General features: G+C 55.8%; 112 protein-coding genes and 1 pseudogene (1 of these 113 cut by a window edge). 78 read left to right on the forward strand and 35 right to left on the reverse strand.

What is annotated here, in order from left to right; genetic code table 11:
- Positions 1-136: pseudogene (locus B3729_RS01735) on the forward strand (5-dehydro-4-deoxyglucarate dehydratase); the annotation flags it as partial.
- Positions 137-684: 548 nt separating this feature from the next.
- On the forward strand, positions 685-2,241 hold the full coding sequence (gene garD, locus B3729_RS01740; protein ID WP_286786895.1) for a galactarate dehydratase: 1,557 nt from the start codon (positions 685-687) through the stop codon (positions 2,239-2,241).
- A 176-nt stretch (positions 2,242-2,417) separates the two neighbouring features.
- Here garD and B3729_RS01745 read toward each other — a convergent pair whose 3' ends face one another.
- The 4 genes from B3729_RS01745 to gatC form a co-directional block, all read right to left on the reverse strand.
- Complete coding sequence (locus B3729_RS01745) at positions 2,418-2,816, reverse strand: septal ring lytic transglycosylase RlpA family protein (protein ID WP_286786896.1); 399 nt, start codon at positions 2,814-2,816, stop codon at positions 2,418-2,420.
- Between the two features lie 281 nt (positions 2,817-3,097).
- Positions 3,098-4,543: an Asp-tRNA(Asn)/Glu-tRNA(Gln) amidotransferase subunit GatB gene (gene gatB / locus B3729_RS01750; protein WP_286786897.1), complete on the reverse strand. Its 1,446-nt coding sequence runs from the start codon at positions 4,541-4,543 to the stop codon at positions 3,098-3,100.
- A 19-nt stretch (positions 4,544-4,562) separates the two neighbouring features.
- Entirely contained in the window at positions 4,563-6,020 is a 1,458-nt protein-coding gene (gene gatA, locus B3729_RS01755) for an Asp-tRNA(Asn)/Glu-tRNA(Gln) amidotransferase subunit GatA (protein WP_286786898.1), read from the reverse strand.
- A gap of 14 nt (positions 6,021-6,034) precedes the next feature.
- Complete coding sequence (gene gatC / locus B3729_RS01760; RefSeq protein WP_286786899.1) at positions 6,035-6,322, reverse strand: Asp-tRNA(Asn)/Glu-tRNA(Gln) amidotransferase subunit GatC; 288 nt, start codon at positions 6,320-6,322, stop codon at positions 6,035-6,037.
- Positions 6,323-6,549: 227 nt separating this feature from the next.
- Here gatC and mreB point away from each other — a divergent pair, with 227 nt between their 5' ends.
- The 8 genes from mreB to tldD all read left to right on the forward strand — a co-directional run bounded on the left by mreB (position 6,550) and on the right by tldD (position 17,822).
- Positions 6,550-7,587 carry a rod shape-determining protein MreB gene (gene mreB / locus B3729_RS01765; RefSeq protein ID WP_010797268.1) on the forward strand — a complete coding sequence of 346 codons (1,038 nt, stop codon included), beginning with the start codon at positions 6,550-6,552 and terminating at the stop codon, positions 7,585-7,587.
- Between the two features lie 119 nt (positions 7,588-7,706).
- The gene (gene mreC, locus B3729_RS01770) at positions 7,707-8,765 is read left to right on the forward strand and encodes a rod shape-determining protein MreC (protein WP_230382042.1); all 1,059 of its coding nucleotides are present in this window, start codon (positions 7,707-7,709) and stop codon (positions 8,763-8,765) included.
- Positions 8,765-9,253 (forward strand): rod shape-determining protein MreD, encoded by a 489-nt coding sequence (gene mreD, locus B3729_RS01775; RefSeq protein ID WP_286786900.1) that lies wholly within the window; start codon positions 8,765-8,767, stop codon positions 9,251-9,253. Before mreC ends, mreD begins: the two co-directional genes overlap by 1 nt.
- A gap of 50 nt (positions 9,254-9,303) precedes the next feature.
- On the forward strand, positions 9,304-9,900 hold the full coding sequence (locus B3729_RS01780) for a Maf family protein (RefSeq protein WP_150347925.1): 597 nt from the start codon (positions 9,304-9,306) through the stop codon (positions 9,898-9,900).
- A gap of 68 nt (positions 9,901-9,968) precedes the next feature.
- Positions 9,969-11,426, forward strand: a complete 1,458-nt coding sequence (rng, locus tag B3729_RS01785) for a ribonuclease G (protein ID WP_286786901.1) — start codon at positions 9,969-9,971, stop codon at positions 11,424-11,426.
- 18 nt (positions 11,427-11,444) lie between these two features.
- On the forward strand, positions 11,445-15,299 hold the full coding sequence (locus tag B3729_RS01790) for a YhdP family protein (protein WP_286786902.1): 3,855 nt from the start codon (positions 11,445-11,447) through the stop codon (positions 15,297-15,299).
- Positions 15,300-15,401: 102 nt separating this feature from the next.
- Complete coding sequence (locus B3729_RS01795) at positions 15,402-16,247, forward strand: carbon-nitrogen hydrolase family protein (protein WP_286786903.1); 846 nt, start codon at positions 15,402-15,404, stop codon at positions 16,245-16,247.
- A gap of 132 nt (positions 16,248-16,379) precedes the next feature.
- On the forward strand, positions 16,380-17,822 hold the full coding sequence (gene tldD, locus B3729_RS01800) for a metalloprotease TldD (protein ID WP_286786904.1): 1,443 nt from the start codon (positions 16,380-16,382) through the stop codon (positions 17,820-17,822).
- Positions 17,823-17,843: 21 nt separating this feature from the next.
- Here the strand turns inward: tldD and yjgA are convergent, their stop codons facing one another.
- The gene (gene yjgA / locus B3729_RS01805; protein ID WP_010797276.1) at positions 17,844-18,368 is read right to left on the reverse strand and encodes a ribosome biogenesis factor YjgA; all 525 of its coding nucleotides are present in this window, start codon (positions 18,366-18,368) and stop codon (positions 17,844-17,846) included.
- 92 nt (positions 18,369-18,460) lie between these two features.
- On the opposite strand from yjgA, the gene pmbA reads away from it, so the two are divergent.
- The 3 genes from pmbA to B3729_RS01820 all read left to right on the forward strand — a co-directional run bounded on the left by pmbA (position 18,461) and on the right by B3729_RS01820 (position 21,675).
- A complete protein-coding gene (pmbA, locus tag B3729_RS01810; RefSeq protein WP_286786905.1) occupies positions 18,461-19,810 on the forward strand; it encodes a metalloprotease PmbA in 1,350 nt (449 codons plus the stop codon).
- Positions 19,811-20,096: 286 nt separating this feature from the next.
- The gene (locus B3729_RS01815; RefSeq protein ID WP_019365678.1) at positions 20,097-20,708 is read left to right on the forward strand and encodes a superoxide dismutase; all 612 of its coding nucleotides are present in this window, start codon (positions 20,097-20,099) and stop codon (positions 20,706-20,708) included.
- Between the two features lie 85 nt (positions 20,709-20,793).
- Complete coding sequence (locus B3729_RS01820; protein WP_376748337.1) at positions 20,794-21,675, forward strand: ZIP family metal transporter; 882 nt, start codon at positions 20,794-20,796, stop codon at positions 21,673-21,675.
- Positions 21,676-21,689: 14 nt separating this feature from the next.
- Here the strand turns inward: B3729_RS01820 and B3729_RS01825 are convergent, their stop codons facing one another.
- The 9 genes from B3729_RS01825 to B3729_RS01865 all read right to left on the reverse strand — a co-directional run bounded on the left by B3729_RS01825 (position 21,690) and on the right by B3729_RS01865 (position 28,315).
- Positions 21,690-21,962 (reverse strand): HPr family phosphocarrier protein, encoded by a 273-nt coding sequence (locus tag B3729_RS01825; RefSeq protein ID WP_010797280.1) that lies wholly within the window; start codon positions 21,960-21,962, stop codon positions 21,690-21,692.
- A gap of 21 nt (positions 21,963-21,983) precedes the next feature.
- Entirely contained in the window at positions 21,984-22,847 is an 864-nt protein-coding gene (gene rapZ, locus B3729_RS01830) for an RNase adapter RapZ (RefSeq protein ID WP_010797281.1), read from the reverse strand.
- Position 22,848: 1 nt separating this feature from the next.
- Positions 22,849-23,313, reverse strand: a complete 465-nt coding sequence (gene ptsN / locus B3729_RS01835) for a PTS IIA-like nitrogen regulatory protein PtsN (RefSeq protein WP_286786906.1) — start codon at positions 23,311-23,313, stop codon at positions 22,849-22,851.
- Between the two features lie 16 nt (positions 23,314-23,329).
- Complete coding sequence (gene hpf / locus B3729_RS01840; RefSeq protein WP_010797283.1) at positions 23,330-23,638, reverse strand: ribosome hibernation-promoting factor, HPF/YfiA family; 309 nt, start codon at positions 23,636-23,638, stop codon at positions 23,330-23,332.
- 123 nt (positions 23,639-23,761) lie between these two features.
- Complete coding sequence (locus B3729_RS01845; RefSeq protein WP_074827893.1) at positions 23,762-25,258, reverse strand: RNA polymerase factor sigma-54; 1,497 nt, start codon at positions 25,256-25,258, stop codon at positions 23,762-23,764.
- A gap of 107 nt (positions 25,259-25,365) precedes the next feature.
- Complete coding sequence (gene lptB, locus B3729_RS01850) at positions 25,366-26,094, reverse strand: LPS export ABC transporter ATP-binding protein (RefSeq protein ID WP_010797285.1); 729 nt, start codon at positions 26,092-26,094, stop codon at positions 25,366-25,368.
- Positions 26,091-26,636 (reverse strand): lipopolysaccharide transport periplasmic protein LptA, encoded by a 546-nt coding sequence (lptA, locus tag B3729_RS01855; RefSeq protein WP_010797286.1) that lies wholly within the window; start codon positions 26,634-26,636, stop codon positions 26,091-26,093. The genes lptB and lptA overlap by 4 nt, the downstream gene beginning before the upstream one ends.
- Complete coding sequence (lptC, locus tag B3729_RS01860) at positions 26,623-27,195, reverse strand: LPS export ABC transporter periplasmic protein LptC (protein ID WP_010797287.1); 573 nt, start codon at positions 27,193-27,195, stop codon at positions 26,623-26,625. Before lptC ends, lptA begins: the two co-directional genes overlap by 14 nt.
- 145 nt (positions 27,196-27,340) lie before the next feature.
- The gene (locus tag B3729_RS01865; RefSeq protein ID WP_010797288.1) at positions 27,341-28,315 is read right to left on the reverse strand and encodes a KpsF/GutQ family sugar-phosphate isomerase; all 975 of its coding nucleotides are present in this window, start codon (positions 28,313-28,315) and stop codon (positions 27,341-27,343) included.
- Positions 28,316-28,525: 210 nt separating this feature from the next.
- Here B3729_RS01865 and B3729_RS01870 point away from each other — a divergent pair, with 210 nt between their 5' ends.
- From B3729_RS01870 to hisC, 10 genes are all read left to right on the forward strand, one after another.
- A complete protein-coding gene (locus B3729_RS01870) occupies positions 28,526-29,335 on the forward strand; it encodes an ATP-binding cassette domain-containing protein (protein WP_074827898.1) in 810 nt (269 codons plus the stop codon).
- Positions 29,335-30,129: a lipid asymmetry maintenance ABC transporter permease subunit MlaE gene (mlaE, locus tag B3729_RS01875; protein WP_010797290.1), complete on the forward strand. Its 795-nt coding sequence runs from the start codon at positions 29,335-29,337 to the stop codon at positions 30,127-30,129. Before B3729_RS01870 ends, mlaE begins: the two co-directional genes overlap by 1 nt.
- Complete coding sequence (gene mlaD, locus B3729_RS01880) at positions 30,129-30,605, forward strand: outer membrane lipid asymmetry maintenance protein MlaD (RefSeq protein ID WP_286786907.1); 477 nt, start codon at positions 30,129-30,131, stop codon at positions 30,603-30,605. Before mlaE ends, mlaD begins: the two co-directional genes overlap by 1 nt.
- Before the next feature lie 12 nt (positions 30,606-30,617).
- Positions 30,618-31,265: an MlaC/ttg2D family ABC transporter substrate-binding protein gene (locus tag B3729_RS01885; protein WP_074827900.1), complete on the forward strand. Its 648-nt coding sequence runs from the start codon at positions 30,618-30,620 to the stop codon at positions 31,263-31,265.
- Positions 31,262-31,573 carry an STAS domain-containing protein gene (locus B3729_RS01890; RefSeq protein WP_286786908.1) on the forward strand — a complete coding sequence of 104 codons (312 nt, stop codon included), beginning with the start codon at positions 31,262-31,264 and terminating at the stop codon, positions 31,571-31,573. The genes B3729_RS01885 and B3729_RS01890 overlap by 4 nt, the downstream gene beginning before the upstream one ends.
- A gap of 97 nt (positions 31,574-31,670) precedes the next feature.
- The gene (locus B3729_RS01895; RefSeq protein ID WP_010797294.1) at positions 31,671-31,910 is read left to right on the forward strand and encodes a BolA family protein; all 240 of its coding nucleotides are present in this window, start codon (positions 31,671-31,673) and stop codon (positions 31,908-31,910) included.
- A 22-nt stretch (positions 31,911-31,932) separates the two neighbouring features.
- Positions 31,933-33,198: a UDP-N-acetylglucosamine 1-carboxyvinyltransferase gene (murA, locus tag B3729_RS01900; RefSeq protein ID WP_010797295.1), complete on the forward strand. Its 1,266-nt coding sequence runs from the start codon at positions 31,933-31,935 to the stop codon at positions 33,196-33,198.
- A 6-nt stretch (positions 33,199-33,204) separates the two neighbouring features.
- Entirely contained in the window at positions 33,205-33,840 is a 636-nt protein-coding gene (gene hisG, locus B3729_RS01905; protein ID WP_019365667.1) for an ATP phosphoribosyltransferase, read from the forward strand.
- 122 nt (positions 33,841-33,962) lie between these two features.
- Entirely contained in the window at positions 33,963-35,273 is a 1,311-nt protein-coding gene (hisD, locus tag B3729_RS01910; RefSeq protein ID WP_074827905.1) for a histidinol dehydrogenase, read from the forward strand.
- A 4-nt stretch (positions 35,274-35,277) separates the two neighbouring features.
- Complete coding sequence (gene hisC / locus B3729_RS01915; protein WP_286786909.1) at positions 35,278-36,339, forward strand: histidinol-phosphate transaminase; 1,062 nt, start codon at positions 35,278-35,280, stop codon at positions 36,337-36,339.
- A gap of 18 nt (positions 36,340-36,357) precedes the next feature.
- Here the strand turns inward: hisC and B3729_RS01920 are convergent, their stop codons facing one another.
- The gene (locus tag B3729_RS01920) at positions 36,358-37,542 is read right to left on the reverse strand and encodes a S1C family serine protease (protein ID WP_286786910.1); all 1,185 of its coding nucleotides are present in this window, start codon (positions 37,540-37,542) and stop codon (positions 36,358-36,360) included.
- A 124-nt stretch (positions 37,543-37,666) separates the two neighbouring features.
- On the opposite strand from B3729_RS01920, the gene B3729_RS01925 reads away from it, so the two are divergent.
- The 3 genes from B3729_RS01925 to cysN all read left to right on the forward strand — a co-directional run bounded on the left by B3729_RS01925 (position 37,667) and on the right by cysN (position 41,360).
- Positions 37,667-38,425, forward strand: a complete 759-nt coding sequence (locus tag B3729_RS01925; protein ID WP_074827915.1) for a Nif3-like dinuclear metal center hexameric protein — start codon at positions 37,667-37,669, stop codon at positions 38,423-38,425.
- 117 nt (positions 38,426-38,542) lie between these two features.
- Complete coding sequence (gene cysD, locus B3729_RS01930) at positions 38,543-39,460, forward strand: sulfate adenylyltransferase subunit CysD (protein ID WP_010797301.1); 918 nt, start codon at positions 38,543-38,545, stop codon at positions 39,458-39,460.
- A 1-nt stretch (position 39,461) separates the two neighbouring features.
- A complete protein-coding gene (gene cysN / locus B3729_RS01935; protein WP_286786911.1) occupies positions 39,462-41,360 on the forward strand; it encodes a sulfate adenylyltransferase subunit CysN in 1,899 nt (632 codons plus the stop codon).
- Positions 41,361-41,406: 46 nt separating this feature from the next.
- On the opposite strand, the gene B3729_RS01940 is transcribed toward cysN, so the two are convergent.
- Complete coding sequence (locus tag B3729_RS01940; protein WP_122043306.1) at positions 41,407-41,841, reverse strand: YhcB family protein; 435 nt, start codon at positions 41,839-41,841, stop codon at positions 41,407-41,409.
- Between the two features lie 135 nt (positions 41,842-41,976).
- Between B3729_RS01940 and B3729_RS01945 the strand changes: the two genes are divergently transcribed.
- From B3729_RS01945 to nfi, 4 genes are all read left to right on the forward strand, one after another.
- Positions 41,977-42,609, forward strand: coding sequence for an alpha/beta hydrolase (locus B3729_RS01945; protein WP_286786912.1), 633 nt, complete (start codon positions 41,977-41,979; stop codon positions 42,607-42,609).
- An 81-nt stretch (positions 42,610-42,690) separates the two neighbouring features.
- Complete coding sequence (locus tag B3729_RS01950; RefSeq protein ID WP_286786913.1) at positions 42,691-44,043, forward strand: tryptophan--tRNA ligase; 1,353 nt, start codon at positions 42,691-42,693, stop codon at positions 44,041-44,043.
- A gap of 106 nt (positions 44,044-44,149) precedes the next feature.
- Positions 44,150-45,244 carry a cell division protein ZapE gene (gene zapE / locus B3729_RS01955; RefSeq protein WP_037030784.1) on the forward strand — a complete coding sequence of 365 codons (1,095 nt, stop codon included), beginning with the start codon at positions 44,150-44,152 and terminating at the stop codon, positions 45,242-45,244.
- Positions 45,245-45,316: 72 nt separating this feature from the next.
- The gene (gene nfi, locus B3729_RS01960) at positions 45,317-46,054 is read left to right on the forward strand and encodes a deoxyribonuclease V (RefSeq protein WP_286787074.1); all 738 of its coding nucleotides are present in this window, start codon (positions 45,317-45,319) and stop codon (positions 46,052-46,054) included.
- A 34-nt stretch (positions 46,055-46,088) separates the two neighbouring features.
- Here nfi and B3729_RS01965 read toward each other — a convergent pair whose 3' ends face one another.
- Complete coding sequence (locus tag B3729_RS01965; RefSeq protein ID WP_286786914.1) at positions 46,089-47,126, reverse strand: NADP(H)-dependent aldo-keto reductase; 1,038 nt, start codon at positions 47,124-47,126, stop codon at positions 46,089-46,091.
- A gap of 226 nt (positions 47,127-47,352) precedes the next feature.
- Here B3729_RS01965 and rplM point away from each other — a divergent pair, with 226 nt between their 5' ends.
- From rplM to B3729_RS02000, 7 genes are all read left to right on the forward strand, one after another.
- The gene (gene rplM / locus B3729_RS01970; RefSeq protein WP_010797309.1) at positions 47,353-47,781 is read left to right on the forward strand and encodes a 50S ribosomal protein L13; all 429 of its coding nucleotides are present in this window, start codon (positions 47,353-47,355) and stop codon (positions 47,779-47,781) included.
- Between the two features lie 15 nt (positions 47,782-47,796).
- Positions 47,797-48,189 (forward strand): 30S ribosomal protein S9, encoded by a 393-nt coding sequence (rpsI, locus tag B3729_RS01975; RefSeq protein WP_010797310.1) that lies wholly within the window; start codon positions 47,797-47,799, stop codon positions 48,187-48,189.
- A 187-nt stretch (positions 48,190-48,376) separates the two neighbouring features.
- A complete protein-coding gene (petA, locus tag B3729_RS01980; protein WP_010797311.1) occupies positions 48,377-48,973 on the forward strand; it encodes a ubiquinol-cytochrome c reductase iron-sulfur subunit in 597 nt (198 codons plus the stop codon).
- Positions 48,970-50,181: a cytochrome b gene (locus B3729_RS01985; RefSeq protein WP_286786915.1), complete on the forward strand. Its 1,212-nt coding sequence runs from the start codon at positions 48,970-48,972 to the stop codon at positions 50,179-50,181. The genes petA and B3729_RS01985 overlap by 4 nt, the downstream gene beginning before the upstream one ends.
- A complete protein-coding gene (locus B3729_RS01990; RefSeq protein ID WP_409438607.1) occupies positions 50,181-50,909 on the forward strand; it encodes a cytochrome c1 in 729 nt (242 codons plus the stop codon). Before B3729_RS01985 ends, B3729_RS01990 begins: the two co-directional genes overlap by 1 nt.
- 75 nt (positions 50,910-50,984) lie before the next feature.
- Positions 50,985-51,602, forward strand: coding sequence for a glutathione S-transferase N-terminal domain-containing protein (locus tag B3729_RS01995; RefSeq protein WP_074827950.1), 618 nt, complete (start codon positions 50,985-50,987; stop codon positions 51,600-51,602).
- A 13-nt stretch (positions 51,603-51,615) separates the two neighbouring features.
- The gene (locus B3729_RS02000; protein WP_074827954.1) at positions 51,616-52,026 is read left to right on the forward strand and encodes a ClpXP protease specificity-enhancing factor; all 411 of its coding nucleotides are present in this window, start codon (positions 51,616-51,618) and stop codon (positions 52,024-52,026) included.
- Positions 52,027-52,060: 34 nt separating this feature from the next.
- On the opposite strand, the gene suhB is transcribed toward B3729_RS02000, so the two are convergent.
- Complete coding sequence (gene suhB / locus B3729_RS02005) at positions 52,061-52,876, reverse strand: inositol-phosphate phosphatase (protein WP_010797316.1); 816 nt, start codon at positions 52,874-52,876, stop codon at positions 52,061-52,063.
- 135 nt (positions 52,877-53,011) lie between these two features.
- Between suhB and trmJ the strand changes: the two genes are divergently transcribed.
- From trmJ to B3729_RS02145, 28 genes are all read left to right on the forward strand, one after another.
- Positions 53,012-53,785, forward strand: coding sequence for a tRNA (cytosine(32)/uridine(32)-2'-O)-methyltransferase TrmJ (gene trmJ / locus B3729_RS02010; protein ID WP_026003925.1), 774 nt, complete (start codon positions 53,012-53,014; stop codon positions 53,783-53,785).
- Between the two features lie 133 nt (positions 53,786-53,918).
- Positions 53,919-54,416 (forward strand): Fe-S cluster assembly transcriptional regulator IscR, encoded by a 498-nt coding sequence (iscR, locus tag B3729_RS02015; protein ID WP_010797318.1) that lies wholly within the window; start codon positions 53,919-53,921, stop codon positions 54,414-54,416.
- A 31-nt stretch (positions 54,417-54,447) separates the two neighbouring features.
- Positions 54,448-55,662, forward strand: a complete 1,215-nt coding sequence (locus tag B3729_RS02020; RefSeq protein ID WP_286786917.1) for an IscS subfamily cysteine desulfurase — start codon at positions 54,448-54,450, stop codon at positions 55,660-55,662.
- 28 nt (positions 55,663-55,690) lie between these two features.
- The gene (gene iscU / locus B3729_RS02025) at positions 55,691-56,077 is read left to right on the forward strand and encodes a Fe-S cluster assembly scaffold IscU (RefSeq protein WP_019365648.1); all 387 of its coding nucleotides are present in this window, start codon (positions 55,691-55,693) and stop codon (positions 56,075-56,077) included.
- Positions 56,078-56,087: 10 nt separating this feature from the next.
- Positions 56,088-56,411, forward strand: a complete 324-nt coding sequence (gene iscA, locus B3729_RS02030) for an iron-sulfur cluster assembly protein IscA (protein WP_074827960.1) — start codon at positions 56,088-56,090, stop codon at positions 56,409-56,411.
- 8 nt (positions 56,412-56,419) lie between these two features.
- Complete coding sequence (gene hscB / locus B3729_RS02035; protein WP_286786918.1) at positions 56,420-56,941, forward strand: co-chaperone HscB; 522 nt, start codon at positions 56,420-56,422, stop codon at positions 56,939-56,941.
- 44 nt (positions 56,942-56,985) lie between these two features.
- Positions 56,986-58,845: a Fe-S protein assembly chaperone HscA gene (gene hscA / locus B3729_RS02040; RefSeq protein WP_286786919.1), complete on the forward strand. Its 1,860-nt coding sequence runs from the start codon at positions 56,986-56,988 to the stop codon at positions 58,843-58,845.
- 7 nt (positions 58,846-58,852) lie between these two features.
- Positions 58,853-59,191, forward strand: a complete 339-nt coding sequence (fdx, locus tag B3729_RS02045) for an ISC system 2Fe-2S type ferredoxin (protein WP_010797324.1) — start codon at positions 58,853-58,855, stop codon at positions 59,189-59,191.
- Positions 59,192-59,202: 11 nt separating this feature from the next.
- Positions 59,203-59,403, forward strand: a complete 201-nt coding sequence (gene iscX, locus B3729_RS02050) for a Fe-S cluster assembly protein IscX (RefSeq protein ID WP_010797325.1) — start codon at positions 59,203-59,205, stop codon at positions 59,401-59,403.
- A gap of 89 nt (positions 59,404-59,492) precedes the next feature.
- On the forward strand, positions 59,493-59,924 hold the full coding sequence (gene ndk, locus B3729_RS02055; RefSeq protein WP_010797326.1) for a nucleoside-diphosphate kinase: 432 nt from the start codon (positions 59,493-59,495) through the stop codon (positions 59,922-59,924).
- Positions 59,925-59,939: 15 nt separating this feature from the next.
- On the forward strand, positions 59,940-61,085 hold the full coding sequence (rlmN, locus tag B3729_RS02060; RefSeq protein ID WP_074827970.1) for a 23S rRNA (adenine(2503)-C(2))-methyltransferase RlmN: 1,146 nt from the start codon (positions 59,940-59,942) through the stop codon (positions 61,083-61,085).
- Between the two features lie 17 nt (positions 61,086-61,102).
- Positions 61,103-61,864 carry a type IV pilus biogenesis/stability protein PilW gene (gene pilW, locus B3729_RS02065; RefSeq protein ID WP_409438608.1) on the forward strand — a complete coding sequence of 254 codons (762 nt, stop codon included), beginning with the start codon at positions 61,103-61,105 and terminating at the stop codon, positions 61,862-61,864.
- Positions 61,861-62,883, forward strand: a complete 1,023-nt coding sequence (locus B3729_RS02070; protein WP_286786920.1) for a RodZ domain-containing protein — start codon at positions 61,861-61,863, stop codon at positions 62,881-62,883. Before pilW ends, B3729_RS02070 begins: the two co-directional genes overlap by 4 nt.
- A gap of 132 nt (positions 62,884-63,015) precedes the next feature.
- On the forward strand, positions 63,016-64,128 hold the full coding sequence (gene ispG, locus B3729_RS02075) for a flavodoxin-dependent (E)-4-hydroxy-3-methylbut-2-enyl-diphosphate synthase (protein ID WP_010797330.1): 1,113 nt from the start codon (positions 63,016-63,018) through the stop codon (positions 64,126-64,128).
- 32 nt (positions 64,129-64,160) lie between these two features.
- Complete coding sequence (hisS, locus tag B3729_RS02080) at positions 64,161-65,474, forward strand: histidine--tRNA ligase (RefSeq protein ID WP_219650604.1); 1,314 nt, start codon at positions 64,161-64,163, stop codon at positions 65,472-65,474.
- A 9-nt stretch (positions 65,475-65,483) separates the two neighbouring features.
- Entirely contained in the window at positions 65,484-66,128 is a 645-nt protein-coding gene (locus B3729_RS02085; RefSeq protein WP_019365639.1) for a tetratricopeptide repeat protein, read from the forward strand.
- Positions 66,128-67,270, forward strand: coding sequence for an outer membrane protein assembly factor BamB (bamB, locus tag B3729_RS02090; protein WP_125889366.1), 1,143 nt, complete (start codon positions 66,128-66,130; stop codon positions 67,268-67,270). The genes B3729_RS02085 and bamB overlap by 1 nt, the downstream gene beginning before the upstream one ends.
- A gap of 78 nt (positions 67,271-67,348) precedes the next feature.
- Complete coding sequence (gene der / locus B3729_RS02095; protein WP_010797334.1) at positions 67,349-68,839, forward strand: ribosome biogenesis GTPase Der; 1,491 nt, start codon at positions 67,349-67,351, stop codon at positions 68,837-68,839.
- Positions 68,840-69,001: 162 nt separating this feature from the next.
- The gene (locus B3729_RS02100) at positions 69,002-70,150 is read left to right on the forward strand and encodes a pyridoxal phosphate-dependent aminotransferase (protein ID WP_010797335.1); all 1,149 of its coding nucleotides are present in this window, start codon (positions 69,002-69,004) and stop codon (positions 70,148-70,150) included.
- The gene (locus B3729_RS02105; RefSeq protein WP_074827988.1) at positions 70,138-70,929 is read left to right on the forward strand and encodes an amidohydrolase; all 792 of its coding nucleotides are present in this window, start codon (positions 70,138-70,140) and stop codon (positions 70,927-70,929) included. The genes B3729_RS02100 and B3729_RS02105 overlap by 13 nt, the downstream gene beginning before the upstream one ends.
- Positions 70,930-71,058: 129 nt before the next feature.
- Positions 71,059-71,982 carry a 3-hydroxyacyl-CoA dehydrogenase family protein gene (locus B3729_RS02110; protein WP_286786921.1) on the forward strand — a complete coding sequence of 308 codons (924 nt, stop codon included), beginning with the start codon at positions 71,059-71,061 and terminating at the stop codon, positions 71,980-71,982.
- Between the two features lie 20 nt (positions 71,983-72,002).
- On the forward strand, positions 72,003-73,439 hold the full coding sequence (locus tag B3729_RS02115) for a sigma-54 interaction domain-containing protein (RefSeq protein WP_286787076.1): 1,437 nt from the start codon (positions 72,003-72,005) through the stop codon (positions 73,437-73,439).
- A gap of 205 nt (positions 73,440-73,644) precedes the next feature.
- The gene (locus B3729_RS02120) at positions 73,645-75,036 is read left to right on the forward strand and encodes a GntP family permease (RefSeq protein WP_286786922.1); all 1,392 of its coding nucleotides are present in this window, start codon (positions 73,645-73,647) and stop codon (positions 75,034-75,036) included.
- Positions 75,037-75,047: 11 nt separating this feature from the next.
- Positions 75,048-75,818 (forward strand): 3-hydroxybutyrate dehydrogenase, encoded by a 771-nt coding sequence (locus tag B3729_RS02125; RefSeq protein ID WP_286786923.1) that lies wholly within the window; start codon positions 75,048-75,050, stop codon positions 75,816-75,818.
- A gap of 25 nt (positions 75,819-75,843) precedes the next feature.
- Positions 75,844-76,545, forward strand: coding sequence for a CoA transferase subunit A (locus B3729_RS02130; protein WP_010797341.1), 702 nt, complete (start codon positions 75,844-75,846; stop codon positions 76,543-76,545).
- A 1-nt stretch (position 76,546) separates the two neighbouring features.
- Complete coding sequence (locus B3729_RS02135) at positions 76,547-77,173, forward strand: CoA transferase subunit B (protein WP_019364404.1); 627 nt, start codon at positions 76,547-76,549, stop codon at positions 77,171-77,173.
- A gap of 118 nt (positions 77,174-77,291) precedes the next feature.
- Positions 77,292-78,470 carry an acetyl-CoA C-acetyltransferase gene (locus tag B3729_RS02140; protein ID WP_286786924.1) on the forward strand — a complete coding sequence of 393 codons (1,179 nt, stop codon included), beginning with the start codon at positions 77,292-77,294 and terminating at the stop codon, positions 78,468-78,470.
- A 105-nt stretch (positions 78,471-78,575) separates the two neighbouring features.
- On the forward strand, positions 78,576-79,019 hold the full coding sequence (locus tag B3729_RS02145) for a DUF4174 domain-containing protein (protein ID WP_150347901.1): 444 nt from the start codon (positions 78,576-78,578) through the stop codon (positions 79,017-79,019).
- Here the strand turns inward: B3729_RS02145 and B3729_RS02150 are convergent.
- Both B3729_RS02150 and B3729_RS02155 read right to left on the reverse strand, forming a co-directional pair.
- The gene (locus B3729_RS02150) at positions 79,016-79,690 is read right to left on the reverse strand and encodes a glutathione S-transferase (protein ID WP_019364407.1); all 675 of its coding nucleotides are present in this window, start codon (positions 79,688-79,690) and stop codon (positions 79,016-79,018) included. The genes B3729_RS02145 and B3729_RS02150 overlap by 4 nt on opposite strands.
- 116 nt (positions 79,691-79,806) lie before the next feature.
- Positions 79,807-80,898, reverse strand: coding sequence for an NADH:flavin oxidoreductase/NADH oxidase (locus B3729_RS02155; protein WP_010797346.1), 1,092 nt, complete (start codon positions 80,896-80,898; stop codon positions 79,807-79,809).
- Between the two features lie 140 nt (positions 80,899-81,038).
- Here B3729_RS02155 and B3729_RS02160 point away from each other — a divergent pair, with 140 nt between their 5' ends.
- The 3 genes from B3729_RS02160 to B3729_RS02170 all read left to right on the forward strand — a co-directional run bounded on the left by B3729_RS02160 (position 81,039) and on the right by B3729_RS02170 (position 82,792).
- Complete coding sequence (locus B3729_RS02160) at positions 81,039-81,515, forward strand: MarR family winged helix-turn-helix transcriptional regulator (RefSeq protein ID WP_010797347.1); 477 nt, start codon at positions 81,039-81,041, stop codon at positions 81,513-81,515.
- A 131-nt stretch (positions 81,516-81,646) separates the two neighbouring features.
- Positions 81,647-82,039, forward strand: coding sequence for a DUF6491 family protein (locus B3729_RS02165; protein ID WP_286786925.1), 393 nt, complete (start codon positions 81,647-81,649; stop codon positions 82,037-82,039).
- Between the two features lie 66 nt (positions 82,040-82,105).
- A complete protein-coding gene (locus B3729_RS02170; RefSeq protein ID WP_286786926.1) occupies positions 82,106-82,792 on the forward strand; it encodes a thermonuclease family protein in 687 nt (228 codons plus the stop codon).
- Positions 82,793-82,842: 50 nt separating this feature from the next.
- Here B3729_RS02170 and B3729_RS02175 read toward each other — a convergent pair whose 3' ends face one another.
- Entirely contained in the window at positions 82,843-83,670 is an 828-nt protein-coding gene (locus B3729_RS02175) for a peptidoglycan DD-metalloendopeptidase family protein (RefSeq protein WP_286786927.1), read from the reverse strand.
- Positions 83,671-83,797: 127 nt separating this feature from the next.
- On the opposite strand from B3729_RS02175, the gene grxB reads away from it, so the two are divergent.
- A complete protein-coding gene (grxB, locus tag B3729_RS02180; RefSeq protein WP_286786928.1) occupies positions 83,798-84,442 on the forward strand; it encodes a glutaredoxin 2 in 645 nt (214 codons plus the stop codon).
- Between the two features lie 3 nt (positions 84,443-84,445).
- On the opposite strand, the gene xseA is transcribed toward grxB, so the two are convergent.
- The 3 genes from xseA to B3729_RS02195 form a co-directional block, all read right to left on the reverse strand.
- Positions 84,446-85,825, reverse strand: coding sequence for an exodeoxyribonuclease VII large subunit (gene xseA / locus B3729_RS02185; protein WP_286786929.1), 1,380 nt, complete (start codon positions 85,823-85,825; stop codon positions 84,446-84,448).
- 33 nt (positions 85,826-85,858) lie between these two features.
- Entirely contained in the window at positions 85,859-86,830 is a 972-nt protein-coding gene (locus B3729_RS02190; protein ID WP_150347896.1) for a D-2-hydroxyacid dehydrogenase family protein, read from the reverse strand.
- Positions 86,831-86,939: 109 nt separating this feature from the next.
- Positions 86,940-88,961: a TonB-dependent siderophore receptor gene (locus B3729_RS02195; RefSeq protein ID WP_286787077.1), complete on the reverse strand. Its 2,022-nt coding sequence runs from the start codon at positions 88,959-88,961 to the stop codon at positions 86,940-86,942.
- 279 nt (positions 88,962-89,240) lie between these two features.
- Here B3729_RS02195 and guaB point away from each other — a divergent pair, with 279 nt between their 5' ends.
- Positions 89,241-90,710, forward strand: coding sequence for an IMP dehydrogenase (gene guaB / locus B3729_RS02200; protein WP_010797355.1), 1,470 nt, complete (start codon positions 89,241-89,243; stop codon positions 90,708-90,710).
- Positions 90,711-90,809: 99 nt separating this feature from the next.
- A complete protein-coding gene (gene guaA / locus B3729_RS02205) occupies positions 90,810-92,387 on the forward strand; it encodes a glutamine-hydrolyzing GMP synthase (protein ID WP_010797356.1) in 1,578 nt (525 codons plus the stop codon).
- A gap of 63 nt (positions 92,388-92,450) precedes the next feature.
- Here the strand turns inward: guaA and B3729_RS02210 are convergent, their stop codons facing one another.
- From B3729_RS02210 to B3729_RS02225, 4 genes are all read right to left on the reverse strand, one after another.
- Positions 92,451-93,221 carry an SDR family NAD(P)-dependent oxidoreductase gene (locus B3729_RS02210; RefSeq protein WP_286786930.1) on the reverse strand — a complete coding sequence of 257 codons (771 nt, stop codon included), beginning with the start codon at positions 93,219-93,221 and terminating at the stop codon, positions 92,451-92,453.
- Positions 93,222-93,246: 25 nt separating this feature from the next.
- Positions 93,247-94,890, reverse strand: coding sequence for a D-xylose transporter XylE (xylE, locus tag B3729_RS02215; RefSeq protein WP_286786931.1), 1,644 nt, complete (start codon positions 94,888-94,890; stop codon positions 93,247-93,249).
- A gap of 168 nt (positions 94,891-95,058) precedes the next feature.
- On the reverse strand, positions 95,059-96,219 hold the full coding sequence (locus B3729_RS02220) for a fumarylacetoacetate hydrolase family protein (RefSeq protein ID WP_286787078.1): 1,161 nt from the start codon (positions 96,217-96,219) through the stop codon (positions 95,059-95,061).
- Between the two features lie 71 nt (positions 96,220-96,290).
- Entirely contained in the window at positions 96,291-98,075 is a 1,785-nt protein-coding gene (locus B3729_RS02225) for an IlvD/Edd family dehydratase (RefSeq protein ID WP_286786932.1), read from the reverse strand.
- A 271-nt stretch (positions 98,076-98,346) separates the two neighbouring features.
- Between B3729_RS02225 and B3729_RS02230 the strand changes: the two genes are divergently transcribed.
- The 3 genes from B3729_RS02230 to tadA all read left to right on the forward strand — a co-directional run bounded on the left by B3729_RS02230 (position 98,347) and on the right by tadA (position 101,348).
- The gene (locus B3729_RS02230) at positions 98,347-99,345 is read left to right on the forward strand and encodes a LacI family DNA-binding transcriptional regulator (RefSeq protein WP_122043267.1); all 999 of its coding nucleotides are present in this window, start codon (positions 98,347-98,349) and stop codon (positions 99,343-99,345) included.
- A 123-nt stretch (positions 99,346-99,468) separates the two neighbouring features.
- Positions 99,469-100,839 (forward strand): multicopper oxidase family protein, encoded by a 1,371-nt coding sequence (locus B3729_RS02235; RefSeq protein WP_286786933.1) that lies wholly within the window; start codon positions 99,469-99,471, stop codon positions 100,837-100,839.
- A gap of 14 nt (positions 100,840-100,853) precedes the next feature.
- Complete coding sequence (gene tadA / locus B3729_RS02240) at positions 100,854-101,348, forward strand: tRNA adenosine(34) deaminase TadA (protein WP_010797363.1); 495 nt, start codon at positions 100,854-100,856, stop codon at positions 101,346-101,348.
- On the opposite strand, the gene B3729_RS02245 is transcribed toward tadA, so the two are convergent.
- From B3729_RS02245 to B3729_RS02270, 6 genes are all read right to left on the reverse strand, one after another.
- Positions 101,345-102,301, reverse strand: a complete 957-nt coding sequence (locus B3729_RS02245; RefSeq protein WP_010797364.1) for a DUF72 domain-containing protein — start codon at positions 102,299-102,301, stop codon at positions 101,345-101,347. The two genes, tadA and B3729_RS02245, sit on opposite strands and share 4 nt — an antisense overlap.
- A 56-nt stretch (positions 102,302-102,357) precedes the next feature.
- Entirely contained in the window at positions 102,358-102,762 is a 405-nt protein-coding gene (locus tag B3729_RS02250; protein ID WP_197871947.1) for a SufE family protein, read from the reverse strand.
- Positions 102,759-103,964: an aminotransferase class V-fold PLP-dependent enzyme gene (locus tag B3729_RS02255; RefSeq protein ID WP_286786934.1), complete on the reverse strand. Its 1,206-nt coding sequence runs from the start codon at positions 103,962-103,964 to the stop codon at positions 102,759-102,761. Before B3729_RS02255 ends, B3729_RS02250 begins: the two co-directional genes overlap by 4 nt.
- Before the next feature lie 105 nt (positions 103,965-104,069).
- The gene (gene dapD / locus B3729_RS02260; protein WP_286786935.1) at positions 104,070-105,110 is read right to left on the reverse strand and encodes a 2,3,4,5-tetrahydropyridine-2,6-dicarboxylate N-succinyltransferase; all 1,041 of its coding nucleotides are present in this window, start codon (positions 105,108-105,110) and stop codon (positions 104,070-104,072) included.
- Positions 105,111-105,136: 26 nt separating this feature from the next.
- Entirely contained in the window at positions 105,137-105,763 is a 627-nt protein-coding gene (locus B3729_RS02265) for a LysE family translocator (RefSeq protein ID WP_122043262.1), read from the reverse strand.
- A 1-nt stretch (position 105,764) separates the two neighbouring features.
- Complete coding sequence (locus B3729_RS02270; RefSeq protein WP_010797369.1) at positions 105,765-106,130, reverse strand: ArsC family reductase; 366 nt, start codon at positions 106,128-106,130, stop codon at positions 105,765-105,767.
- 155 nt (positions 106,131-106,285) lie between these two features.
- Here B3729_RS02270 and B3729_RS02275 point away from each other — a divergent pair, with 155 nt between their 5' ends.
- The 4 genes from B3729_RS02275 (at position 106,286) to B3729_RS02290 (ending at position 111,730) form a co-directional block, all read left to right on the forward strand.
- Positions 106,286-107,227, forward strand: coding sequence for a DNA/RNA non-specific endonuclease (locus tag B3729_RS02275; protein ID WP_197871944.1), 942 nt, complete (start codon positions 106,286-106,288; stop codon positions 107,225-107,227).
- A 146-nt stretch (positions 107,228-107,373) separates the two neighbouring features.
- Positions 107,374-108,852 (forward strand): iron-containing redox enzyme family protein, encoded by a 1,479-nt coding sequence (locus B3729_RS02280; RefSeq protein WP_286786936.1) that lies wholly within the window; start codon positions 107,374-107,376, stop codon positions 108,850-108,852.
- Between the two features lie 72 nt (positions 108,853-108,924).
- Positions 108,925-109,881 (forward strand): class I SAM-dependent methyltransferase, encoded by a 957-nt coding sequence (locus B3729_RS02285; protein ID WP_286787079.1) that lies wholly within the window; start codon positions 108,925-108,927, stop codon positions 109,879-109,881.
- Between the two features lie 214 nt (positions 109,882-110,095).
- Positions 110,096-111,730, forward strand: coding sequence for a Na+/H+ antiporter (locus tag B3729_RS02290; protein ID WP_286786937.1), 1,635 nt, complete (start codon positions 110,096-110,098; stop codon positions 111,728-111,730).
- Between the two features lie 7 nt (positions 111,731-111,737).
- On the opposite strand, the gene dapC is transcribed toward B3729_RS02290, so the two are convergent.
- Positions 111,738-112,654 carry the 3' portion of a succinyldiaminopimelate transaminase gene (gene dapC / locus B3729_RS02295; protein ID WP_286786938.1) on the reverse strand. 277 nt of this gene lie beyond the right edge of the window, so the window shows 917 of its 1,194 coding nt (coding positions 278-1,194); its start codon lies beyond the right edge, outside the window; its stop codon occupies positions 111,738-111,740.

Below are 112,654 nucleotides of genomic sequence, written 5' to 3' on the forward strand. Positions count from 1 at the left end.
TGCGGTAAGCATCGTCAAGGCTGGTGCGAAGATCGCAGGTTACGATGCCGGTCCGGTGCGTGCACCGCTGACTGATCTCAAGCCTGACGAGTACGAGCGCCTGGCTGCGCTGATGGACAAACTCGGTCCGCAGTAAGTGTGTAAATGGCTGACTGGTTTTAGTAGACCAGTCAGCCATTTTTGTTTTATTGTGTTCTGAAATGATTGCGCTATCATTTGGTTGTGTAAGCAAAGGCGATGTTCTCGCCTGGCTATAAAAGACTACCCGCGACAAGAATAACGAGTGGGGGCAGAGTGAATATCAACCGAGTCAGTGTGACATCGCTTGCCTTATCAGGCACTTCATTGCTCGGTGCTCTTGGCATTCGCAGACCCCGCATTCTGCGCGCGATCAGCTTTTCTGAACGCTTATCTTTAGTTATCCCGCTTGCCATGGTCGGCTCCCTTATCGGAACGCTGAGGGTTGCCAGAACCTGTCATTTGTCTAGTGGCGAGTCGATCAGGTGCTCTTTATTGCAACCAGTGGCGAAGCGTGGAGAGGCGTCCGCGTGTGTATCGGTGACTCACCGCGCAGGTATGGAGATGGATGAGTTGACCGTCGGTTTACGTTGAATAACAGAACGCGGGCAGAGCATCGCTCTGTTCGCATGCCTTAGCCTGAGTGAGTATAAGAAGGAGTGAGTCATGCAGTTGATTGAACACCAGGACTCGCCTCGTTACATCCGACTTCATGCTGACGATAACGTCGCAATCGTTGTAAACGAGCAAGGTGTTGCAGCCGGTGGCCAGTTTCCAGACGGTCTCGTGACCATTGAGGCCGTTCCGCAAAGTCACAAGGTAACGCTGGTTGATATCCCCGAAGGCGGCGCTGTTCTGCGCTATGGCACAGTGATCGGATATGCCCTGAAACCCATTCTACGGGGCTCCTGGGTGAAAGAGGAGTTGCTTAGCCTGCCTTCGCCGCCCCCGCTGGACAACCTGCCGCTGGCAACTGATGTACCGCCTACCCAGCCTCCGCTGGAAGGTTTTACCTTTGAGGGTTTCAGAAACCCGGACGGTAGCGTCGGGACGCGCAATATCCTGGGCGTGACCACCACGGTTCAATGTGTGACCGGTGTGCTTGATCATTGCATCGAGCGTGCCCGCAAGGAGCTGCTGCCCAAGTATCCGTATGTGGATGATGTCATCGCATTGACTCACAGCTATGGTTGCGGTGTAGCGATCAACGCCCCCGATGCTGTCGTACCCATTCGTACGCTGCGTAACATCAGTCGTAATCCCAACCTCGGTGGCCAGGCGCTGGTGATCAGCCTGGGATGTGAAAAGCTTCAGGCCAGCCAGATCATGCCGGACGATGAATTGCCCTCTGGTATCGATGAAGAGGAATGGCTGTTCCGCCTCCAGGATTCCAATACCGGTTTCAGCGGTATGGTCGAGCAGATTCTTGGCATGATCGAGGATCGCCTGAAGGTACTCAATGAGCGCCGTCGTGAGCCATGTCCGGCTTCCGATCTGGTGGTTGGGATGCAATGCGGCGGCAGTGACGCGTTTTCCGGGGTAACAGCCAATCCGGCATTGGGTGTTGCGGCTGACCTGCTAGTGCGTGCAGGGGCTACCGTGATGTTCTCGGAAAACACCGAGGTGCGCGACGGTATCCATCTGCTGACCTCGCGGGCGGCTACACCTGAAGTCGCCAAGGCCTTGGTTCGTGAAATGGATTGGTACGACCGCTATCTGGATCGCGGTATGGCAGATCGCAGTGCGAACACCACGCCCGGTAACAAGAAGGGTGGCCTGAACAACATTGTGGAAAAAGCTATGGGCTCGATTGCCAAGTCGGGTTCCAGCCCTATTGCAGGGGTGGTATCGCCAGGCGAGCGTGTCAAGGGTAAAGGCCTGTATTACTGCGCAACGCCTGCCAGTGACTTTATCTGCGGTACATTACAGCTGGCCGCTGGCATGAACCTGCATATCTTTACCACAGGTCGCGGAACGCCTTATGGTCTGGCCATGGTGCCCGTCATCAAGGTGGCAACGCGTACCCAGTTGGCACAGCGCTGGCCGGATCTGATCGACGTAGACGCCGGTCGGGTGACATCGGGCCGAATGACACTGGAAGAGTTGGGTTGGGAGATTTTTCATCTCTACCTGGATGTTGCCAGTGGCCGCAAAAAGACATGGGCTGAGCACCACAAGCTGCATAACGATCTGACACTGTTCAATCCGGCTCCAGTGACCTGATGGCTAAGTGAAGTACAAAACAGCGGAGCCTGGTGCTCCGCTGTTTTTTGCCTATCAGGATAAGCGCCTGGTTCGAGACAGCGAATTGAAAAGGCGTTCCTCATGCAGGACGCTAGCTAGGTACAAGGCAAGCTGACCTCTCGGCTCCAACGCATGACTAGCCCCGTCTAGTCAAATCAGTCCAAGGCCCTGATCTGGACTTTCGCAACGCCATCAGAAATCAAGCCGATTGAACTGGCCGCATTGCGTGACAGATCAATAATCCGTCCACGTACGTGAGGACCACGGTCATTGATGCGTACGACTGCACGCTTTCCGTTGCTCAGGTTGGTCACCTCGACTCGCGTGCCAAAGGGCAGCGTACGATGAGCGGCTGTCATCTCCGAAGGATTGTAGCGTTCTCCGCTGGCAGTGCGGCGTCCGGCATGGCGTTTGGCGTAGTAAGAAGCGAGGCCGGAGTCCTGGTAACCATGAACAGCAGCAGGTGACATGGGTGAAGAATAAGGCTCTCGGTTGGCACACCCGGCAAACAGTATGGTGAGCGATAGAAGAGCAATGCGTAGGTTCCATGACATATCGAAAGCTTCCTGGCGATTTGATATCAGATTGGCTATATGACTCTCTTGAGTTCAAGCCGTTTCGCTGTAATTACGTGCTGAAACACATTCCAGGACTAGTCCGACATTCAGCCCTGAAGATTGTATAAGCGTGCGTAATCTACAGGCGCAGGCCAAGTCCATCGCTCAGAAAGCTCGACTGCTTCGCATCGGTTGAAAAAGAAAAATGAAGAAAGAAGAAGTAGATTCGTGAGTGGCATAGCCATGACGCAAGGTTGCGTCATGGCTATCGGAGGAGGTTAACCTTCCAGCTTTTTCTTCAGCAATTCGTTGACTTGCTGAGGATTGGCCTTGCCTTTGGAGGCCTTCATCGCCTGGCCTACGAAGAAGCCAAACATCTTTCCGCGCTTGGCCTCATCACTGGCGCGGTACTGCTCTACCTGGGCTGCGTTGGCTGCCAGAACCTCATCCAGCATGGACTCAATAGCGCCGGTGTCGGTTACCTGCTTGAGGCCTTTCTTTTCGATGATCTCATCGGCAGAACCTTCGCCGGCAGCCATGGCTTCGAACACCATCTTGGCGATCTTGCCGGAAATGGTGCTGTCCTTGATACGCAGAATCATACCGCCTAAGTGCTCAGCGGAAACCGGCGAGTCGGCGATATCCAGGTCCTGCTTGTTGAGCAGGCTGGAAAGCTCACCCATGACCCAGTTGGCGGCCAATTTGGCATCGCCGCTGACCTGTTGGACCTGCTCGAAATAATCGGCCATTTCACGGCTGGAGGAGAGGACCGTCGCGTCATACGTAGATAGGCCAAAGTCACGCTCAAAGCGCTCACGCTTCTGCTGCGGCAGCTCCGGCAGCAGGCTGCGGGTCTCTTCAAGGAAGCTTTCTTCGATCACCACGGGCAGCAGGTCGGGATCAGGGAAGTAGCGGTAGTCATTTGCCTCTTCCTTGCTGCGCATGGAGCGAGTCTGGTCTTTATTCGGGTCATACAGGCGGGTTTCCTGAACAACCTTGCCACCATCCTCAATGAGCTCAATCTGGCGTTGGACTTCGCGGTTGATCGCCTTCTCAATGAAGCGGAAGGAGTTAACGTTCTTGATCTCGGCGCGTGTTCCGAACTCGGCCTGGCCCTTCGGGCGAACCGAGACGTTACAGTCGCAACGCAGTGAGCCTTCGTTCATGTTGCCGTCACAGATGCCCAGGTAGCGCACCAGTGCATGAACAGCCTTTACATAGGCGACGGCCTCCTTGGCGCTGCGGATATCCGGCTCGGAAACAATCTCCAGAAGTGGCGTGCCGGCGCGGTTCAGGTCGATGCCCGTCATGCCCTGGAAGTCCTCGTGCAGGCTCTTGCCCGCATCTTCTTCCAGATGCGCACGGGTGATACCGATGCGCTTGACGGTACCGTCGTCTAATGTAATGTCCAGGTGGCCCTTGCCTACGATAGGCAATTCCATCTGGCTGATCTGATAGCCCTTGGGCAGGTCAGGGTAGAAGTAGTTCTTGCGCGCAAAAACGTTACGCTGGCCAATGTGTGCGTCGATGGCCAGGCCAAACTTGACGGCCATGCGCACTGCTTCCTGGTTGACTACCGGCAGTACGCCGGGCATGCCCAGGTCGATCAGGCTGGCCTGGGTGTTAGGCTCGGCACCAAAGGTGGTGGAGCTGCCAGAAAATATCTTCGATTTCGTGGAGAGCTGTGCGTGAATTTCCAGCCCGATCACGGTTTCCCATTGCATGTGAGTCGTCCTCTGCCTTCTATTCCAGGAACCCAGTCGGGGCTTTCGTATGCCAATCAGTTGCCTTCTGGTACTGATGGGCGATGTTGAGCAGGCGGCCTTCCTGGAAGTAGGGGGCCAGCAGCTGTACGCCAACGGGCAGGCCGTCGACAAAGCCGGCCGGCATCGAAAGACCAGGAACGCCGGCAAGGTTGGCAGTGATGGTATAGATATCCATCAGGTATTCAGCCACAGGATCGTTGTTCTTCTCGCCGAGTTTCCACGCCACGCTGGGCGTCGTCGGGCCGAGAATGACGTCCACGTCATTAAAGGCGGTCATGAAGTCATTCTTGATCAGGCGGCGGATACGCTGTGCCTTCAGGTAGTAGGCATCATAGTAACCGGCAGAAAGTGCATAAGTGCCCACCATGATCCGGCGGCGAACCTCATCACCAAAGCCTTCTGCGCGAGAGCGTTTGTACAGGTCGGTCAGGTCTGCCGGGTCTTCACAGCGATAACCGAAACGTACACCGTCATAGCGCGACAGGTTGGAAGACGCTTCCGCCGGTGCGATCACGTAATAGGCAGGAATCGCGTGCTGCATGTTTGGCAGGCTGATGTTCTTGACGGTTGCGCCCAGCGCCTTCAACTCTTCTACAGCCTTGAGCGTAAGATCTGCGATACGGCTGTCCAAGCCCTCACCGAAATACTCTTTCGGCAGGCCAATGCGCAGGCCTGCAAGAGGCTTTTCCAGGCAGGCCAGATAGTCATCGACCGGTTGGTCTACGCTGGTGGAGTCCTTGGGGTCGAAGCCAGCCATTGCCTGCAAGAGTAGGGCGCAGTCTTCGGCGTTGCGAGCCAGCATGCCGCCTTGATCGAGGCTGGAGGCATACGCAATCATGCCCCAGCGGGAAACGCGTCCATAGGTAGGCTTGAGGCCAGTCAGGTTGGTTAGCGCCGCAGGCTGACGGATCGAGCCGCCGGTATCGGTACCGGTTGCAGCCGGGACGAGGCGAGCCGCTACTGCCGCCGATGAGCCACCTGAAGAACCGCCTGGAATACGAGAGGTATCCCAGGGATTCTTGACCGGGCCGTAGTGGCTGGATTCGTTGGCCGAGCCCATCGCGAACTCGTCCATGTTCAGCTTGCCAAGGCTTACCACGCCGGCATCGGCCAGTTTCTGAACGACGGTAGCGTTATAGGGCGCGATGAAGTTGTCGAGCATCTTCGAACCACAGCTGGTGCGAATGCCCTGGGTGCAGAAGAGGTCTTTGTGTGCGATCGGTGCCCCCAGGAGCGCGCCGGTTTCGCCCGCTGATCGGCGCTGATCGGCGATTTTGGCCTGCTCAATGGCCTGTGTTTCTGTCACGGTGATAAAGCTGTTGAGCTGTGGATCAACCCGGGCGATGCGGTCCAGCAGGGTGCGAGTCAATTCCTCGGCAGAAAATTCCTTTGCCGATAGCGCACGGCTGATCTCGGCCAGGGTCAATGTATGCATAGGGGTGTCCTTCATTACTCAATCACCTTGGGTACCAGGAACAGGCCGTTTTCGACCGCCGGGGCGATAGTCTGGTAGGCGTCACGCTGATTGGTTTCGGTGACTTCGTCGGGTCGCAGGCGTTGTACGGCTTCCAGCGGATGCGCCAGGGGTTCGACGCTATCGGTATTGACGGCCTGCATGCGATCAATCAGGCCGAGGATGTCATTCAACGTCCCGGTGGTCCGTTCAATATCGGCATCGTTAAGACCTAGTCTGGCCAGGTGAGCGATCTTTTCGACGTCGGAGCGTTCGAGCGCCATCGGATTCTCCAGCAATATCGGGGCTTGACCATGGCGAAAGTCATAAATCGAGAGATTTGCACGGTAGGCGGTCAAGCACCGCGTTAAGAAAGGCCTAAGAGGGCCGCAGAAACGAGCAATCTAGCACATCACCGCCTTGCTCAAAATCCCTGCCGTTGTTAGAGTCTGCCGCAATTTTTCCCACGCGTTTCATCTGCGTGCCTGACGCCACCGCCTAGGGTCACTTCATGTTCAAAAAGTTGCGTGGCATGTTTTCCAGCGATCTGTCGATCGACCTGGGTACAGCCAATACCCTCATTTATGTCCGGGATCGCGGTATTGTCCTTGACGAGCCATCCGTTGTTGCCATTCGTACGCATGGCAATCAGAAGAGTGTAGTTGCCGTCGGTACCGACGCCAAACGCATGCTGGGTCGTACGCCTGGCAATATTTCTGCGATCCGACCGATGAAGGATGGTGTGATTGCAGACTTCAGCGTTTGTGAAAAAATGTTGCAGTACTTCATCAACAAAGTGCACGAGAACAGCTTTCTCCAGCCAAGTCCTCGTGTACTGATCTGCGTACCGTGCAAGTCCACCCAGGTCGAGCGCCGTGCCATTCGCGAATCGGCTCTGGGCGCTGGCGCCCGTGAAGTCTTCCTGATCGAAGAGCCGATGGCAGCTGCCATTGGTGCAGGTCTTCCGGTTGAGGAAGCGCGTGGTTCGATGGTAGTGGACATCGGTGGCGGCACCAGCGAGATCGCCTTGATCTCCCTGAACGGTGTTGTCTATGCCGAGTCCGTACGCGTAGGCGGTGACCGCTTCGATGAGGCGATCGTGACCTATGTCCGCCGCAACTACGGCAGCCTGATCGGTGAATCTACCGCTGAGCGCATCAAGCAGGAAATCGGTACGGCCTACCCGGGCGGTGACCTGCGTGAAATCGACGTCCGCGGCCGCAATCTGGCTGAAGGCGTACCGCGCAGCTTTACGTTGAACTCCAACGAAGTGCTGGAAGCCCTGCAGGAATCGCTGGCGACCATCGTCCAGGCGGTCAAGAGCTGCCTGGAGCAGTCCCCGCCGGAGTTGGCTTCGGATATTGCCGAGCGCGGTCTGGTCCTGACCGGTGGTGGTGCTCTGCTACGTGATCTGGACAAGCTCCTGGCGCAGGAAACCGGCCTGCCGGTGATCGTGGCGGAAGATCCTCTGACGTGTGTTGCCCGCGGTGGCGGCAAGGCGTTGGAGATGATGGACCGTCACGCTATGGATCTTCTTTCCACCGAATAAGTCGCATGCATGAATATCAGGGCCTGCATGGCGGGCCTTGATGTTGTCATGATTGACGCTTCGAGGACGAGACCATCAAGCGTATATTTTCCAAGGGTCCTTCGCTTGGCGTCCGTCTGCTGGCTCTGGCTGTTCTGTCTGTCAGCCTGATGGTGGTAGATGCCCGCTTCGATTATCTGAAGCCGGTGCGCAGCGAAATGGGCCTGGTGCTTACACCATTCTATTGGGCAGCCGATCTCCCGGTTCGTGCCTGGCAAGCCGTGCGCGATCAGTTTTCCAGCCGTACTGAAATCATGGCTGAAAACGAGCGCCTCAAGGCTGAAGCACTGCTTATGCAGCGTCGCCTGCAAAAGCTGGCGGCCTTGACCGAGCAAAACGTACGCCTTCGGGAATTGCTCAATTCTGCCGCCCTGGTGGACGACAAGGTGCTGGTCAGCGAGCTGATCGGCGTCGATCCGAATCCGTTTACTCACCGTATCCTGATCGACAAAGGCGCGAAGGATGGGGTCTTTATCGGCCAGCCGGTGTTAGACGCCAGTGGGTTGATGGGGCAGGTGGTCGAAGTCATGCCCTATGCCGCCCGTGTCCTGCTGTTGACGGACGTCACCCATAGCATTCCTGTTCAGGTCAACCGCAATGGTTTGCGTGCTATCGCCATGGGAACTGGTAACCCTGAGCGTCTTGAACTGCGCCATGTGGCCGATACCGCCGATATCAAGGAAGGCGATCTACTGGTCAGCTCTGGTTTGGGGCAGCGGTTTCCTGCGGGGTACCCGGTCGCAACCGTGACCGAAGTAGTGCATGACTCAGGGCAACCGTTTGCCATTGTGCGAGCTGTACCCACTGCCAAGCTGAACCGCAGTCGCTATGTGCTATTGGTCTTCAGTGATCCACGTACACCTGAGGAACGGGCCTACGATGCTGCCCGGGCCCAGGAAGAAGCGGATCGCAAAGTGTCCCAGGAGCAGCAGGGAACAACGCCAGCGGCAACCTCGCCCGCCCAGGTTAATAATCCCGCTCAGCCAGCCAGTGGTAATAACAAGACACCAGCGACCAACGCGGCGGCTCCGGCTGCTCAGTCGGCCAAGCCCCAGACTCAGCCCGCGAAGCCTGCCGCCAAGCCGCAGTCCAGCCAAGCCCCGGCCGCCTCGACACAACGCGCCCAGGAGGCCCGTTAATGGCCTTTCGGATCGGCCATAACGGCTGGGTTATCTGGCTGACATTGTTGGTGGGGCTGTTGCTTTCGGTTGCGCCAATGCCGGACTTCATTGAAATCGGGCGGCCCTTATGGCTGTCCATGTTCTTGACGTTCTGGACGTTGGCGCTGCCTCACCGGGTAGGCCTGAGTACGGCCTGGGTTTTCGGATTGGCAGAGGATGTGCTGTACGGAAATCTGCTTGGCCAGAATGCCCTGATTCTGAGCCTGGTAGTTTTTCTGGTGCAATCATTACAACAGCGGCTTCGCGTCTTTCCCATTTGGCAGCAGGGCTTTGTGCTGCTGGTCGTCTATGGCATCTCGCAGCTGGTTCAGCTCTGGCTGAATACGTTGACGGGTAATCGTCCACCCACCCTGGTATTTCTTGCACCCTCCCTGGTCAGCGCCTTGCTCTGGCCTTGGGTATATCTGGTGCTACGTGATTTGCGAACGCGTTTCAATGTAAGTTGACGTGGCGTCGGCGGCTGATCTGCTGACGTGAGCGTTTCAAGGAGCCTTCTATGCCACGTCTGTATCTTGCTTCCGGATCTCCACGCCGTCGTGAGTTGCTTGAGCAAATCGGTGTGCCGTTCGAACGTCTTTCGGCCGAAATTAATGAGGCCGTGCTGCCTGGCGAGACAGCAGATGCCTATGTCGAACGTCTTGCCAGAAGCAAGGCACAGGCAGGTCTGGCACTTTTGTCTGGTGACACGGTTGATTGCGTCCTGGGAGCCGACACTAGCGTCGTGTTGGATGGGCATATTCTGGGCAAGCCGGAAAGCCGCGAGCATGGCATGGACATGTTGGTTCGCTTGAGCGGCAAGACGCATACCGTTCTGACCGCAGTTGCCGTAGCCAGTAAAGATCTGTGCCTGGCGCGCGTCGTGTCGAGCGAAGTAACGTTCAGGCCTATCAGTGAAGACGAGCGTCAAGCCTATTGGGCAAGCGGTGAGCCGGCCGACAAGGCAGGCGGTTACGGAATCCAGGGGCTGGGCGCTGTCTTTGTTCAACATATAGCGGGAAGCTATAGCAGCATCGTCGGACTCCCCCTTTGTGAAACAGCGGAGCTGTTATCAACGTTTGGCATACCATGCTGGCAGCCCAATGTACCTCGTTGAAAAGGTTAATACCCTAGATAGCGCCGATACCGATAAGCTGCAAGACACCTCGAATAATGGATAAGTCTATGAGCGAAGAAATCTTGATCAACATCACCCCGATGGAGTCTCGGGTGGCGGTTGTTGAAAACGGCGTTCTGCAAGAGGTTCATATCGAACGCACGATGCGCCGGGGCATTGTAGGCAATCTGTATCAAGGCAAGGTTGTCAGAGTCCTGCCTGGGATGCAGGCGGCCTTTGTGGATATTGGGCTGGCCAGGGCCGCCTTTATTCATGCTGCCGAGATTTCTACCCGCGAGGGCAGTGCTGTCGAAAGCATCAGTGCCCTGGTTCATGAGGGGCAAAGTCTGGTCGTTCAGGTCACGAAGGATCCAATCGGAACCAAGGGGGCGCGCCTGACGACGCACCTTTCAATTCCCTCACGCTATCTGGTGTACATGCCCAAGACCAATCATGTGGGCATCTCGCTGAAAATCGAAGATGAAGCCGAGCGTGAACGGCTCAAGAACATTGTTGAAAAGTGCATCGCCAACGAGTGTATCGAGGAAGCCGGTGGCTTTATTCTTCGTACGGCGGCGGAGGGCGCGCGTGAAGATGAAATCAAGGCGGATATCCGCTACTTGCGGCGGCTGTGGGCTCAGATTCATTCTCAGATGAATAAGGTGCCTGCGCCTACGACCATCTATGAAGACCTTGACCTTCCATTGCGTACCTTGCGGGATCTGGTCAGTCCGCGCAGTGAAAAGATTCGTGTGGACTCTCGGGAAAACTTCCAGCGAATTGGCCAGTTCGTATCCGAGCTGATGCCTGAAGTATCTGATTGCCTGGAGCATTATCCTGGCGAGCGTCCGATTTTCGATTTGTATGGCGTCGAGGATGAAATCCAGAAGGCGCTTGAGCGAAAGGTCATGCTCAAATCGGGCGGGTATCTGATCATCGATCAGACCGAGGCGATGACTACGATAGACGTGAATACAGGTGCATTCGTAGGGCACCGTAACCTGGAAGAGACGATCTTCAAGACCAATCTTGAGGCAGCTACGGCAATTGCCCGGCAGTTACGGCTGCGAAACCTGGGCGGCATCATCATTATCGATTTCATCGACATGGAAGATGAAGAGCATCAGCGCCAAGTGCTTCGCAATCTGGAGAAGCAGCTGGAGCGCGATCACGCCAAAACCAACATCATTGGCATTACTGAGCTTGGTCTCGTCCAGATGACGCGCAAGCGCACACGTGAGAGTCTGTCGCAGGTCCTGTGTGAGCCTTGTCCGGCGTGCCAGGGACGTAGCATGCTGCGGACGGCTGAAACTATCTGCTACGAAATCTTCCGTGAAATTCTGCGCGAAGCACGCGCTTACCAGGCAAACTCCTATCTCGTGTTGGCCAATCAGAAGGTGGTAGACCGTCTTCTTGATGAGGAGTCAGGCAATGTAGCGGACCTGGAAGCTTTTATCGGTCGAACGATCAAGTTTCAGGTCGAACCTATGTACTCCCAGGAGCAATATGATGTTGTACTGCTGTAAGCCGCTGAGCTTAGGCTGATGACAGGGTTGGGCCGCTTCATCGGAACACTCCTGCGCCTTGGTTTCGGTCTGTGTGCTCTGATCCTGATCCTGCTGGCGCTTTATGTCAGCGTAGGGCGCCAACTCATACCGGGCGTTGCCGAGTATAGAGCCGACGTTGAGGCGCGCTTGAGCAGCGCCTTGAAGCAGCCTGTACGCCTGGGCGCCTTGAAGGGAAGCTGGCAAGGACTCAATCCTGTCATTGACCTGCAGGACCTGGAACTGGGTGAGGGCAGCCAGCCTCTGCATCTGGAGCGAATCAGGGTTGTGCCGAATATGTTCCAGAGCCTCCTGCACTGGCAGCCCATACTGAGTTATGCCAGCCTCGACGGTGTACGACTCGAGTTGCTGGAAGAAGCGGATGGGCTCTGGCGTATCGCAGGACTGCCCCAGCGTGATGATGAGCAAAAGCCTTTTGATCCCGCACCGCTTCTCAAGTGGCTGCCCTCGCTTGGGCGACTATCAGTACTCAATGGACAGCTCAGCGTTTTATCCCACGAAGGAAAAGTGTTTACGCTGCGCTATGTCGAGGCAACGCTGTCTACGAGACGTAACGGCGACGTCCGCCTCGATGCGCGTTTGAATCTACCTGACGGGCAGCCCTTGGCCTTGGACGTCCAGGGGCAGGTCGATTTGGCGCATTGGCAGGACAGCCGATTCAAGAGCTATTTGAGCCTGCCCCAGACGGACTGGGCACAGTGGGTGCCACGTACTCTGACGCGGCAGTGGCAGCTGCATGAGTTACATGCAGGAGGAGAGGTCTGGCTTGACTGGGCTCATGGAGTGCCTCAAGACGCAGCCTTGCGACTCAATGCGGCTCGGCTGGTGGCTTCGTATGGTACCCGTGCGCCTGCTGGTCTTGATGACCTCGCCCTGAACCTTGCATTTACCCGCGAGAAAAACGGCTGGCGAGCCATCGGTTCCGATCTTGCGGTAAGCCTTGGGGAAAAGCGTTGGAGTGGTGTGACATTAGCGGTTCAGCGCAATGATACAGCGGATCGCTGGCAGGTACGTGCCGACCGGCTCGATCTGGCACCATTGACGGCCGCCGTCCAGGCACTTGCGCCTTTACCTGAAAATGTGGCGTCAGCGTTATCGGCACTTAGTCCGCATGGTGCGCTACGTAACATCTCGCTGGACTACCAATCCCAGGAAAGTCTTGCTGATCGTCTGGCGTTTGCAGCTAACCTGGAAAAGGTAGGGTTCTCGGCCTATCACGGTACGCCGGCTGTCGAGAATGCCAGTGGTAGTGCAACTGGCGGACTGCTGCATGGCGAATTGCGGCTGGATACCACCAACTTCTCGCTGCATCTGGCCACCCTGTTTCCTGAACCGTGGCAGTACCGTACAGCCAAAGCGCGCTTGAATTGGTCTTTAAGCGATGACAGCTTTACCTTGTCGAGTCCATTGATGCGCGTCTCGGGTGAAGAGGGTGATGCCGCCGGTGACATGTTCATCCGGCTGGCGCGCAAGCCAGGCATTGAAAGCTACATGGACCTGCGTGTTGGGCTGCGCAATGGTGATGCGCGCTATACCGCCAAGTATCTGCCTACCCGGACACCCGCGATGAGCGGCCCTCTGGCTGACTGGCTCAAGACCGCGATCAAGGGTGGCCATATTGATGAAGGTATTTACCAGTATCAGGGTTCCCTGATGCACGATGCACCGCCGGGTGCACGTACCATGAGTCTTTTCTTTCGCGTCCACGACGCATTGCTTGCCTACCAGCCGGGTTGGCCAGAGTTGCGTGAGGCCAGCGGCGATATAGTCATTGAAGATGATGCCATTCGCATTCAGGTACCGGAGGGGCGAATCCTGGATACCCAGGTCAGCAAGGCAAATGTCACCATCCCGCTGCGACACGATGGCAGTACGGTCCATCTGTATCTGAAAAGTGACTTGGACAGTAGTGTAAAGGACGGGCTCACGATCTTGCAGGAGACGCCGTTACCGACAGCCGAGACATTCAAGGGATGGCGGGGGGAAGGGGCTCTAAAGGGTAAGCTTGACCTGGATTTGCCTTTTGATCATGGGCTACCGCCCAAGGTGATTGTGGATTTCGTGGCTAATGGGGCCCGGTTACAGCTGGCAAATCCCATGCTCGATGTCACCAATATCCGCGGTGCGTTTCGCTATGACACGACACGAGGCTTGAGCGCACCGGATATCAAGGCGCAGATATTGGGCAGTCAGGCCCACGGCAAGGCGTTCGCCGAAGGGAACCAGACCGATCCCAAGACCCGCCTCGTGGCTGAGGGCAAGGTAGCGCTCAGTCAGCTTACCCAATGGCTGGGTGTTGGAGGCCGGCCCTTGCCAGTGTCAGGCGATATTCCGTATCGCATGAGCCTGACCCTGGCAAACGAGGCCAGCGAAATCGTAGTAGCCTCGAATCTTCAAGGGGTAGCTATTGATCTGCCAGCACCGTTTGGCAAGGATCCGCAGACCGCCCATGACGGTTTTTTCAGTATGACACTCAATGGGCCCGAGCGTCGTTATGAGGCGACGTATCAAGGCTTGGCGGATGCCGTTATCGTCGCACCGCCGGATCGCTTGACCGAGGCCCGTGGTGAGGTTGTTCTGGGAAATGGCACAGCCAATCTCCCGAGCGGTCAGGGAATCCGGGTTCGTGGCGCCCTGGATCGTCTCGTGCTGAGTGAATGGCAGGTCGCTATCGAAAAGTACGTTACGCCTGGTAAGGAACCGGCTACGCGCTCCGGTGGGGGGCCTGCCTCGCCCGACTCCATATTCTCAATACTTGCGGGCGGGCAGCTCAAGGTAGTGCATTTCGAAGGTTTCGGTCAGACCGTCGAAAACCTCGCTGTTCAGCTGGAACCACAAAGTAATGTCTGGGTGCTTACGCTCGATAGCTCGGTCATTGCTGGCCAGGTACGGTTGCCGGAAGACCGCAAGGTACCCATTACGCTTGCGCTCAAACACTTGGACTTTCCCAGTCATGCTGCTCCGGCAGGGGGCGCCAAGCCCGTCGAAAGTCCTGATCCCCTGGCGAATATCGACCCGCATGGCCTGCCAGCAATGGACGTATCGATTGATACCCTTTCGCTGGGCGGTGAGCCTGTTGGCGCACAGCGACTCAGGATCCGGCCAACGACGGCAGGAGTGCGCTTTTCAGACCTGAACCTCTATCTGAAGGGGCTGAAGGTCGAAGGTACGATGGATTGGGAGGGGTTGCCGGGCACTACGCGTACACGGTATAGCGGTCGTCTCTCGGGTGACAACGTCGCCGATGTATTGCTGGCCTGGAAGTTTGCATCCAGTGTGACCAGTCGCGAGTTTCGTCTTGATGCCAACGTCAGCTGGCCTGGATCGCCAGCCTGGGCGGGGCTGAATCGTCTGTCCGGCACACTGGATGCCAGCCTGCGTAACGGACAGTTGCGTCAGGTTGAAGGCTCTGCATCAGCGCTCCGGGTGTTTGGCCTGCTCAATTTCGAGGCCATACGGCGGCGGCTGCGGCTGGACTTTTCCGATATTTTTGGCCGCGGCCTGAGTTACGACACGATCAGCGGGTTACTGGAGGCGCAAAACGGTGTTTTTCTAACCCGGAAGCCCATCATTCTGGATGGCCCTTCTACCGATATGCAAATGCAGGGGACGCTGGACCTGGCTCATGATCAGGTCGATGCCCATTTGCAGGTTGGATTGCCCTTGACCAACTCGCTGCCTATCGCGGCATTGATTGCAGGAGCACCTGCCATAGGCGGAGCCCTGTTCATTGTGGATCGCTTGATTGGTGACAGGGTAACCCGCATGGCCAGTGTGAACTATCACATCCACGGGCCCTGGCAAAATCCACAGATGACACTGGGCAAGAAGTGAACCCTGCGCAAAGAAATGCGACTGTTCTGCCATGACAGAAGAAGTCGGTTGAGCGTAAGCGGATCCTCTGCGTAGCATAGGCAAGTCAATACGAGGTGGGCTATGACGTTTGCGGTAATCCAGATGGTCAGCCAAGACGACATAGAGGCCAATCTTGCTACGGCATACCGTCTGCTTGAGCAGGCGGCCAAGGCTGGAGCACAGCTGGCGGTCCTGCCCGAGAATTTCGTTGCGATCGGTCACTCCAATCCAGCCATGATCGGCCAGGCGGAGGCGCTAGGAGCAGGGCCAATCCTGCCTTGGTTAAGCTGTTCTGCTCGTGCATTGGGGCTCTGGATTGTCGCCGGGACATTGCCGCTTCCTCCAGATGATCAGCCATATGCCAAGCCAAGGGCGTGCTGCCTGTTGATCAATGGTCAAGGGGAGCGAGTAGCTCGTTATGACAAGCTGCATCTCTTCAATGCCCGTGTGGATGACCGGCAGGGTAGCTATAGAGAGGGTGATCACTATGCGGAAGGCCAGGATATCGTCGTGGCGGATACCCCTGTAGGGCGGCTTGGCTTGACGGTTTGCTATGACTTGCGTTTCCCTGAGTTGTACACCTCTCTACGTGAGGCCGGTGCCGAGTTGATTGCTGCGCCTTCGGCATTTACGGCTGTTACGGGAAAGGCTCATTGGGATATCTTGATACGTGCCCGGGCTATCGAAACGCAATGTTATATTCTGGCCGCTGCGCAGGGAGGTCTGCATCCACGAGGTCGGGAAACCTGGGGTCACTCCGCTATTATCGATCCTTGGGGGCGCGTCCTTGAAGAGTCGCCTACAGGGGAAGCTGTCATGATTGGACGGCGTGATATTGGCCAGCAACAAACATTACGCGAACGGATGCCGATTGCTCAGCATCGTCGCTTTGGTTTTGCAACATCGCCCTTGCCAAGCCACGAATGACCACAATCGACTTGATTGGGCATTTCCATTAAGCACAACGCGCAAGACGCGCTAAGGTCAATAAAGAAGATCTGTGTTGTTTCAACGTGTTGTGCACGCCTTGCATAAGACCTTTCGGCTATTGGAGTAAGCATGAGCCAATACCTGACTTCTGTCAGTCAACATCTTCTCAATCCAGGTGGGCTTGAAATCGACAGCCTGCCAGTGGTTCTTCATCAACTGGCGGGACCAGGAATCGACGCCGCCGATCTGTATTTCCAAAGCATGATTTCCGAGTCTTGGCTGCTTGAGGACGGCATCGTCAAGGAAGGTGGCTTTCATATGGACCAAGGTGTTGGTGTCCGTGCTCAATCAGGTGAAAAGACCGGGTTTGCCTATAGTAACGCCATCACGCTGGATGCCTTGAGCCAGGCTGCCCAGGCCGCACGTTCCATCTCACGCAGTGGGGATAACGGCAAGGTTCAGGTATTCAGCCACATCGAGCCGGTACGGCTTTACCCCGAAGAAAACCCACTGGATGTCTTGAGCCGTGCAGAGAAAGTCGAGCTGCTCAAAAATATTGACGTAGCCACGCGGGCTCTGGATCCCCGTATCCAACAGGTTACGGTCAGCCTTTCCGGTGTCTGGGAGCAGGTGCTTGTCGCCGCCAACGATGGAACGCTGGCGGCGGATGTACGCCCTCTGGTGCGCTTCAATGTCAACGTGGTCGTCGAGCAGAGTGGCCGCCGGGAACGTGGCAACAACGGCGGTGGCGGACGCACGGATTATCGTTACTTCCTGCGTGAAGACCGTGCCATGAGCTACGCGCGCGAAGCGGTGCGGCAGGCCTTGGTAAATCTGGAGGCTGTTGCCGCTCCAGCGGGTACGCTACCGGTTGTGTTGGGCTCGGGATGGTCTGGCGTCCTGTTGCACGAAGCTGTAGGTCATGGCCTGGAAGGTGATTTCAACCGCAAGGGCAGTTCGGCTTATAGCGGACGTATGAACGAGCGTGTAGCTTCATCGCTATGCACCATTGTCGATGATGGCACTCTCCCTGATCGCCGTGGTTCGGTATCGGTCGATGATGAAGGCACGCCAGGTGCCTACAACGTGCTTATCGAGAATGGAATCCTCAAGGGATACATGCAGGACAAGCTCAATGCCCGGCTTATGGGAGTGGCACGTACCGGCAACGGGCGCCGTGAATCCTATGCGCACCTGCCCATGCCTCGCATGACTAACACCTATATGTTGGCGGGTGAAAGCGACCCGGCAGAAATCATCGCCTCGGTCGAGCATGGCCTGTATTGCGCCAGCCTGGGGGGCGGTCAGGTCGATATCACCAGCGGTAAATTCGTCTTTACGACCAATGAGGCTTACCTGATCGAGAACGGCAAGGTGACCCGGCCGGTGAAGGGCGCCACGCTGATAGGAAACGGTCCGGAAGTCATGACTCAGGTATCAATGGTCGGCAATGACCTGTCGCTGGACAACGGTGTTGGCACGTGCGGGAAGGAAGGCCAGTCAGTTCCGGTTGGCGTAGGCCAGCCAACTCTGAAAATTGATGCCATCACGGTAGGAGGAACGGGTGCCTGACAGGCAGGCAAGGGCCGCGTATTAACGCAGGCCCCGCTTGGTATCATCCAGTTCACGGATGTACTTGAACAGTTTACGTGCCGCTGACGGCGGCTTGTTATGCGCCTGCTCGTGTTGGGCGTGACGGATCAACTGGCGCAGGTGCTGGCGGTCAGCGTCCGGGTAGTCTTCGACAAAAGCCTGCAGGACCTCGTCGCTACCACCCAGCAGGCGATCCCGCCAGCGTTCAAGGGCGTGAAAGCGCTCGTTGTACTGGCGGGTCGAGGAATCGACTTGTTCGATCATGGCCATGATCGCATCAAGATCCTGATCGCGCATCAGTTTGCCCAGGTACTGGGTATGTCGCTTCCGGGCGACGTTGGCTTTGTGCTTGGGAGCCTCGGCCAAAGCGCGGCGCAAAGGCTCGGTCAAGGGGAGGCGGTCAAGCAGGTCAGGGCTCATCCCGGCGAGGCGCGCGCCAAGGTCCTGCAGGGCATGCAATTCGCGCTTGATCTGCGATTTGCTCTTCTCTCCGGAGAAGGAGTCGTCGTCAAGAAAATCAGACATGAGGGTGGTCCATAACTAAAGGTCGCCATCATAACGAGTTGAAGGTCGGTTGTCCGGTCCGCCGGGCTGCCAACGCTGTATAGGAGAGAAGCATGAATCAATCCGTGGAAGCTGTCGGCCCGGCTGCCTTACCTGCCTTGCGTGAACAGGTCGAGCGCATTTTGGCGGAGGCGCGTCAGCAGGGTGCCACTGCTTGTGAGGTCTCGGTATCTGTTGAGCAGGGGTTATCTACAACCGTTCGCAAGGGCGAGGTTGAAACGGTTGAGTTCAATCGTGATGAGGGCTTCGGTATTACCTTGTACGTAGGGCACCACAAGGGCTCGGCCAGTACGTCCGCAACGGGCGAAAATGCTATCCGTGAGACCGTAGCCGCGGCTCTTGCCATTGCCCAGCACGCTTCCGAAGACGAATATTCAGGCTTGGCCGATCCGGAAAAAATGGCCAAGAGCCTACCTGACCTGGACCTGTTCCATCCCTGGAGCATTACGCCTGACGAGGCGATCGAGAAAGCGCTTATTTGCGAGTCAGCGGCCTTTGCAGCCAATCCCAAAATCACCAATGCTGATGGGACAAGCCTCAACACTCATCAGGGTTGCCGTATCTATGGCAACAGCCATGGCTTTATCGGTGGGTATGCCAGCAGTCGACACAGCCTGAGCTGCGTCATGATTGCGGAAAGTAATGGCCATATGCAGCGCGATTATTTTTACGACGTCAATCGTGTGGCTGAAGAGCTGATGGACCCTGTCTATATTGGTCAGCGCGCAGCAGAACGGGCGGTGAGTCGCTTGGGGGCTCGTCCGGTTCCGACGGCCCAGGTTCCTGTGCTGTTTGCGCCTGAACTGGCCTCAGGATTGTTCAGTAATTTCCTGGCCGCTATTTCTGGCAGCAACCTCTATCGGAAGACGACCTTCCTGGAAGGCGCAATGGGGCAGCAGCTCTTCCCTGAGTGGTTATCTGTCGATGAGCGTCCACTAATTCCTAGGGCATTGGGTAGTGCATCGTTCGACAATGAAGGACTGGCGACCTATGCCAAGCCCTTTATCGATAAGGGTGAGTTGGTTTCCTATTTGCTGGGCACCTATTCCGCCCGCAAACTGGGGATGCAAAGTACAGCCAATGCCGGAGGCGTGCATAACCTGTTTGTCAGTCACGGCAGTGATGACCAGGCGGCCCTGATCCGTCGCATGGGCAAAGGACTTCTCGTAACCGAACTCATGGGGCAGGGGGTCAATCTGGTAACAGGCGACTACTCACGGGGCGCTGCCGGTTATTGGGTCGAAAACGGCGAAATACAGTTTCCGGTGCAGGAAGTCACTATTGCGGGGCGTCTTCAGGATATGTTTCGCAACATCGTTGCGATCGGTTCGGATGTAGATCATCGCGGTGGTATTCGAACCGGATCGGTGCTGATTGAGTCCATGACTCTGGCCGGACGTTGATTCAAACTTTTGCGCCTGCCAATCAAACTACTGTAGGCAGGCGTAAAACGTCGCTTTCGTTTGTCGAATCTGTTAGATATGTTATTGATAAAGAATCTCATTTCTTATGAAGTCTGGTTTTATGGGGTGACAGGTCTTTAATTCTGTCCAGTTAACCCATAGCTAATAACTTTCAGCGTCAAGCCTCACTGGCGCGCTTCACTCAGCAGTAAACACGTGAACGTTCGAGCAACACGGGTCTGCCCTTAGGCAGACGATAGTTATTCTCACATCAGGAGACGACATCATGCCTCATACGCTTCCAGCTTTACCCTATGCCTACGATGCACTGGAACCTCACATCGATGCGCAGACAATGGAAATTCACCATACCAAGCATCATCAGACCTACATCAATAATCTGAATGCTGCGCTCGAGGGGACCGGCCTTGAGTCCTTGCCGGTAGAAGAACTGCTGACTCAACTGGACAAGCTGCCTCAAGATAAGCGTGGTGTGGTAGTAAACAACGGCGGCGGACATGCCAACCACTCTCTGTTCTGGACCGTTATGACTCCGCAAGGCGGTGGTAACCCGGAAGGTGAATTGGCTCAGGCGATCGATTCCCAGTTGGGCGGTATGGACGCATTCAAAGAAGCCTTCACCAAGGCTGCGGTGTCTCGCTTTGGCAGTGGCTGGGCATGGTTGAGCGTGACGCCTGAAAAGAAACTGGTTGTTGAAAGTACACTCAACCAGGACAGCCCCATCATGAATGGCAATACGCCTATTCTGGGCCTGGACGTATGGGAGCACGCATACTACCTGCGTTATCAGAACCGTCGTCCGGAATACATTGGTGCCTTTTACAACGTAGTCAATTGGCCTGAAGTTGCTCGTCGCTATCAGGCAGCAATGGCCTAACGGGGTACAAGCGTCGTGATCTTCGCGGTGTAAGGGATTCTTGCACCGCGTCTTCCAGTCCTGTCTTTCTTGCCTTGGCAGGTTTATGCGCTCAATACAGGCCTTTCTCTCAAGCTATCTCGGATTGACGTTGTGTCTTATCCTGCTTTGCATTGGGATCACATTTCATCAACTTGATGCACTCCAAGCGTTATTTCAAACATCGTCCATGCAGAATGCGCTCAAAGGCGGCATGCTTTGCGCATTAGGGACTGCACTCGGGGCGCTTCCTGTCCTTGCGCTTTCCCGTATCTCCGAGCGTCTATCCAATACCATGTTGGGCTTTGGTGCAGGCGTCATGCTTGCGGCTACTGCCTTTTCCCTTCTATTGCCTGCATTGGATGCAGGGGGCTCGCTAGGGTATTCCAAGTGGGGCAGTGGAGCGGTAGTCAGCTGTGGAATCATGCTAGGCGTGCTTGGCATGCTAGGGTTGGAGCGTGTCATGCCGGAGCAGGAGTTAGAGCAGCGTGATTCTATTTCCGCCGTAGAGCCGCGAATCCTACTGTTCGTTGCAGCCATTATTCTTCATAACATTCCCGAAGGGATGGCTGTCGGTGTAGCCGCAGGTGGTGCTGTTGAAGGGGCAGAGAGTCTGGCGCTTGGGATCGCCCTGCAGGACTTTCCGGAAGGGATGGTGATTGCGCTGGTGTTGGCTGGAGCGGGCGTAAACCGGTATAAAGCGGTGGGCATTGGCGCAGCCTCAGGGCTGGTTGAGCCGCTTTTCGCAGTCATTAGCGCCTGGCTGGTCAATTTCAGTCAGATGATGCTGCCTTGGGGGCTGTCGCTGGCAGCAGGTGCCATGTTGTTTGCCGTAACCCACGAAGTCATTCCTGAGGCGCACCTTAAAAAGGGTCACCGCAGTGCTGCCACCGTCGGGCTCGGCATTGGTTTTTGTCTGATGATGGTAATGGATACCGCATTAGGGTAGGGGAGCGTAGGCGATCATTCGCCTTCGTCGAACCGGTTGTTGATCAATTCAATCAATGCCTGCAAGGCTTCTTCGCTCTGTTCGCCTTCCGTTGCCAAGTGAAGCATCGTGCCTTTGCCAGCAGCCAGCATCATGACAGACATGATGCTTTTCCCATCGATTGTGCTTTCAGGGCTTCTACCGACTCTGACTTCGCACGGAAAGCGCCCAGCCACACCGACGAACTTGGCCGCTGCGCGTGCATGCAGCCCTAGCTTATTGATGATGGTGATTTCTTGGGCGGGCATTACGTTGAGTGTCCTTAATCGCTATTGTCCAGGTAGGTCGCGGTGGCGAATCTGGACTTTTTTCAGTTTTGATTTGAGAGCTGTTCCCAGTCGCTGGGCAATGTAAACCGAGCGGTGGTGGCCTCCCGTACAGCCAATCGCAATCGTTACATAAGAGCGATTGTTAGCGGCGAAATTGGGCAGCCATTTAGACAGGTAATTATAGATGTCTTGGTAGAGCTCTTCGACCTCGGTTTGCTCCTCCAGATACTCGATCACGGGTTGATCTAGACCTGAAAGCTCCCTGAGCTCTGCTTTCCAATAGGGATTGGGCAGGAAGCGGATATCGAAAACCATATCTGCATCAACCGGCAGGCCTCGTTTGAAACCAAACGACTCGATCAGAAACGCAGTGCCAGGCTCGGGTGCATTGAGCAAGCGTAGCTTGATCATGTCCTTGAGCTGATAAAGATTCAGATGAGTGGTGTCGATCTTCAGGTCAGCCAGATCGGCAATAGGCATCAGCAGCTGACGCTCATCCTCGATGGCTTCAGCCAGCGAACGATACTCGCTCGTAAGCGGATGACGACGGCGGGTTTCCGAGAACCGTTTGAGCAGTGTCTGATCATCTGCGTCCAGATACAGCACATCGCAACGGATATGACGTGATCTGACTTGCTCAAGCAGCTCGGGAAAGCGTTGTAGCTGGCTAGGCAGGTTGCGGGCGTCGATAGACAGGGCTATCTGAGACTGAGCCCCTTCGGATTCAGTCAGGGCGCGCTCGGACAGGTCCGGTAAAAGACCGGCAGGTAGATTATCGATGCAATAAAAGCCGTTGTCTTCCAGCACATCTAGTGCTGTGCTTTTGCCAGATCCGGAGCGTCCACTGACGATAATCAGATGCATGTTAATGACCGCTTTGGGCGTCGATAACTATTTGATAGAGCCCATTGCTAGTAGTTGCATGGCGCAGTCGGTCGCGGATTTCAGCCTTATCCAGCATGGCTGCAATCTGGCGCAACAACTCCAGATGCTGCTCGGTAGCGGCTTCGGGTACGAGCAGGACGAAAATAAGGTCTACTGGCGCTCCGTCGAGTGAGTCGAAGTCTACCGGTGTTTGCAGGTGGCACAGCACACTAATAGGCTCCTTGGAGCCACTCAGGCGGCAGTGAGGAATAGCTATTCCATTGCCGAAACCGGTCGACCCTAACTTTTCTCGGGCCATGAGGCTTTCGAAAATTGAGTGAGCGTCTTGCCCTGGCAAGTCAGTCGCAGCAATTTCAGAGATCTGCTGAAGCACGCTTTCTTTACTGACCCCTGGCATGCTCACGTGTGAGCGGCCAGGGGTCAGAATGGTTTCTAATCGAATCATAGGGTGATGTTAAGTCTCAACGGACGCCCAACCCTTGCTGCCTCTCGAGCTGTTTCTCTTTGTGTTTGATCAACTGGCGGTCGAGTTTATCGGTGAGAAGGTCGATGGCAGCGTACATGTCTTCATGTTCGGCATTTGCAACGACAGACGCACCTGCAACATGCAAGGTGGCTTCAACTTTCTGTTTCAGTTTATCGACCTGCATGATTACCTGAGCACTGGTAATGCGATCGAAGTGGCGTTCAAGTCGGGCGAGCTTTTCTCCAACGTAGCTGCGAAGGGAGTCGGTAACATCCAGTTGATGCCCACTGATGTTGACTTGCATACCGCGTTCTCCTTATTGCCGTGGTGTAACAGGCAGGCATTAGGCCTGCCGAAGAAACACTGTTGAGCGATAAGCGCCTCTTTCCCCCGCGCTCGCAGTCCGCTCGTGGCGAGCCGCCTAAGTCTAGACCAGCCTTTTCCGTTCACTCGATGGAGCAATGCCCAGCGACTCACGGTATTTGGCTACAGTCCGACGCGCGACCTGTATGCCTTGTGACTCCAGTAAACCAGCGATCTTGCTGTCGCTCAATGGCTTTTTTGCATTTTCGGCGGCAACAAGTTTTTTGATGATGGCGCGAATGGCGGTCGACGAGCATTCACCGCCCTCAGCCGTGCTTACGTGACTGGAGAAGAAGTATTTCAATTCGTATATGCCACGAGGCGTGTGCATATACTTTTGGGTGGTCACACGAGAAATTGTGGACTCGTGCATGCCAACCGCCTCGGCAATATCGTGAAGTACGAGTGGTTTCATGGCTTCTTCGCCATACTCTAGAAAGCCACGCTGATGCTCGACGATTTGCGTCGCAACCTTCATCAGGGTCTCGTTACGGCTCTGCAGACTCTTGATGAACCAGCGAGCTTCCTGCAACTGGTTACGCATGAAAGTGTTATCTGCACTGCTGTCGGCACGTTTCACGAAACCGGCATATTGTGAGTTTACGCGTAGCCGCGGCACCGCCTCCTGGTTCAGCTCAACCAGCCAACGGTCATTGTGTTTGCGCACGATGACATCAGGAACCACGTACTCGGCTTCACCTGATTCGATCTGGGAGCCTGGTCGGGGGTGCAGGCTTTGAATCAGCTCGATTACGTCACGTAACTCATCTTCCTTGATCTTCATGCGGCGCATGAGCTGGCTGTAATCACGGCTGCCTAGGACGTCCAGATAATCTGTGACCAAGCGCTTGGCTTCCGCCAGCCGTGGTGTTTTGCCTGGAAGCTGATTGAGTTGCAGCAGCAGGCATTCCTTGAGATTACGTGCGCCTACGCCTGCCGGTTCGAACTGTTGAACACGGCGTAAAACTACTTCGACTTCATCAATCTCTACCTCAAGCTCAGGATCTAGCGAGGCGTGTATGTCTTCGAGTGATTCTTCGAGGTAGCCATCATTATTGATGCCGTCGATGATCGACATGGCGACCATGCGATCCACGTCCGACATCGGGGCCAGATTCAGTTGCCAGAGAAGATGGCTCTGCAGACTTTCACCTGTCGATGTTCTGGATGTGAAATCCCATTCATCGTCGTCAGAGCTCGGAAGGCTGCTCGCGCTTGTCTGATAGATATCTTCCCAGGCGGTATCGACGGGAAGCTCATTGGGGATACGGTCACTCCATTCGGACTCGTCCGACTCAGAGGTCTCTATCGAGGGAGCCGTATCCTTGAACGTAACCTCCTGGCTACCAGGATTCGATAGCTCCTCGCCATCGGCAAGCGGGTCGCTGTGATCAAAATCATCGCCTTCTTCTTGCCGCTCGAGCATGGGGTTGGATTCCAGGGCTTCCTGAATTTCCTGCTGGAGATCAAGCGTCGAAAGTTGAAGCAATCGAATGGCCTGTTGCAGCTGAGGAGTCATGGTCAGCTGCTGGCCCATCTTTAAAACTAACGATGGTTTCATGGCTGCGGGCTTAGCACCTTAATCTACAGACGCGAACTGCGCCACGGAGCCCACCAGATAATTTGGTAGGGATGAGCAAATTATATGCCTGGTTTTTACCCTTTTGCCTAGAGGCGGAATTCGTGCCCCAGATAAACTTCCTTAACCAGGTCGTTGGCCAGCACGCTTTCGGCATCGCCTTCAGCAATCAGCTGTCCGTCATTCACAATATAAGCCATCTCACAGATTGTGAGGGTTTCCCGAACATTGTGATCCGTGATCAAAACGCCAATGCCTTTGGCTTTCAAGTGGCGAATGATTTGCTTGATATCACCCACTGAAATAGGGTCGACACCGGCAAAGGGCTCATCCAGCAGAATGAACTTGGGCGCCGTGGCTAGGGCGCGAGCAATCTCGACGCGACGACGTTCCCCACCCGACAGGCTCATGCCTAGGTTGTCACGAATATGGGTGATGTGAAATTCTTGAAGCAGCGACTCGAGCGCCTGGGTGCGTCCGTTTCGGTCCAGGTCCTTGCGTGTTTCAAGGATGGCCATGATGTTGTTGGCCACGGTCAGCTTGCGGAATATCGATGCTTCCTGGGGGAGATAACCGATACCTGCCTGCGCTCTGCCGTGCATAGGCAGGTTGGTGACATCCTGGTTATCGATTAGGACACGGCCATGATCGGCGTTGACCAACCCTACGATCATATAAAAGCATGTCGTCTTGCCCGCACCGTTAGGGCCGAGCAGTCCCACGATCTGGCCGCTTTCGATGGTCAGGCTGACATCCCGGACCACTTGGCGACCCTTATAGCTCTTGGCCAGATGCTGGGCTTTGAGCAGTACTGTCATTGAGCTTGCCCCGGCTGCTGGTCTTTGTTCTTGGGCTGGATGACCATGTCGATACGCGGTCTTGGTGTGGTGATCTTGTTACCGTTTGCACGGCCAGCATTCACGATCTGGCGCTGGGTGTCGTAAACGATCTTCTCGCCTTCGAACGTATTGCCTTGCTGTTCAACGCGTGCCTGGTCGATCAGAACGATTCGGTTTTCATCCGCATAGTACTGGATAGTCAGGCCGTAAGCCTTCACCGTATCTTTGTCCGCAGATGGCTTCTGCTCATAGTGAGCCGGCTTGCCAACGGCAGTTGCAACCTTGATGTTGCCGTTGTTGTCCTGGGTGATGGTCACGGTGTTACCCGTGATCTTCATCGTGCCTTGGGTAATGATGACGTCGCCTCGATAAACCGCTACGTTCTGCTTGTCATCGAGTTCGGCGCTGTCGGCCTGTACCCGGATGGGCTGGTTGCGGTCAGAAGGCAGAGCCCAGGCGTTAACGCTTCCGAACGTAGCGCCCAGGGTTAAAAGAAGGGGTAGAGATTTAACGAACCTCATGCTGGCCTCTTACATTGGACAGCAGGAGCATTCTGCCGTCATTCAGGTACGCTTTCATGCCTTTCGCTGTGGTCACGCTATTAGCGGCCTCAATCTTAACGGCTTGCTCAGTCTGCGCATAATTTTTGTCAGGAAAAACAGTCATTCGCGTCGTCGTCATCACGATAGGGCGGCCCTTTTCGTCTGTACGCTCGACCCTTACATCATCGATCAACTCAGCCTGTGTACCTTTTGGCGCCACCTCGGCCCTTGCGCTGCGAACATGCCAGGGCAGGTCAGTACCGCGGTATGCCAGCATATCGGGTTTCGAAACCAGTGTGACATCGGTGGCCTGAACGTGATCAAGCCGTTCGGCTGTCATCTCGTATTGTACCTTTCCATCGGCACGGTACTGGATCGTTTTGACATTTGTTGCATAGGCATCAATGGCATTATCGGTCTGGGCATTGCCTGCCGGGTCATCGATAAACCGTTGCGGCAAGAGGTTCCAGTAACCGATAGCGACCAGCGCCAGGGCAATCAGGACATAAAGTACAGGTTTACGCAGTGTACGGAACATGACAAAAGGCCTGCAAAAGCATTGTAGTCAAACGGCGGCATAAAGCACGGCAAAGGCTCTGTACCATTTGAAACGTAAAGCATTTATGAGTGCTATCACTGCCATACAGCAGCAATGATGGGCTGTCTCTCGATATGAGCTGCATTCACATGACGCCTGCGCGAAGCAGGTCGTGCATGTTCAATGCCCCCAGAGGGTAATCTTTCTCGTCGACCACAACCAAGGCGCTAATCTTGTGATCTTCCATGACTTTCAATGCCTCGGCTGCCAGCATCTGTGGGCGTGCTGTACGACCATGCTCCGTCATGACGTGGTCTATGGTCGTTGAGCGTACGTCAATTCCGCGATCAAGCGCACGCCGAAGGTCCCCATCAGTAAAAATACCTGCCAGTCGGCCATCAGGTTCCGTGACGACGGTCATGCCAAGCCCTTTTTGGGACATCTCAAGTAATGCACCGCTAAGCGAAGTGCCTCGTGGCACTTGAGGTAATTCCTTCCCGCTATGCATGACATGCTCGACCTTGAGAAGCAGGCGTCGGCCCAAAGCGCCGCCGGGGTGAGAAAAGGCAAAATCTTCAGCCGTGAAGCCTCGTGCATCGAGCAAGGCAATGGCAAGCGCATCCCCCAGAACCAGACTGGCAGTGGTGGAGGAGGTCGGTGCAAGATTCAGCGGGCAGGCTTCCTTGGCAACGCCTGCGTCCAGGTTGACAGTAGCTGCCTGGGCCAGAGGTGACTGGGGATTGCCTGTCATACTGATCAACGTGATTCCCAGTCGCTTGATAAGTGGCAAGAGCGTCACTATTTCAGGGGTAGAGCCAGAGTTGGACAGGGCCAGCACAATGTCCGCCTGGGTAATCATCCCCATGTCGCCGTGGCTTGCTTCGGCGGGATGGACGAAAAACGCGGGTGTGCCTGTGCTTGCCAGCGTGGCCGCAATCTTATTGCCGATATGTCCGGACTTTCCCATGCCCAGTACAACGATGCGGCCCTTGCAGTCCAGCATCAGTTCACAGGCTTTGACAAAGCGATCATCTATACGCCCACGCAATGCGTTCACGGCTTCCACTTCATAGCTGATGGTACGATTTGCGGATTCGATGAAATTTGCAGCGTGGGTCATTTGTCTACCAGTTTGCTGGGCAGCAGATTGATTGAAAACGCAGAATTATAACGACAATCAATCCCCCCTCCTATGAAAACGATTGAATTATGTTCATGTTGGGGAGGTAGCGCTGAAATGTTATGCTATGTCCTTGTCGAATAGGCCCTTAAAAGTGCCTTGGATGCTATTCGATGCGTCTGCCAGGAGGGCTGTAAGCTAGGAGTTTAGATGAACACCGATAGCGAGTATGCGGTCGAGCTTAAAGGCGTTACCTTCAAGCGAGGCGAGCGTACCATCTACGAGAATGTTGATATCCGCATCCCGCGTGGCAAGGTGACCGGTATTATGGGGCCTTCAGGGAGCGGCAAGACAACGCTGTTACGCTTGATTGCAGCCCAGTTGCGCCCTGAAAAGGGTGAGGTATGGGTTAACAATCTCAATCTTCCCACGCTGTCTCGAAGTGACCTGTTCAATGTGCGTAAGCAGATGGGCGTTCTGTTTCAGAGCGGTGCACTGTTTACTGACCTTGATGTTTTCGAAAACGTGGCCTTTCCTCTCCGGGTTCATACCAAGCTGCCTGAGGAGATGATCCGGGATATCGTCCTGATGAAACTTCAGGCGGTCGGTCTGCGGGGCGCTATCGAGTTAATGCCCGATGAGCTGTCCGGAGGCATGAAACGTCGGGTGGCTTTGGCTCGGGCGATTGCATTGGATCCTCAGATCCTGATGTATGACGAGCCTTTCGTGGGACAGGACCCCATTGCCATGGGCGTACTGGTGCGCCTGATTCGTCTGCTCAATGATGCACTGGGATTGACCAGTATCGTTGTGTCACATGATCTGGCCGAGACGGCAAGTATCGCTGACTATCTTTACATTGTCGGGGATACACAGGTGCTGGGCCAAGGAACCCCCGCAGAGCTCAAGGAGTCGTCTGATCCACGAGTGCTTCAGTTCATAAAAGGTACCCCGGATGGCCCGGTACCGTTCCATTTCGCAGCGCCTGACTATAGCGAAGATCTTTTGGGGAGGCGCTAATGCGTCACATTTCACTGCTTGAGCGCATCCGCTTATTGGGGCGCACAGGCCTGGATGTATTGGCTGCAGCCGGTCGTTCTGTTCTTTTGCTATTGCAATCCTTGTTTGGCCGCTCCGGCGCAGGCAAGGGTGGACAGTTGCTGATCAAGCAGCTCTATTCGGTAGGGGTTTTATCGCTACCCATCATCCTAGTTTCCGGTCTTTTCATCGGTATGGTTATAGCACTTCAGGGCTATAACATTCTGGTTACCTATGGTTCGGAACAGGCGGTTGGGCAGATGGTGGCGCTTACCCTGTTGAGAGAGTTGGGCCCTGTAGTTAGTGCGCTTCTGTTCGCAGGTCGCGCAGGTTCCGCGTTAACGGCTGAAATCGGCAACATGAAGTCGACAGAGCAGTTGTCCAGCCTCGAAATGATCGGTGTTGATCCGCTCAAATATATAGTGGCTCCGCGCCTGTGGGCGGGCTTTATTTCCTTGCCTCTGCTCTCGGCCATCTTCAGTGTTGTAGGTATCTGGGGCGGTGCGATGGTTGCGGTTGACTGGCTCGGCGTCTACGACGGCTCGTTCTGGAGCAACATGCAGAACAGCGTCCAAATGGCGGATGTCATCAATGGCATGATTAAAAGCCTTGTCTTTGCCTTTGTGGTGACCTGGATCGCCGTGTTCCAGGGGTACGACTGCGACGCTACTTCCGAAGGGATCAGCCGCGCGACGACCCGAACAGTTGTCTATGCCTCTCTGGCAGTGCTGGGTCTCGACTTTCTTTTGACTGCTTTGATGTTTGGAGATATCTGATGCAAACCCGCACCCAGGAAATTGGTGTCGGCCTGTTTCTGCTCGCTGGCTTGCTGGCTCTCTTGCTGTTGGCTTTGCGAGTGAGTGGCTTGAGCGTTGTCGAGCACAATGACACCTATAAAGCGTATGCCTATTTCGACAATATCGCCGGTCTGACCGTACGTGCAAAAGTCACGATGTCAGGCGTCACGATTGGCCGAGTCACCGCAATCGATCTGGATCGTGATAGCTACCGTGGTCGAGTGACCATGCAGATCGACCAACAGGTCGATAACATTCCGGTCGATTCCACCGCCTCCATCCTGACAGCAGGTCTGTTGGGTGAAAAATATATTGGTATTAGCGTGGGAGGGGATGAGGAGGTTGTCAAAGATGGCGGAACTATTCGTGATACTCAGTCGTCGCTGGTATTGGAAGATCTGATCGGCAAATTCCTGCTCAACACCGTCAACAAAGATTCGTCTGGCGATAAGTAAGAAGGACACGACATGCTCAAATTATTGCGAAACAGCGTTCTGGCCTTGCTGGCCGTAGTGCCATTGCTGGCCTCTGCAGCGCCTTCGGCTCACGATGTCATTCAACAGACTACAGATAAGTTGCTGTCTGATCTGCAAACCAACAAGGAAACGTACCGGAGCAATCCAGATGCTTTCTATAACTCTTTGAACGAGATCCTTGGTCCGGTCGTTGATGCCGAAGGTATCTCCCGCAGCATCATGACCGTAAGGTACAGTCGTCAGGCATCGCCTGAGCAAATGGCTCGCTTCCAGGAGAACTTTAAGCGAAGCCTGATGCAGTTCTATGGTAACGCACTGTTGGAGTACAACAATCAGGGTATCAAGGTTCTGCCAGCAACTGACAATGATCCCGAGCGTACTAGCGTAGGTATGGAAGTACGTGATAGCCGCGGAACTGTCTATCCGGTCTCTTATACTATGGTAAATATCAATGGCAGTTGGAGAGTGCGTAACGTAATCATCAACGGCATTAATATCGGTAAGCTGTTCCGTGATCAGTTTGCCCAATCTATGCAGGCTAACGGCAATAACCTGGACAAGGTTATCGATAGCTGGGCCAATACCGTGGCGCGTGCCAAAAACTCTCCTGAAGCTCAAAAGGCCCAGGCTGGCTCATGAGTACGCAGGCGCATCTAGGAGAGAAGGTGCCGGGCGTCATGACGCTGTCTGGTTTTCTCGATCATCAGACGACGGTAGCGCTGCGTCAGGAAGGGCAGCGCTATATACAGCAGAGTAGTACCGATGTGATCGTGATCGACTGTGCTGGTGTCGAGCGCTCCAACAGTGCAGGGCTTTCCTTGTTGCTGTCCTTTCAACGTGATGTGTTGCAGGCTGGCAAAAAACTTGAGGTTTGGAATTTGCCTGCAGATATGAAGCAGATCGCAAGTGTGTCCGGTTTGCTGGACATTCTTCCTCTCTCTCATTGAATATCCCATCGCCCTCTATCTGCAACCTTGGGGTTCGCAGTTGGAGGGCTTTTTTGTATTATGTCTGGCTGCGGAATAGGCTGCCAGGAGGTTGAACATGCAGGCTGAAGAAGTTAAACGCTTATTGGAAGCACAACTGCCGGAAACTCAGGTTGAGGTAGAAGGCGAGGGCTGCAACTTCCAATTGAACCTGATTGGCGATGAATTGGCTGCTATGAGCCCAGTAAAGCGCCAGCAGCAAGTCTATTCCCATCTCAATGCATTGATCGCTGATGGCAGCATCCATGCAGTCACTATGAAATTCTATACGCGCGCCGCTTGGGCTGAACGGGCTTGAGTTCGGCGCCGCCGAGATACCTATGGATAAATTGATTATTACCGGTGGCGCCAGCCTAAACGGAGAGATCCGTATTTCAGGCGCAAAAAACTCTGCCTTGCCGATCCTGGCTGCCACCTTGCTTGCGGATACGCCTGTAACTGTTTGCAATCTGCCGCATCTGCATGACATCACTACCATGATCGAATTGTTCGGTCGTATGGGGGTGCAGCCGGTTATCGACGAAAAGCTCAACGTTGAAGTAAATGCTTCGACTATCAAGACGCTTGTAGCGCCCTATGAGCTGGTCAAGACCATGCGAGCCTCTATTCTGGTGCTGGGTCCGATGCTGGCTCGTTTCGGCGAAGCCGAAGTCGCACTGCCCGGCGGATGTGCCATTGGCTCGCGTCCGGTCGATTTGCATCTGCGCGGCCTTGAGGCGATGGGTGCCCAGATTGAAGTCGAGGCAGGCTATATCAAAGCCAAGGCTCCAGCGGGCGGCCTGCGTGGCGCACATTACTTCTTTGATACCGTCAGTGTAACCGGTACTGAAAACGTTCTGATGGCGGCAACGCTGGCCAAAGGACGTAGCGTCATCCAGAATGCTGCACGTGAGCCGGAAGTCGTGGATCTAGCCAATTGCCTGATCGCCATGGGAGCCCATATTGAAGGTGCCGGTACCGATACCATTACGGTAGAAGGTGTCGAGCGTCTGGGTGGCGCCCGTTATTCCGTACTGCCCGACCGTATCGAGACGGGTAGTTATCTGGTTGCGGCGGCGGCTACCCGTGGTCGCGTCAAGCTCAAGGATACTGATCCTTCCATTCTCGAAGCCGTTCTGCTCAAGCTGGAAGAGGCAGGTGCCCACGTTTCTACTGGATCCAATTGGATCGAGCTGGACATGAAAGGGAATCGACCCAAGGCAGTCAATGTGCGTACTGCACCGTACCCTGCATTCCCAACAGATATGCAGGCGCAGTTCATCTCCATGAACGCTGTGGCAGAAGGCACAGGAACGGTAGTTGAAACGATCTTTGAAAACCGCTTCATGCACGTCTATGAAATGACTCGCATGGGCGCTCAGATCGCTGTGGAAGGTAATGCTGCCATCGTAACCGGCATTCCTCACCTGAAGGCTGCACCCGTAATGGCTACTGACTTGCGTGCATCGGCCAGCCTGGTAATCGCTGCGCTGGTAGCGGAAGGCGATACCCTGATCGACCGCATCTACCATATCGATCGGGGTTATGAGTGCATCGAGGAAAAGCTACAACTTCTGGGTGCTAAAATTCGCCGTGTTCCGGGTTAAGGGCTCATGCTGACTATCGCGCTTTCAAAAGGCCGAATCCTGAACGATACGCTGCCGCTTCTTGCGGCGGCGGGTATCGTCCCAACTGAAGACCCCGATAAAAGCCGCAAGCTGATCATCCCCACAAGTCTGGATGATGTGCGCTTGTTGATCGTACGTGCGACTGACGTGCCGACCTACGTTGAGCAAGGCGCAGCTGACTTGGGTGTTGCGGGAAAGGATGTGCTTATGGAGCACTCTGGCCAAGGACTCTACGAGCCGCTGGATCTGCAGATCGCCAAATGCCGGCTGATGACAGCGGGTGCAGTAAATGCTCCAGAGCCACGTGGCCGCCTCAAGGTAGCGACCAAGTTTGTCAATATCGCCAAACGTTATTATGCCGAGCAGGGACGTCAGGTCGATATCATCAAGCTCTATGGCTCCATGGAGCTTGCACCTCTAGTGGGGTTGGCTGACAAGATCATTGATGTGGTCGATACAGGTAATACCTTGCGCGCCAATGGGCTTGAGCCACAGGAGTTGATTGCCCATGTTAGCTCTCGATTGATCGTCAACAAGGCTTCGATGAAAATGCAGCACGCGCGTATCCAGGCGCTGATCGATGTGCTGCGTGCTACGGTCGAAGAGCGACACCAGGCCTGACCTTTCGCACGGCTGATGCCGTGCCTGCCTATCCGTGTCATAGCCAATTTTCTCAGGTACCCGCACGGCAGGGCTGATACTCTAGCGGTGCCTGAGACTAGCCATTGATAAGAGGCTTCGCTATGACCGCACCGATTACGCTTCGCCGACTCGACGCTGCCGATCCTGATTTCGCGCGTCATCTGGATCATCTGCTGAGCTGGGAAAGTGTTTCTGACGCTGGCGTCAATCAGCGAGTCCTGGAGATTATCGAGGCTGTTCGCACCCGAGGGGATGAAGCTCTGGTGGAGTTCACACAGCGCTTTGATGGCGTCCAGGCTAGCTCAATGTCTGATCTGATTCTGCCTCGCGAAAGACTTGAGTTGGCTCTTACGCGCATTACCGATGAGCAGCGAAATGCTCTTGAGCATGCAGCAGATCGTGTTCGCAGCTATCACGAAAAGCAAAAGCAGGACTCCTGGCGTTATACGGAAGCGGATGGCACCGTTCTTGGGCAGCAAGTGACGCCGCTTGATCGGGCTGGGTTATATGTACCTGGCGGCAAGGCTTCCTATCCCTCTTCGGTGTTGATGAACGCCATTCCTGCCAAGGTTGCCGGTGTTGCTGAAGTTGTAATGGTCGTGCCAACGCCTCGCGGTGAAATCAACGAGCTGGTGCTCGCTGCCGCGTGCATTGCAGGCGTGGACCGCGTTTTTACTGTGGGTGGTGCGCAAGCAGTAGCGGCACTGGCTTACGGTACGCAAAGCGTCCCTCGTGTGGACAAGATCGTAGGGCCAGGCAATATCTATGTTGCAACGGCCAAACGTCATGTCTTCGGACAGGTGGGTATCGACATGATTGCCGGGCCCTCCGAGATTCTAGTGGTCTGTGATGGCCAGACTGATCCAGACTGGATCGCCATGGATCTGTTTTCTCAGGCTGAGCATGATGAAGATGCCCAGTCGATTCTTGTCAGTCCTGATGCCGAGTTTCTGGACAGGGTTGCTGAAAGTATCGCTCGTCTTCTGCCTACAATGGAGCGTGCTGAAATCATCCGAACGTCCTTGGAAGGAAGAGGTGCTCTGATTCATGTTGCCGATCAGGCTCGGGCCTGCGAGGTCGTCAATCGCATTGCGCCTGAGCATTTGGAGCTCTCTGTAGCTGATCCTGAAGCCTGGTTGCCGGGCATTCGCCACGCGGGCGCGATCTTCATGGGGCGTTATACCGCTGAGGCACTGGGGGATTATTGTGCAGGGCCCAACCATGTTCTACCCACGTCCGGCACTGCACGTTTCTCTTCTCCTTTGGGCGTGTATGACTTCCAGAAGCGCTCGTCCTTGATCTTTTGTTCCGCGGATGGCGCTTCAGTGCTGGGGCGTACCGCCTCGGTGCTTGCGCGTGGGGAGTCCCTGACAGCTCATGCGCGCAGCGCTGAATACCGGATCAAGGAGTGATGTCATGAGTCGATTCTGGAGTCCCTTCGTCGAGAAGCTGGTGCCGTATGTACCTGGCGAGCAGCCCAGGATTGCCAATCTGGTAAAACTCAACACCAACGAAAACCCCTACGGCCCTTCGCCCAAGGTTATTGATGCGATACGGGCCGAACTGGGCGAGGGCTTGCGGCTGTACCCTGATCCCAATGGGGATCGGTTGAAGCAGGCGGTAGCAGAGTATTATTCAATCAATGTCGAGCAAGTGTTTGTAGGCAATGGTTCGGATGAAGTGCTTGCCCATATCTTTCACGGCTTGTTTCAGCACAAGGCGCCCTTGCTGTTCCCGGACATTTCTTACAGCTTCTACCCGGTGTACTGTGGGTTGTATGAAATTCCATTCGAAGCGTTGCCACTGGATGAACACTATCAAATCAATCTGGAAGACTACATCCGGCCTAACGCCGGTATTATTTTCCCCAATCCTAACGCGCCTACAGGGTGTCTGGTAGGGTTGGAGCACATCGAGTCGCTTCTGCAAAAGAACACGGACTCGGTTGTGGTGGTTGATGAAGCCTATGTGGATTTTGGTGGCGAGACTGCTATTTCACTGGTGGGTCGTTATCCAAATCTGCTAGTGACTCAAACGCTCTCCAAGTCTCGCTCCCTGGCAGGCTTGAGGGTTGGGCTGGCAGTAGGTCATCCCGATCTCATCGAAGCATTGGAGCGGGTCAAGAACAGTTTCAATTCATACCCGCTTGATCGGTTGGCGCTGGCAGGCGCCGTCGCAGCGTTTGAAGACAGGGACTATTTCAGTCAAACGTGCGGAGCAGTGATTGAAAGCCGAACGGTGCTGGTAGCCGAATTGGAAGCACTGGGTTTCCATGTGCTGCCCTCTGCTGCAAATTTCGTGTTCGCTCAGCACCCTTCGTATGAGGGGGCTGAATTGGCGGCTGCACTGCGTGAAAGACGCGTCATTGTGCGTCATTTCAATAAGCCTCGAATCGATAAGTTCTTGCGTATCACTATTGGTACGCCAGAACAAAATGCTGTTTTGATCGAGGCGTTGAAGGGCTACGGACTCGCCTGATGGAAGAAGAAGCGGCGCCTATGGGGCGCCGTTTTTTTGTGCTGACTCATCAGGGGAGGGCCCGGATGACGTGCTGGTATCAATGGGTGGCCTTAAACCTATGATTCCGGTCAGTTTGAGCGGCTTGCCATTGCGAAGCACTTCTATCGAGATTTTGTCTCCAGGTCTGCTGCGTGCGACCTGATTCATGGACTGGCGACCATCGATCGCAGGTTCGTTGTCTAGCTTAAGCAGAATGTCGCCTGGCTGCAGGCCGGCACGTTGTGCCGGACCGTTGGGGTAAACCCCAGAAACGACAATACCGGCCTGATTAGGCAGGTTGAACGAGGCGGCAAGCTCTGGGGAAATACGTTCTACCTCAACACCTAGCCAGCCGCGAATTACCTGGCCGTGGGCAATGATTGATTGCATGACGTCCATGGCCAGTTTGATGGGTATGGCGAAGCCGATACCCTGCGAGCCACCGGATAAAATCGCTGTGTTGATACCAATCAGATTGCCGTTGGCATCTACCAGTGCCCCACCAGAGTTACCCAGGTTGATGGCTGCATCTGTCTGGATGAAATCCTCATAGGTATTTAGCCCCAGCTGGTTACGGCCTGTGGCACTGATAATGCCCATGGTCACCGTCTGACCTACGCCGAACGGGTTGCCAATAGCCAGTGCCACATCCCCGATGCGAATGGCTTCCGAATGGCCGATGGAGATGGCCGGAAGACTATTCAGATCAATCTTGAGAACAGCCAGATCTGTATCGGGATCGCTTCCTATCAGATGCGCCACCGTCTGCCGGCCATCCTGTAACGCCACGACAATGGTATCGGCGTCGGAGGTGACATGGTTGTTGGTCAGCAGATAGCCTTCATGGCTCATGATCACTGCCGAACCCAGGCTCAGCTCTTCGTTACTCTTTGGTGGATTCTTATCAAAGTAGGGTTTGAATAAGGGGTCATCCTGAATTGGCGCGCTGGGCTTCTTGGGATGCTTGGTCGAACGTAGTGAAACTACGGCCGGAGCTGCCTTGCTGGCGGCATCAGCATAAGAGACCGGGCCTTGAGTGCGAGGGGAGGTCTCAGTCGTCTGCTCGAAGTGTACCTGCTGCTTGGGCAAGCCTACCCATTCAGGAAATCGAATGACTACCACCGCTGCCAGCAGGATGCCTACCACGATGGGCCAGCCGTAGGAGCGCAAGGCCTTTAACATTATTACCAATCCTTGTTGCGAGGCCTGTGTACGGCCGATAAGGTGCGGCCATTATACGGAGCTGCCTTTGTCTATAAAGACATGCGAACCGATTGGTAGAGCCTGTTTAATGGAGAATATAACCATGACCATAGCCTTGACGACACTGCTGGATGAGGCGAACCGCTATCTTGATGCTGCTGCAATCAAGGATTACTGCCCCAATGGCCTGCAAGTGGAAGGTCGCGCTACGGTGGCTCGTATCGTTAGCGGTGTGACCGCAAGCCAGGCGTTGTTGGATGCCGCGATAGAGGCGGGAGCCGACATGGTGCTTGTGCACCACGGCTACTTCTGGAAAAGCGAGGATCCGCGTGTCATCGGAATGAAGCAGCGTCGACTCAAGACCTTGATCATTAATGACGTGAGCCTGGTGGCTTATCACCTGCCGCTCGATTTGCATCCTGTGGTGGGTAATAACGTTCAGCTGGCCGAGCGCTTGGGTATCACGGTTGAGGGAGGGATCGAGCCAGGTAATCCACGCTCTATCGTTTTGCAAGGGACACTAAGTGAACCGCGTACCGCTGCCGAGTTTGCAGCTCATATCAAGCATGTTCTAGGGCGCGAACCTCTCGTAATCGAGGGTGATCGCCCCATCAAGCGGATCGCCTGGTGTACAGGGGGAGCCCAGGGTTATATCGATCAGGCTATCGCCGCTGGTGTTGATGCCTATCTTACAGGTGAAGTATCGGAGCAGACCGTTCACAGTGCGCGTGAAAATGGCATCAGTTTTTTTGCGGCTGGCCATCATGCGACCGAGCGTTACGGCGTTCAGGCTTTGGGAGAGTATCTTGCAGGACGTTTTGGCATAGAGCATGTCTTCATCGACAGTTCGAATCCGGCTTGAATATATATATAGAACACTTGGTTCTAAGCAGGCTCCTGAATAGAAGAGTTATGCTGTGGTATCGTGAGTGTTCGTCCACGGCCCGCTGGCCGTCCCTCCGCAATTCCGTGAGTAGCCATGCTCGATAAACTGACTCATTTGAAACAGCTCGAGGCGGAAAGCATCCACATCATTCGTGAGGTGGCCGCCGAATTCGACAACCCTGTGATGTTGTATTCCATCGGTAAAGATTCCGCGGTAATGCTACATCTGGCGCGTAAAGCCTTTTTTCCCGGCAAGTTGCCGTTTCCTGTTCTGCACGTCGATACAGGCTGGAAATTCAAAGCCATGTACGAGTTTCGTGATCGCATGGTCAAGGAAATGGGACTGGATCTTCTGATTCACCAAAACCCAGAAGGCGTCGCTCAGGGAATCAATCCCTTTACACATGGTAGCGCCAAGCATACCGATGTGATGAAGACTCAAGGCCTCAAACAGGCACTGGATAAATACGGCTTCGACGCTGCCTTTGGCGGCGCACGTCGCGATGAAGAAAAGTCTCGTGCCAAGGAGCGCGTCTATTCGTTCCGTGACACTAAACACCGCTGGGATCCAAAGAACCAGCGCCCGGAGTTGTGGAATATCTACAACGGCAACATCAATAAGGGCGAATCGATTCGGGTCTTCCCGCTTTCGAACTGGACCGAGCTGGATATCTGGCAATACATCTATCTGGAGAGTATCCCGATCGTTCCGCTGTACTTTGCGGCAGAGCGGGACGTCATCGAGAAGAATGGCACGCTCATCATGATCGACGACGAGCGTATTCTCGATCACCTTTCCGACGAGGAAAAAGCACGTATTCAGAAGCAGCAGGTCCGCTTCCGTACCCTGGGTTGCTATCCACTTACCGGGGCGGTCGAGTCTTCTGCGGCTACGCTACCCGATATCATTCAGGAAATGCTGCTGACTCGGACCTCCGAGCGTCAGGGTCGAGTCATTGACCATGATGCGGCGGGGTCAATGGAAGAGAAGAAACGTCAGGGGTATTTCTAATATGTCGCATCAATCCGAACTGATTAGTCAGGACATCCTGGCATACCTGGCCCAGCACGAGCGCAAGGAGCTACTTCGCTTCCTGACGTGCGGCAACGTAGATGATGGCAAGAGCACCCTTATTGGTCGCCTGCTGCATGATTCCAAGATGATCTATGAAGATCATCTTGAGGCAATTACTCGCGACTCCAAGAAAGTCGGTACCACAGGCGAGGAAGTGGATCTGGCGCTGCTGGTGGATGGCTTGCAGGCCGAGCGTGAGCAGGGCATCACCATTGATGTGGCGTATCGTTATTTTTCTACGGCCAAGCGCAAGTTCATCATTGCCGATACTCCTGGTCATGAGCAGTACACTCGCAATATGGCAACCGGTGCGTCCACTTGTGACCTTGCGATTATCCTGATCGACGCACGTTACGGTGTGCAGACCCAAACACGTCGTCACAGTTTTATTGCATCGCTGCTCGGCATCAAGCACGTTGTGGTTGCGGTGAACAAGATGGATCTGCTGGGCTTTGACGAAGCGGTTTTCAACCGGATCCGCGAGGATTACCTGAGCTTTGCCGAGCGCATCAATCTGGGCGCCAAGAACATTCACTTTGTCCCGATGTCAGCGCTCAAGGGCGATAACGTGGTCAATCGCAGCGAGCAAACGCCCTGGTATACCGGCAAGCCGCTGATGGAAATTCTGGAAACCGTCGAGATCGCAGCCGATCGCAATGTCACCGACATGCGCTTTCCGGTCCAGTACGTAAACCGTCCAAACCTGAACTTCCGCGGATTTGCCGGTACTCTGGCCTCTGGCGTGGTGCATAAGGGTGATGAGGTTGTTGTGCTGCCATCAGGCAAGGGTAGCCGCGTGAAATCCATCGTCACGTTCGAGGGCGAGCTGGAGCAGGCTATTCCTGGTCAGGCCGTTACGCTGACGCTTGAAGATGAAATCGATATCTCCCGTGGAGATCTGCTGGTTCATCCAGATAATCGACCCCACGTGACGGATAGCTTCGAAGCCATGCTGGTTTGGATGGCTGAAGAGCCCATGCTGCCTGGCAAGAAATACGATATCAAGCGTGCAGCCAGCTATGTCCCCGGCTCTCTGCCCAGCATCGTGCATACGGTTGATGTAAACACGCTGGAAAAAGGTCAGGCCAGCCAGCTCAAGCTGAACGAGATTGCGCGGGTCAAGGTCAGCCTGGATGCCCCTATCGCTCTAGACAGTTACGAGCGCAACCGTACCACGGGTGCCTTCATCGTTATCGATCGGCTTACCAATGGTACGGTCGGCGCAGGCATGATCATCGCGGATCCCAAGGTGGGCGGTACTGCCGATCAGCATGGCCATCAGCTACATGTCTCCACTGAGGAGCGCGCGGCTCGGTTCGGCCAGCAGCCTGCTACGGTGCTCTTTACAGGTCTTTCCGGCGCAGGCAAGAGCACGCTGGCGTATGCAGTCGAGCGCAAGCTGTTCGATGCCGGACGTGCGGTGTATGTACTGGATGGGCAGAACCTGCGTCATGACCTTAACAAGGGGCTTCCGCAGGATCGTGCAGGGCGTCGTGAGAATTGGCTTCGGGCGGCCCATGTGGCCCGTCAGTTCAATGAGGCCGGCCTATTGACCCTTGCCGCATTCGTAGCACCGGACGCCGAAGGGCGTGAGCAGGCCAAGACTCTGATTGGTCCTGAGCGGGTCATTACAGTATATGTTCAGGCCTCTCCACAGGCATGTCGTGAACGCGATCCTCAGGGGCTGTATGCGGCTGAGGGTGACAACATCCCGGGTGAGTCCTTCCCCTACGATGTGCCGCTAAACGCCGATCTGGTAATCGATACGCAAAGCCTTTCCATCGAGGAAGGAGCCAGGCAGGTAATTGCCTTGCTGCGGGCCAGAGGTCATATCTAGGTGTTAATAAAAAGCCCGGCTATTGCCGGGCTTTTTATTTATCTTTTCAGCGGTGATTCTTAAGGCCATAGGCCTCATCCAGCCCGCTGTCAGTATCGCCCTTTGGCGCGTAGTCCTTGGGCGCCTCTGCAGGACCGTCCAGACGGTCGCGTGGTGATGGGTAGTTGTCATGGCTATGCAGGGCCGCTTGTAGGCGCTGGCGTGTCAACTCGTCCAGAGCCAGGCGATCCGCACCTTCGGAAAGGTGACGCTGCACATCCTGGTAATTCTGGGTGAGTTTTTTCACAAGTCCTGCCGTTGTGCTGAAGTGGCTAGTGACCTCATGTTGATAACTGTCAAAGCGCTGCTGAAGCTCGTCAAGCTGGCGTTGTACTCGGTTGGGCGCGGTGCCAGGCATCAGGCGCGCAATCAGAAAGCCGATGCCTATACCAACGAGCAGGGCAATAACAGGCATTAGCCAAATAGTCAGGGACTGGTCCACGAATCTTCCTCTCTGAACGTCTTTTGCATTACGGTAACGGCTTCTTGCTGCGCTTGTACACTGTCCCATGTTAAATAGTGAGTGCAGTCAACGAGCTAGACGAGTCGACCCGATAGAGGGTCACGGAGTTCAGGTGTGTCTACACGAGAAAATCCAGTTTCGATCGAAGGGCCTTCAGGGCCACTCGAAGCCTTGCATCTTGATCAGCCTGACGCCCATGGCGTAGCGATCATCTGCCATCCGCATCCCCTGTTTGACGGGACTATGCACAATAAGGTCATTTCTACGCTGCAACGTGCTGTAAGGGATGCAGGCTTTTCCACGCTACGTTTCAACTTTCGAAGCGTAGGACAAAGCGCTGGAAGCTACGGTGAGGGAGCAGGTGAGATTGATGATGCCTATGCGGCTGCACAGTGGTTGATAAGGCAGCACCCAGGGGTACCTTTAACCGTCATGGGGTTTTCATTCGGTGCCTGTGTGGCGGGATGCCTGGCAGGGCGTCTGGAAGGAGACGGGCAGGCATTGACTCGTCTGTTCATGCTGGCTCCTTCTGTCGAACGCTTCGATATTGAAGGTAAGCTACCGCTGCGCTGTCCTTTGACGGTCATTCAGCCCGAGGCCGATGAAGTCGTCACGCCGGAAAAGGTCTATGCCTGGTCTGAAGCGTTGCAGCAGCGCCATGAGTTGATCAAAGTCCCTGAGTGCAGCCATTTCTTTCATGGCAAACTGACCGACCTCAAAGCGCTGGTCCAGCCTCGACTGGACTGATTAAGCCGTTGCGTCCGAAGACGCCGTAATTGGCGGCCATGCCTGATACTGGCCGCCCTAGATGAGAATGCACCATACGCCATGACCACACGTATTCTGACCGGTATTACCACAACCGGTACTCCTCACCTTGGTAATTATGCAGGCGCCATCCGTCCTGCCATTGTAGCCAGTCGCTCGGCCGATACCGACTCGTTTTATTTCCTGGCGGATTATCACGCCTTGATCAAGTGCGATGATCCGTTGCGTATTCAGCGCTCTCGCCTTGAAATTGCTGCTACATGGCTGGCGTGTGGTCTTGATCCTGAAAGGGTCACGTTCTATCGCCAATCTGATATTCCAGAAATACCGGAGTTGACATGGCTGTTAACCTGCGTCACCGCCAAAGGCTTGCTCAACCGCGCTCATGCTTACAAGGCTTCCGTTGACAAGAACGTCGCTGCTGGCGAAGACCCGGATGCTGGCGTCACGATGGGGCTATACAGCTATCCGGTCCTGATGGCAGCAGACATCCTGATGTTTAACGCTCATCAAGTACCGGTAGGTCGGGACCAAATCCAGCACGTTGAAATGGCACGTGACATCGCTCAACGCTTCAATCATCTGTTTGGTGCCGGCAAGGATTTCTTTGAGCTGCCTGAAGCGCTTATCGAGGAGACGGTTGCTACGCTGCCGGGGCTGGATGGTCGCAAGATGTCCAAAAGCTACGATAACACGATCCCACTTTTTGGGACCGCCAAGCAGCTCAAGGAGGCGATTGCCCGTATCGTCACTGATTCGCGAGAGCCGGGCGAACCCAAAGATCCGGACAGCGCTCATTTGTTTACGCTTTATCAGGCATTTGCTACAGCCGAGCAGACGGCCGAGTTCCGTCATGATCTGCAGGGTGGTCTGGCTTGGGGGGAGGCCAAGCAGCGTCTGTTCCAGCTTTTGGAGGCAGAGCTGGGCGAGGCAAGAGAGCATTACAATGCATTGATTGCCAAACCAGACGACATTGAAGACGTTCTTCTAGCCGGTGCTACCAAGGCGCGCAAGATAGCTACACCGTTCCTGGGTGAGTTGCGCGAGGCTGTGGGGCTTCGCTCCCTGAATGCCCAGGTCAAGACTGAAAAGACCAAGAAGAAGGCCGCGAAGCGGGCGCGTTTCGTTAGCTTCCGCGAACATGATGGTACTTTCCGCTTCAGACTGCTGGCCGCCGATGGCTCTCAACTGCTGCTTTCTCGCACCTTTGCGGATCCAAAAACCGCTGGGCAGATGACGCAGCGCCTCCAGAGCGAGGTTGGGCAGCTGGAAATCAAGGCAGAAGAGCTACGCTTCACGGTATTGCTGGCTGGCGAGCCTGTGGCGGAAAGTCCGGACTTCGCTAATGCCGATGAGCGTCAACACGCTGTTGATGCCTTGCGTGAAGCACTGGTGGAAATGACTGCCGAGTAATGGCGCCTATCGACGAGGCGGGCAGCTTAAGCCGCTTGCCTCGTTAATTGTCAACTTGGAAGCTCGCCGCTAAAGTGAGCTCCCCTTCGAATCTATGCAGCCTGTCATGACACCCTTAGAGCGCTACAAGGCCGATCTGGAACGTCCCGACTTTTTTCATGATCCTGCTCAGGAGCAGGCGGTAAAGCATCTTCAGCGGCTTTATGATGACCTGGTTAGCCAGGCAGACAGCAAGCCTGGGTTGCTAGGCCGTCTTTTGGGTAAAAAGCCCGCCGGCCCTGTAAAGGGGCTTTATTTCTGGGGCGGAGTAGGGCGCGGCAAGACCTATCTGGTTGACACCTTTTATGACTCACTTCCCTTCGACAAGAAAATGCGTACACACTTTCATCGGTTCATGAAGAGGGTGCATGAGGAGTTGAAGACGCTAAAAGGTGAGAAGAACCCATTGACCATCATTGGTCGGCGCTTTGCGGATGAAGCTCGTGTCATCTGCTTTGACGAGTTTTTCGTATCGGACATTACCGACGCCATGATTCTGGCAACGCTGCTGGATGAGCTGTTCAAAAACGGCGTATCGCTAGTGGCGACTTCCAATATCGTCCCTGACGGGCTTTACAAGGATGGATTGCAGCGCGCCCGCTTCTTGCCTGCGATTGAATTGCTGAAGCAGCACACCGAAATCGTCAATGTCGATAGCGGTGTGGATTATCGTTTGCGTGCGCTGGAGCAGGCTGAGCTTTATCACTGGCCGTTAACGGAGCAGGCCGAGACGGAAATGGCCAAAAGCTTCAAGGCGCTTACGGTGGAGTGCGGTAGTGCATCAACTGGTGAGCCGTTGGTTATCGAGAACCGGGAGATCAAACCACGCAAGACGTGCGACGATGTAGCCTGGTTCGAGTTTCGAGAGCTCTGTGACGGTCCTCGTAGCCAGAACGACTACATTGAGCTGGGTAAGATCTTCCAGGCGGTACTGGTTTCCAACGTCGAGCAGATGAATGCAACGAAAGACGATATGGCGCGTCGCTTCATCAACCTGGTCGATGAGTTCTACGACCGTAACGTTAAATTGATCCTGTCGGCAGAAGTTGAGCTTAAGGATCTGTATGCAGGTGGACGGCTCGAGTTTGAATTTCAGCGTACGCTGAGCCGTTTGCTGGAAATGCAATCCCACGAATATCTGTCGAGAGCGCATAAGCCATAAGATTCAGGGGCCGCAAGTGTGGCCCTGCTGCTATCTGGAACTGGCTGCATTCAATCCGGCTCGAATACCGTAATGGTAACGACAGGAGTCAATGTGGCTACTTCACCTTTCAATGAGTGGGACGGCACGCCCGCCGCTGCGCGCAAACAGCAGATTGAGCTGGCCAAGCAGGTCAGACTGGAGGATGACTTTCCTTCGCTGCGTCTGATTGCTGGCGTGGATGTAGGCTTTGAGGAGGAGGGTGCCGTGACCCGTGCTGCGGCCATCCTGCTCAATGCTGAAACATTGGATCCCATTGCTCAGGCGGTAGCTCGTATCCCCACCAATATGCCCTACATTCCAGGGTTGCTTTCCTTTCGGGAGCTGCCTGCGGTTCTGCAGGCCTTATCGGAGCTGCCTGAAACCCCGGACCTGATCTTTTGCGATGGTCACGGGATTGCTCACCCAAGGCGCTTGGGTATCGCTGCCCACTTGGGGGTCGTTACAGGACTGCCAACGATAGGGGTTGCGAAAAAAATCCTGACGGGAAGCCATGAGCCTTTGGCAGAAACGCGGGGCTCTCAAGTGGGCCTGCTTGCCAAGGGAGAGTTGATTGGCACTGTTTTGCGCAGCAAGGACAAGGTAAAGCCTCTGATCGTGTCGCCCGGTAATCGGGTCAGTTTGAAAACAGCACCTGAACTGGTTATGGCGTGCGTGCGTAAACACCGCCTGCCCGAGCCGACCCGATTGGCTGATCGACTGGCTTCTCGGCGAGACAAGTCTTCTCAGACATCAGGTCAGCTTGAGGATCAGGGTGATTTATTCTCGTAGCGTAAGCGCTTTCTTGAGGGAAAGCGCTTTTCCGTTAGGGCGCTGGATTGGGTTGGATTTTATGAATGGCCTCAATGCCTGCGACCACTTCCTCTGATAGCGTCAGGTTTGCGCTGTCGAGATTGCTTTGAAGCTGCTCCAGAGAGGTCGCTCCAATGATATTGCTGGTAACAAATGGACGGCTGGTAACGTAAGCCAGTGCCATTTGTGCAGGATCAAGGCCGTGCTGCTTGGCTAGCTGAACGTATTGTTCGGTAGCTCGCATCGTTTCAGGGTTGTTGTAGCGAGTGAAGCGGCTGAACAGTGTCAGGCGTGCGTGTTCCGGCCTTGCGCCGTTGGCATACTTTCCGGTTAGCATGCCAAACGCCAGTGGCGAATAGGCCAGGAGCCCGCATTGCTCGCGGATAGCGATTTCCGCCAAACCTACTTCAAAGGATCGGTTCAGGAGGTTGTAGGGGTTCTGAATGGTGACTGCACGTGGCCAGCCGCGCTCTTCCGCCAGTTGAAGAAAGCGCATCGTGCCCCATGGTGTCTCATTGGAAAGTCCGATATGGCGAATCTTTCCCGCCTGGACCTGCTCATTCAAGATTTCAAGCGTTTCCTCAAGCGGCGTAAACGTCTTGTCGTTATGGACATAGCCCAGCTTGCCGAAAAAATTGGTTTCTCGGTCCGGCCAATGCAATTGATAAAGGTCGATGTAATCCGTTTGCAGACGTTCAAGGCTACCTTCCAGTGCCGCGACAATGTGCTGCCGGTTGTGCTTTAGGTTGCCGTCACGGATGTGGGAAATGTTATTGCCCGGCCCGGCAACCTTACTGGTCAAGATCCATTGGTCACGGTTGCCTCGTTTCTTGAAGTAATTTCCGATAATGCGCTCTGTGTGGCCATAGGTCTCTGGTCGCGGCGGGACAGGGTACATCTCGGCGGCATCCATGAAATTGATGCCATGTTCTGCTGCCTGGTCTATTTGAGCGAAAGCTTCATCCTGAGTGTTCTGCTCTCCCCAGGTCATGGTGCCCAGGCAGAGTTCGCTGACGCTGATAGTGGTTCGTCCAAGGCTACGATGCTTCATTTAATTTCCTTTCTTGATGTGATAACAGTTGATATTTTCACAGTAATCGTCATAATTCCGCAGCTTTATTGACAGGGGATGCCTAGCCTGTCGATTTTCGCCGTAGCGGACGCGCTGACCCGAGCCCCCGATTAGCGTCTGTTTCCGGCTGCCCTTGACTTGTCAAGGATCGTACTGTTCTGTAAGATTTGCCGTCTTTTTTCAGGCGGCCCTGAGGCCATAACGAATGAAAACCTTCACAGCAAAACCGGAAACTGTTAAGCGCGACTGGTATGTCGTCGACGCTGCCGGCCAGACCCTGGGTCGTCTGGCTACTGAAATTGCTAGCCGTCTGCGTGGCAAGCATAAGCCGGAATACACTCCTCATGTTGATACTGGCGACTATATCGTTGTTATCAATGCCGAGCAGGTTCGTGTAACTGGCGCCAAAACTACCGACAAGATGTACTACCACCATTCCGGCTTCCCGGGTGGTATCAAGTCGATCAACTTCGAAAAGCTGATCGCTCGTGCTCCTGAGCGCGTTATCGAAACCGCAGTCAAAGGTATGTTGCCGAAGAACCCGCTGGGTCGCGACATGTATCGTAAGCTGAAGGTTTACAAAGGTAGCGTTCATCCGCATACCGCTCAGCAGCCTCAAGAACTGAAGATTTAAACGGGATAGTACATAATGTCGGCGACTCAAAATTACGGTACTGGCCGTCGTAAGACAGCTACCGCTCGCGTTTTCCTGCGTCCGGGCACTGGCCAGATTTCCATCAATAATCGTAACATCGACGTATTCTTCGGTCGTGAAACAGCTCGCATGGTTGTTCGTCAGCCGCTTGAGCTGACTGAAACCCTCGAAAAATTCGACGTGTACGTAACTGTTGCGGGTGGCGGTGTTAGCGGCCAGGCCGGTGCTATTCGTCACGGTATCACTCGTGCTCTGATCGAATACGACGAAACCTACCGCAGCTCTCTGCGCAAAGCGGGTTATGTTACCCGTGACGCGCGTGAAGTTGAGCGTAAGAAAGTCGGTCTGCGTAAAGCGCGTAAGCGTCCGCAGTACTCCAAGCGTTAAGCTCCAGCAGCTTCGCTTGCAAAACCCAGTCTCTTTCGAGACTGGGTTTTTTTTTGCCCTGCGTCTGTTGCCTAGCTATGTTTGGGCAGGTTTGGCTAAAGCAGATGAATAGGTTCTCTCGTTGAATTTAAGTATCCTCTGCCTTCGCGTGAAATGGCTTGGGTGGTGGTGGCCGAAGGGGCTTTGAATGAGTGATGGGGGTGTCAATCAGGGGCGTCGCCGACTATTGGTGGCGGCAACCTCGGTAATAGGCGCAGTGGGGGTCGCTGGCGCCGCTATCCCGTTTATTAAATCATGGTCTCCAAGTGCCAAGGCGAAAGCCGCTGGCGCTCCGATAAGGGTCAATATTTCCAAGTTGGAGCCGGGGCGGCAAATTGTTATTGAATGGCGTGGTCAGCCTGTTTTTGTACTCAGGCGTGGCGCAGATGCATTGGAGCGCCTGTCGAGGTTGGAAAATCAGCTGGCTGACCCTGATTCTCATGACTCAATACAGCCCGATTATGTAAACAGTCGCTTGCGTTCAATCAGGCCGGATGTGCTGGTCGTGGTAGGTGTTTGCACTCATTTAGGCTGCTCCCCGATCTTTAGGCCGGAAGTTGCTCCTGCTGACCTAGGAACGGAGTGGTTGGGAGGATATTTCTGCCCATGTCATGGCTCACGCTATGATCTGGCTGGAAGGGTGTACAAGGCGCAGCCTGCGCCGCTCAACCTAGTGGTTCCGCCTTACGCTTACGAGTCTGAACATATTATTGTGATAGGCATGAGTCAAAAGGAGGCGGGATGAGCAGGTTGAAGGCTTGGCTAAATGCTCGTTTTCCTGCTTCGCGTCTATGGAGCGAGCACCTAAGCCACTATTACGCACCCAAGAACTTTAATGTCCTTTATTTTTTTGGATCCCTGGCCTTGCTTGTCCTGTTCAACCAATTGGTAACAGGCATTTGGTTGGCGATGAGCTATACCCCCACGGCAGCAGGTGCCTTTGCTTCAATTGAATACATCATGCGCGATGTCGATTACGGCTGGCTCATTCGTTATCTGCATTCAACAGGCGCCTCAGCTGTTTTTATTGTTGTCTACCTGCATATGTTTCGAAGCCTGCTCTATGGGTCTTACCAAAAGCCGCGCGAGTTAGTCTGGGTCTTTGGCATGTTGCTGTATCTTCTACTCATGGCCGAGGCGTTCATGGGATACCTGCTGCCTTGGGGGCAGATGTCTTATTGGGGGGCTCAGGTAATCATCGCTCTGTTTGGCGCCATTCCTGTGGTGGGCGAAGACCTGGCGCAATGGATACGCGGCGATTACCTAATTTCAGGTATTACGCTCAATCGCTTCTTTGCGCTGCATGTTATCGCGCTGCCACTACTGCTGGTCGGATTGGTGGTGCTGCATATTCTTGCCCTGCACGAAGTGGGTTCCAATAATCCGCTGGGGGTAGATATCAGAAAAAGCCTTGATGAAACGGGTAGGCCGCTTGATGGTATTCCCTTTCATCCGTATTACACCGTCAAAGACCTAATGGGTGTGGCGGTCTTTCTCTTTATCTTCTGTAGCGTGGTTTTCTTCTTTCCTGAAGGTGGTGGTTATTTTCTGGAGAGATCGAATTTTGAAATTGCCGATCCGCTGAAGACGCCTGAGCATATCGCTCCAGTTTGGTATTTCACGCCTTTTTACGCGATGCTTCGAGCTGTGCCTGACAAGCTGGCCGGCATCATGATCATAGGAGCAGCTGTTGCCGTCCTATTCGTAGTGCCCTGGCTAGATCGCAGTCCTGTAAAGTCGATGCGCTTCAAAGGATGGATGAGCCGATTGGCGCTGTTGCTCTTTTGTATGGCCTTTGTAGCGCTTGGCGTACTAGGGGTTCTTCCCCCTACGTCTGAACGGATTTTTCTATCTCGCTTGGCTACTGTGCTGTACTTTGGCTATTTCGTCTTCATGCCGTTTTACACCCGTGTCGAGCGGGTAGGTCTGGTACCTGAGAGGGTAGTAAGGTGATGCTGTTCAGGCTAATGGCATTGCTGGTGCTCACGTGTATGCCATTAGCCCTGAAGGGGGCGGAAAATGTTCCGTTTGAGAAGGTTCGCGTTGACCTTTCTGACAAGGCCGCCCTTCAGGAAGGGGCGCGCACCTTTGTTAATTTTTGTATGGGGTGTCATGGCACCCAGTATCAGCGTTATGAGCATGTAGCTAGGGACCTTTCCATTCCTGAGGATGTTCTACAAAAAACACTGATTTTTACTGAGGCCAAGCCAGGCGATCACATGACTTCAAGTATGCGTGCTGAGGATGCAATGGGCTGGTTTGGCGCCGTACCTCCTGATTTGACGCTGGTGGCTCGCGTTCGAGGGGAAGACTGGCTGTATCACTATCTCAAAGGATTTTATGAAGATCCCTCCAGGTCCTGGGGCGTGAACAACCTCGTATACCCCAATGTAGCCATGCCAAATGTCCTGGGCGCTTTGCAGGGCCGTCAGGCCTGTCTGCCTGTAGAAGAGAATAGCGCAGGCAGTTGCAGGGAGCTTGTTGTCATTTCAGGGACAGGATCGCAAACCGCTGAGCAGTTTGACCAAACGGTTCGCCATCTTGTGGCTTTTCTAGCGTATTCAGCGGACCCGAATAAAGAAAAGGCTGAGCGGATTGGTGTTTATGTTCTGGCGTATCTGGCAATTCTTTTTGTATTTGCCTACCTGCTCAAGCGAGAATATTGGAAAGACGTCCAATGATGTCTGTTTTTAGTGGGATCTGTGCCGTGAGGTGCGATCGTTTGCCCTGTTTGGGGCTGCACAGCGAAGAAGTGTATGGCTAATGTAACGCGTCTCACCTGTTTTTCTGACTCTAGGGATCCGTACTCGCATCGTGTTCGCCTTGTGCTTGCCGAGAAGCAGGTCGATGTGGAGGTTAAAGATATCGATCCTGCCAGGTATCCGGCAGCACTGGCTGATGCGAATCCCTACAGGACGCTACCTGTTCTGCAGGATCGTGATCTTGTGTTATATGACTCGACCATCGTGCTGGAGTATTTGGAGGAGCGTTATCCCCATCCTCCGCTATTGCCGGCTTACCCTGTTGCTCGAGCACAGATGCGATTGCTCATGCATCGCATCCAGAAGGATTGGTGCGACAACGCTGATCTCATCATGAGTCAGCAAAAAGGAAGTGGTGATGTTCAGCAGGTCCGCCGGCAGCTCGTCAGCAGTCTTACTTCGGTTGCTCCTCTTTTTGCAGACAAGAAATTCTTCTTAAATGAGGAAATGAGCTTGGTTGACTGCTATTTATTGCCTTTGCTCTGGCGTTTACCTGGCCTGGGTGTTGAGTTGCCGCGACAAGCCAAGCCGATTTTTGATTATATGGATCGCCATTTCGTCCGCGATACCTTTCAGGCGAGCTTGTCGCCAGTTGAGCGCGAGATGCGCTGATAGGAGGAACATAATGAATTCAAGCCGTCCCTATTTGATTCGGGCGCTGTATGAGTGGATCGTGGATAACGATTGCACACCGCATATCCTGGTCAATGCGGACTATCCGAATGTGCTGGTTCCGCCGGGCTATGCCAGTGACGGTCAGATTGTTCTCAACGTTGCGCCAGGAGCTATTCGCCAATTGCACATGGATAACGAAGCCGTGAGTTTCGATGGGCGGTTTGGTGGTGTAGCCCATAGTCTCTATGTGCCCACCCAAGCTGTTCTGGCTATCTATGCGCGCGAAAATGGGCAGGGGATGGTGTTTGATCTGGAGCCTTCTTCTCCAGATGATGATCCCAAGGGTAAGCCGGAAGGTTCTGCGCCTAAGTCCGCACCAGGCAAGCCGCAAGGGCGGCCTAGCCTGAAAGTAGTCAAGTAAAACGAAACCGCCCACATCAGTGGGCGGTTTTCATTCAGCGCTTCAGTGAGGCGGGTAGATGAGGTTGCAGCGTAGTCAACAGTGCCTTGAAGCACTTGGTGTTGCCTGCTACTACATGACCTTTTTCAAGGTAGTCATGGCCACCATTGAAGTCGCTGACCAGACCACCAGCTTCTTGAATCAGTAGCGCACCTGCTGCCATATCCCACTCGGATAGCCCCATTTCCCAGAAGGCGTCGAATCGACCAGCGGCCACATAAGCTAGATCCAATGCAGCAGATCCCGCGCGGCGAATACCTGCGGTTTGGGTGCTCAGGGTGCGGAACATGCCTAGATAATTATCCAGGTAGTCCATATTGCTGGAGCGATACGGGAAGCCAGTGCCGATCAATGCACCCTCAAGGCTTTTACGAGTGCTGACACGCAAGCGTCGGCCATTGAGAGCGGCGCCACGTCCGCGACTGGCGGTAAATTCTTCCTGACGAACCGGGTCCAATACAACGGCATGCTCGATGCGGCCGCGATACTTGCACGCGATGCTGACAGAGAAGTGCGGGACGCCATGAATGAAGTTGGTGGTTCCATCCAGCGGATCGACGACCCACAGATAATCAGCGCCATCACCCTGACCTTCGATGAGTCCGGACTCCTCGCCTAGAAAGCCGTGGTTGGGGTAAGCCTTGCGTAAAACGTTGAAAATAGCTTGTTCGGCGGCCCGGTCGACCTCGGTCACGAAATCGTTGGCGCCTTTTTCGTCGATAGCGATGAGGTCCAGGCGCTCGATTGAGCGAAAGATCAATTCACCGGCACTACGAGCTGCGCGCAGCGCAATGTTCAGCATGGGCTGCATGAGAAACCACCTGGTTGTAAAAGAAAGCCGGTTATTCTAGCAGAAAAGAATGCAGAGAGCGGTTGCCTTGTCGGCATGAATGGTTTTGCGCACAGGGGTCCGGTAAGATTCGCACCTTTAAAGAGGGGGTGCTACTTGCTCGAGAACATACGCGTTGTCCTAGTTAACACAAGCCATCCTGGCAATATTGGCGGTGCGGCTCGCGCCATGAAGAACATGGGATTGAAGCGGCTGTATCTGGTGCAGCCTGAGCAGTTCCCCCATGGCGATGCCGTAGCGCGCGCATCCGGTGCCACGGATGTGCTGGATAATGCTTGTGTTGTCGAAACGCTGGAAGATGCGCTGACAGGGTGCAGCGTTGTTCTGGGAACCAGCGCAAGGGATCGCCGTATCCCCTGGCCGCTGCTCGATCCCCGTGAGTGCGCACAAACGTCGCTGCAGCATGCCGAGGTGGGTGGGGAGGTGGCGCTGGTATTTGGTCGCGAGTATGCAGGCCTGACGAATGAAGAGCTTCAGCGCTGCAATTTTCATGTTCATATTCCTTCTGACCCGGAATTTGGCTCTCTGAATCTTGCGGCTGCAGTACAGGTGCTCGTCTACGAGGTACGCATGGCATGGTTGGCCCTTCAAGGGCAGCCCACCAAGATGAACAAGGTCGAAAGTACGGCCATGCTCAATACCCAGCTGGTCACTGTTGAGGAGTTGGAGCTGTTCTATCGCCATCTCGAGGAAACGCTTATCGATATTCGTTTTCTCGATCCCGAGAAGCCTCGCCATCTCATGTCTCGCCTACGCAGGCTTTATGGGCGCAGTGCAATCACCAAGCTGGAGATGAATATCCTTCGTGGTGTTCTGACCGAGACGCAAAAGGTTGTTCGTGGCGAAAAATGCAAAACTGATGATGTCTGAAGGCCAGTTTTAGCCGAGTGCGCCAACGCCTCTGGTCGGCTTTAATGGTTGACTGAATCGATAGGGCTTATAGTTGACTTAAATAGTCAGGAATTGCATACTTGACCTATCTAAAGTACATCCTGGTTTTGCCATGAGACTGACAACCAAAGGACGATACGCCGTCACCGCCATGCTTGATCTGGCGCTGCATGCGCAGCGTGGACCGGTCTCCCTGGCTGACATCTCTGAGCGCCAAGGTATATCGCTTTCCTATCTTGAGCAGCTGTTTGCCAAGTTGCGCCGTGGCACTTTGGTAACCAGTGTGCGTGGACCGGGCGGTGGTTATCAACTGTCGCGCGATATGCAGGACATTCATGTCGCTCAGGTCATCGATGCCGTAAACGAGTCTGTCGATGCTACCCGCTGTCAGGGGCAGGGCGATTGCCACTCCGGTGACATATGCCTGACGCATCACTTGTGGTGCGATCTGAGCGAGCAGATTCATACGTTTCTCAGCGGTATCACGCTAGCGGATCTAGTTGCGCGTAATGAGATACAAGCTGTAGCGAACCGTCAGGACAAGCGAGTGTGCAATAGCCGAACTCGTGCCTCGGACATTGAAAAGATTGAAGCGTCCGCTATTGAGTGAGCCGGCCGCCAGCCTGATATAGGAGTTACCGATGAAATTACCGATTTATCTTGATTACTCTGCAACTACTCCAGTCGATCCACGTGTCGCTCAGAAAATGAGCGAGTGTCTCTTGGTAGATGGTAACTTTGGTAATCCAGCCTCGCGCTCGCACATGTTTGGCTGGAAGGCTGAAGAAGCGGTCGAGAATGCTCGCCGTCAGGTTGCCGAGCTAGTGAATGCCGATCCACGTGAAATCGTTTGGACATCCGGTGCGACCGAATCGGATAACCTGGCGATCAAAGGTGTGGCTCACTTCTATCAGAGCAAGGGCAAGCACATCATTACGTCGAAGATCGAGCACAAGGCCGTATTGGATACGACTCGCCAGCTCGAGCGCGAAGGTTTTGAGGTGACTTACCTAGAGCCAGGCGAAGATGGCCTGATCACGCCGGATATGGTTGAAGCAGTATTGCGTGAGGACACCATTCTGGTTTCCCTGATGCACGTCAACAACGAGATCGGCACCATCAATGACATCGCTGCGCTGGGTGAGCTTACGCGTGCCCGTGGCATCCTGTTCCATGTGGATGCTGCTCAGTCAACTGGTAAGGTTGAGATCGACCTTGAGACGCTGAAAGTTGACCTCATGTCCTTCTCGGCACACAAGACCTATGGTCCGAAAGGTATTGGTGCGCTTTATGTTCGTCGTAAGCCGCGCGTTCGTCTTGAGGCGCAGACCCATGGCGGCGGTCACGAGCGTGGTATGCGTTCCGGTACGCTGGCGACTCACCAGATCGTCGGGATAGGCGAGGCCTTCCGAATTGCTAAGGAAGAGATGGCGCAGGAAAACGTTCGTATCAAGGCGCTGAGCGATCGTTTCTACAGCAAGCTTCAGGATATGGAAGAGCTGTATGTAAACGGCAGTCTGGTTTCACGCGTACCGCATAACCTGAACTTGAGCTTCAACTATGTAGAGGGTGAATCCCTGATCATGGCGCTCAAGGATCTGGCGGTATCGTCGGGTTCGGCCTGTACTTCGGCCTCGCTTGAGCCTTCCTATGTGCTGCGCGCGTTAGGCCGTAACGATGAACTGGCTCATAGCTCCATTCGTTTCACCTTTGGCCGTTTCACGACCGAAGAAGAAGTTGATTACGCCGCCGAGAAAGTGCGTGATGCAGTAACCAAGCTGCGTGAACTTTCTCCGTTGTGGGATATGTACAAAGAGGGCGTTGACCTGACCACAGTTGAATGGCAGGCACACTAAACCGCTCCTGATGAGTGAGGATTGAGAAATGGCTTACAGCGATAAAGTAATCGATCACTACGAAAACCCGCGTAACGTTGGCAAATTCGATGCCGAAGATCCTGACGTCGGAACAGGCATGGTTGGTGCGCCGGCGTGTGGTGATGTCATGCGTCTGCAGATCAAGGTCAACGATCAGGGCATCATCGAAGATGCACGCTTCAAGACCTATGGCTGTGGCTCTGCCATCGCTTCCAGCTCGCTCGCTACCGAGTGGATGAAGGGCAAGACCATCGATGAGGCAGAGGCGATCAAGAACTCCATGATTGCTGAAGAGCTAGCTTTGCCTCCGGTCAAGATTCACTGCTCGGTTCTGGCCGAAGACGCCATCAAGGCGGCGGTGCAGGACTATAAGCAGAAGAAAGGTTTGGCTTGAGGAGGCACTGATGGCCATTAGCATGACTGAATCTGCTGCACGTCACGTGCAGCGTTCTCTGGAAGGACGCGGCAAAGGCGAAGGTATCCGTCTGGGCGTACGTACCACCGGATGTTCGGGCTTGGCCTATGTGCTGGAATTCGTTGATACGCTGGCTGAAGAAGATCAGGTGTTCGAAAGCCATGGCGTCAAGGTCATCATTGATCCGAAGAGCCTTGTCTACCTTGACGGTACCGAACTGGACTTCGTCAAGGAAGGACTCAACGAGGGATTCAAGTTCAATAACCCTAACGTGCGCGGTGAGTGTGGCTGCGGCGAAAGCTTCAACGTTTGAGGTCGCCCGTGGGAACGCCTTGTCACTTTGCCTTGTTCGATCTCAAGCCGTCTTTTGCGCTTGATCTCGAGCAGCTTTCGAGTCGCTATCGTGAGCTTGCGCGTACAGTGCATCCTGATCGCTTTGCCGATGCCCCCGAGCGGGAGCGGCGACAGGCACTGGAGCGTGCGGCGCAGTTGAACGAGGCGTATCACGTTCTCAAGACTCCCTCGCGGCGAGCCCGTTACCTGCTGTCGCTTCAAGGGCATGAAATGCCTGTTGAGGCGACTATCCAGGATCCCGACTTTCTCCTTCAGCAGATGCAGTGGCGTGAAGAGTTGGAAGAATTGCAGGATGAGGGGGACGTTGATGGTATCGCGCCCTTCAAGCAGCGTTTGAAGAAATCCCAGGCTGAACTCGAGCATGAGTTCGATTCGTGTTGGGAGAAAGCTTCGAAACAGGAAACTGCAGAACGGCTTGTTCGCCGCATGCAGTTTCTCGACAAGCTGAGCAGCGAAGTGCGTCAGTTGGAAGAGCGCCTCGACGATTAATCTGGCGCCTGCTTAAAGGCGCCCCTAGCACAAGCTGAATAGCAATGGCTTTATTGCAAATTGCCGAACCTGGAATGGCTCCCAAGCCGCATCAACGCAAGTTGGCGGTAGGGATTGATCTGGGCACTACGAATTCTCTTGTCGCTGCCGTGCGCAGCGGCGTCTCTGAGCCGCTTCCTGATGAGCAGGGCGGTGTCATTCTTCCCTCAGCCGTTCGCTATCTGGAAAAGGATATTGAAGTAGGGGATGTAGCCAAGCAAAGTGCTGCACAAGATCCTTTCAATACGATTCTTTCCGTAAAACGCTTCATGGGTCGCGGTCTGGCTGACATCAAACAGCTGGGCGAGCAGTTACCCTATCGATTCGCTGAAGGCGAGTCCCACATGCCTTTCATCGAGACGATACAGGGGCTCAAGAGCCCTGTTGAGGTCTCAGCCGAAATCCTTCGTGTACTGCGTTCGCGTGCAGAAAAGACCCTGGGTGGTGAATTGGTTGGCGCGGTAATAACCGTTCCGGCTTACTTTGATGACGCGCAGCGCCAAGCGACCAAGGACGCTGCCAAGCTGGCCGGTTTGAATGTGTTGCGGCTGCTTAACGAGCCCACCGCAGCGGCAGTGGCCTATGGGTTGGATCGTGGTGCAGAGGGCCTCATTGCGATCTATGACCTGGGCGGCGGCACATTTGATATTTCCATCCTGCGTTTGAGCAAAGGGGTTTTCGAAGTCCTGGCTACCGGAGGTGATAGTGCCTTGGGTGGTGATGATTTCGACCATGCCATTGCGACCTGGGTAATCGAACAGGCGGGGCTGTCTACTAATCTGTCGCCCTCAGAGCAACGTCAGTTACTGCAATTAGGCTGCATGGCCAAAGAGCAATTGTCGGCGCAACCTACTGTTACGCTCAGTTACGGTACCTGGCAGGGCGAGCTTACTCGCGAGCACTTTGAAACACTGATCGAGCCGTTGATCGCGCGAAGCCTGAAAGCTTGCCGTCGCGCAGTGCGTGACTCTGGTTGCGAGCTTGAGGAAGTCAAGGCGGTGGTCATGGTGGGTGGCTCCACTCGCGTGCCGCAAGTCCGATCCGCAGTGGCCAGACTGTTCGGTCGCGAGCCACTGACGGATATTGATCCGGATAAGGTTGTTGCCATCGGTGCGGCCATTCAGGCTGATACCCTGGCGGGTAACCGTGGTGGCGAAGAGCTCTTGCTGCTGGATGTCATTCCGCTCTCCCTTGGGCTTGAAACCATGGGCGGTTTGATGGAAAAGATTATCCCGCGTAACACGACCATACCTGTGGCACGTGCCCAGGATTTCACAACGTATAAAGATGGCCAGTCAGCCATGATGATTCATGTGCTGCAGGGTGAGCGAGAGCTGGTGAAAGATGCTCGTTCGCTGGCTCGTTTCGAGCTGCGCGGCATTCCGCCTATGGTGGCTGGCGCTGCCAAGATCCGTGTGACTTTTCAGGTAGATGCGGACGGCTTGCTGAGCGTCTCGGCGCGAGAGCTCTCCAGTGGTGTGGAAGCTAGTATCCAGGTCAAGCCATCCTATGGTCTGACGGATGGTGAAATCGCGCGTATGCTGCAGGATTCTTTCCAGAATGCCGGCAATGACATGAACGCTCGCGTGCTACGTGAGCAGCAAGTCGAGGCGCAACGTCTTCTAGAGGCGGTCCAGGCGGCAGTCGCTGAGGACGGCGATCGTTTGCTGGATGCTGAAGAGCGTGAAGTTATAGAGGCCGAGATCGACAAGCTAAAGAGTCTTGTCGACCATTCAGATGCCTCTGCTATTGAAGTACAAACCAAGCGTCTTTCCCAAGTGACCGATGCATTCGCGGCTCGCCGGATGGATGCATCGATCAAGGCGGCCCTGGCGGGTCGTCGTCTTAACGAAATCCAGGAGTAAGTTCACCATGCCGCAGATCGTTTTTCTGCCCCACCCAGAGCATTGCCCCGAGGGCGCGGTGATCCAGGCCGAAGAAGGTGAAACCATTATCGATGCAGCGTTGCGCAACGGTATTGAAGTCGAGCATGCCTGTGAGATGTCTTGTGCCTGTACGACCTGCCATGTCGTCGTTCGTGAAGGCTTCGGCTCCATGGAGCCGTCTGACGAGCTTGAAGATGACATGCTGGACAAGGCATGGGGGCTGGAGCCGGAGTCCCGGCTGTCCTGTCAGGCAAAGGTTGGCACTGCCGACTTGGTCGTTGAAATTCCCCGCTACACCATCAATCAGGTATCGGAACGTCACTAAGGAAGATCATCATGGCGATGAAATGGGTCGATGTGCTGGATATCGCAATCGCTCTTTCCGAAGCTCACCCGGATGTGGATCCCCGCTATGTAAATTTCGTGAATTTGCGTAACTGGGTCACCGCACTGCCCGGGTTTGACGATGACCCCCAGCGGGGTGGCGAGAAGGTACTCGAAGCCATCCAGGCTGCGTGGATTGAAGAAGCGGACTAACCTATTCTTCGTTAGCCTACGCTTTTGACCGAAGCCCGCGTATAATCCGCGGGTTTCGTTTTTGCTAAATGCCCAACTTTGGAGTTGTCATGTCTGTTCAACGCACCCTTTCTATCATCAAGCCGGACGCTGTAGCCAAGAACGTCGTTGGTGAAATCATCACTCGCTTCGAAAAGGCTGGCCTGCGCGTTGTGGCCGCGAAGATGGTTCAGCTCTCCGAGCGCGAAGCCGGTGGCTTCTATGCTGAGCACAAAGAGCGTCCTTTCTTCAAGGATCTGGTGTCCTTCATGACTTCCGGTCCGGTCGTTGTTCAGGTTCTGGAAGGCGAAAACGCCATTGCCAAGAACCGTGAGCTGATGGGCGCTACCGATCCCAAGAAAGCAGACGCCGGTACCATCCGCGCTGATTTCGCTGTTTCCATCGATGAAAACGCTGTTCACGGTTCTGATTCCGAAGCATCGGCTGCCCGTGAAATCGCTTACTTCTTCGCTGCAACTGAAGTTTGCGAGCGCACTCGCTGATCCACAGGTGAATCCATGAGCAATACAGTCGGCAAGACTAACCTGCTGGGGCTTACCCAGCCACAAATGGAGCAGTTCTTCGAGTCCATCGGAGAGAAGCGCTTTCGTGCCGGCCAAGTGATGAAATGGATTCACCACTTTGGCGTTGATGATTTTGACGCCATGAGTAATCTCGGCAAGGCCTTGCGCGAAAAGCTCAAGGCCTGCGCCGAGGTTCGTGGCCCCGAAGTAGTAAGTGAAGATATTTCGGCGGATGGCACTCGCAAGTGGGTCATTCGTGTGGCTTCCGGTAGCTGCGTTGAGACGGTTTACATTCCTCAGGACAAGCGTGGCACGCTGTGTGTTTCGTCACAGGCAGGCTGTGCACTTGACTGCAGTTTCTGTTCGACCGGAAAGCAAGGTTTCAATAGCAATCTCACGGCTGCCGAAGTCATCGGTCAAGTGTGGGTTGCCAACAAGTCATTTGGTACTGTGCCGGCCAAGATCGACCGTGCCATTACGAATGTCGTGATGATGGGCATGGGTGAGCCACTGCTCAATTTCGACAATGTCGTAGCTGCCATGCAAATCATGATGGATGACTTGGGCTATGGAATATCCAAGCGCAAGGTAACGCTATCCACGTCAGGGGTTGTGCCCATGATTGAAGAGCTGGCCAAGCACGTCGATGTGTCTCTGGCGCTGTCGCTGCATGCGCCCAACGACGCCTTGCGCAACGAGCTGGTACCGATCAATCGCAAGTATCCTCTGGCCATGCTGCTGGATGCCTGTCAGCGGTACATTGGTCAGCTGGGTGAAAAACGTGTTCTGACCATTGAGTACACTCTACTCAAGGACGTCAACGACCAGCCCGAGCATGCTGTGCAGATGATTGAATTGCTGCGCAACGTGCCCTGCAAGATCAATCTGATTCCTTTTAATCCTTTCCCTCATTCCGGTTACGAGCGCCCCAGCAAGAATGCGGTGCGTCGCTTCCAGGAACTCCTGCAGCAGGCCGGTTTCAATGTCACCGTGCGTACTACGCGTGGCGATGATATCGATGCAGCCTGTGGGCAGCTGGTAGGAAAGGTTATGGACCGTACTCGACGAAGCGAGCGGTACATTGCTGTACGCCAGTTGAATAATGAGAACGATGCGGCTTTGGGTGTTCGCCAGAATTAATTAAAAGGAGAGGGTTAGTGATGTTGCGTGCAGTATTGGCTTTGGCAGTTGCAGGACTTTTAACCGGCTGCGTCACTACTGGCTCTACTGACCCTCTGAGTACGGAAAAAGGTCGTGATCATGCCCGGGACGCCTACATTCAGTTGGGTTTGGGCTATCTGCAGGAAGGAAACACCGAGCAGGCCAAGATCCCGCTGAAACAGGCCCTGCAGCTTGACTCCTCGAGCGCCGATGCCCATGCCGCGCTTGCATTGGTGTTCCAGACCGAGATGGAGCCCAAACTGGCTGACGAAGAATACCGCAAGGCCATGTCAGCACGCCGTAACGATTCCCGTATTCTCAATAATTACGGAAGCTTTCTTTTTGAGCAGAAGCGATACAGCGAAGCCTACGATCGTTTCATAGAGGCCTCGCAGGATCCTTTGTACCCTGAACGCTCGCGAGTCTTTGAAAACCTCGGTTTAACTGCGTTAAGGTTGAATAAGCCCGAATTGGCACGCCAGTATTTGGAGAAGTCGCTGAGACTGAACAGCAACCAACCCAAGGCTTTGCTGGAAATGGCGCAGCTCTGTTATGCGGCTCGTGAGTATGTACCTGCACGTGGGTATTACGAAGCATTTAGCCGCATTTCGCCCCAGGATGCGCGTAGCCTTTTACTGGGCATCCGTCTGGCCGAAGTATTCAACGATCGCGATACGGCTGCCAGTTATACCTTGCAATTGAAGCGGCTTTATCCCGCTTCTGAAGAATATAAACAACTTCAGTCGGAGCAACGATGAGTAATGTGCAACCTGAGGCTGTAATGTCAGCTCGTGGTAATCCAGGCGACATACTGCGCCAGGCTCGCATTTCCAATGGGTGGAGCATCGCTCAAGTGGCTGCTCAGATGAATCTGAGTGGGCATGTCATCGAGTTGCTGGAAGCTGGGGACTATCAAAAGCTGCCAGGGCATACGTTTGCCCGCGGTTATGTCCGCTCCTATGGGAAGCTGCTGGGGCTTGATCAGGCTGAGCTTGTAAAGGTCTTCGATCAGTACACAGGGACCGATGCCAAAGGCAGTACGGTTCACACCATAAACCGTGTTGAAGAACCGGTGCGCTTGTCGCGTAATGTCCTGCGTATCGTCAGCTTTATTCTGGTCGTTGTTATCATTGGGCTTGGCCTGTTCTGGTGGCAGGAGCGCTCCGGGCTTGGTATGGGCGGTAATGGCCTTAGCCTTGAGCATGTCGAAGTAGAAAGCGCAGACGGCACTACTGAAATTCATACGCTTGATGAGCCTGAAGATCAGGCTGTGGCGGAAGCTCAAAAGGCTGAGGTGCCCGCTGCATCAGAGCCAGGTGTGCCCGCTACACCGACTGCTCCTGCTGCCAATGCTGTTGCGCAAACGCCTGTGCCTGCCCCGAATACCGCTTCCGGTACGGCAGCCAATGGCGCTGCGAATGCTGCTCCTGCTACGGCCGTTACACCGACTACTCCGGTTGTATCGACCGATGCTGCGCTTGCGCCTACCACGCCGCCAGCCGGCGAAACTGCGCCAGCGGCAGAGCAGGGAGGCTTGAGCATTCAGTTGGTAGCGGACTGCTGGATGCAGATCACAGATGCGTCGGGGAAAGTTATTTACAGTGGCCTCAAACGAAAGGGTGATACCCTGCAGTTTGAAACGGTAAAAGCTCCTGTGGAGATTCGTTTAGGCTACGCACGGGGTGCGCAAATTACCTATAACGGCCAGCCGGTAGACATCAAGCCCTATGTACGTGGGGAAACTGCTCGCTTCAAAGTAGGGCAGGCGTCTCAGTAACCAGAATTGCAGTACGATCAAAGCGGCATCATTCTGCCGCTTTGATTTTATTATCGGATCATATTTTATAGTTCTCTGGTTTTAACCAGTCTCCGTAAGGATCTGGTATTTATCAGGAAGAAGAGTCCTGTCATGCATAGCGAATCGCCGATCAAACGTCGCCCTTCTCGAAAGATCTGGGTAGGCTCCGTGCCGGTAGGAGGCGATGCTCCTATCGCGGTACAGAGCATGACGAACACCGAAACCTGTGATGTTGCCGCAACAGTTGCGCAAATCCGTCGTCTGGAAGATGCAGGCGCTGATATCGTTCGGGTTTCAGTTCCCGACATGGATGCTGCAGAAGCATTCGGTCAAATCAAGCAGCAGGTGAATGTTCCTCTGGTTGCAGACATTCATTTTGATTACAGAATTGCCCTTCGGGTAGCTGAACTCGGTGTGGACTGTCTGCGTATCAACCCTGGCAACATCGGGCGTGAAGACCGGGTCAGGGCGGTAGTCGATGCGGCACGTGACAAGAACATTCCGATTCGTATCGGCGTAAACGCGGGCTCTCTGGAAAAGGATCTGCAGAAAAAATATGGTGAGCCTACCCCTGAAGCGCTACTGGAATCAGCCATGCGTCATGTCGATTACCTCGACAAATTGGATTTCCAGAACTTCAAGGTCAGTGTGAAGGCGAGTGACGTCTTCATGGCCGTATCGGCTTATCGCTTGCTTGCGAAGCAGATCGAGCAGCCGCTACACCTGGGCATCACCGAGGCAGGTGGTTTGCGTTCCGGCACCGTAAAATCTGCGGTTGGCTTGGGCATGCTGCTGGCCGAAGGCATTGGCGATACCATTCGTATCTCCCTGGCGGCAGATCCGGTCGAAGAGATCAAGGTGGGTTTCGATATCCTGAAGTCGTTGCGCTTACGCTCGCGCGGCATCAACTTCATCGCCTGTCCAAGCTGCTCTCGCCAGAACTTTGATGTGGTCAAGACCATGAATGATCTGGAAGGGCGCTTGGAAGATCTTCTGGTTCCCTTAGATGTGGCCGTTATCGGCTGTGTGGTCAATGGGCCGGGAGAGGCCAAAGAGGCTCACGTAGGGTTGACTGGCGGCACGCCTAATAACCTAGTGTATATCGATGGCAAGCCTGCACAAAAGCTGACCAATGAGAATCTGGTGGATGAGCTGGAGCAGCTGATTCGCCGCAAAGCGGCTGAAAAAATGGAAGCGGATGCGGCTGTTATTGCCCGTAGCTGAATGCCGTTAGAGAATTGAATTAAGGACTCCTCGTGAGCAAGTCTTTGCAAGCCATTCGTGGCATGAACGACATACTGCCAGAGCAGACGCCAGCCTGGCGCTATCTGGAAACAACTTTCGCTACCTTGCTGGATGGGTACGGCTACAAGGAAATCCGACTGCCTATCCTCGAATTCACCGAGCTGTTCGCTCGGGGTATCGGCGAGGGCACCGATGTGGTCGACAAGGAAATGTATACTTTTCTCGACCGTAACGGTGAGTCGCTGACGCTTCGTCCGGAAGGCACAGCAGGGTGTGTCCGCGCCGTGCTGGAGCACGGCCTTACAGGCGGTGGCCAGGTTCAGAAACTCTGGTATACGGGACCCATGTTCCGCTACGAGAAGCCGCAAAAAGGACGCTATCGCCAGTTCCATCAGATCGGCGTAGAGGTCTTTAACTTGCCTGGGCCGGATATCGATGCTGAGCTGATCATCATGACGGCGCGCCTGTGGAGGCAGCTGGGTATTAATGATGCCGTTACACTGCAGCTGAACAGCTTGGGTTCAAGCGAAGCGCGTGCAGCCTATCGGGATGCCTTGGTTGATTACCTCAAGCAGCATTTCGATCAGCTGGATGAAGACAGTCAGCGTCGTTTGACGACTAATCCCCTGCGTATTCTGGACAGCAAGAATGCCCAGACACAGGCCTTGCTGACCGATGCTCCCACGTTGTCGGATTATCTAGATGAAGAGTCTCGTGCCCATTTTGAAGGCTTGAAGGCACGCCTTGAGGCAGCAGGCATCGAGTACACGATCAATCCGAAGCTTGTACGGGGTCTGGACTACTACGGTCGTACCGTATTCGAGTGGGTAACCGATAAGCTGGGCGCACAAGGTACGGTGTGCGCTGGCGGACGCTACGATGGTCTGATCACTCAGTTTGGTGGAAAGCCTACGCCAGGCGTTGGTTTTGCTATGGGTGTCGAGCGTCTGGTGCTGATGCTTGAGACGCTGAACAAGATTCCCGCCGAGCTTAGCCGTCCGATGGACATCTACCTATGCACCTTTGGTGAAGCGGCAGAACTGGCCGGTCTGGCCTTGGCCGAGCAGCTGCGTACGGCCTTGCCGTCCTTGCGTCTGGCGGTTAATGCTGGCGGCGGAAGTTTCAAGAGTCAGTTCAAGAAGGCAGACAAGAGCGGTGCATGGTTTGCTCTGATTCTGGGCGAGGATGAGCTGGCGCAGCGCCAGGTTGGCCTCAAGCCCTTGCGTAATGATAGTGCCCAGGAGATGGTCGCCTGGGATCAGTTGTCCGCACGCCTGCATGATAGCTTGCAGCAGCAGACGTCCGCACACAGCGAAAGCGAATAGGAGTGACCGGTGAGTTCGCAGAATGAAGATCCAAATGTCGCCCACCTTCAGGATTGGTGGCAGCGTAACGGCAAGCCGCTGCTCACCGGTGGCGTCGTGGCCCTGGTGGCCGTGCTGGGCTGGCAATGGTGGGAGCGTAATCAGACCAATCAGTCTCAGGCTGCGTCCATCGTGTATCAGGAGCTGGTTCAGGCAGCGCTGGATCCCAGCGGCAAGCCGGATACCGCTCGGGTAACGGACCTGTCCAACCAGCTCAAGCAGGAATATTCAGGCACTACCTATTCCCAATACGGTAGTCTTTTCGTGGCCAAGGTTGCTGTTGAGAGTGGCAAGCTGGATGACGCAGCCAACGAGCTGAAGGCGGTTGTCGATAAGCCGGCGGATGATACCGTGGGCGAACTGGCTCGCCAGCGTCTGGCACGTGTGCTGGCTGCGCAGGGCAAGGCTGAAGATGGCCTGAAACTACTGGAAGGCAAGGTTGCAGAGCCTTATGTCGCCAACCGCGAAGAGTTGCGTGGTGATCTGTTGGTCAGTCTGGGCCGTGTCGACGATGCCCGTGCCGCTTATGAAAAAGCCAAGTCCGAATTGCCTGCCGATGCCGCCGAAGGCACGCTGCAGATGAAGCTGGATGACCTGGCAAAAGGAGATGCCTGATGCTGCGTTGGAAACATGTTGCGCTACTGGCCTTGGCCCTGACTGCTGTCGGGTGCAGCAGTAACAGCAAAAAAGAGCTGCCGCCTGCTGAATTGCAGGACTTTAAGGCCGATGTTCAGTTGCAGGAGCAATGGAGCCGCTCGGTAGGGGAAGGGCAGGGTGATACCTACAACCTGTTGACGCCTGCCATTGACGGTCAGTCCCTGTATGTGACTGATAACGAAGGCCTGGTCATGGCATTGAACCGTGAAAACGGTGACATCATTTGGAAGAAAAAGCTGGACCTGCCTGTTTCAGGTGGCGTTGGCGCTGCCTACGGGCTGGTTCTGGTTGGTACGTTGAGAGGGGATGTCGTTGCCCTGGACGCAACCTCGGGCGATGAAAAATGGCGCGCCAGGGTTTCCAGTGAAGTATTGGCTCCGCCGGTCAGCAACGGTGACATCGTGGCTGTCCAGACTCAGGACGACAAGCTTTATGCCCTTGATGCCGAGACGGGTGACCGTCGCTGGCTCTATGAGGAGAGCATGCCTGTTCTGACCCTGCGTGGCACAGGTGCTCCGATCGTAACCAATCGCTATGTTGTCGCCGGCCTGGCCAGCGGAAAGGTGATTGCGCTGGATGAACAGCGTGGCTTGCCGATCTGGGAGCAGCAGGTTGCCATCCCGCAGGGGCGCTCTGAGCTGGATCGTATGGTTGATATCAACGGCGGACTGCTGCTTTCAGGTACTACGCTGTATGTGGCCACGTACCACGGCCGGGTTGCCGGACTGGACCTGGAGAGCGGTCGTGTGCTTTGGCAGCGTGATGCATCTAGCTATACCGGTGTCGCTGAAGGTTTCGGTAACGTATATGTAAGCCTGGAAAATGGCACCGTTGAAGCGGTAGATCAAAATTCGGCTTCAGCGCTGTGGAGCAATGATTCCCTGGCGCGTCGTATGTTGTCCGCCCCGGCTGTGCTGTCGAACTACGTCGCAGTAGGTGATTATGAAGGCTATATTCACCTGCTAAGCCAGACGGATGGTCATATGGCCGGTCGTCAGAAGCTGGGTAACGGCGGCGTTCGGGTTCGCCCGTTAGTGGATGGCGACTGGATGTATGTGTACGGCAACGGCGGTAAGCTGGCTGCCTACACCATTCGCTAAGCTGTCCTGTATGTGTATGGCCGCTATCGCCCTCACGGTAGCGGCCTTTGTGTTTTCTGTATTCCTGTGGAGAGCCGTATGGTTCCCGTTATTGCTCTGGTAGGACGCCCTAATGTAGGCAAGTCCACCTTGTTTAATCGACTTACCAAAACCCGTGATGCTATTGTGGCCGATATCGCGGGCCTGACCCGCGACCGCAAGTATGGCGAGGCGCGTTGGCAGGGTCGGACGTATATCGTTGTCGACACCGGAGGTATCTCCGGAGACGAAGAAGGCATCGATATGAAAATGGCCGAGCAGTCGCTTCAGGCCATTGAAGAAGCCGACGCCGTTCTGTTCATGGTGGATTCCCGTGCCGGGATGACGGCAGGCGATCAGATGATCGCCGAGCATCTGCGTACGCGTAACAAGCGCTGCTTTTTGATTGCTAATAAGGTCGACGCAGTTGATCCAGACATTGCCCGGGCTGAATTCAGCCCAATGGGCCTGGGTGATGCGCTGACCATTGCGGCTGCGCATGGCCGCGGTATCAACGGCATGCTTGAGCAGGTGCTAGGCTCCTTCCCCAAGGATGAGGAAGAAGAGTTCATTGTTGATGCGGAGGACGAAGAGGGCGATCAGGCTTCGGATGAGAGTGTCATCGAGAAGCGTATTCCAGGACCAGATGAAAAGGCCGGGATCAAGATCGCCATCATTGGCCGTCCCAACGTGGGCAAGTCCACGCTGGTCAACCGCATGCTTGGCGAAGAGCGGGTCATCGTATATGACCAGGCCGGCACGACTCGCGACAGTATCTACATTCCCTTCGAGCGCAATGAAGAGAAGTACACGCTGATCGATACCGCAGGCGTGCGCCGCCGCGGCAAGATCTTCGAAGCGGTAGAAAAGTTTTCTGTTGTGAAGACGCTTCAGGCCATTCAGGACGCCAACGTCGTTATCTTTGTGATGGACGCCCGTGAAGGGGTAGTCGAGCATGATCTGAACCTGTTGGGCTTTGTCCTGGAAACCGGTCGCGCCCTGGTGATTGCGCTCAACAAGTGGGACGGCATGGAGTCCAGTGAGCGCGATTACGTGAAGACCGAACTCGAACGCCGCCTGATGTTTGCCAATTTCGCAGATATTCATTTCATTTCCGCATTGCATGGCACCGGTGTGGGTCATCTGTACAAGTCGGTGCAACAGGCATTCGCTTCGGCCGTTACCCGCTGGCCTACCAGTCGTCTGACCAAGATTCTTGAGGATGCGGTACAGGAGCACCAGCCGCCGCTGGTCAATGGTCGTCGAATCAAGCTGCGTTATGCGCACATGGGCGGAGCCAACCCCCCGCTGTTGGTTATCCATGGTAACCAAGTGGATGCGGTCCCGCGCGCCTATGTCCGCTACTTGGAAAACACCTATCGCCGTGTATTGAAGCTGATAGGTACGCCTATTCGCATTGAGTTCAAGTCAGGTGAAAACCCCTTCGCCGACAAGAAGAACACGCTGACCGAGCGGCAGGTGAACAAGAAGCGCCGCTTGATGAGCCATCACAAGAAAGCGGAGAAGAAGCGCAAGGATAAGCGTCGCTAGTCGCTTCTCTGTTGTAACAGGCCAGCGCTGCCTGGCCCGTTCGAATACCAGGCCGCTCGGGCACCTTCCGAGTGGCCAGTCTTAAGTCATGATAGCGGTGCATAGTGCTTCGCTGAGCCGTCGACGGCATCGAAGCCGACCGCCTTGTTGTCGGAGCGTTCGATGATCCAGAGCAAGTTGCCTTCCCTCGGTGTGACTATCTTTACCCGCATGTCCCAGCTGGCTATGGAAACGGGTGCAATCAACCTGTCTCAGGGTTTCCCGGATTTCGACGGCCCGGATGCCTTGCGCGAGGCGGTAAGTCGGCACGTCATGGCCGGTCATAACCAGTATGCGCCCATGACAGGATTGCCCGCCTTGCGTGAGCAAGTGGCCCGCAAAGTGGCTACGCTCTATGGGCGCACGGTTGATGCCGAACAGGAAGTCACCATTACGCCCGGTGCGACGCAGGCCATCTTTTGCGCCATTCAGTCTGTAGTTCGCAGCGGTGACGAAGTGATTGTATTCGATCCCTGCTACGATTCTTATGCACCCTCGGTTGAACTGGCCGGTGGGCGCTGCATCCACCTACCCTTGGCACTGCCGGATTTTGGGATCGACTGGGATCGTTTGCAGGCAGCCCTGACGTCGCGCACACGGGCTATCGTGCTGAACACGCCCCATAACCCGAGCGGCTCGCTGGTTGGTCGCGACGCGCTGGACCGTCTCGCCGCATTGATTCGCGATCGGGATATCTACCTGATCAGTGATGAGGTATATGAGCACTTGGTTTTCGACGGAGCAGAGCATGCCAGTGTACTCACCCATGATGAACTCTACGCCCGTGCGTTTGTTATCAGCTCCTTTGGCAAAACATATCATGTGACAGGTTGGAAGACCGGGTATGTGATCGCCCCGCGCGAGCTTTCAAGCGAACTGCGCAAGATTCACCAGTATGTAAGCTTTTGCGGGGTGACGCCTCTGCAATGGGCATTGGCAGATTTCATGGAAGCGCATCCCGAGCATGTAACCGAACTCCCAGCGTTTTATCAGGCCAAACGAGATCTGTTCTGTGATTTGTTGGGTTCGTCTAAATTGGCGTTTACACGTGCAGCAGGGACCTATTTCCAGCTGGCGGACTATTCCGCTATTCGGGATGACGTAAGCGATGTCGAAATGGCCGAGTGGTTGACGCGTGAGCACGGTGTGGCTGCTATTCCGATCTCCGTGTTTTATCAGGAAGCTCCAAAGGACTTGCGTCTGGTACGTTTCTGCTTCGCTAAACGAGAGGAGACGCTGCGGCTAGCAGCGGAAAAACTGTGCGCGATCTAAGCCTGAGACCTGATTTGAAACTGGCACTCATCCAGACTGAACTGTTCTGGCATGATGCTTCGGCCAACCGCGACCGGTTTACTGCCTTGCTGCAACAGGCGAAAGGCGCGGATCTGGTCGTACTGCCTGAGATGTTCACTACCGGCTTTTCGATGGAATCAGCCCTGCTGGCTGAGGATGAAGGCGGACGTACCCATGCGTGGATACGCGAGCAAGCGGCATCGCTCAATGCTGTGATAACGGGCAGCCTGATCGTTCGTGATGCCCAGGGGCAGTACCGTAATCGACTCCTGTGGGCGCGGCCTGACGGCACGATGTCCCATTATGACAAACGTCACCTGTTTCGCATGGCCGGAGAGCACGAACATTACACCGCAGGTGAAGCGCAAGCGGTATTCGAGCTCAACGGCTGGCGCATTCGTCCCTTGATCTGTTACGACTTGCGGTTTCCGGTGTGGAGCCGTGATCCAGTCAAGACTGATCTGTTGCTCTATACCGCCAACTGGCCAGCCGCACGGCGTAACCACTGGAATCGGCTGCTTCCCGCTCGGGCCATTGAAAACCTCTGTTATGTCGCGGCCGTGAATCGTATTGGCGAAGACGGAAAAGGAATCGCCTATAGCGGCGACAGCCAGGTATTGGACTACCAGGGCGAGCCGCTCCTGGACGCCAAGGACAGCGCAGGAGTGTTTACGGTGTCGCTGTCTGCCGACACGCTGTCGCGCTACCGCGATGCGTTCCCCGCGTATCGGGATGTGGACGACTTCGAACTGCTTTGATTGCTCGCTACTCCTCCCTAGTGCCCCGTCTGCCATACTGGCGATGGGGCATTGTTGTTTCCGGCGCTTGCCCTTTGCCTTGGGACGATTGCAGACTGGCCCTTCGACAGGCTATTCAGGACAACAACAATGCAAACGCCTCGAATCGCAATTATTGGCGCCGGCCTCATGGGTGTCGGGATTGCCACTCATTTTGCTCGCCACGGACATTCGGTTCTGCTGCGAGACGTTTCCGCCGAGCGTTTGAGCGATGTGCCCGCCATTGCCAGAAGCGTTCTGGAAGAGCTATCAGCGGCTGCGCTGTTTGAACCCAGTCAGACCCATGGAGTGCTGAGCAGGATCACGACAACCGATGCGCTGGCCGATTTGGCTGATGCCACGCTACTGATCGAGGCTGTACCTGAGCGGCTGGCGCTCAAGCATGCGTTGTATGCGGAGCTTGAGTCAGTCGTTTCGCCAGAGGCCATCATTGCCAGTAACACAAGCGGCTTTCCTCCCAATCAACTGGCTCAGGGAATGGCATATCCCGAACGGTTGCTCATTGCTCATTTCTGGAACCCGCCTCATCTGATTCCACTGGTCGAACTGGTGTCGGGAGAAAAGACCAACCCAGCCTGTTTGGAGAGGGTGCGGGATGTATTGCAAGTCATGGACCTGGAAGTTGTTCTGCTCATGCGGGCGATTCCGGGCTTTATTGGCAACCGCCTGCAGTTTGCCGTGCTGCGTGAGGCCCTGCATATCGTACAAAGCGGTGCAGCGTCGCCTGAAGATGTGGACCGGGTCATGCGGGCCTCTCTGGGTAGGCGCTACGGCATGGTGGGACCGCTGGAAGCGGCAGACATGGGTGGTCTCGATACCTTTCTGGACATCGCCAGCCACCTGATGCCGACCTTGGCCAAGGATGAAGAGGTGCTAGAGGTTTTGCGTGAACGCGTCGGGCAGGGAAGAACAGGCCTACGCAGCGGCAATGGGTTTTATGAGTGGAGCGAGGAGCGCAAGGCGCGGATAGCCGAGCGGCGTGCCCATCAGCTACAGTATGCCTTGCGGCCATGAATCGCTATATGGGTGTCGATATGGCGACCACCAATGACCTGAGCGACTATCAGCAGATCAGTCTGCGGGCGATTCGCTCGCTATTTGAAAGCATCGAGCAGAGCAGCGAAGGCACCGTGATTGTGGACCGTGACCTTCGTATCGTCTGGATGAATGAGCGTTATGCCCGGCGCTTTGGCTTGCCCAGCGCAAAGTCGGCGATCGGGCAGGTGTGTGAGCAGGTGATTCCGGGAAGCCTGTTGCGGGAGGTGGTCAACACGGGCCAGCCCATCCTGCTGGATCTGCTTGATACACCCAAAGGACCAATGGTGGTGATGCGTTTGCCCATCCATGACGATACCGGTCAGGTCATCGGTGCCATTGGCTTTGCCTTGTTCGATGAGTTACGGACGTTGGCCCCCTTGGTGACGCGGTTCTTACGGATTCAGGAGGAATTGGCTTCGACGCGGCGGTCGCTGCAGAACGCCCGGCAGGCCAAATACAGTTTTGCCCACTTCGTAGGCAGCGGCCCGGCCAGTCAGGAGGTCAAGCGACGTGCGAGACGTGCGGCTACGGTAGAGACCTCTGTCTTGCTGTTGGGCGAGACCGGCACAGGAAAGGAGTTGTTGGCCCATGCCATTCATGCGGCATCTCCTCGGGCCAATAAGTCGTTTGTCAGTGTGAATGCGGCTGCCATCCCTGAAAACCTGTTGGAAGCTGAGTTCTTCGGCACGGCGCCTGGTGCCTTTACAGGCGCGGACCGCAAGGCGCGGGCAGGAAAACTGCAGATTGCGCAGGGCGGAACGCTATTTCTGGACGAAATCGGCGATATGCCCCTGAGCTTACAGGCAAAACTTTTGAGGGTGCTTCAGGAAAAGGAATTCGAGCCGCTGGGGTCCAACGAGGTGCTGCGTTGCGACGTTCGGCTGATTGCGGCAACCTCACGCAATCTGGATGCGCTGGTAGCTGAAGGCTCATTTCGGGCGGATCTGTACTACCGCTTGAACGTACTGCCCATTGTGGTTCCGCCGCTGCGTGAACGGCGAGAAGACCTGCCGGCGTTATGCGAAGCCATCCTGGACAGTTTGCTGGCGGAAGGACATGCGCCTCGGGAGCTGGATGAGGAAGCACTGGCGTTACTCGCCCGCTACGATTGGCCTGGCAACGTACGTGAGCTGCGCAATGTTCTGGAGCGCGCATCGCTGTTGAGTGATGAGGCCGTTATTGGCGCGCTCAGCATTGGCTCGGCATTAGGAAAACCCTTGCCGCCCAAAGCGATTGAGCTGGTGTCCATTAGCACCACCAGGATGCCTAGTAGCAACATGACGTATGAAGAGGCGAAGCGGCAATTCGAGCATGAGCTCATTACCCAGGCCTTGTCATCGTGCTCAGGCAGGGTCGAGGAGGCTGCCAAACGCTTAGGGCTTGGACGCTCAACCCTTTATAAAAAAATGGCCGTCCTGGGGCTTTTGTCTTGAAATAGAGACTATTCTCAAGTTAGAGACAAAATCAATGCGAAGTTGTCTCCAATTTGAGAAATCAATGAATTGAAGGAGCAATTGGTTAGGTAATTCAAGGTGTTAGTGTCTGGCATGGATCTCGCTAACAAAGCCTTGCTGTCTCCACAGCTACAACAATAACTAGCCGCTGCGTTCGGTGCTGACCGGCCAGCGAGGAGAAAACATGAGCGTATTGATTGCTCTGGCGGCGCTGGGTCTGCTGATGCTGGCGGCGTACCGTGGTTATAGCGTTATCCTGTTTGCACCGATTGCAGCCCTTGCGGCGGTGCTGCTGACCGATCCTTCCGCTGTGGCTCCGGCATTTACCGGTGTGTTCATGGACAAGATGGTCGGCTTCATCAAGCTGTACTTTCCTGTCTTTCTGCTGGGTGCAGTCTTCGGCAAGCTGATCGAGCTTTCCGGTTTTTCCCGTTCCATTGTAGCTGCTGCGATTCGTCTGCTGGGCACACGGCAGGCCATGCTGGTCATCGTGCTGGTTTGCGCCTTGCTGACCTATGGTGGCGTCTCGCTGTTCGTTGTCGTGTTTGCGGTGTATCCATTCGCAGCCGAGATGTTTCGCCAGAGCAACATTCCCAAACGATTGATTCCAGCCACCATTGCACTAGGTGCGTTTTCATTCACCATGGATGCCCTGCCGGGTACGCCTCAAATCCAGAACATCATTCCTACGACATTCTTCAACACGACGGCCTGGGCCGCCCCGTGGCTGGGGTTGATCGGCTCGTTGTTTGTCATCGCGGTCGGGTTGACCTATCTGGGGCGGCAGCGTCGTAAAGCGATGGCGCGTGGAGAAGGGTACGGCACCGACTTGCGTAACGAGCCGGAAACACCGGACAACATCAACTTGCCGAACCCGCTTTTGGCGCTGTCACCACTTATCCTGGTCGGCGTCATGAATCTGCTGTTTACCCACTGGATTCCTCAGTGGTACGGCAAGACGCACACGCTAGCGCTACCGGGTCTGGCAACGCCTGTTACCAGCGAAGTCAGCAAGCTGACAGCAATCTGGGCCGTCGAGGCTGCCTTGTTAATCGGCATTTTGCTGGTGCTTGTGGCTGCGTTTAAAACCATCCGTACCCGCTTGGCCGAGGGCACTAAAACCGCAGTAGGCGGTGCTTTGCTGGCCGCCATGAATACTGCGTCTGAATATGGGTTTGGTGCAGTAATCGCTTCGCTACCGGGTTTTCTGGTCTTGGCAGACGCGCTCAAGAGCATTCCCAACCCACTCATCAATGAAGCCATTACCGTAACGCTTCTGGCCGGTATCACTGGCTCGGCCTCAGGCGGCATGAGTATTGCGCTGGCGGCCATGTCGGACAGTTTTATCGCCGCAGCCAATGCCGCACAGATTCCCCTTGAGGTGCTGCACCGGGTGGCGGCTATGGCCAGCGGTGGCATGGATACCCTGCCGCACAATGGCGCCGTCATCACCTTGCTGGCAGTAACTGGACTGACGCACCGGGAAGCTTACAAAGACGTATTTGGTATCACGCTGATCAAGACGTTGGCAGTGTTCGTGGTCATCGGCGTGTTCTATGCCACTGGCATCGTGTAGAGGAGAACGTTATGGGCTTGAAAGGCAAAACCGCCTTGGTAACCGGTTCGACCAGTGGAATCGGTCTGGGTATCGCCACGCGACTGGCCGAAGCGGGTGCCAATGTGATCCTCAATGGCTTTGGTGACAGCGAGACGGCTAAAGCCGATCTAAGCCGTTTGGGTGGGCGGGTCGGCTATCACGGGGCGGACTTGTCCCGGCCTGAGCAGATTACTGAGCTTTTCGCCTATGCTGAACATGAGTTCGGTGGTGTGGATATTCTGGTCAACAATGCCGGCATCCAGCATGTGGCATCGGTCGAGACGTTTCCGGTCGAGAAGTGGGACGCGATCATTGCAATCAATCTGTCCTCGGTATTTCACGCGACTCGTCTGGCATTGCCGGGTATGAGGCAGCGCGGCTGGGGAAGGATTGTGAACATCGCGTCCGTGCATGGATTGGTAGGGTCGGCACAGAAATCCGCTTATGTGGCTGCCAAGCATGGCGTGGTCGGACTGACCAAGGTGGTTGCACTGGAAACGGCCGATTGTAATGTGACCTGTAATGCGCTCTGCCCGGGCTGGGTGCTGACACCTCTGGTGCAGCAGCAGATCGATGCACGCGCCGCTGCAGATGGCGATGCAGAGCGCGCACGGCGGGAGCTTCTGGAGGAGAAGCAGCCGTCACTTGAATTCGTCACGCCTGCCCAACTGGGCGAGCTGACACTGTTTCTTTGCAGCGATGCGGCCGCCCAGGTACGGGGCGCCGCGTGGAATGTCGATGGGGGCTGGTTGGCCCGTTAACAACAATAACGACACGAGGTAAACCATGAACAAGCTTTATCCCAGTGCCGCCCATGCCCTGGAAGGGGTCGTGGAAGACGGCATGACGCTGGCGGTCGGCGGTTTCGGTCTGTGCGGGATCCCCGAAGCGCTGATCCTGGCATTGCGCGAGACCGGCAAGCGCGAGCTGACCGTGATCAGTAATAACGCCGGAGTAGACGGGTTTGGCCTGGGCGTACTGCTCGAGTCCCGGCAAATCAAGAAAATGATTTCCTCCTACGTAGGCGAGAACAAGGAGTTCGAGCGGCAGTACCTTTCCGGTGAGCTGGAATTGGAATTCACCCCCCAAGGCACGCTTGCGGAAAAACTGCGTGCCGGTGGTTCAGGCATCCCGGCGTTCTTCACGCGTACCGGCTACGGCACGCTGGTGGCCGAAGGCAAGGAAACACGCGAGTTCGATGGTGAGCAGTATGTGATGGAGCGGTCGCTCGTGGCGGATGTGGCGCTGGTCAAAGCGATCAAGGCTGACAAGGCAGGCAATCTGGTCTTCAACAAGACTGCACGTAACTTCAACCCTCTGGCAGCAATGGCGGGCAAGTTGTGTATTGCCGAGGTGGAGCAACTGGTGGAAACGGGTGAGCTAGACCCTGATGAGGTCCATCTGCCGGGCATCTTTGTGCAGCGCATCGTTGTGAATGCCAACCCCGAGAAGCGCATCGAGAAACGCACCCTGTCGGAGGGCAACTAACATGGCCTGGACTCGTGAACAAATGGCGCAGCGCGCCGCCAAGGAATTGCAGGACGGCTTCTATGTCAACCTGGGCATTGGCCTGCCCACTCTGGTCGCCAACTATATCCCTGAAGGAATGGATGTGTGGCTGCAGTCTGAAAACGGACTCCTGGGTATCGGCCCGTTTCCGACAGAAGAGACCATTGACCCGGACCTGATCAACGCCGGCAAGCAAACTGTTACTGCCCTGCCGGGCAGCAGTTACTTCGACAGTGCCTTGAGTTTTGCCATGATCCGGGGCGGTCATATCAACCTCGCCATTCTGGGCGCTATGCAGGTGTCGGAAAAGGGAGACCTCGCTAACTGGATGATTCCCGGCAAGATGGTAAAGGGCATGGGCGGGGCAATGGACCTTGTTGCCGGTGTAAAACGCGTGGTAGTGCTGATGGAGCACACCGCCAAAGGCGCTCACAAGATCCTGCCGGTCTGTGACCTGCCACTGACCGGAGTAGGGGTGGTCAACCGGATCATTACCGACCTGGGGGTGCTGGATGTGACCCCAGAAGGATTGAAGCTGGTCGAGCTGGCTGAAGGCGTCACCTTCGAAGCGTTGCAGGAAGCCACCGGCTGTTCAGTAATGGCATAGGCATGGTGCGCCTGTTGATCAGCGCAGGACGTACGCGACGGGATCCAGACGAATGCCGCAGGCGAACCGCCTTGTGCTGATGCCGGGCGCATGGCCATCTTATTTCAGGAGAGCAGTAATGCGAGACGTTGTTATCGTGGCCGCTACGCGGACGGCCATTGGCAGCTTTCAGGGTGCGCTGGCCAATGTGTCAGCCGTGGAGCTGGGGGCTACAGTCATCAAGGCCGTGATCGAAAAAACCGGTATCGCACCGGAACAGGTCGATGAAGTCATCATGGGCCACGTATTGACGGCAGGTCTTGGACAGAACACGGCGCGTCAGGCCTCCATCAAGGCGGGATTGCCGCCTACGGTGCCAGCCATGGCGCTTAACAAGGTGTGCGGCTCGGGCCTCAAGGCGCTGCATCTGGCCACCCAGGCCATTCGCTGTGGTGACGCCGACATCATCGTGGCCGGTGGCATGGAAAGCATGAGCCTTGCGCCTTACGTTCTGCCCAAGGCGCGTACCGGTCTACGAATGGGAAATGCCGAGCTGGTTGATTCGATGATTCAGGACGGTCTGTGGGACGCGTTTAACGATTACCACATGGGGATTACTGCCGAGAATCTGGTCGAGAAATATGGCATCAGCCGCCAAGCGCAGGACGAGTACGCCGCGGCCTCCCAGCAGAAGGCTCTCGCGGCTATCGAGGCGGGCCGCTTCAAGGACCAGATTACCCCTGTCGTGATCCCTCAGCGCAAGGGCGATCCGATGGTGTTCGATGCTGATGAGCAGCCGCGTGCAGGCACGACAGCCGAAGCCTTGGCCAAGCTCAAGCCAGCATTCAAGCCCGACGGTACGGTCACGGCCGGTAATGCTTCCAGCATCAATGATGGGGCCGCTGCGCTCATTCTCATGAGTGCGGAAAAAGCCGACGCGCTGGACCTGCCGGTGCTGGCCCGCATCAAGGCTTATGCCAATGCAGGCGTTGATCCTTCCATCATGGGAATCGGACCCGTGTCAGCGACGCGCCGTTGTCTGGACAAGGCAGGATGGGATCTGGGCGAGCTGGACCTGATCGAAGCCAACGAAGCCTTTGCTGCCCAGGCATTGTCGGTAGGGCAGGAGCTGGGATGGGACTGGGACAAGGTCAATGTGAATGGAGGGGCTATCGCGCTGGGTCATCCGATTGGCGCGTCAGGCGGACGGGTCGTGATCAATCTCCTGTATGAGATGATCCGGCGTGACGCACACAAGGGGCTGGCGACCTTGTGTATTGGTGGTGGCCAGGGTGTCGCGCTGGCTATCGAGCGATAAGCCAGGGGCTACACGCTTTGTAATGCTACAGGTGTGTAGCCACTGAATTTTCGATGCGTATGTGGTCGTTATGCAAAGACCCTTTTCTTGATGGGAGTCATAACGATGTCTATTTTACGCATGCTGAAAGCCGGTACCTTGAGCGGGCTCATGGCGATTGCGGGAGGCGTGATGGCCGCTGACGCGGACAATCCTTTGACCCAGGAGCGTTGGAAGACGCGTCCCCTTGTTGTCCTGGCGGCGTCGGCGGATGATCCGGTGCTCAAGCAGTTGACCACCTCCCTTGAAGAGCCACGCAACCGTGAGGCTTTTATCGAGCGGGATATGGTGCTTTATACCGTAGTCGGTGATCGTGGCCAGCGTAACGGTGAGACGCTGAGCGAACATCAGACCCAGGCGCTGGTCAGTGCGCTTGATGAGCAGCCGAGCGGCGAGGCAACGGTCATCCTGGTCGGCAAGGACGGCGGGAAGAAAATCGTGCAACAAGGCCAGATCGATCCTGCCGCAATCTTTGCCACCATCGACAAGATGCCCATGCGCCAGCATTAACCCTGGGCGGCATAGTCATAGGGGCCACCTTTTTCCAAGGCGCGTTGATACGCCGGTCGCGCATGGATACGCTCCAGAAAGGCCTTGAGCTTGGGGCGGCCCTGCGTCAAGCCTGCGCGACAGGCAGCCGCTTCCAGCGGGAAACTCATCTGTATATCGGCTGCTGTAAAGGCGTCACCTGCAAACCATTCGTGCTTGCTCAACTCACTTTCCAGATAATCGAAGTGCAGGTTCAGCTGCGGCTGAATGAAGACTCGGGTGACCTGATCACTGATGGCGCGCGCGATAGGGCGGGCGAAAAAAGGCATCGGACCGGTGCGGACACGGTCGAACACCAGCTTGAGAAGCAGAGGTGGCATGGCTGAGCCTTCGGCATAGTGCAGCCAGTAGGTATAGCGTGCGCGCTCGGGGGCGTCGGCGGGGGGAACGAGTGACTGCCCGTAGCGGTGGGCCAGATAATCGATGATGGCGCCTGACTCCGCCAAGGTCATCGAGTCATCGGTAATAACCGGCGACTTGCCCAATGGGTGAACATCACGCAGCTCCTTTGGAGCCAGCAACGTCTGCGGATCACGCTCATAACGTTTGATCTGATACTCGAGCCCCAACTCCTCAAGTAGCCAGAGGACACGTTGCGAGCGGGAGTTGTTGAGGTGATGAACCGTGATCATGAGCGCTCCATAGGCTGAGTAGAAACATAGCCTAGCGTACTGTGCGTCTCGCCAAGCAATAAGCGGAACCAAATAAAAAGGCGCCGTGTAACGGGCGCCTTTTGGACAGCGAAAACTCAGCGACGCTTCAGCCAGGCCGCATAGGGCGGAGGCAGCAGATCCTGAGGGTTCTCGCGACCCAATTCGATAGCGGCATGGTAAGGCCAGAAGGGATCACCCAGTACAGCCTTGCCCAGCATGATCAGATCGGTCTGGCCGCTTTCGATGAGTTCATTGGCATCCTTGGGCTCGCGAATGGACCAGCTGATGGAGGTCAGCACATCGACCGCATCGGTGATCTGCTTTGCCTTGTCGCCCATGAAGCCTGGCTTGCCCCATGGAACATTGGATACATCAGGCGTGTTGAAGCCCATGCTGACGTCGATCAGGTCCATACCGCCTTCCTTGAAGCGGCGAACCAGTTCGATGGACTCTTCCATACCCTGATCGCCTTCAACGAAGTCAGTCACGCCCAGGCGTACGATCAACGGTAGGTTCTGGGGCCATACCTCGCGTACGGCATGGAAGGTTTCCAGCAGGAAGCGTGCACGGCCTTCGAAGTCGCCACCGTATTCATCAGTACGCTTGTTGGCCAGCGGCGAGAAGAAGCTCTGCGCCAGGTAACCATGGGCGAAGTGCAGTTCAAGCAACTCGAAGCCCGCCGCAAGAGCGCGCTTGGCAGCGGCTACGAAATCAGCTGTAACGCGATGGATATCCTCGACCGTCATCTGCTTGGGGGCACGGGGCAGGTGGGCACCAAAGGCATTATCGGAGGGGCCAATGGTTTCCCAGGCCAGCGGATGGTCTTCCGGCAGGTGATCATCGCCTTCCCAGGGACGGTTGGCGCTGGCTTTGCGGCCGGCGTGAGCAATCTGGATACCGGCTACGGCACCGGTGGATTTGATGAAGTTGACGATAGGCTTGTAGGCTTCGGCCTGCTCATCGTTCCAGATCCCCAGGTCAGCAGGGGTGATACGGCCTTCAGGGGAGACGGCGCTCGCCTCTACAACAATAAGCCCTGCACCGCCTGCCGCACGCGAGGCATAATTCTGGAAATGCCATTCGTTGGGCATGCCGTCTTTTGCCATGTACTGGCACATGGGGGAGACGGCAATACGGTTACGCAGGGTGACGTCTTTGATTTTCAGTTCGCTAAACAGATCAGCCATTGGGCATGTTCTCCAAGAGTAGGTAGCATCTGGCAGTTAGAGGCTTACCGATATATTGTGTTCAATATAATTGCGTGAAATGTAAACAAGCAAGAGGCTCGGCGTCGCAGGATGTTCGCTTTGGTCTCGACGAGGTCGTCATGTCTGATTCGATAAAAGAGACGCCAAATCGCTCCGTGTGCGAGCTTTCACTCGACGAACAGTTGTGTTTTCCGCTCTACGCAGCGGCAAATGCCACCATTCGCGCCTATCGGCCATTGCTTGAGCCGCTGGGCCTTACGTATCCGCAATACCTGGTCATGCTTGTGCTCTGGGAGCGGGACGGGCTCAAGGTCACTGAGATCGGCAGGCGCCTGCATCTGGATACCGGAACCCTTACCCCGCTGGTCAAGCGCCTCGAAGCTGCCGGTCTGGTCCAACGGTCTCGCCTGGTTGAGGACGAGCGTTGTGTGGCGGTAACGCTGACCCAGGATGGGCGAGCCCTGCAGGAGGCCGCACGTGGCATTCCCGGTACGATGAAACAAACGCTTCCTCTGGACGCCGACACGGTGGCGGCTCTGAAGGCAGGTCTTTCACGCCTGATCGAAGTCAGTGAAACATTGAACGGACGCGATTAGGCCTGGATTGAAACTATAAGGCGCCACGCTTTCCTAACCCTCTGAGACAGTACATTCGATAGGGTGCTGCCATGGCAAAGGCGCATGCACTCAAAGCGCCATGATAGAGACAACAGGTTAAGGATTCTTGAATGCACGTGTTTAGAGCGCTGGGACTGCTGGGGCTGATTTCACTGCTGGCTGCCTGTGCGACACCGTTCGGACCGCCGACTACGCTGGACGGCAAGCTCAGGCGACTGGGCTATAGCCAAGGCGAGCCAATCCGTACAATCCTTGGGTTCGACTTGTCTGGATGGAGTTATCTGGATCGCAGCCACATTGCGCTGGGAACTGGCCTGGGACGGGCCTATCTGGTTGAGTTTGCGCAGCCTTGCGGCAACCTGCAGGCAGGTAACCGTATCGGCTACAGCTCAAGAGCGGCCGGTTTGCGACCTGGAGATCTGATCATTTCCAATGCGCCAGCCGGTAATGCGGAGCGGTGCACCATTGGTGAACTGTACAAGCTGATTCCCCTGGACCGCTGATCGCTGCACCGCAGGAGTGGTACTTTGAACAGCAGCTCTGCCCATTTTCTCCCAAGGAGTTTTCGCGTGAGGCGTCTGATTCCGTTTGCCGCTTTTTTTCTTTTTCCGTTGCTGGCCCAGGCCGAGACCATCAACTGCCGTGTGGTAGGTGTGCACGATGGCGATACGCTGACCTGCCTGACGCCACAGAAAAAACAGCTCAAGATTCGACTGGCCGAGATCGATACGCCTGAGTCCAAGCAGCCTTATGGGACTCGTGCGCAGCAGTCCCTCTCCAGCATGGTTTTTGGTAAGGATGTGCGGCTTGAGGTACAGGATGCCGACCGCTACGGCCGCAAGGTGGCACGCGTTTACCAGGACAGGACAGATGTGAATGCCGAGCAGGTCAAGTCCGGCTCGGCCTGGGTGTACCGGCAGTATTTGAAAGACAAGTCGCTGCTGGATCTTGAGGCCGAAGCCAAGGCTGCCAAGCGTGGTCTTTGGGCGCTACCGGAGTCGGAACGCATGCCACCGTGGGAGTGGCGCAAGGCCGACCGTGACAAGCGTCAGGATAAGCGGGTGGGATCGGCTACCTACACGCCGCCGGTCAAGTCGGCAAGCGAGGAAGGCGGCGAGTTCAACTGCTCGACGCTCAAACGCTGTAATGCCATGTCCAGCTGCGCCGAGGCGAAATTTCAACTGCAGCAATGTGGCAACACTCAGATCGATGGAAATCACGACGGGGTGCCCTGCGAGGCGCTTTGCAAGCGGTAGGATTGTTATACCCGTAAGCCTTGCGGGCTTACGGGCTTTCATTGTCCCCGTCAGGGTGTATAGGCGTTGATGAAGATGGTGGGATCGACCCGTGCATCGTTCAGGCTGACATTCCAGTGCATATGCGGCCCGGTGGCTCTACCCGTCGACCCCACGAAGCCCACCACGCCACCTCTGGGCACTTCCTGCCCCAGCTTTACGTTCACTTTGGACATATGGCAGAACATGCTGATAAAGCCCTGTCCGTGGTCGACAAATACCGTACGGCCATTAAAGAAATAATCGCCAATCAGAATGACCTTGCCTGCGGCTGGCGCCTTGATCGGTGTACCGGCTGGAACGGCAAAATCGAGGCCTGAATGTGGGTTGCGCTCCTGGCCATTGAAAAAGCGCCGCAAGCCGAACGGGCTGGAAAGGCGTCCATCGACGGGGCGGTCCAGCAGCAGGTTACTGGGCGTACCGGGGGAAAAGATCTGATAGGCCTTGGTCTGCTCAGCCAGCTCACGCTCGATTCGCTTGAGATCCGCCGGATTGGGGTTTACCTGCCGATCATTTTTCAGCGTGATGTGCTGTTCCTTATAGTGGCGACTGCGCACGGCAAAGGTTTCCGTGCGGCTACCATTGACCGTCAATGTCTGCTGACCGGGTTTGATCGTGAGTGGAATACCGACGATAGCAATCCAGCGCTGGCCCTCTTCATGGACCACCATGACCGGCTTCCCTTGATAGGTCGCTTTGGGAGCCGTCGGGCCGTTGCCCAATGGAACAACCGCCACCCCCCCTGGAACAGGTTTATCCAGCAGGCGGGTGATGAAGCCTTCAGCATGGGCGCAAAAGGTAAAACACAAGGTAATCAGTAGCAGAAAAAAGCGAGGCATAGGAAAACAATCAAGGCGATGTGATCCAGTCATCCTCGTTCATGTCTTGGCTTCTGGCAAATCGCTCGTGGCTGAACCCGGGCGAGTTCACACCGGTCACTGCATGAGGACATCAAGGAGAAGCCTCATGAAGCTCTACTACTACGAACACTGTCCCTTCAGTACCAAGGCGCGTATGGCGCTGGGCCTCAAGCAACTCGATGCAACGCTTCAGGTGCTGTTGTATGACGATGCAGCCACCCCTGAGCGTTTGGTAGGCAAGAAGACTGTCCCGATCCTGGTAAAGGACGACGGGACCGCCATGACGGAAAGTCTGGCGATTGTTCACTATCTTGATCATCTCGATGACAGACCAATGATCGAACAGGCCCATTCACAAGCTGTAACCGCCTGGATTGAATCTACCCTGCCGTCGTTTCAGCAGCTGGGCTATCCGCGCTGGGCACAGATCGGCCTCAAGGAGATGGGCTCGCGTGAGGCTCACGCGCTGTTTGTCGAGAAGAAAAGCCAGATCATCGGAGATTTCAATGCGGCCCTGTCAAACAGCCAGCAGGCAATTGATGACATCAATCACCGCCTGACATTACTGGTCGAGATGTACAGCCTTGATCCGGCGCGTCCGCAACTCCTGCTGGATGACTTCAACCTGTTTCCAATTCTGCGAGGCCTGAGCGTCACGGCTGGGCTAGAGTGGCCTGACTCGGTGCGCCGCTATGTCGACGAGCTGAGCGCACGTGTTCAGGTAGAAACGTTTTTCAGTCGCGCCTGCTAATGGTCAGTCCAGCAGGGAGAGCGTCGTTGGTTCCCGATGATTGTCTTCCACCCGAACATCCAGCTCGCCTTCAGCCAGGCGGGCTTTGAGGCGCTGGCCATTACGCGTTTGATCGGCGGATCGGATGGCGTGGCCGCGTTCGTCGAGCAGAATGCTGTAACCACGACCCAGAGTGGCAAGCGGGCTGACGATATGCAGCGTTTGAACCTGGGCGGCCAGGCGCTGACGACGCTCCTTGAGCTGGCGTTCCATGCAGCGCGGAAGCTGCTGGGCCAGTTGATCCAGCCGCTGACGTAGCAGGGCAAGTTGACGGCCCGGATGCTGGCCTGCCAGTCGGGTTTCGACATGGGCAAGGCGATCCCGGCGTCTGTTCATATCAATCACAAACGCACGGCGCAGTCGCATGTCCAGATCATCGATACGCTGTGCTTGCTGGCGCAGCCGCTCGCCCGGATGCTTGAGCCGACGCGTCATGTTTTCCAGGCGCAACTGCTCACGGCTGAGCCGCTCACCCATGCGGACAACCAGGCGCCGATACAGCGCGTCCAGGCGGTTTTTAAGGTCCCCGCTGTGAGGGGCCAATAGTTCTGCGGCAGCGGAGGGCGTCGGGGCGCGTACGTCGGCCACGAAGTCGGCAATCGACACATCCGTCTCATGCCCGACCGCGCTGACGATGGGCGTTTGTAGGGCGGCAATAGCCCGGGCTACCAGTTCTTCATTAAAGCACCAGAGGTCTTCGAGAGAACCGCCACCACGGGCCAGGATGACCGCATCAAAGCCTTGTGCGTCTGCCGTTTGTAGCGCACGTACGATCTGGGCCGTTGCCTCACGTCCTTGCACGGCCGTTGGAATCAGGGCCAACTCGACCTGAGGTGCACGACGCTTGAAGACACTGACGATATCCCGAATGACCGCCCCGGTCGGTGAGGTCACGATTCCGATACGGCACGGATGGCCCGGCAGCGGTTTCTTTCGCTCTTGCGCGAACAAGCCTTCATCCTGCAGTTTCTGCTTCAAGGCTTCGAATGCCTGTCGCAAGAGCCCGTCACCTGCTGGCTCCAGGGTTTCCAGAATCAGCTGATAATCACCACGGCCTTCAAACAGCGAGACCTTGCCGCGAACCTTCACTGCCATGCCATCCTTGAGCAGGTTTCTGACACGCACGGCGTTCTGCCGGAAGAGGGCGCACCGTACCTGGGCGTCCTTATCCTTCAAGGTAAAGTAGATATGGCCGGAGGCGGGGCGGGCAAGATTGGATATCTCGCCTTCCACCCAGACCTGAGAAAAGACGTCTTCCAGCAGAACACGGGCACGGCCGTTGAGCTGGCTGACAGTTAGGACCTCACGGTCGAGGCCGAGACGTTGAAAAGGATCGTTAAGCATGGCGGGCATCATAAGCCCGCCGTCGGCTGGATGCTAGCGACCCAGCACGTCTGGGTTCGCGACATTTTCCGGCTCGCCCGCAAAAAAGGCGATCAGATTGGCAAACGCTTCGCCAAAGTAGAGTTCGTAGCTGTGTTTCTCTACGTAACCCAGATGAGGCGTGCACAGGATGTTGGGGTGGGAAAGGAGGGGATGGCCGGCCGGTACGGGCTCCTCTTCATATACGTCTACCGCGGCATAGCCTGGGCGACCTGCCTCGACAGCTTCAAGCAGTGCGCCCGGCTCGATCAGACCTGCACGGGCAGCATTCACCAAAAGGGCTGACTTCTTCATCAACGCCAAGTCCTCACGACGGACGATATGACGGGTCTTGTCTGAAAATCGCAGGTTCAGGCTCAGTACATCCGACTCGGCAAAGAAGGTTTCCTGGCTGTCGGCGGCGCGATGACCGTCCGCCAGTGCAGCCTGCCTCGAGGTCTCGCTGCCCCACACCAGAACAGGCATGCCAAAGGCCTGACCATATCGGGCGAGCAGCTTGCCAATCTTGCCGTAGCCCCAGATACCCAAAATTTGGCCGTTCACGCGTTCGCCCAGATTGACCTGCCAGCCACCGGCATAAAAGGCATCGATGGCTGGTTTGAGCTTGCGCCGCGCCATGAGAATCAGCGCCCAGGTCAGTTCGGCAGCGGCGATGGGCGAGCCGGTGCCTTCCACCACCGCAATTCCGCGATGAGTACAGGCTGCGACATCCAGATGACCGGTCGCCTTGCCGGTCTGGCTGATCAGCTTGAGGCGGGGTAGATGGGACAGCAGCGCCTCGTCGACATGTGTTCGTTCACGGGTCAGCACCAGCGCATCGGCTTCTCGAAAGCGCTCGATCAGAACGGCTGGGTCACGCTCGGCATCATGATAGACCGTGACGGTATGCCCGGCACGTTCGAGCAGGGTAAAGCAGTCCAGGGTTTCGACAACGTGTTGATAGTCGTCCGGGATGACGATGTGCATGGCGGCGCTCCGTTGTGTTCTTGTGCCGACAGTTGAGCATAAGAGCAGAGAGCCGCCTAGGTGGGATGGGCCGTCTGGGCAGGGTGCCCAGACGGATAATCTGATGCCCTTAGAAGGTCACGCTGGCACTCAGGCGCGCCGTACGAGGCTCGCCCACATTGACCTGCAATGCGCTACCGGTGCTGGAGGGGTAGTAATGCTTGTCAAACAGGTTGTCGACGTTGAGTTGCAGCTTGGCTTTATAGCCATGCACAGGCAAGTCCCAGCGTAGGAAGGCGTCAGCGACGGTATAGCTGCTCATATAAAAACTGTTCTCATCGTCGCCGGCACGTTCCCCTACATAGCGTGCACCTGCACCGGTATGCCAGTCACCCAGGTTGGACGGCACCTGCAAATGATGGGTGAGGTACAGGCCGGCCGTATGTTTAGGTGCCTGATTGAGGCGGTTGCCTTCCCAGGTGGGATTGCTGTTATTTTCCAGAATGTGCGTGCGGGTATAGGCATAGGTGCCGATGACGTTCCAACGTTCGGACAACCGCCCGGTGATGTCCAGTTCCAGCCCACGAGCGCTCACTTTGCCCGCGCTGCCTATGGAGTTTCCGTTGACCGTGCGGGTGCTCACCACATTGTCTTTTTCGATATCGAATACGGCTGCGTTCAGATTCAGGCCTGACGCCAAAGTGTATTTGGCGCCCAGTTCGTAGCTGCGTCCTTTTTCCGGATCGAATGTCTGATTGAGATCGTCCACGGTGGTGTTGGGAACAAAGGAATGGCTGTAGTTTCCGTAGAGCGACAGGGCGTCGGTTGCTTGAAAAACCAGACCGACAAACGGGATAACTACCTGATCGTCCCTATCCAGAGTGGTTTTTCGGTTTGCTCCCAAACCTTGGGCGGCATATTGCTGGAATTGCTGATAGCGACCGCCTAGGACCAGAATCCAGCGATCATCCAGATGCCAGTTATCTTTGAAATAAAGCGAAGTGGACTCAAGCTCGTTGCGTGCATTGCTTTGCGTAGGGCTGATCTGACTGGGCTCGGCAAGCTTGCCATAGGTGGGTGAATAGATATTGATGTTACGACGGGAGCCAGTGCTATTGCGGTAGGTCTTGCCCCTGTACTGATCATTCATTTCATGATCGATACCGATCAATAAATCATGGCGCTGGCCCAGGAAGTCCTGTTTCCCAATAAAGTCCCAGCTGGTGTAGGTGGTCTCGTAATCATAATGACCGCCATTGGCTGTTCGAAGAAGTTCGCCACTGGGCGTAACCGAGACCGGCTGAGCGATGGCGAGGCTATAGTGGTCGTTATTCCAACCGTAGGTCAGACGCGTCTTCCACTCGTCGCTAAGCTGATACTCGAATCGAGCCGTTGCAGTCTCGCTGATGCCGGTTGTGTTGGCCCATTTCTCATCCAGGCGCTTGTCGTAGCTGACACTGGCCGGATGGCCATCAACAAACACCGTGCCGCGGTCAAACGGGCTCGTATAGTCGTTGTATTCATAGGCCAGCGTCACGCTGGCGCGTTCACCGGTCCAACTCAGCGAAGGAGCGATGAGGGTGTGCTGATTGACACCATAGTTGCGCCAATAATCCTCGCTTTGCCGCTCGGCGATCAGGCGATACGCAAAACCGGTATCGCCCACAGGCCCGGTAGTGTCGATATTCAGACTACCGCCCCCTTCGCTGAAGGCCGAGCCGCCAAAGGTAGTGCTCTGCACATACTGAGGCTGTTTGCTAATTACGTTGATCAATCCACCCGGCTCAAGTGCTCCGTAAAGAAGAGAAGCCGGGCCCTTGAGAACTTCGACCCGCTCACTGGTAGGGCCAAAGTTGCGGGACAGGTTTGAGCGCACGCCATCGCGAAAGATCGAACCGTCGGCATTCGTACCAAATCCCCGCTTGACCAATGAATCCTTGGTGTTCCCTAAGGTATTGCCCTGGCTGACGCCGCTGACAAACTTCATCGCATCATCCAGCGACTGAACGTCGTAGTCCTGAATGATTTCAGGCGTTACGACCTCAATAGACTGTGCCTCCTCCTTGACCGGCACGTCACTCTTGCTGGCTGTACCTGCCTGTACGGCTGTATACCCGTCTTCTACCTGAGGCATATCTGCCTGGATTTCCATAGTAGACAGGTCGACGCGGTCTTCCGCCTGGGCGGGTAGGGTGTACGCAGCGATGCAACCGGCAAGCAGGGAAAGAAGAAAAGGTATTTGCCGGACATGGCCGAAGGGGCGTGGCGAGGCTTTCAAGATAGGTGCTCATGATTCGGTAATGATAATTATTCTAATTTGATATTGTTTCCCATGTAAACGGAGCGGCAACTTTCATGCCTACGTTGAGGCTTTCCTCTAGGACAGGTATAATGTCGCGCTTCTTATTTTTCCCGCCCGGGAGCCCCTGCCATGCTGCGCATCAGCCAAGAAGCCCTGACTTTCGACGACGTTCTCCTGATTCCCGGTTATTCCGATGTCTTGCCAAAAGACGTCAGCCTGAAGACCCGCCTCACGCGCGGTATCGAGTTGAACATTCCCCTGGTATCCGCTGCGATGGATACCGTAACCGAGTCCCGTCTCGCCATTGCCATGGCCCAGGAAGGCGGTATCGGAATCATCCACAAGAACATGACGGTCGAGCAGCAAGCTGCTGAAGTCCGCAAGGTCAAGCGCTTCGAGGCTGGCGTTGTAAAGGACCCGATCACGATCGATGCCAGCGCAACCGTCCGCGACCTGTTCGACCTGACGCGTCAGCACAACATCTCGGGTGTACCGGTCCTGGCCAACGGTGATCTGGTCGGTATCGTCACCTCCCGTGATGTGCGATTTGAAAACCGCCTCGATATTCCGGTGCGCGATGTGATGACTCCCAAGGAGCGTCTCGTTACCGTTCGCGAAGGTGCCAATAAGCAGGAAGTGCGCGAGCTCTTGCACAAGCACCGTCTGGAAAAGGTCCTGATCGTCGATGAGGCCTTCAACCTGAAAGGCATGATGACCGTCAAGGACATCGAAAAAGCCAAGGCCTATCCGAACGCCAGCAAGGACGAAGCGGGCAGCCTGCGTGTCGGTGCTGCCGTCGGTACCGGCGCCGAGACGCCTGAGCGTGTGGCTGCACTGGTTGCTGCCGGTGTTGACGTTATTGTGGTCGATACCGCTCACGGTCACTCCAAGGGTGTGATCGAGCGTGTACGCTGGGTCAAGGAAACCTATCCGCAGGTTCAGGTCATCGGTGGCAACATCGCGACCGGCGAAGCGGCCAAGGCACTGGCTGATGCAGGCGCCGATGCCGTCAAGGTCGGTATCGGCCCGGGCTCCATCTGCACCACGCGTATCGTGGCCGGTGTGGGGGTTCCGCAGATCTCCGCCATTGCCAACGTTGCCGCTGCGCTGGAAGGTACAGGTGTTCCATTGATCGCTGACGGTGGCATCCGTTTCTCCGGTGACCTGTCCAAGGCCATCGTGGCGGGCGGTTACTGTGTCATGATGGGCTCCATGTTCGCTGGTACCGAAGAAGCACCGGGCGAGGTCGAGCTGTTCCAGGGTCGCTCCTACAAGTCCTACCGTGGCATGGGCTCGCTGGGTGCGATGTCGCAGAGCCAGGGCTCCAGCGACCGTTATTTCCAGGACTCCGCGTCCGGTGCTGAAAAGCTGGTACCGGAAGGCATTGAAGGTCGCGTACCGTACAAAGGTCCGTTAGCCGCTATCATTCATCAATTGATGGGTGGCCTGCGTGCCTCCATGGGTTACACCGGCTGCGCCACGATCGAAGAGATGCGTACCAAGCCTCAATTCGTTCGCATCACCGGCGCCGGCATGGCGGAATCCCATGTACACGATGTGCAAATTACGAAAGAAGCGCCCAACTACCGCGTAGGCTGATTGCCGCGACGATAGGTTCGCTGGGTGTTTTATGTTGAGATTCGGGGCTGTCTTAGACGGCCCCGAATCGTCTGTTCTTACCGCTCATGAGAAATGGCCATGTCCCAAGACATCCACGCTCACCGTATTCTGATTCTCGACTTCGGTTCCCAGTACACCCAGTTGATCGCACGCCGTGTGCGTGAGCTCGGTGTTTACTGCGAACTCCATCCCTTCGACATGGATGACGCCGACATCCGTGCCTTTGCCCCTCGCGGTATCATCCTTGCCGGCGGACCGGAATCGGTACACGAAGCCAACAGCCCTCGCGCACCCAAGGCCGTATTCGAGCTGGGCGTTCCGCTGCTAGGCATTTGCTATGGCATGCAAACCATGGCCGAGCAGCTGGGCGGCAGAGTCGAAGGCTCCAACGTTCGCGAGTTTGGTTATGCCAAAGTCGATGTAGTCGGCAAGAGCCGCTTGCTTGACGGTATCGAAGACCATATCGACGACGATGGCGTCCTCGGTCTGGATGTCTGGATGAGCCACGGCGACAAGGTATCCAACCTGCCGGAAGGTTTCCATATCGTTGCCAGCACTCCAAGCTGCGCCATTGCAGCCATGGGTGACGAAAAGCGCGGCTGGTATGGCGTGCAGTTCCATCCGGAAGTGACTCATACCAAGCAGGGCGGCCGTATCCTGTCGCGCTTCCTGTTGGATATCTGCCAGTGCAAGGCACTGTGGACACCCTCCAATATCGTTGAAGACGCCATTGCCCAGGTTCGTGCCCAGGTTGGCAGCGCCAACGTGCTGCTGGGGTTGTCCGGCGGTGTGGACTCTTCCGTAGTCGCGGCGCTGTTGCACAAGGCCATCGGCGATCAACTGACCTGTGTCTTCGTCGATAACGGTCTGCTGCGTCTGCATGAGGGCGATCAGGTCATGGCCATGTTTGCCGAGAACATGGGCGTGAAGGTCATTCGTGCCGATGCCGAGCACCGCTTCCTGACCAATCTGGAAGGCGAAGCCGACCCAGAGAAGAAGCGCAAGATCATTGGCCGCACCTTTATCGACGTGTTCGATGCAGAAGCCAGCAAGCTGCCAAACATCAAGTTCCTGGCACAGGGCACTATCTATCCGGACGTGATCGAGTCTGCTGGCGCCAAGACGGGCAAGGCGCACGTGATCAAGTCCCACCACAACGTGGGTGGTCTGCCGGAAGAGATGAACCTGAAGCTTGTCGAGCCGCTGCGTGAGCTGTTCAAGGATGAGGTCCGCAAGATTGGTCTGGAGCTGGGCCTACCCTATGACATGGTGTACCGCCATCCTTTCCCGGGCCCGGGTCTGGGCGTGCGTATCCTGGGTGAAGTGAAAAAGGAATACGCCGACCTGCTGCGTCGTGCGGATGACATTTTCATCACCGAACTGCGCAAGGCTGATTGGTACCACAAGGTCAGCCAGGCTTTCGTAGTATTCCAGCCGGTCAAGTCGGTTGGTGTGGTTGGCGATGGCCGTCGTTACGCCTGGGTCGTGGCCCTGCGTGCTGTGGAAACGATCGACTTCATGACCGCGCGTTGGGCACACCTGCCTTATGAGCTTTTGGAAAAGGTTTCCAATCGCATCATCAACGAGATCGACGGCATTTCCCGCGTGACTTACGACGTGTCGAGCAAGCCGCCGGCAACGATCGAGTGGGAATGATCTGACGCATTAAGCACAAAGGCCGCCTTTCTAGGCGGCCTTTGTGCTTTTAGCCGATCCGTTTTAGCCCCAGCCACCGTCGACAGGAAACTCGTGCCCCGTCAGTTGAGCACTGTCATCCGCCGCTAGGAACAGCACAGTAGGGGCAACGTGCTCAGGAAGCAGGCGCAGTTTGAGGCACTGGTGTTCCTGAATACGGGCTTCGTCTTCCGGCTTGATCCATTTCTCCAGCTGACGTTCGGTCATGATGCAGCCTGGCACAACCGTATTGACACGAATGGCATCGACGCCCAGATCCCGCGCGAAGGTTCGTGTCAGTCCATGTACCGCTGCTTTGGCACTGACATAGGCTGCCAGCCCGCCAAGCGCAAGCTGGACGCTGATGGAGCCAAAGTTAATGATTGATCCGCCGCCAGCTTGGATCATCTGTGGCGCCGCGGCCTGGATAGCAAAAAATAGGGGGCGAAGGTTGATGGCCATGCGGTCGTCCCAGTATTGGGTATCCACTTGGCGCCAATCGTGACGATCATCATTGGCAGCGTTGTTAACCAAGACACGGATAGGCCCCAACGCTTGTCCTGCGTCCCTTATGGCTTCCTGAAGACTATCGATGTCTCGGATATCACAGCGGCGAAACCAGGGGGCTTGGCCGGTTTCGGTCTCCAGCTCAGTTATCAGGCGCTGACTGGCCTGCTCGTCGATATCGATAAAGGCGACGTGTGCGCCTTGTGTGTGAAAGGCGCGAGTCAGGGCACCACCGATGCCGCTGCCGCCACCCGTAATGAAAACGGTGCGGTCCTTGAGGCTAGGGTACTGTGCAGTTGCTTGAGTCATTTAGATTTCTCTGTATGGACAAGAATTAGGCACGCTCGGCGACCAGGTCGGATGCTGAAGGCGTCCGAGGTGACCAGGCAGCATTCATTTCTTCCAGGGTTTTGTTTTTTGTCTCTGGGACCCAACGCCAGACAAATACAGCGGCCAGCAGGCCCATAACGCCATATACCCAATAGGCGAAGCCGTGGTTGAAAAGGTCGGTCAACCAGGCATTGCTGTTCATCATGGGGAACGTCCAGGACACCAGTAGATTGGCTAACCATTGAGTAGCGACAGCAATAGAAAGGGCGCCTCGAATGCTGTTAGGAAAGATCTCCGAAAGCAGAACCCACACCACAGGCCCCCAGGAAACTGCAAAGGCGGCTACGTACACCAGCATCATCAACAGGGCAGTAATGCCTAGGCTTTGCAGGTAGAACGCTGTACCCAGCCCCAGCATGCTAACGGCCATTCCAAGCGCGCCGATGATCATCAGGGGTTTACGCCCAACACGATCTACTAAAACGATGGCAACAACCGTGAAGATCAGATTGACTGCGCCAACAATGATGGTCTGGATCAACGAGACGTCTGCTTGGCTACCCATGTTCTTGAAGATTTCCGGCGCGTAGTACAGCACCACATTGATGCCCACAAACTGTTGGAAGATGGACAGCAGCATGGCAATCAGGATGAGGGCGCCGCCATAAGAGAGCCAGGGCGCTTCACGGTGGCTCTGCTGGAAGGACAGACGAATCTCATTAAGAATGGTTTGTGCTGCAGCAGAGCCGTTAATTTGTTCAAGTACCTCCAGGGCACGGCCCGGTTGGCCTTTCATGACGAGATAACGGGGTGTTTCAGGCGTCTTGAGAAGAAGCGCCATAAAGGCGAAAGCCGGTACGATCTCTGAGCCCAGCATCCATCGCCAGCCGTATTGGCTCAGCCATTCCGTAGTTTGGCCGCGGGCAATGAAGTAATTGACGAAATACACCAATAACATGCCAAAGATGATGCAGAACTGGTTGCACGACACCAGCCGACCACGCATGTGACTGGGTGCAATTTCAGCGATGTACATAGGCGAAAGCATAGAGGCAATACCAACCCCTATTCCGCCTATGATCCTATATAGGTTAAAGGCGCTGATGTGCTCAATACCAAATACGTTAACGACTTCAGGCAAGGCGGAGCCGATAGCCGAGACGATAAAAAGCAAGGCGGCTAGAATCAGCCCGTTGCGACGGCCTAGACGCTGGCTGATATAGCCAGCAAAAAAGCCCCCAATTACGCAGCCTAGCAAGGCTGATGCAATGGTAAATCCAGTAATAGAGTTGGCGAGATTAGGCGTGATTTCATCAGGAAGAATGAAAACTTGCCTGTAGAACAGCCAGCCCGTAATAGCAGAAACAATCGCAGCAAACACTAAGCCACGAATGCGTCCGTAAAGCCGCATGAAATAATAGATACTTAAGGCAAGCACAAGCAGGGTACTGAGCAAAAGCGTGTTCTTAAACTCAATGACGACCCGACTGGCCTGCATAGGGTCTTGAAACAACGGGTCAATAAAGTGCATCCGTATCGGTTCTACAGCACCGGAAATCACGGCAGTGTCGTAGCCGAACAGCAAGCCGCCGAATGCTGCGGCAATAGTGACGAATACCAAGAATCCAGAGGATTTGGCACGGTTCATGTTGTCTCCTAGGCTGTGGAGGCAGCCGGTTTTTGTATTTGTTAGCGATTCCCTGGAGTACAACGATCCGCCTCCTTGCGGATCAAAAAACTGTGCTGAGTAGTGAGGCAGGTTCAGCCTGGAGTAGTCAGGCTGAACAGTTCAGGTAAATACAGGGCTGCTGATGGGTCACTGCAGAGGAACAGCGCTCAAGGGCAGGCCGCGGCGCTGAAGATTGTCCATCAGTGAGCGAATGCCGAAGGACCACGGGGCAGCTTGGTCGCTGGTGGTGACCCGGTTGCTCAGCGTGCCCAAACGCGATGTGCTGATCGTGACCACATCGCCCAGCTTGTGAGTGAAGCCTCCGCCGGGTTGATCGCGATCCTGGCGTGGAGCGAATAGGGTACCGAGAAATAGGGCAAACCCATCCGGGTACTGGTGGTTGGCATTAAGCGTCTGCGCGACCAGATCGAGTGGGTCTCGGCTGATCTGGCGCATGGAGCTGTGGCCTTCCAACAGATAGCCGTCTTCGCCGTGAATGCGCAAGTCAACCTCTGCCGAGCGCACATCGTCGATGCCGTAACTTTCATCGAAAAGACGAATGAAGGGGCCGATGGCTGTTGAAGCATTATTGTCCTTGGCTTTGGACAGCAGCAGAGCGCTACGACCTTCAAAATCCCTGAGGTTTACATCGTTGCCCAAGGTCGCGCCCTGAACTTTGCCCGTACTGGAGACCACCAGCACAATCTCAGGCTCTGGGTTGTTCCAGGTGGATTTGGGGTGAATACCAATGTCCGAGCCGTAACCTACCGCTGAAAGAGGCTGGGCCTTAGTAAACACTTCGGCGTCCGGCCCTATACCTACTTCCAGATATTGAGACCATAGGCCCTGCTCGATGAGTACCTTTCGTAGCGCTTCTGCCTGATCTGATCCTGGCACGATGTCGGATAGATCAACGCCGATGCGCTCAGTCAATGAGCCGCGGATGTCAGCCGCCTTGCCTGGATCGCCCTTGGCCTGTTCTTCGACGACGCGCTCCAGCAGGCTGGCCGCGAAGGTGACACCGGCTGCCTTGATAGCCTGTAGATCGATCGGTGCGAGAAGCCAGGGCTTGCTCTCATCACGCTCGCGGCTGTCGCTATTGGCGAGCAGACCTGGCAGATCTATCAGGGGGGCTGGCAATGGCAGCTCACGAAGATAGGCAGCAGGGTTGTCCAGTTCCATCAACGCAGATATGGTCGAAACAGAGGTGCTGATGTCATACACCGCCTGCTCTTTGACGAGCACCACGGCAGGGCCGGCGGTGGAGCCGGGTAGCCAGACACGGCCGACCCAGGTACCAGCGGCCATGTCGTCAGGCGCTTGATAGGCCGCCGTCAGGGGATGTGAAGGCGTATAGGAAGACATGCGGTTCTCCTTGCTCAATGGGAGTGGCGAGGGGCACCGTTTTCGGTGATCACTCGCATATACAGGGTGGCTGGCTCCAGGCAGCCGCCAGTCGATAACTGCCCGACCAGTTTGCGGTAGAGCTCCTGCCAGGGGGTCTGAGAGGGCGGAATGCTGGGCAAGGCCTCACCACGCCGACGCTCCAGTTCATCCTCGTCGATCAGCAGTTCGACCCGTCGTGCATTAAGGTCGACCCTCAGGCGGTCCCCTGTTCTGAGCAGGGCAAGTCCGCCGCCTATAGCTGCTTCGGGTGACATGTTGAGAATAGACGGGCTGGCTGAGGTGCCGCTCTGGCGTCCGTCACCCATGCAGGGCAGTGAATCGATGCCTCGACGGATCAGCTCTGAAGGTGGCGCCATATTGACCACCTCGGCGCTGCCGGGGTATCCCACTGTGCCGCAACCGCGAATGACCAGGATGCAGTGCTCATCGATTTCCAGGCTGGGATCGTTGATACGGGCGTGATAATCCTCAGGCCCCTCGAAGACAATCGCACGCGTCTCGAAGGTGTTCTCCTTGCCTGGCTCGGCCAGATAGGTCTGACGGAACGCTTCGCCAATAACCGAGACCTTCATGATGGCGCTATCGAAAAAATTGCCGCTCAGGACAATAAACCCGGCGCGATGTTTGAGTGGTGATTCGCAGGGGCGAATCACATCGTTGTCGAGCGTCTGATGCTGCGTGATGATCTCGCCAATGGTTTTGCCGGAAACGGTGCTGCAGTGCCGATGGATCAAACCGGCCTTATCCAGTTCGTGAAGCACGGCCGGTACACCACCCGCGCGGTGAAAGCTTTCACCCAGGTATTCACCCGCCGGCATGCAATTGACCAGCAGCGGGACATCCTCGCCCAGGCGCTGCCAATCTTCCAGGCTCAGATCGATACCCATGTGGCGGGCAATCGCAATCAGATGTGGAGGGCAGTTGCTGGAAGCCCCTAGGGCCGAAGCCAGCACGATGGCATTTTCGAATGCCTCTCGCGTCATGATCTGCGAAGGACGGATCTCTTCTTTCACCAGGTCGACAATGCGCTTGCCTGTGACGTAGGCCATCTGGCCACGCTCGCGGTAGGCAGCCGGAATACTGGCGCACCCAGGCAGCGACATGCCGAGCGCCTCGGCCAGTGAGTTCATGGAGAGGGCCGTGCCCATGGTGTTGCAGTGGCCGATGGACGGGGAGGCCGCCGTGGTCATTTCCATGAAGCCTTCGTAGTCTATCGTCCCGGCAGACAACAGGTTGCGTGCATGCCAAAGCACGGTTCCGGAGCCGATACGCTTGCCGTTATGCCAGCCGTCCAGCATGGGACCGCCGGAAAGCACGATGGCAGGAAGATCTGTCGTGGCGGCTGCCATCAGACAGGCCGGGGTGGTTTTGTCGCAGCCTGTAGTCAACACCACGCCATCGAGCGGATAGCCGTGCAGAATCTCCACAAGCCCCAGATAAGCCAGGTTTCGATCCAGCGCAGCGGTAGGCCGCCGGCTCTGCTCAGCGAGCGGATGCACCGGAAACTCCATGGGAATTCCGCCCGCGTCGCGAATGCCGGCCTTGACGCGTTGGGCAAGTTCCAAATGGTGGCGGTTGCAGGGGGCCAGGTCGCTACCTGTCTGGGCGATCCCGATAATAGGTCGACCCGATTGCAATTCATCACGGGTCAGTCCGTAGTTCATATAGCGCTCGACATAAAGCGCGGTCATGTCGGCATGGGCAGGATCATCAAACCATTGCTGGCTGCGTAGTCGGCGTTGTGTGGGTTCACTCATGCTTTGTTGTTCTTCAGATCAGAGGTGAAGGGGCGCAGCGAGCGCTCCGGAGCGATGACAGGTATCAGACGCTGTGCTGGAAAAGAACGTATGAGGGGCAAGGACATGATGCGTTCACCACTATTGTTTTTATCAAGCGAATGTTAGCGCCTACATTTCGATGTTAGCGCCTACATTTTGTTTGTAAAGACCTCTTTTGACGCTAAAATCAGCTGTGCTTATAACGGTATGGATGATGAGAAACCGGAAACCGGCTCGTAGACGAGTCACGATGCAGGACATAGCGGAACACGTCGGCGTGAGTTCGATTACGGTTTCCCGAGCGCTCAAGACGCCGGAAAAGGTCGCCGTGCCGGTGCGTGACAAGATCCTCGAAGCATGCAGCCAGCTGGGCTACGTCCCCAACCAAGCCGCTATGGCCCTGGCGTCGGCACGTTCCCAGAATATTGTCGTGTTGATCCCCTCGCTTACCAATAGCGTGTTCGTCGACATCCTGGTCGGCATCAAGGAGCGGCTCGACCGGCATGGTTATAACCTGCTCATCGGCATAACCGGCTATTCGCTCGAACAGGAGGAACACCTGCTACGTACCTATCTGCAGCATTCCCCGGATGGTGTGATCCTGACGGGTATCGACCATACGCCCGGGCTATGGGCATTGCTGGAACAACAGCAGATTCCAACGGTGCATACCATCGAAACTCTGACGCGGGACGATTGTTGGAGCGTAGGGTTTTCCCAGTTTGCCGCTGGGTATGCCGCGGCCCGTCATCTGATCGAGTGCGGCTATCGACGTATCGGCATCATTGGCGCGCAGGGCGATCCACGTACGCTGCGGCGTCGGGATGGGTGCCGCCAGGCGCTTGAGGAAGCCGGGTTATATGATCCACAGCGGGAGCTGTTTGTGACCAGCAACTCTTCCCTGGCACTGGGGGCAGAGCTGTTTGAGCGGATGCACCGTGCACATCCCGATTGTGAGGCGCTGTTCTTTTGCAATGATGACTTGGCGCAGGGCGCTGTTTTCAAATGCGGCCGCCTGGGTATTGCCGTTCCCGACCGCATGGCCATCATGGGCTTCCATGACCTAAACGGGTCGGCCTGGACGTCTCCGCCGCTCACGACTGTGGCAACACCACGCTATCGCATCGGTTGTGAAGCCGCAGAGCTGCTTGTCGCTCATCTGGCGGGGCAGGACAGGCCGGAGCGTCATGTAGACCTGGGATTTGAAATCGTTCACCGCGAAACGACACGGCTTGATCCCAGGGCCTAGGTCGCTCATCTCCCATCAGTCTGAAAGCGTGCGTCTCCGCTTACTTAATTGAGAGTGCTTCTTATCTTTGAGTGAAATCGGGTGTATTGTGCGCTCCTCCAATTTCCCGAGGGACTGCATTTCATGTCTTTCACGCGGCGCCAGGTGCTCGGCGGTTTGACCGGTCTGGCTGTGGTAGGGGTAGGCGCTGGCGGCGCTCGCTGGTGGCTGGGGCGGCCACAAGTGGCCAAAGCGTATGACTACGAGCTGATCGCGGCACCGCTGGATGTCGAGTTAGTGCCGGGGCATGTCACGCCTGCGCTGGCCTATGGCGGCCAATTTCCAGGCAAGGAAATCCGAGCGCGGCAAGGCGAGTGGTTGCGTGTCCGCTTCACTAATCATCTTGATCAGCCCACTACGATTCACTGGCATGGCATTCGTCTGCCCATCGAGATGGATGGCGTACCGTATATCTCGCAGGCACCGGTGCTACCGGGCGAGAGTTTCGTTTACCAGTTCAAGACACCAGACGCTGGAACCTATTGGTATCACCCGCATGTCGCCAGCAGTGAGCAACTGGGGCGAGGCCTGGAAGGACCGCTTATTGTCGAAGAGCGTGAGCCGACCGGCTTTGCGCACGATATGACGTTGTGCCTGAAGAACTGGCATGTGGATGATCAAGGAGCCTTTACAGCGTTCAGCATTCCTCGAGAGGCGGCTCGCGTAGGCACGCTGGGTCGGCTGACCACAGTAAACGGAAAGCACGTTCCCACTATTGATCTGCCCGCGGGTGCAGTGGTGCGTTTGCGCATTCTGAATGTGGATAACACGGCAACCTACCGATTGAACCTGACGGATGTCGAGGCGCGTATTTACGCGCTGGACGGCCATCCCATCGAACCTCGGGCGTTTGGCGATGAGTACCTGCTAGGCCCTGGTATGCGTATCGATCTGGCATATAGGGTACCGGCAGCCGGGACAGAGGTGTCCCTGCGTAACGGCCCGCTGCGATTGGCCACCCTGGGGTCTACCGATCAGGGCGCCCAGCCTGGAGAATGGCCGCGGCCCTTGCCGCCAAACCCTGTCAGCGAGCCGGACCTTGAACGCGCGGAGACCGTAAGCTTTCGCTTCGAATGGGTAGCGACTCTAGCCAGCGACCCGGCGTACTGCGGCAAGGCGATGTACTGGCAGATCAACGGCCAGGCCGGTGGCGAGCACAAGGAAGGGGACCCGCATCCAGCGTTGGCGAAGCTCAAGCTTGGGCAGAGTTATATCCTTGAGTTTCGTAACATGGCCCAGTATTTCCATCCTGTGCATCTGCATGGGCTGACCTTCAAGGTCTTGAGTTCGGACCGGCATCCCGTGACGCCGTACTATACCGATACCTACCTGCTCGGCAAGAACGAGACAGCTCGGGTAGCGCTGATGGCCGATAATCCGGGACAATGGATGCTTCACTGCCATGTGATCGACCACATGGAAACCGGCCTCATGGGGACCATTGAGGTTAGCTGACGTTTGAGCTTGTCATGAATCGTATGCGCCGTTTCCCTCCCATTATCGACCGTAGTCAGGATGAGCTTTTCATGCGAGAGGCGCTGGCGCTGGCAGCTGAAGGCGCATCCCTGGGTGAGGTGCCTGTCGGTGCGGTACTGGTTCATGACGGACGGATCATCGGACGCGGCTTCAATCAGCCCATTACCGGCCATGACCCCAGCGCCCATGCAGAAATGCAGGCCATTCGTGCAGCGGCCTTGGCGCTGGAAAACTATCGTCTGCCGGACACTACCTTGTATGTAACCCTTGAGCCGTGCAGCATGTGTTCAGGGCTTCTGGTGCACGCCCGGATCCAGCGTCTGGTGTATGGTGCACGTGAACCGCGTGCCGGTGCGGTAGAAAGCCGTGGGCAGTTTTTCAAGCAGGATTTCCTGAACCATCGCGTTATCGTTGAGGGCGGCCTTCTGGCTGAAGAGTGTGGCGCCTTGCTGACCGACTTCTTCCGGGCGCGTCGGAGTAAATCCTAAGGCGCATTGGCCTTTTTCTTTCGCTTCGGCTTGGCCTCCTCGCCAATCAGGCTTAGATCCCATTTGCCCAGGCTTTCCTTCAGGCCTAGCGCCACTGTGAGCCGGTCGGCATCGAACGGCGCGTGGACATTGGCATCATTATCAAAATAGCAGTAGATGTCTCGGCTCTCCTGTGTCGGCAACCGATGTGCCTGGTCAATCAGCTGGGCATCGTCCGGCTCTCCACCTTGCGCCCAAGCCTGAATGCGAGACGTCCAGTAGTGCAGCGCTTCATCCGAGTAGCGGCTTGAATAGAGCTGCTCGTGACCGTGCAGGCGTATATAAAGAAAGTCTGCCGTGACATCCTCCCGGTACAGCCACTTGCCCGCTGTGTCGGCAATTACTAGCGCCACGTTATAGCGCCGCAGTAGTTCGACAAAAGCGGGGTCGATAAAGCTCTCATGCCGGATCTCGACGGCATGGCGCAAGGGGCGATTGGCATCGATACTCAGGCTGCAGCGGCCCTCCATGCGCGCCTCACAATGCAGGGCGAGCGCCTGGGCGGTCTGGGTGTCCTGAGGCAGGAGCTTTAGAAATGCCTCAAACCGCTCAGGCTCGAACTTCAAATTAGCTGGAAACTGCCAGAGGATAGGTCCCAGTTTCTCCTTGAGCTCAAAGATGCCGGAGGCCAGAAAATTGGCCATCGCTTTTTCGATATCTTTTAGGCGCAGGATATGCGTGATGTAGCGCGGACCTTTGACGCTGAAAAGAAAGTTTTCTCCGGTTTCTGCATACCAGCTGGCGTAGCTCTGAGGGCGCTGAAGCGAATAGAAGGAGCCATTGATCTCGATTGTAGACAGCGCCCGTGAGGCAAAGCGCAGCTCCTTGTTTTGAGTCAGCCCTTCAGGATAGAAAACACCCCGCCAAGGCACGTAGCGCCAGCCGGAAATACCAATACGGATCTGCGCAGCCATAGAGAACTCCTCAACTCGTCTCTTCTTCGGACTGCGCGGAGGGGAGTGGGGTTCGGCTAGGCTTCAGCCAGCGTTCGCATGCGTTCGACTACCGCACGTAGGCCATTGCCACGAGAGGCGGAGAGTTGCCGCTCCAGCCCTAGTTGGCCCAGCCAGTCATGAATATCCAGCACGGCCAGTTCTTCCTGGGTCAGTCCATTGGCTCGGACCAAGAGTACAGCCAGCAGGCCACGTAGAATGCGAGAATCGCTGCCCGCTCGAAAGAAATGCTGCTTTCCATCCTGCTTGTGAGTGACCCAGACCTGACTTTCACAGCCATAGACCCGATCTTCGTCTCGTCGGGTTTCAACATCGGGCAAGCGTGTCGCCCACTGCAGCAAGAGACGTGAACGGGCTTCCCACCCGTTGGCGGAAGAAAAGGCATCCAGCGCAGCCTGCGCCTCAGTCGTCAAACCTGTCATCGTAGTAGCTCCAAGGCATTATCCAGCGCCATGAAGAAGCGCTCCAGATCCGTTGAGTCACTATACAGACCGAGAGAAATCCGCAGCGAGCCTTCCTCGCCCAGGCGCTTGAACAGCGGCATGGCGCAATGATTGCCCGCTCGCACGGCAATGCCTTGCTCGCCCAACATATGGGAAAGATCAGCCACATGTATGCCATCAACCACTACGCTGGCCAGGGCAATCTGCGGCTCGCCCAATACACGAACACCTTCGCGAGCCGCCAGTCCGGCCTGTAGCTTCACGCACAACGCCTGCTCATGACCAAAAATGGATGACTCGTCTTGTGCGCTGAGCCAATCCAATGCTGCCCCCAAGCCAATGGCTGCACCAACAGGCGGTGTCCCGGCCTCCAGCCCCATGGGAGCAGAATGAAACTCAGCGTGTTCATAATCGGCGTTACGCACCATCTCGCCACCAAACTGCCAGGGCGCAAGAGCTGCCAGGGCCTCGGCATGTCCCCAGAGTACCCCTATGGCCTCTGGTGCGTAGAGCTTATGGCCGGAAAATACATAGAAATCCGCGCCCAGGTCCTTGGGACTGTGGCGGCCATGAACCACGCCTTGAGCGCCATCCACAACGAACCAGGCGCCTTGATCGTGGGCCAGACGGGAGAGCTCGGCCAGCGGCTGCCAGGTTCCCAATACGTTCGACAGCTGGCTGATGGCAACCAGACGCGTGCGTGGGCCGATCAGTTCACTGGCTCGATTGAGGTCGATATGGCCCGAGTCTGTAAGCGGCAATACGATCAACTCTACCCCCTGACGCCGAGCCAACTGCTGCCAGGGCAGAAGGTTGGCATGATGCTCCAGGGCACTGACCACAATTTCATCGCCGGGCTTGAAGTGATGCTCAAGCCCGTAGGCTATCAGGTTGAGCCCTTCCGTCGTGCCGCGAGTAAACACGACTTCCCTTGAACTGGAAGCGCCCAGCCAGCGGGCCACCTTGGCGCGTACGGACTCATAGACCTGGGTTGCGCGCTCGCCAGGGCGGTGCTGAGCGCGATGAACATTGGCGGCGCCGCGGGCATAGTACGCTGTGAGCGCATCCAGTACAGCCTTGGGCTTTTGCGCTGTGGCCGCAGTGTCCAGATAGGTGATGCCGTCTTCTTCAAAGGCAGCAAGGGCCGGAAAGTCGGTGCGCCAGGGGGAGGGCAATGTCATGGCTTCAACTTTTGGAAACGGATGAAAAAAAGCCGCCCGGCCGTGAGCCGGCGGGCGGCCTACTTACAGGTCTGGACCCGGTACCAAGGTACCGGGTTCCATGACTCAGTTATGCGCGTGCAGGGCTTCGTTCAGCTCGATTGCGCTCTTGTTGGTTTTGCACTCGACCGCGCCGGTCTGGGAGTTGCGGCGGAACAGAAGATCATTCTGGCCTGCCAGATCGCGCGCCTTGACCACCTGTATCTGCTGGTTCTGATCATCCAGCACAATCACCTTAGTGCCCGCTGTTACATACAGGCCGGACTCCACGGTGCAGCGATCACCCAGCGGAATGCCGATGCCCGCGTTGGCACCGATCAGGCAGCCCTCGCCAACGCTGATCACGATATTGCCGCCGCCAGACAAAGTACCCATGGTGGAGCAGCCGCCGCCCAGGTCAGAACCCTTGCCGACGAATACACCCGCCGAGACGCGGCCTTCGACCATGTTCGGGCCCGCCGTACCGGCATTGAAGTTTACGAAGCCCTCATGCATGACGGTTGTGCCTTCACCGATATAAGCGCCCAGACGAACACGGGCGGTATCGGCGATGCGCACGCCACTGGGAACGACATAGTCGGTCATCTTCGGGAATTTATCGACGGAGAACACTTCCAGCAATTTGCCGCGCAGACGGGCTTCCAGTTGCTCGGAAGGCAGCTCTGCCAGGTCGATGGCACCCTGATTGGTCCAGGCAACATTCGGCAGCAGGGCAAAGATGCCGCTCAGGTTGACGCCGTGCGGCTTGACCAGGCGATGCGACAGCAAATGCAGCTTCAGGTACGCCTCAGGCGTTGAGGAGGGCGCAGCGTCTTCCGCCAGAATCGTGGCAACTAGCGGCTTGGCGCTTTCAGCCAGACGGGTTAGCAGCGCCATCTGAGTCTGAGCGTTCTCTACGCCACGCAAGGCATCGGCCAGAGAGCGCGCCTGAGACGGCGTAAAGGCGATGGTTTGGTTCCCGCCTGCATAATTGAGAACCGGCGTGATGGCCGCAATCAGTTCTGCCGAGGGGTTCAGCAGGGGCTGGGCATAGAAGACTTCGAGCCAGGCGCCGTCGCGATTTTGCGTGCCGACACCAAAGGCCAGGCTGAACACATTCTGAGACATGAAACTTTCCTTCTAAACAAATAAGGTCAGGCCGGACGCCGGCTGAGAAGTAATCCCACACCGGCACTACCCAGAAGGGCGGCACAACCACGGTTGAACAGACGCTTGGCACGCTCACCAGCCAACAGGCGGCCGAGACGTGCTCCGGCGAAGGCGTAAATCGCAATGGCGAAGCATTCCATGATCAGAAACGCTGCGCCCAATTGAGTAAACTGCTGCCCAAGCGGCTCACCCACCACTACAAACTGCGGAAGAAACGCGGTAAACAGCAAAATAGCTTTGGGGTTGCCTGCAGCGATCAGAAACTCCTGACGCATCAACTTCCAGAGGTCTGCCTTGATGACTTCGTCAGGAGATGGAGCGTCCGTCGAGGTGTTGGCAGTCCATAAGCGGATGGCAGTCCAGATGAGGTACACCGCACCTACAAGCTTGATCGCAGTAAAGAGCCAGGCCGACGTCAACAATACGAGCGCCAGGCCTGAGCCCGCCAGCGCGATCATGCCGGCAAAGGCAATCAGTCGGCCCAAGGTGCCGATACAGGCCGCTGCAAAGCCGAAGCGGGCAGCATTATTGACGGACAGCAGATTGTTTGGCCCAGGCGCCATGTTCAATGCGAAACAGGAAGGTATGAATAGTGCCCAGGCAATCGACATGTCAGCGGTCCAGTTCAGCCGAGTAGAGTTCCGGCTTGAAGCCTAGTACGCGACGCTCTCCCAGGTCCAGTACAGGACGCTTGATCATGGAGGGCTGCGCCAACATGAGCTCGATGGCACGGGCCTCGTCAAGATCTGCCTTTTGTTCGTCAGGCAGTTTTCTGAACGTAGTGCCAGCGCGGTTCAGCACCTTTTCCCAACCAAGCTCACGGCACCAGGTTGAAAGAGTTTCCCGGTCGATGCCGCTGACCTTGTAGTCGTGAAAATGATAGGTCACGCCATGTTTGTCGAGCCATGTGCGCGCCTTTTTCATGGTGTCGCAGGCCTTTATGCCATACAAACTCAATGTGCCGTTCGTGTCGGGCATTCCTGGCCTCCCACCCTTGTAAAGTAATCGCCAAATAGGAATGTCAGAGTATGCCATGTAGAGGTGGGCTGTGCGCCTATCGACGCAATCTATAACAAGGCGCCAAGGCATTGCCTAAGCTCTCTATGCACTCTATACGATAGGAATATGAAGAAATGGCGATCGACCTGAACCACAGACCCAGACTGAGCGATATGCGCCGACTCGCACCGCAGGAGGCAGCGCCTGCGGTTGATCTTGAGGCCAGGCAGCAGGGCCCTCGTATCACTGATGCCGAGTCGCTGAGCGGGCGCTCAGGATATGCCGCCGACTTTCTTGGTGAATTCAGCGTACCCTGGCCTACCATGAGCGATGAGCGTGCCGGGGACGTACTGCCTGTTTCGGGTTCCGCCGAAAATCGACTCGACTATATGCATTTCTCTATCACCATGTCGGCGTCACGCCGGCTGGCGTTCTACGTTGGCGTCAATATCGATGGTGCTCAGTCCGTTTCGGTCGAGCGGGGCAAGGATCGCTGGTCCTATGACGGACGTATCCCGCTGGAAGCCCAGATTGGCGAAGACCTGTACGCCAATAACCTGCTGGATCGCGGACACCTTGTTCGTCGTGAGGACCCTAACTGGGGGAATGAGGCGGAAGTTGCCAACCGTGACACCTTTCATTTCACCAACTGCTCTCCGCAGATGGCCGGCTTCAATCAGAAGAACTGGCTGGATCTGGAAAACTACCTGCTGGAAAACACCCGGCGCTGGAAGGAACGGGCAACGGTATTTACCGGGCCGGTTTTCCGGGACGATGACCGGCGCTATCGAGGTGTGCTGATCCCGTCTGCTTTTTGGAAGGTAGTCGCCTTTTTATCCGATGACGGAAAACCATCTGCAACCGCCTACATGATCGATCAATCTAGCGAGCTGGGACAGCTGGATGCCGCGTTCGGACGCTTCCGAACCTATCAGCGCAGTGTTCGTCGTATCGAACAGCTGACAGGTATCAATTTTGGCCCACTCTCCCGTTACGACGGTTTTTCCAACGAGGAGGCCATGACAGGGACACGGATCGAGGCTGAGCTTCACACATTGGCCGACATACGGGTTTGATGGCTTAACGCCTTGCAGCTCAAGACGTTGGCCTCTTGAGTTGCAATCGTTTTCTGCCAAGCGGACACAAGGTAAGGAACTCACCCGCCAGGCAGGGGCCAAATTGTACAACCTGTACAATTATTAACTGCCAGATGTGCTGACGTATGCAGACCACTACACGAGCCACGACGAGCCGACAGGCTGTGTTAACGCCGTACGCCCTTGAGCCATCCCGTCATCTTTATTTTTCTCTGCTTGAACAGAAACCCGCGGCTGACGCGCTCGAAAGGGCTCGGCACTATCTTGACGAGCAGCTGAGTGCGACTGGACCTATGCCATCCGATTTGCCGGAGGATCCGCAAGGGCTAGAGCGCTGGATGCTACAAAGTACCGAGCAGGTAGGTCAGGAGTACCGAGCCTATCTCAAGTCGCGAAAGGCAGGCGCCCCTCGTCGTTATTTCACGAGTAAATCCCATGCGCTCTACTTTTTGAGAGGGGTTGCCCCGACCAAACTGGTAGACGGCGCCTGGCTGTACGGTATTTTGCAGCGCTGGAATGACACCCGCTTCACTGCACCTATCCAGATCTATCTGGAAGAGTTGGGCGAGGGTTTGCCAGACAAGAATCATGTCGTCCTGTATAAGAAATTGCTGGCCAGTAACGGTTGTGAAGACTGGGATGGCCTGAGCGATGATCATTATGTTCAGGGTGCGATCCAGCTGGCGCTGGCCTATAACGCCGAGCATTTCCTGCCCGAGATCATTGGCTTCAACCTCGGCTATGAACAGTTGCCGCTTCATCTGCTCATTACCTCTTACGAGTTGAATGAGCTTGGGATCGATCCTTATTACTTTACGTTGCACGTGACGGTCGATAACGCCGGTACCGGTCATGCAAAGAAGGCCCTGCAGGCCGTTCATGACGCCATGCCGGTAGAAGGTCGCGAAGCATTCTATCGACGTGTAGCTCAGGGCTATCTGCTTAACAACCTGGGCGCAGGCACAACGTCTGTCATTGGCTCGTTCGATCTTGAACAGGAAGTTATTTCGCTAATGGCAGAGAAAAGCACCGTCGGCAAATACGTGCATTCTGATTACTGCCGAATCGGTGGGCGCAATGTAAGTGAGTGGCTGGCCGATCCAGCTCAGATACCGGCCTTTCTTGAAGCCATGGAGGCTCAAGGCTGGATCAAGCGCCATGAAGACCCACAAAACAGCCGTTTCTGGAAGCTCATACAAGGTGAGCGTGCCGAAATGTTTGGTGTGTTTACTGCCTATGAGCAGCAGCTTATCCATGACTGGATTGCGGGTGATCTGGTGCACACCGGTGCCAAGGTAATAGCCAAGGACCAGGCAGGGCAGGACCGAGTCGCTATCTTGCCTAAGCGGGAGCTGAGCTTTCGCGCCAAGCAGCGCCAGCAGGAAGCGCTTTGTCAAAGCGCAGGCGATAATGCGGCCTCAAATGCCTCTATTGCAGAGGTAAATGACTTTGACAGCGAAGCCGCGGCCCTGGAGCAACGCCTGGCGTGCCAGCCGACTCGCGAAGCGGGTATGGCGCTTCTGATCGAGATGATGTCGCCAGCCAATCACCATACCGCCTCTGGATTGTTGGCCACACGCCTCTTCAACAAGCTTTTCAACTGACCATCCAAGGACAGGGCCCAACGAGGGCCCTGTCCTGCTTCTAAAGGATCAAACTGCGTGATGGATACACAGATGCGCGAACAGCCTGCAATCTCCAAACACTCGGTCCAACCTTTTCGCCTCCTGATCGAAGCATTACGCGACGCTCATTACCAATTCATCACAATAACGCCGGCCTCACATGCCCGCGTCAATAGTCGCCCCGTTAACGAGTGGGCAAAGGACTTGCAAGGTATTTTTGGCTGGAGTCGGCCCTTCAGGCAGGGGCTCATTTCACCCGAGCTTTTCGAAGCCATGCAGGCCGCCGACATCCTGGAATCCTACCAGGATGGTTGGCGCAGTAAGGTTCGCGTGTCGACTTTGGGCGATCAGCTGTTCATCCACTCCGCTTATCCTACGGACGAGGCGGATGCAGTGTTCTTTGGTCCAGATACGTATCGCTACGCCAACGCTATCGAAGCCCTGCTACGCTTCGAAACTGGGCAGATCCGGCGGGCAGTCGATATCGGCAGTGGTGCAGGTCCGGGTGCGATACTTGTCGCGCTGGCGAGGCCAGGCGCCGAGGTCTTGGCTGTTGATATCAACGATCGCGCGCTCCGCTTTACTGAAATCAATGCGGACATGGCTGAAGCGACCAATGTGGTGGCTCGGCATAGCAACCTGCTGAATGATGTTGAAGGCGAGTTCGATCTTATTATTTCCAATCCGCCTTACCTGGTCGATCCTACCGAACGCGCCTATCGCCACGGGGGCGGGCCGCTGGGAGCCGGACTCTCTCTTTCCATTCTGGACGCCGCGCTGGAGCGCTTGGCACCAGCGGGAACCTTGCTGCTGTATACCGGCGTGGCCATGGTGGACGGCCAGGATCCGTTCCTAGAGGCTGTCCAGGAGCGGTTAGCCAAAACAGATTTGGTCTGGCGCTATCGTGAGATGGATCCGGATGTCTTCGGTGAGGAACTGGAATCCGGTGTTTATGCACAGGCCGACCGCATCGCGGCTGTAACCCTGACCGTTACCCGCCCAGCCTGAAACTGTCTTTCAACGTGACGCCCTCTTAGTTGAGGGCGTCCAGTTGGCGCCAGCACGACGTACTGGCGAGCCTTGGGTGAGGTGTATGACCTCATGACACCTCATGCCTACCGTTTGGGCGCGGCATTGCCGAACGTGTCTTTGCAGGGCTTGTCGATAGGGATCGTGTCGTACAGATCGGGCGGATCGGCTCGGTAGCCAGCGGAGAGAAGCGGTGACACTCGTTTATACCATCTTGATCATGCTGCTTGTGGTGGGCGCGACCCGCTTGAGTGCTCAGTTTCTTCCCGTGCCGCTTCCACTGATCCAGGTCGTTGTCGGGGCGTTACTGGCGTTGCCATCCCTGGGCTTGCATGTCGCGCTTGATCCTGAGCTATTTATGCTCTTATTCATTCCGCCACTTCTGTTCTCTGATGGGTGGCGCATGCCGAAGCGCGAACTCTGGCGGCTTCGGGCGCCTATCCTGACGCTGGCGTTTGGTCTGGTATTCATCACCGTTTTGGCCGCTGGCGCCTTTATTCACTGGTTGGTGCCTGGCTTGTCCTGGCCGGTAGCCTTTGCACTGGCCGCGGTTCTGTCGCCGACCGATGCCGTTGCGGTGTCCGGAATTGCACGTGGGAAACTGCCTAAGCGGCTGATGCATATCCTGCAGGGTGAAGCACTTTTCAATGATGCGTCCGGTCTTGTCACCTTTCGCTTTGCCGTAGCGGCTGCCATGACGGGCGTGTTTTCACTGGCAGATGCGAGTCTGACGTTTCTCATGGTTGCCATTGGCGGGCTCTTTACAGGGGCGGCGCTCAGCTGGCTGACAGGGCAGGCCCGTAACTGGCTGGTCGAGCATGGGTGGACGGATCCTGCACCCTATGTCGTCTTCTTGCTTCTATTGCCATTTGCCGCTTATGTCATTGCCGAACACCTGGGCTTCTCAGGCATTCTTTCTGCGGTTGCCGCCGGGCTTGTGCAAAGCCGTATCGACATGCTGCCCAGGCAGTCGCGTACTCGATTGCTCAACCACAGTATCTGGTCGATGCTGGAGTTCACCTTCAATGGACTGGTGTTCCTGCTCTTGGGCCTGCAGCTGCCCGACATCATTGCTGCCGTGCTCAAGCCTTCCGAGCATGTCTACAAGACGCTAGGGTGGCTGATGGGGGAGGTGACTCTAATCTTCCTGGCGCTGATCCTGCTGCGTTACCTGGTCATGAACCTGTATTGGCGCATCTCCCGACATCATGAGGCTATGCCGGGCAATGATTTCCAACGTACCGCAATTATTGCGTCAATTGCAGGTGTACGCGGGGCCGTGACGCTGGCAGGTGTACTGTCTCTACCCATTGTTCTCGCGAATGGACAGCCATTCCCCCAGCGCGATGTCCTGATCTTTATTGCTGCGGGCGTAATCCTGCTGTCCCTGCTGGCGGCCAGCATTGGATTGCCCCTGCTGCTGCGTGGACTAAGTGTGGGTACCAATGAGGCTGCCGACCGTGAGCGCCGAGAGATTCGGCGTAATACGGCAGAAGCAGCTCTTCGCGCCCTTGAGGCGGAAAGTATTGATGACGAAGATCCTGCGCGTGCGGGATTGAAGGCGGAAATCAAGACGCAGCTCATGGCCGAGTTTCGCGAACAGCTTGATATCTACCAGGACACGGAGGAGGTTCAGGCGCATGCCCGAATCAGTCTGTTTATTGAAACGCAGCTGCGGTTGCTGGCTATCCGGGCTCAGCGTCGGGAGCTCTATCGTATGCGCTTGTCTGGCGTAATCGACGATGAAATCGTCGCTGAAGTCCTGAGTGATCTGGACTTCAGCGAGGCGACACTGATGCGCAGCCTGCCAGCTTCAGCGGCAGGCTGAGCAGGCGTCAGCGGCTGCAGAATGCGCGGATACGCTCGGCTGCTTCGATACACTCGTTCAGAGGTGCGACCAAGGCCATGCGAACCCGATTGGCACCAGGATTCACGCCGTCCACCGTCCGGGAAAGGTAGGAGCCTGGCACAACGGTAACATGTTCCTTTGCGTATAGCTCACGGGCGAAGGACTCGTCATCTAACGGTGTCTTAGCCCAGAGGTAAAAACCGCCGTCCGGACGCTCGACGTCCAATACATCTTTTAGTATTGCCAGCACAGCGTCGAATTTTTCCCGGTAAAGCACGCGGTTCTCGCGTACGTGGATCTCATCGCTCCATGCGGCAATGCTGGCGCGCTGTACCTGGATCGGCATGGCGCAGCCGTGGTAGGTCCGATACAGCAGGAAGCGTTTGAGAATCTCGGCGTCCCCTGCAACGAAGCCTGAGCGCAAACCAGGTAGATTCGAGCGCTTGGACAGGCTGTGAAAGACCACGCAACGGCTGAAGTCCTTGCGACCCAGCTCCGCACAAGCCGTCAAAAGACCTGCAGGTGGGTTGTCTTCATCGAAATACAGCTCGCTATAGCACTCATCTGCTGCAATCACGAAGTCATGCTGGTCGGCCAGCTCGATCAAACGCTTCAAGGTCTCGACAGGCAACAATGCTCCGGTTGGATTGCCAGGAGAGCACAGGAACAGCAACTGGCAGCGATCCCATATTTCGGCTGGAACGGCATCGAAGTCAGGATTAAAACCTTTCTCGGGCAGGCAGGGCAGGTAGTGCGGCTGCGCACCAGCAAGCAGCGTGGCGCCTTCATAGATCTGATAGAAAGGGTTGGGGCTTACTACCAGCGCGTCTTCCTGGCGATTCACCACCGCCTGTGTAAAAGAGAAAAGCGCTTCGCGCGTGCCGGTTACCGGTAAGGCATGCT

This window comes from Pseudomonas sp. UBA3149 (genome assembly GCF_002364655.1).
In the GTDB taxonomy this organism is placed as follows: Bacteria; Pseudomonadota; Gammaproteobacteria; order Pseudomonadales; family Pseudomonadaceae; genus Chryseomonas; species Chryseomonas luteola.

Excerpts from the sequence above, each read along its gene's own strand:
- hisD (WP_074827905.1), top strand. The coding sequence starts at position 33,963 with ATGACCGCACCGATTACGCTTCGCCGACTCGACGCTGCCGATCCTGAT.
- tldD (WP_286786904.1), top strand. The coding sequence starts at position 16,380 with ATGAGCCAATACCTGACTTCTGTCAGTCAACATCTTCTCAATCCAGGT.
- der (WP_010797334.1), top strand. The coding sequence starts at position 67,349 with ATGGTTCCCGTTATTGCTCTGGTAGGACGCCCTAATGTAGGCAAGTCC.
- B3729_RS01895 (WP_010797294.1), top strand. The coding sequence starts at position 31,671 with ATGCAGGCTGAAGAAGTTAAACGCTTATTGGAAGCACAACTGCCGGAA.
- B3729_RS02110 (WP_286786921.1), top strand. The coding sequence starts at position 71,059 with ATGCAAACGCCTCGAATCGCAATTATTGGCGCCGGCCTCATGGGTGTC.
- gatC (WP_286786899.1), bottom strand. The coding sequence starts at position 6,322 with ATGGCGCTCGAACGCTCCGACGTCGAAAAGATCGCTCACCTGGCCAGA.
- petA (WP_010797311.1), top strand. The coding sequence starts at position 48,377 with ATGAGTGATGGGGGTGTCAATCAGGGGCGTCGCCGACTATTGGTGGCG.
- B3729_RS02285 (WP_286787079.1), top strand. The coding sequence starts at position 108,925 with ATGCGCGAACAGCCTGCAATCTCCAAACACTCGGTCCAACCTTTTCGC.
- B3729_RS02130 (WP_010797341.1), top strand. The coding sequence starts at position 75,844 with ATGAACAAGCTTTATCCCAGTGCCGCCCATGCCCTGGAAGGGGTCGTG.
- B3729_RS01795 (WP_286786903.1), top strand. The coding sequence starts at position 15,402 with ATGACGTTTGCGGTAATCCAGATGGTCAGCCAAGACGACATAGAGGCC.
- hscA (WP_286786919.1), top strand. The coding sequence starts at position 56,986 with ATGGCTTTATTGCAAATTGCCGAACCTGGAATGGCTCCCAAGCCGCAT.
- B3729_RS02235 (WP_286786933.1), top strand. The coding sequence starts at position 99,469 with ATGTCTTTCACGCGGCGCCAGGTGCTCGGCGGTTTGACCGGTCTGGCT.
- B3729_RS01790 (WP_286786902.1), top strand. The coding sequence starts at position 11,445 with ATGACAGGGTTGGGCCGCTTCATCGGAACACTCCTGCGCCTTGGTTTC.
- rng (WP_286786901.1), top strand. The coding sequence starts at position 9,969 with ATGAGCGAAGAAATCTTGATCAACATCACCCCGATGGAGTCTCGGGTG.
- hpf (WP_010797283.1), bottom strand. The coding sequence starts at position 23,638 with ATGCAAGTCAACATCAGTGGGCATCAACTGGATGTTACCGACTCCCTT.
- iscA (WP_074827960.1), top strand. The coding sequence starts at position 56,088 with ATGGCCATTAGCATGACTGAATCTGCTGCACGTCACGTGCAGCGTTCT.
- B3729_RS02280 (WP_286786936.1), top strand. The coding sequence starts at position 107,374 with ATGCAGACCACTACACGAGCCACGACGAGCCGACAGGCTGTGTTAACG.
- B3729_RS02150 (WP_019364407.1), bottom strand. The coding sequence starts at position 79,690 with ATGATCACGGTTCATCACCTCAACAACTCCCGCTCGCAACGTGTCCTC.
- B3729_RS01865 (WP_010797288.1), bottom strand. The coding sequence starts at position 28,315 with ATGACCCACGCTGCAAATTTCATCGAATCCGCAAATCGTACCATCAGC.
- xylE (WP_286786931.1), bottom strand. The coding sequence starts at position 94,890 with ATGAACCGTGCCAAATCCTCTGGATTCTTGGTATTCGTCACTATTGCC.
- B3729_RS02000 (WP_074827954.1), top strand. The coding sequence starts at position 51,616 with ATGAATTCAAGCCGTCCCTATTTGATTCGGGCGCTGTATGAGTGGATC.
- B3729_RS01890 (WP_286786908.1), top strand. The coding sequence starts at position 31,262 with ATGAGTACGCAGGCGCATCTAGGAGAGAAGGTGCCGGGCGTCATGACG.
- iscR (WP_010797318.1), top strand. The coding sequence starts at position 53,919 with ATGAGACTGACAACCAAAGGACGATACGCCGTCACCGCCATGCTTGAT.
- B3729_RS02135 (WP_019364404.1), top strand. The coding sequence starts at position 76,547 with ATGGCCTGGACTCGTGAACAAATGGCGCAGCGCGCCGCCAAGGAATTG.
- ptsN (WP_286786906.1), bottom strand. The coding sequence starts at position 23,313 with ATGATTCGATTAGAAACCATTCTGACCCCTGGCCGCTCACACGTGAGC.
- lptB (WP_010797285.1), bottom strand. The coding sequence starts at position 26,094 with ATGACAGTACTGCTCAAAGCCCAGCATCTGGCCAAGAGCTATAAGGGT.
- murA (WP_010797295.1), top strand. The coding sequence starts at position 31,933 with ATGGATAAATTGATTATTACCGGTGGCGCCAGCCTAAACGGAGAGATC.
- B3729_RS02245 (WP_010797364.1), bottom strand. The coding sequence starts at position 102,301 with ATGGCTGCGCAGATCCGTATTGGTATTTCCGGCTGGCGCTACGTGCCT.
- gatA (WP_286786898.1), bottom strand. The coding sequence starts at position 6,020 with ATGCATACATTGACCCTGGCCGAGATCAGCCGTGCGCTATCGGCAAAG.
- ispG (WP_010797330.1), top strand. The coding sequence starts at position 63,016 with ATGCATAGCGAATCGCCGATCAAACGTCGCCCTTCTCGAAAGATCTGG.
- B3729_RS01825 (WP_010797280.1), bottom strand. The coding sequence starts at position 21,962 with ATGCCCGCCCAAGAAATCACCATCATCAATAAGCTAGGGCTGCATGCA.
- lptC (WP_010797287.1), bottom strand. The coding sequence starts at position 27,195 with ATGTTCCGTACACTGCGTAAACCTGTACTTTATGTCCTGATTGCCCTG.
- B3729_RS02165 (WP_286786925.1), top strand. The coding sequence starts at position 81,647 with ATGCACGTGTTTAGAGCGCTGGGACTGCTGGGGCTGATTTCACTGCTG.
- guaB (WP_010797355.1), top strand. The coding sequence starts at position 89,241 with ATGCTGCGCATCAGCCAAGAAGCCCTGACTTTCGACGACGTTCTCCTG.
- ndk (WP_010797326.1), top strand. The coding sequence starts at position 59,493 with ATGTCTGTTCAACGCACCCTTTCTATCATCAAGCCGGACGCTGTAGCC.
- B3729_RS01870 (WP_074827898.1), top strand. The coding sequence starts at position 28,526 with ATGAACACCGATAGCGAGTATGCGGTCGAGCTTAAAGGCGTTACCTTC.
- B3729_RS02230 (WP_122043267.1), top strand. The coding sequence starts at position 98,347 with ATGCAGGACATAGCGGAACACGTCGGCGTGAGTTCGATTACGGTTTCC.
- B3729_RS01950 (WP_286786913.1), top strand. The coding sequence starts at position 42,691 with ATGACCACACGTATTCTGACCGGTATTACCACAACCGGTACTCCTCAC.
- B3729_RS02250 (WP_197871947.1), bottom strand. The coding sequence starts at position 102,762 with ATGACAGGTTTGACGACTGAGGCGCAGGCTGCGCTGGATGCCTTTTCT.
- pmbA (WP_286786905.1), top strand. The coding sequence starts at position 18,461 with ATGAATCAATCCGTGGAAGCTGTCGGCCCGGCTGCCTTACCTGCCTTG.
- B3729_RS01995 (WP_074827950.1), top strand. The coding sequence starts at position 50,985 with ATGGCTAATGTAACGCGTCTCACCTGTTTTTCTGACTCTAGGGATCCG.
- B3729_RS01820 (WP_376748337.1), top strand. The coding sequence starts at position 20,794 with ATGCGCTCAATACAGGCCTTTCTCTCAAGCTATCTCGGATTGACGTTG.
- B3729_RS02160 (WP_010797347.1), top strand. The coding sequence starts at position 81,039 with ATGTCTGATTCGATAAAAGAGACGCCAAATCGCTCCGTGTGCGAGCTT.
- B3729_RS01780 (WP_150347925.1), top strand. The coding sequence starts at position 9,304 with ATGCCACGTCTGTATCTTGCTTCCGGATCTCCACGCCGTCGTGAGTTG.
- B3729_RS01990 (WP_409438607.1), top strand. The coding sequence starts at position 50,181 with ATGCTGTTCAGGCTAATGGCATTGCTGGTGCTCACGTGTATGCCATTA.
- B3729_RS02225 (WP_286786932.1), bottom strand. The coding sequence starts at position 98,075 with ATGAGTGAACCCACACAACGCCGACTACGCAGCCAGCAATGGTTTGAT.
- B3729_RS02220 (WP_286787078.1), bottom strand. The coding sequence starts at position 96,219 with ATGGCCGCTGGTACCTGGGTCGGCCGTGTCTGGCTACCCGGCTCCACC.
- suhB (WP_010797316.1), bottom strand. The coding sequence starts at position 52,876 with ATGCAGCCCATGCTGAACATTGCGCTGCGCGCAGCTCGTAGTGCCGGT.
- B3729_RS01845 (WP_074827893.1), bottom strand. The coding sequence starts at position 25,258 with ATGAAACCATCGTTAGTTTTAAAGATGGGCCAGCAGCTGACCATGACT.
- B3729_RS02125 (WP_286786923.1), top strand. The coding sequence starts at position 75,048 with ATGGGCTTGAAAGGCAAAACCGCCTTGGTAACCGGTTCGACCAGTGGA.
- B3729_RS01965 (WP_286786914.1), bottom strand. The coding sequence starts at position 47,126 with ATGAAGCATCGTAGCCTTGGACGAACCACTATCAGCGTCAGCGAACTC.
- mreB (WP_010797268.1), top strand. The coding sequence starts at position 6,550 with ATGTTCAAAAAGTTGCGTGGCATGTTTTCCAGCGATCTGTCGATCGAC.
- B3729_RS02190 (WP_150347896.1), bottom strand. The coding sequence starts at position 86,830 with ATGCACATCGTCATCCCGGACGACTATCAACACGTTGTCGAAACCCTG.
- rplM (WP_010797309.1), top strand. The coding sequence starts at position 47,353 with ATGAAAACCTTCACAGCAAAACCGGAAACTGTTAAGCGCGACTGGTAT.
- mreD (WP_286786900.1), top strand. The coding sequence starts at position 8,765 with ATGGCCTTTCGGATCGGCCATAACGGCTGGGTTATCTGGCTGACATTG.
- B3729_RS02145 (WP_150347901.1), top strand. The coding sequence starts at position 78,576 with ATGTCTATTTTACGCATGCTGAAAGCCGGTACCTTGAGCGGGCTCATG.
- gatB (WP_286786897.1), bottom strand. The coding sequence starts at position 4,543 with ATGCAATGGGAAACCGTGATCGGGCTGGAAATTCACGCACAGCTCTCC.
- B3729_RS01920 (WP_286786910.1), bottom strand. The coding sequence starts at position 37,542 with ATGTTAAAGGCCTTGCGCTCCTACGGCTGGCCCATCGTGGTAGGCATC.
- B3729_RS02195 (WP_286787077.1), bottom strand. The coding sequence starts at position 88,961 with ATGGAAATCCAGGCAGATATGCCTCAGGTAGAAGACGGGTATACAGCC.
- B3729_RS02275 (WP_197871944.1), top strand. The coding sequence starts at position 106,286 with ATGGCGATCGACCTGAACCACAGACCCAGACTGAGCGATATGCGCCGA.
- B3729_RS02210 (WP_286786930.1), bottom strand. The coding sequence starts at position 93,221 with ATGACTCAAGCAACTGCACAGTACCCTAGCCTCAAGGACCGCACCGTT.
- B3729_RS02175 (WP_286786927.1), bottom strand. The coding sequence starts at position 83,670 with ATGCCTCGCTTTTTTCTGCTACTGATTACCTTGTGTTTTACCTTTTGC.
- fdx (WP_010797324.1), top strand. The coding sequence starts at position 58,853 with ATGCCGCAGATCGTTTTTCTGCCCCACCCAGAGCATTGCCCCGAGGGC.
- B3729_RS02140 (WP_286786924.1), top strand. The coding sequence starts at position 77,292 with ATGCGAGACGTTGTTATCGTGGCCGCTACGCGGACGGCCATTGGCAGC.
- iscU (WP_019365648.1), top strand. The coding sequence starts at position 55,691 with ATGGCTTACAGCGATAAAGTAATCGATCACTACGAAAACCCGCGTAAC.
- mlaE (WP_010797290.1), top strand. The coding sequence starts at position 29,335 with ATGCGTCACATTTCACTGCTTGAGCGCATCCGCTTATTGGGGCGCACA.
- grxB (WP_286786928.1), top strand. The coding sequence starts at position 83,798 with ATGAAGCTCTACTACTACGAACACTGTCCCTTCAGTACCAAGGCGCGT.
- B3729_RS02270 (WP_010797369.1), bottom strand. The coding sequence starts at position 106,130 with ATGCCCGACACGAACGGCACATTGAGTTTGTATGGCATAAAGGCCTGC.
- bamB (WP_125889366.1), top strand. The coding sequence starts at position 66,128 with ATGCTGCGTTGGAAACATGTTGCGCTACTGGCCTTGGCCCTGACTGCT.
- B3729_RS01925 (WP_074827915.1), top strand. The coding sequence starts at position 37,667 with ATGACCATAGCCTTGACGACACTGCTGGATGAGGCGAACCGCTATCTT.
- hisC (WP_286786909.1), top strand. The coding sequence starts at position 35,278 with ATGAGTCGATTCTGGAGTCCCTTCGTCGAGAAGCTGGTGCCGTATGTA.
- B3729_RS02120 (WP_286786922.1), top strand. The coding sequence starts at position 73,645 with ATGAGCGTATTGATTGCTCTGGCGGCGCTGGGTCTGCTGATGCTGGCG.
- B3729_RS02100 (WP_010797335.1), top strand. The coding sequence starts at position 69,002 with ATGATCCAGAGCAAGTTGCCTTCCCTCGGTGTGACTATCTTTACCCGC.
- lptA (WP_010797286.1), bottom strand. The coding sequence starts at position 26,636 with ATGAGGTTCGTTAAATCTCTACCCCTTCTTTTAACCCTGGGCGCTACG.
- B3729_RS02115 (WP_286787076.1), top strand. The coding sequence starts at position 72,003 with ATGGCGACCACCAATGACCTGAGCGACTATCAGCAGATCAGTCTGCGG.
- cysD (WP_010797301.1), top strand. The coding sequence starts at position 38,543 with ATGCTCGATAAACTGACTCATTTGAAACAGCTCGAGGCGGAAAGCATC.
- B3729_RS02070 (WP_286786920.1), top strand. The coding sequence starts at position 61,861 with ATGAGTAATGTGCAACCTGAGGCTGTAATGTCAGCTCGTGGTAATCCA.
- tadA (WP_010797363.1), top strand. The coding sequence starts at position 100,854 with ATGAATCGTATGCGCCGTTTCCCTCCCATTATCGACCGTAGTCAGGAT.
- B3729_RS02020 (WP_286786917.1), top strand. The coding sequence starts at position 54,448 with ATGAAATTACCGATTTATCTTGATTACTCTGCAACTACTCCAGTCGAT.
- xseA (WP_286786929.1), bottom strand. The coding sequence starts at position 85,825 with ATGCTTAACGATCCTTTTCAACGTCTCGGCCTCGACCGTGAGGTCCTA.
- hisG (WP_019365667.1), top strand. The coding sequence starts at position 33,205 with ATGCTGACTATCGCGCTTTCAAAAGGCCGAATCCTGAACGATACGCTG.
- rlmN (WP_074827970.1), top strand. The coding sequence starts at position 59,940 with ATGAGCAATACAGTCGGCAAGACTAACCTGCTGGGGCTTACCCAGCCA.
- zapE (WP_037030784.1), top strand. The coding sequence starts at position 44,150 with ATGACACCCTTAGAGCGCTACAAGGCCGATCTGGAACGTCCCGACTTT.
- B3729_RS01885 (WP_074827900.1), top strand. The coding sequence starts at position 30,618 with ATGCTCAAATTATTGCGAAACAGCGTTCTGGCCTTGCTGGCCGTAGTG.
- B3729_RS02155 (WP_010797346.1), bottom strand. The coding sequence starts at position 80,898 with ATGGCTGATCTGTTTAGCGAACTGAAAATCAAAGACGTCACCCTGCGT.
- B3729_RS02265 (WP_122043262.1), bottom strand. The coding sequence starts at position 105,763 with ATGTCGATTGCCTGGGCACTATTCATACCTTCCTGTTTCGCATTGAAC.
- B3729_RS01815 (WP_019365678.1), top strand. The coding sequence starts at position 20,097 with ATGCCTCATACGCTTCCAGCTTTACCCTATGCCTACGATGCACTGGAA.
- B3729_RS01745 (WP_286786896.1), bottom strand. The coding sequence starts at position 2,816 with ATGTCATGGAACCTACGCATTGCTCTTCTATCGCTCACCATACTGTTT.
- rpsI (WP_010797310.1), top strand. The coding sequence starts at position 47,797 with ATGTCGGCGACTCAAAATTACGGTACTGGCCGTCGTAAGACAGCTACC.
- guaA (WP_010797356.1), top strand. The coding sequence starts at position 90,810 with ATGTCCCAAGACATCCACGCTCACCGTATTCTGATTCTCGACTTCGGT.
- rapZ (WP_010797281.1), bottom strand. The coding sequence starts at position 22,847 with ATGCATCTGATTATCGTCAGTGGACGCTCCGGATCTGGCAAAAGCACA.
- nfi (WP_286787074.1), top strand. The coding sequence starts at position 45,317 with ATGGTAACGACAGGAGTCAATGTGGCTACTTCACCTTTCAATGAGTGG.
- cysN (WP_286786911.1), top strand. The coding sequence starts at position 39,462 with ATGTCGCATCAATCCGAACTGATTAGTCAGGACATCCTGGCATACCTG.
- garD (WP_286786895.1), top strand. The coding sequence starts at position 685 with ATGCAGTTGATTGAACACCAGGACTCGCCTCGTTACATCCGACTTCAT.
- B3729_RS01985 (WP_286786915.1), top strand. The coding sequence starts at position 48,970 with ATGAGCAGGTTGAAGGCTTGGCTAAATGCTCGTTTTCCTGCTTCGCGT.
- iscX (WP_010797325.1), top strand. The coding sequence starts at position 59,203 with ATGGCGATGAAATGGGTCGATGTGCTGGATATCGCAATCGCTCTTTCC.
- mlaD (WP_286786907.1), top strand. The coding sequence starts at position 30,129 with ATGCAAACCCGCACCCAGGAAATTGGTGTCGGCCTGTTTCTGCTCGCT.
- B3729_RS02255 (WP_286786934.1), bottom strand. The coding sequence starts at position 103,964 with ATGACATTGCCCTCCCCCTGGCGCACCGACTTTCCGGCCCTTGCTGCC.
- dapD (WP_286786935.1), bottom strand. The coding sequence starts at position 105,110 with ATGTCTCAGAATGTGTTCAGCCTGGCCTTTGGTGTCGGCACGCAAAAT.
- yjgA (WP_010797276.1), bottom strand. The coding sequence starts at position 18,368 with ATGTCTGATTTTCTTGACGACGACTCCTTCTCCGGAGAGAAGAGCAAA.